Source organism: Labrys sp. Lb11 (genome assembly GCF_057554225.1).
Genome location: NZ_BAAJOT010000008.1, coordinates 1 through 113,396, shown reverse-complemented (window position 1 = coordinate 113,396; position 113,396 = coordinate 1). Strand labels below are relative to the sequence as shown.

The following is a 113,396-nucleotide window of genomic DNA, read 5'->3' as shown; positions in this document are numbered from 1 at the left end:
CTGAAGCTTTGCGGTGGTATCGGAAGGCCGCCGACGCCGGCGATGTGAATGCCATGACCAACCTCGGCCTGATGCTGGTAGACGGCCGCGGCGTGGCCAAGGACGAGGCTGAAGCCTTGCGCTGGTTCCGCAAAGCCGCCGACGCCGGCAATACGAAAGCTATGATCAGCCTCGGCGTGAGTCTGGCAGACGGCCGCGGCGTGGCCAAGGACGAGGCTGAAGCCGTGCGCTGGTATCGCGAGGCCGCCGACGCCGGCGATGCGAAAGCCATGACCTACCTCGGCCTGGTGCTGGCGGACGGCCGCGGCGTGGCCAGGGATGAGGCTGAAGCCTTGCGTTGGTTACGCAAGGCCGCCGACGCCGGCGATGCGGATGCCATGTTTGGCCTCGGCTTGATATTCGCGAATGGTCGCGGTGTGGCCATCGACGAGGCAGAAGCCGCGCGCTCGATGGTGAAGTCGCTCGGCAAGGGCAGTGATTTTGCAAGGCTGGTGTTGATCGGCGAAAGCGGTGGTCGTCTTCGTTTTGAAGTTCGCAAGGCGATTCAGGAAGAGCTGAAGTCTCAACGTAGATACAGTGGAGAAATTACTGGCATCTTCGGGAGTTCCACGCTGTCTGCTTTGCGCGAGGTCGTCCGGGAATGATGCTCCTTTCGAAAGGGGCGAGATCAGTCGCGCCAACCCGCACTCTCTCGAACCCGCTCCTTTTCAGGAGCGGCAGAGGATTATTCCGGAGTGCTCGACGTCCCCGCTGTGAGAGCCCGCGCGTCGACGCTTGACCGGTTGCGGCGCATCGGGCCTACTCGCGATGCCGCTGCGGCACAGCCGATCCCTGGCCACTGTCGGCAGGTCCGAGGGGGGAACCGGCATGGCCGATCCGCAGATGGAAGTGGTTCAGGACGGCGTCGTGCGCCGGACCAGTTCGTCCTTCTTCCGCGGCAAGGACACCAATTTCTGGCCGACGCCGCGCTCGAAGATGCAGGACGACAGCCTGTCGACATATCTGATGCACGGCTGGGCGCCCGAAGCGCCGGTGATCACCCGCCAGACGCCGATCGTCTCCTTCGGCTCCTGCTTCGCCCAGAACGTCAGCAATTATCTCGCCCGCCGCGGCTTCAACGTGCTGTCGCGCGACAACGACGCCTATGTCACGAAGATGGGCGACGGGATGGTCAACACTTTCGCCATCCGGCAGCAGTTCGAGTGGGCCTGGCTCGGCAAGACGCCGCAGGGCGCGCTCTGGCACGGCTATTCGGCGCAGGAGTTCGGCTATGAGGAGAGCGTGCGGCGCGAGACCAAGCGCCTGTTCGACAGCGCCGACGTCTTCATCATCACCCTCGGCCTCTCCGAGATCTGGTACGACGAGCCGACCGGCGAGGTATTCTGGCGGGCGGTGCCGATGGAGCGCTATGATCCGGCGCGGCACAAGTTCCGTGTCGCCACGGTCGAGGAGAACCGCGACAACCTCCTGGCGATCCACGCATTGATCCGCCGCTTCCGGCCGGACGCCGCCATGGTGGTGACCCTGTCGCCGATCCCGCTGGCGGCAACCTTCCGGCCGGTGAGCTGCGTCACGGCCAACGCCGTCTCCAAGGCGGTGCTGCGCACGGCTCTCGATCAGTTCCTTGCCGCCGTGCCCGACCTCAATGCCAAGACCTTCTATTTTCCGAGCTACGAGGTGGTGACGGCGCTGTTCCAGAACCAGTGGCAGGATGACGGCCGGCATGTGCGCCTGACCATCCTCAACCTCAACATGAAGATCTTCGAGCGCTATTTCTGCGAGACCGACATCACGGATGCGGAGCTGCTCGAGGCCTATCGCACCTGCCGGGGCGAGGACCGCGCCAACGCCCCGCTGCAGCCGTTGCCGGAGGGGGCCGATGGCGTGGCCGAGACGAACGAGTTGCGGCGCAAGCTCCTGAGCGTGAGCGACAAGAACGAGCGCATCGCCCTGCGCATGCAGGAGCTGGCGCAGGAGCATCGGGTGGTGCTGGCCCGCCAGCGGGCGAAGCACCGCCGGCGCAACTGGACCATGAGCACGCTGTTCGGCCTGGCCGGGCTGGCAGGCGGCGCGGCGCTCATGGCGCTCGCCGTCATCGTCCTGGCGGACTGACCCACCGTCATTCCGCCGTCGACAGCTTCATCAGCACCAGGCCGGAGACGATCAGCGCCGCCGCCAGGATGCGGGCGGCGCTGACCTGCTCGCCCAGCACCGCGATGCCGACCAGGAAGGCGCCGACGGCGCCGATGCCGGTCCAGATCGTATAGGCGGTGCCGAGCGGCAGCGTCCGCATCGCCAGCGACAGCAGCGCGAAGCTGGCGATCATCGTGACGATGGTGACGGTCGCCGGGACGACCAGCGTGAAGCCTTGCGACTGCTTCATGGAAAAGGCCCAGACGACTTCGAGGACGCCTGCGGCAACGAGCATGATCCAGGCCATGACCGGCCCTCCTTTCAAAGGGCCGGGCCGTCCCGGACATGAAGTCCCGATATCGGGGGAGGACGTGGCCTCGCCCCGCCTACCTAGGATGGGCGGGCCGACTCTTCAAGCGCCCATCGTCCTGCCTTGCCAAGCCCGCAGTTCCACTCTATATTGCAACTCATTCGCAATTGCATGTTGATGCCATGACCCCGCCTTCCGAGAGTGCCGCCGCTCCGCTTCCGCTTCCGCTGCCCCGGTCCGACGAGGGCTGGCGCCGTGCCGCCGGCGCGCCGCCGCTGTCGGAGGTGTTCCGCTCGATCCCCCTGGCCGGGCGGCACGGTTTCTGGCGCAAGCTGCTGGCCTTTCTCGGCCCCGGCTACCTCGTCGCCGTCGGCTACATGGACCCGGGCAACTGGGCGACCTCGCTCGCCGGCGGTTCGCAGTTCGGCTACCAGCTGCTGTTCGTGGCGCTCGTGTCGAACTTCATGGCAATCGTGCTGCAGTCGCTGTGCGCGCGCCTGGCCATCGGCTCCGGGCGCGACCTGGCGCAGGCCTGCCGGGACGCCTGGCCGCGGCCGGTGGCCTGGGCATTGTGGCTCCTGGCCGAGGTGGCGATCATCGCCACCGATCTCGCCGAGGTGATCGGCACCGCCATCGGCCTGCAATTGCTGTTCGGCATCCCGCTGGCGATCGGCGTGGTGATCACCGCCCTCGACGTGTTCCTGATCCTCTTGCTGCAGGCGATCGGCTTTCGCTGGATCGAGGCCTTCGTCATCGCCCTCCTGGGCGTGATCGCCGTGTGCTTCGGCGTGCAGATGGTGCTCGCCGACCCGGATTGGGGCCAGGCCCTCGCCGGCTTCGTGCCGACCAGGCAACTCCTGACCGATCCCGCCATGCTGTTCCTGGCGCTCGGCATCGTCGGCGCCACGGTGATGCCGCACAATCTCTACCTGCATTCGGCCATCGTGCAGACCCGCGCCTACGGCTCGGGCGAAGCGGACAAGCGCGAGGCCCTGACCTTCGCCACAATCGATTCGACTGTGGCGCTGATGGCTGCGCTGCTGATCAACGCCTCGATCCTCATCCTTGCCGCGGCGACGTTCAACGCCCAGGGGCGCACCGACGTCACCGACATCGGCCAGGCGCATGCGCTGCTGACGCCGCTGCTCGGCGGCGGTATCGCGCCGGCGCTGTTCGCCGTTGCGCTGCTGTGCTGCGGCCTCAACTCGACGGTGACTGCCACGCTCGCCGGCCAGGCCGTGATGGAAGGCTTCATCAACATCCGCCTGAAGCCCTGGCTGCGCCGGCTGATTACCCGGCTGATCGCCATCGTGCCGGCCGCGGCGGTGACCATCTCCTACGGCGAGGGCGAGACGGCACGGCTGCTGATTCTCAGCCAGGTGATCCTCAGCTTCCAGCTGCCCTTCGCGGTGATCCCGCTGGTCTGGCTCACCGCCGACCGCGGCAAGCTCGGCACGCTTGCGGCGCCGCGCTGGCTGACCGTGCTCGCGGCCGTGATCGGCGCTGTCATCGTGGCGTTGAACGTGAAGCTGCTGGCCGACACCTTCCTGTAGGGCCTGCCGGAAATGCCCTTGCCACGCCGCCGTGCACCCGGGCAACCGTCAGGCCGAACGGGATCGCGGATGCCGGGATGCGGCTTCCCGGCCAGGCCAACGAAAACGCCGGACGGTTGGGAACCGTCCGGCGCTTCGAAACGACCGCCTTGCGTCCTTCGCCCGAACAAGGGGGGCGGATCAGGCGAAGAATCCGGCGGTCGCCGTAACGAGAGTCGCCGCAACCAGGAGAGCCACGAGCCAGACGGAGATCATGAGCTGCCGCTCGGCTTCGCCGGGGGACACGCGCATCGCACGGGTCTCGCTCCGGGGCAGGCGCAAGGCGTGATCGGCGCTGGTCATGCTGGTCTCCTCAAGCATTGGGCGGTGGCGCCCTGAACTTGTTGCAACCGATAAGTCCGGATCGGCCGGCGCGCGGTGCGAAATCGCACGTCGCATTGACGAAACGGCCTGCAGGCGAGTCGGTTCCATGCCTACCCCGAGGAGTTTACCGATGATCCCGGCGGGGTTGGGTCGCAATCGCGGCCCCGTCACGCAGAGTTTGTGTCATTATCGCGACGGATCGGCCGCGAGACCGCCGAGGGGCATCGCCGCGGACCTTGCGTCGCGCCGCCGCGTCGCGGCGATGCCGAGGCCCATCAGCCCGGCGGCGATGACGGCGCCGGCGAGGACGTCGACGAAATAATGGGAGCCGTCGACCGGTGTGGTCGCGATCATCGCCAGGTTGAAGCCGAGCGAGATCCAGCGCAGCACCCGGACCGGCCAGAGCGCGATAATCAGGAGGACGCCGGCCGCCGTATGCACGCTCGGAAAGGTGATGATGCCCTCGGCGCTGCTGAGCACCAGCACGCGCATTGTCCCGTCGCGCAGGCCCATGAGGTGCGGCAGGTGCCGCGTCGTCGCCGACAGCGCGACCTGCGGCGCGTCCGCTTCGGTCAGTCCCGCATGGACATAGGCGTTGAGGGCGGGCATCGCCGCCGAGAGCAGGATCGCCACGGTGCAACTCGCGGTGAAGGCGAGGACGAAGAGCTGCAGCCTCTGGAAGCGCCAGGTCGCGGCCATGGCCAGGACGGCGACGGCGATGGCCGGGATCATCGCGTCATAGGCCGGCTTGAGCACGGCGTGCAGCGCCGGGCGCGTGACGACGGCGTCGAAATAGGCCCGCCAGTCGAGGCCGAGCATCGTGTCCCACTGTGCGAAGGTCGCGTCCCAGAGCGGACGGTCGAGGCTGGCGGCGATGTAGGACAGTGGCGCGGCGATCGCGGTCATGACGATGAGCTGCAGCATCGCGCGGCAGCCGGCGGCGATGCGCGGGTCGGGGCGCCGGGCGGTATAGAACCAGGTGAGGCCTGCCATGACGGCGGCGCCGGTCGCGGCTTCGAGCGCCGACGACCATGCGAGCGAGAAGCCGGCCATGCCTGCGGCGGCGGCCAGGACGGCCGTCTGCAACGCGATGACCGTCCAGATCGCGCGGTCGAGGCTGGCTGGGGCGAAGCTGTCGCGGATCATCGGGGGCCGCTCTCGGGATGCCGGCCGGTGCTAGCACGCGCTCCTTTGCCACCCGGTTAATCCGGCGCCATGCTTTGGTTTGATTGCTGGCATGACGCATCTCCATTGGCACGTCGGTGAAAACGGGCTAAGGGTCCGCCCGTCCGTCCACCCTCTGGAGCTCGCCGGCAATGGCCTTCTTCTCCGACGCCCTCTCGCGCATCAAGCCCTCCGCCACCATCGCGGTGACGCAGAAGGCGCGCGATCTCAAAGCGGCGGGGCGAGACGTGATCTCGTTGTCGGTCGGCGAGCCGGACTTCGACACGCCCGAGAACATCAAGCAGGCCGGCATCGAGGCGATCCGCCGCGGCGAGACCAAGTATCCGCCGGTTTCCGGCATCCAGCCGCTGCGCGAAGCCATCGCCCGCAAGTTCAAGCGCGAGAACAATCTCGACTACAAGCCGGCGCAGACGATCGTCGGCACCGGCGGCAAGCAGATCCTGTTCAACGCCTTCATGGCCACGCTCAACCCGGGCGACGAGGTCATCGTGCCGACGCCCTATTGGGTCAGCTATCCCGAGATGGTCTCCGTCTGCGGCGGCACGCCGGTGTTCGCGCCGACCCGGCTGGAGGAGAGCTTCAAGCTCAGCGCCGCCGAGCTCGAGCGCGCGATCACGCCGCGCACCAAGTGGCTGGTGCTCAACTCGCCGTCCAATCCGTCCGGCGCGGCCTACACCCATGCCGAGATGAAGGCTCTCACCGACGTGCTCGTCCGCCATCCCCATGTCTGGGTGCTGACCGACGACATGTACGAGCACCTCGTCTATGGCGACTTCAAGTTCGTCACCCCGGCCGAGGTCGAGCCCTCGCTCTATGATCGCACCCTGACCATGAACGGCGTGTCGAAGGCCTACGCCATGACCGGCTGGCGCATCGGCTACGCCGCCGGGCCGCTGGCCCTGATCAAGGCCATGGACACGTTGCAGGGCCAGCAGACCTCCGGCGCCTGCACCATCGCGCAATGGGCTTCGGTCGAGGCGCTCGACGGCACGCAGGAGCACCTGCCGCGCTTCCGGAAGGCCTTCGAGGAGCGCCGCGACCTGGTGGTGTCGATGCTGAACCAGGCGCGCGGCCTGCAGTGCCCGACGCCGGAGGGCGCCTTCTACGTCTATCCCTCCTGCGCCGGCACCATCGGCAGGACCGCGCCGACCGGCAAGGTGATCGAGACCGACGAGGACTTCGTCACCGAGCTGCTCGAGGCCGAGGGCGTGGCCGTGGTGCATGGTTCGGCCTTCGGGCTCGGGCCGAACTTCCGGCTGTCCTACGCCACCTCGAACCAGCTCCTGGAGGAAGCGGGCCACCGCATCCAGCGCTTCTGCGCCAACCTGCGCTGACCTTCCGACGGCGCGGGCCCATGTGGCCCGCGCATCGTCGGCCCGGACCCCGCCATGCCCAGCACCAAGACCCTCTTCGTCACCAAGGTCTATCGCGCCGAGCTCGACGAAGCGGCGATGCCGCTGGCCGAGCTCGACGCCACCTGCCGGTCGCTGGCCGAGGACGACACCGCCGGGCAGGCCTGGTGCCGCAAGAACAACTATGCGGGATATACGTCCTACGCCTCGCTGAACGACCTGCCCTGGCGCTATCCGGTGTTCAAGAAGCTGGTGAAGGCGCTCGACGGCCATGTCGTCGCCTTCGCCAGGGAGCTGGAGTTCGATCTCGGCCGCGAGAAGCTCAAGCTCGAGGACATCTGGGTCAACGTGCTACCGCCCGGCGGCGTCCACACGGCCCATATCCATCCCCATTCCGTCGTCAGCGGCACTTGCTACGTTGCCACGCCGGCCGGGTCGAGCGCTCTCAAGTTCGAGGATCCGCGGCATGGCCTGATGATGGCGGCGCCGCCGCGCAAGGCCAGGGCCGACATCACCCAGCGCCCCTTCGTCTACGAGGCGCCGGCACCCGGCACGCTGCTGCTCTGGGAAAGCTGGCTGCGCCACGAGGTGCCGCTCAACCAGGCCGACAGCGAGCGCATCAGCATCAGCTTCAACTATCGCTGGGGCTGACCGCTCAGCCGCTTCCTTTGCCTCCCCGACCGCTGCGACGGCTTGTGCTGCCGGCCGGCCGAAACCTTTCGCGCCTGTCCAGGTTTCATAGCGGGGAAGTCCGGCACCGGATCGAGGACCTTCGTCCCGGAACCGCCGCGGCCGGCAAGCCGGACGTCCCTGGCGCATGCCGTCCCGGGATGCGTTCCCTCCCGAAGTTCCTCCGGACCTCGGGTGTCTGCGCGATTTTGGATCCGCCCCCGTCGGCGGAGTCCGTAAATCCTGCTAGTGCTTGGGGACCGTGGCGAGGAGTGGACCGAGTTCATGGACGAACAATCCCGCGAACTGCCCGAGGCCCTGCCTGACATCTCGGACGCGGCCCAGGCCGGGCTCGCCTCGCAGCTCCTGATGATGATCCGGGCCCTCTTGGCCTCGCCGTTGCGCAGCACCCTCCTCATGCTCGGCGCCGGCATCTTCCTGGTGATCGTCGCCACGGCCTATGGCCAGATCCGGCTCAACAGCTGGAACCAGCCCTTCTACGACGCCCTGTCGCGCCGCGACTTTCCCTCCTTCCTCAACCAGTTGATGGTGTTTGCGCTGATCGCCGGCGGCCTGCTGGCGCTGAACGTCTTCCAGACCTGGCTCAACCAGATGACCCGGCTGAAGCTGCGCGAAGGCCTGGCGAGCGACCTGATCGGCGAATGGATGGGTCCGCGCCGGGCCTTCCGCCTCGCCAATGCCGGGTCGATCGGCGTCAACCCCGACCAGCGCCTGCACGAGGATGCGCGCCACCTCTCCGAACTCTCCACCGATCTCGGCATCGGCCTGCTGCAGGCCTCGATCCTGCTGGTGAGCTTCATCGGCGTGCTGTGGTCGCTCTCCAGCGGCTTCGTCTTCCACGTCGCCGGCAACAGCATTTCCATTCCGGGCTACATGGTCTGGTGCGCGGTGATCTATGCCGGCTCCGCCTCCTGGTTCAGCTGGCGCGTCGGCCGGCCGCTGATCCGGCTGAACTCCGAGCGCTATGGCCGCGAAGCCGACCTGCGCTTCTCGCTGATGCGGGTCAACGAGCATGTCGACGCCATCTCCCTGGCCAATGGCGAGGCGGACGAGAAGCGCCGCCTGCTCCTCGACCTCGGTGAGGTGCTCGGCGCCATGCGCCGCCTCGTCACGGCTCTGACCAACCTCACCTGGCTGACCGCCGGCTATGGCTGGTTCACGATCGTGGCGCCGATCCTGGTGGCGACGCCGGTCTATTTCTCCGGCAATCTCTCCTTCGGCGGGCTGATGATGGCGGTGGGCGCCTTCAACCAGGTGCAGTCGTCGCTGCGCTGGTTCGTCGACAATTTCAGCTCCATCGCCGACTGGCGCGCGACGCTGCTGCGCGTCGCCAGCTTCCGCCGCGCCGTGATGATGACCGACGCGCTGCAGACGGCCGACCACCGCATCGAGGTCGCCGAGAGCGACGGCGACGGGCTGACCTTCGAGGGGGTCGAGATCGGCTCCAAGAGCGGCTGGACGCGGCTGGCCGAGCAGCCGGTCGAGATCAAGGCCGGCGAGCGCGTCCTGATCGTCGGGGCGCCGGGCGCCGGCAAGACCGTTCTGTTCCGGGCCGTTGCCGGCCTGTGGCCCTGGGGCTATGGCCGGATCGGCCTGCCGCGCGGCGAGGCCATCACCTGCATGCCGCGCGCGCCCTACATACCGCCCGGAAGCTTGCGCGAGGCCTTGTCCTATCCGGCGGCCGCCAAGAACTTCTCCGACGCCGACCTGACCGCGGCGCTCTCCCGCGTCGGCCTCGAGCGCTTTGCCACCGATCTCGATCGTGACGCACGCTGGGATCGCGAGCTGAACGGCGACGAGCAGCAGCGCTTCGCCTTCGCCCGGCTGCGCCTGCAGAAGCCGCGCTGGGTGTTGATCGACGAGGCGCTGGACGGGCTCGGCGAGGACGCCCGCCAGCGCATCCAGATGGTGCTGCGCGACGATCTGCCGGGAACGACGATCGTCCATATCGGCCGTGCGGAGACGCTCGGGCACCTGTTCTCGCGGGTGCTGCACCTGGTCAAGGACGCTTCGCGCGGCGGCCCGGAAGCCTCGCCCAGGGCGCCGGCCGTGCCCGCCTGAGCCGGACTGGCCCTCAGCTCCGGCGGGTGCCCATGACGAAGAGCGCGTATCCGTCCTCCGTCACCTTGTCGAGATGGGCGCGATAGGCCGCATAGCTGGGCTGTGACGCCGTCACCCGGCCGAAGGCCAGGCCGTCCTCGGCCGCGTCGATCCGCACCAGGGCGATCGGGGTGCAGACGGGCGTGAGCTGCGAACCGCGGCCGGCCTGCAGCGTCGTCAGGATGCCGTACATCTCGCCGGTATTGGTCGGGCGGCCGAGCACGACCAGGCGGTGTTGGCCGTGCCGGTTGGTGACGAGATAGATGTGGCCGGACTGGTTCGGCACCGCGACCGAGCCGAACTGGGTGAACGCCGTGTCGAGCCGCTCGCTTTCCCGGAAGGCGAGGGCGGAGGCCTCGTCGTCCCAGCCGATCTCGGTGCGGTAGGCATAGATCACGTCAGGTCCGCCGAAGGACGGGCGCAGGGTGAGGTAGCTGCCTTCGATCCAGCGCACCGCCGGCCTGGCGTAGGAGCCGAGCTCGTCCGGCGCCAGTCCGTCGCCGGCCGTCGGGGACGCCGCGGGCTCGGCCGGGCGCAGCCTGACCCCGAGCGCTGCCTCAAGACGGATGGTCGTTGCCAAGGTGAATGGCCGCCGGCCGGCGAGGGCCTTCTCCAGCGTCGAGATGCTGATCCGGGCCTCGTCCGCCAGGCGCTGGCGGGAGACGCGCCGGCGCGCCAGCTCCTCGCGCACGGCGGCTGCGATCGTCCGGCTCTGCTCGTCGGAGAACTCCGTCTCGGCAACCGGCGCCATGCCTGCGTTCGATCCCTCACTGATCCGCACAAAGCCGCACAGTGCCGCACCCGCCCGGCGGCGGCAAGGCGGATGGGGCGGATACCTGCGGAACAAGGCCGGAGTTGAGGCTCGTGCTTTGGTCGAGCCCGAGCGATCAAGGATTCGAGGCCGTTCCAGGCCCCGTCAGGTCCAGAGAACCCAGATGACCACTTTCAGTTCCATCACCGCCGCGCCGGTCCGGCGCCCCGGCCTTGCCGGCTGGGTCCGCAAAGGCCTCGCCCTTGCCGAGGTCTGTGTCTTCGCCATGCTGTTCATGGTCGTGACGCTGCTCGCCTGCGCCGCCGCGGTGCAGGCGAGCGAGCGCGGCGGCGAGCCCGCCGCCGCCCGCTTCGTGTCGCCGGGCGAGATGAAATCCGGCACGCTCCTGCTGCAGGGGACCGAGCAGGAACGCTATGTCGAGGCGCCGAAGCTCGGCACCGACATCAAGCTGACGGTGAGCGGCCCGACCATCCGGGCCGTGGTCACGCAGATCTTCCACAACCCGACCAAGGGGTGGGTGGAAGGCGTCTACGTCTATCCGCTGCCGGACGGCGCAGCCGTCGACACCATGAAGATGGTGATCGGCGAGCGCATCGTCGTCGCCGACATCAAGAAGCGCGAGGAGGCCAAGCGGATCTACGAGACCGCCAAGGCTGCCGGCCAGAAGGCGGCCCTGGTCGAGCAGGAGCGGCCCAACCTCTTCACCAACTCGGTCGCCAACATCGGTCCGGGCGAGACCGTGCTGGTGCAGATGGAATATCAGGAGCCGGTGCACCAGGCGGGCGACGTCTTCTCCCTGCGCGTGCCGCTGGTGGTGGCGCCGCGCTACAATCCGGGCCCTGCCATCGTGCAGAGCGCCGAGTTCTCGGGCGAGGGCGGATGGGGCGCGACCGTCAGCGACCCGGTGCCCGATCGCGACCGCATCGAGCCGCCGGTGCTCGACCCCCGCAAGAACGACCCGGTCAACCCGGTCACCATCTCCGTGAAGCTGCAGGCGGGCTTCGCCCTGGGCGAAGTCAAGAGCTCGTTCCACAAGGTCCGGATCGACGCCCCGGCGACCGATACCCGAATCGTCACCCTCGACGGCATTGTGCCGGCCGACCGTGATTTCGAGCTGACCTGGCAGGCCGCCGCGGCCAAGACGCCCGCCGTGGGCCTGTTCCGCGAGCGGGTCGGCGCCGGCGACTATCTCCTCGCCTATGTGACGCCGCCGCCCGGCGCGTCGGCCGAGGCCGAGCAGCGTCCGCGCGAGGTGACCTTCGTCATCGACAATTCCGGCTCCATGGGCGGGCCGTCGATGGCGCAGGCCAAGGCCAGTCTGGCCTACGGCCTCGGCCGGCTGAAGCCGGCCGACCGCTTCAACGTCATCCGCTTCGACGACACCATGACGGCGCTGTTCCCCGACACCGTGCCGGCCGATGCCGAGCACGTGGCGCAGGCCCAGGCCTTCGTCGCCGGGCTCGAGGCCAATGGCGGCACCGAGATGGTGCCGCCGATGCGGGCGGCCCTGGCCGATCCGCGCCCGAACGACGGCGGCTTCCTGCGCCAGGTGGTGTTCCTCACCGACGGCGAGATCGGCAACGAGCAGCAGCTGTTCGACACGATCTCGGCCGGGCGCGGGCGCTCCCGGGTGTTCATGGTCGGCATCGGTTCGGCGCCCAACACCTACCTGATGACCCGTGCCGCCGAGCTCGGCCGCGGCACCTTCACCCAGATCGGCTCGGCCGAGCAGGTGCAGGAGCGGATGCAGGCTCTGTTCGAGAAGCTGGAGAGCCCGGTCGTCACCAACCTGACGGCGCGCTTTTCCGCCGGCGGCGCCGACGTCACCCCCGGCGCATTGCCGGACCTCTATCGCGGCGAGCCGCTGGTGCTCGCCGCCCGGCTCGGCAAGCTTGCCGGCACCGTCGAGATCAGGGGCATGATCGGCACCCAGCCCTGGACCGTCATGCTGCCGGTCGACAGGGCGGCGCCGGGAGAAGGCCTGTCCAAGCTCTGGGCGCGGCGCAAGATCGCCGATGCGGAGGTGTCGCAGACCCTGCGCCAGATCACGCCGGAGGCTGCCGACAAGGCCGTGCTGGCGCTGGCGCTGGAGCATCACCTCGTCACCCGGCTAACCAGTCTCGTCGCCGTCGACAAGACCCCGAGCCGCCTCGCCGGCGCGACGCTGACCCGGGCCGACCTGCCGCTCAACCTGCCCGCCGGCTGGGACTTCGACAAGGTGTTCGGCAAGGGTGGGGAAGCCGATCCGGGCGAGCCGGCGGCCCCCGGCCAGCGGCGTGCCGGGCTGGAGGATGCGGTGAAGGTGGCGGATGCCTCCATCGGCATCGCCGCCGCACCGAAGCCGGCGCCCGCTCCCTCGCCGGCACGCAGCGTCCAGGTGCAACTGCCGCAGACCGCGACCGACGCCGAGCTGCGCCTCTATGCCGGCCTGGCGCTGCTCGCCCTGAGCCTGGTCCTGGTCGTCGGCCTGAGGCACCGGGCAACGGCCTAGCCGTTCGCCGTCACCCCCGGCCCCGCGTGGGGCCGGGGATCGTCGCGGGGGCGACCTTCCAGGCAGCCTCGCATCCATCTCCGGTCACTGACGAGGAGCACGTGCCGTGGGCCTGAGCAACGGGATCCTGCCTTTGACGCGGGGGGCGGCACCGGCCGTCCGCGGCCGCCTCGCCCTGGCGGTCCTGCTGGGTGCGATCGGGCTGGTGCTGGTGGGGCAGGGGGCCTGGATCCATGCGAAGGCCGTCCTGGCCCAGATCCTTCTGGACCGGGCCTTTGGGCAATCCGTCGTCGACAAGGTCCCCGTCAAGCCGTGGCCCTGGTTCGATTCCTGGCCGGCGGCGAAGATCGAGGTGCCGCGGCTCGGCCGCAGCGCCATCGCGCTTGCCGGCGACAGCGGCCAGGCGCTGGCCTTCGGCCCCGGCCATGTCAACGGCACGCCCGAGGCCGGCGAGTCGGGCACGGCGGTCTATGCGGCGCATCGCGACACGCATTTCGCCTTTCTGGACGAGGTCAAGCCGGGCGACGAGATACGCGTCACCCGTCGCGACGGCGCCGTGTTCCGCTATGGCGTGACCGGGACGGCGGTGGTGCGCTGGAACCGCTCCGGCATCGACCCGCTGGCCCCCGGCCGCCATCTCGTCCTGGCGACCTGCTGGCCGCTCGGCGCCGTGACCCCCGGGCCGGAGCGCTATCTGGTCGAGGCGGAGCTGCTGGAATAGGGACGCGGACCGGTTGGCAGTCGTCGAGACAAGGCGCGATAAGCCCATCTCCCTCCGGGAGAGGGGGCTGGCTCCTCAATACTCCCGCTCGTAGAAGACGCCGACCCTCGATCCGTCGGTCCCGGCCTCGCCGCGCAGCTTCAGGTTCTTGGTCACGTCGAGGTTGATGGCGGCGTTGGTGCTGCCATCCATGCCCGTGGTAACGCCGAGGTAGATGTTCTTGCTGATGTAGCGGCCGGCCTGCACGGCGCTGTTGCCCTTGGCGTCGGTGACGACGCCGAGCGTATCCAGGCCGGTGGACTTGCGGATGCTGCCGAGCAGGTCCGGCCCGGACGAGCCGCCGGCGAGCTGGGCGACCGCCGTCGCCAGCTGCACGATCTGCAGCGGCGACAGATCCTGGATGCTGCGGCCGAACAGGAAATGCGCCAGCACCTCGTCCTGCGGCAGCTCCGGCACCGAGGACAGCACGATCTTCGGGTCCGAGGCCTGGCCGCTGATGCCGGCCGTCACCGTGATCGAGCTGCTGCGCGTCGTTGCCGAGAAGTCGATGGTCGGGTTGAGGTCGCCCGTCAGCACCACCGAGCCGCGGTCGAGCTGGATGTATTGGCCGATCACGCTGATCGAGCCGCGGCGCAGCTCCAGCGCGCCGACCGGCGACACGTTGGAGACCGGGCCGGTGAGCCTGAGATGGCCGCCGAGCTCGGCGTCGACGCCGCGTCCGCGCACGAAGATCTGGCTCGGGGCGTCGATGGTCAGGTCGAGCAGGATGTTGGACGGCCCGCTCGCCCGCGGTTTGCGCCGGCCGGTGCCGACATTCGCCTTGGCCAGCGTGCGCTTGACCTCCGGCGGCGGCGCCAGGTGCTTGACGCCGAGCATGGCGGCATTGGACGGGAAGCGTTCGGGAATGGTGATCTCGGCCCGTTCGATGGTGATGCGGCCGCCGATGGTCGGCTGCGCCATCAGCCCGCCGCGCACCGTCATGTCGCCGCTGAGCTGGGCCGTGGCGAGGTTGCCGTCCGAGACCCTCGCTTTGCGCAGGGCGATGGCGAGGTCGGCCGCAAAGTCGGGCTTCAGCCCGACCGAGCCGGTGACGCCCAGCGTGCCGCCGCCCTGGGTGGTGGCGCTGAAGCGCTCGATCGTGGCCCGGTCGCGGTCGAAGCGCACCGCGGCGACCATGTTGCTCAGCTTGGTGCCGGTCTCCGGATCGTAGAAGGTCGCACCCGCCAGTTGTGCCCGGCCGCTGACGACGGGAGCGTCGAGGGCCCCGGTGGCCCGGGCATCCAGCGTCAGGGTACCGGTCATCTTGGCGGCGCGGTCGCGCAGCATGGCGTTGGCGAGCGTCAGCGGCGCGGAAGCCTGCACGTCGACGGCGAGGCCGGGCCCGGCCAGCGGCACCCGGCCCTTGGCCTTGACCGTGAGGCCGCCGGCGCCGTTGACGCCGGCGTCGAGCGTCACGGCCTTATCGGCGAAGCGTCCCGAGGCGGCGAGCTGCAGCGCCGGCAGGCCGGCGCTGCGCAGCGCATTGGCCGAGAGCTGCTCGCCCCGCACTTGGAACTCGGCCACCGGCGCCGCCGAGGTGCCCGAGACCTTGGCGGTCGCCGACAGCGTGCCGCTGGCGCCGAGGCCGGGCGAGGCGATGTTGGCCAGCGAGGCGGGCAGGTTGGTGACGACGGCGTCGAGCGCCAGCCTGTCGCCGACGAGGCCGGCGATCGACACGGTGCCGCCCTGGCCGATGCGCAGCAGCGCCTTGGGAATGGTGATACCGTTGCTGCGGCTGGTGATGGTGACCGGCGCCGTCAGCGTGACGCCGATGCCCTGCTGCTTGACGTCGAGCGTGTCGAGGCGGGCGTCGAAGCCGCCGGAGGCGGGCGCCACTGCGCCGGCGGCCAGGACCGAGCCCTGCGCCAGATCGCCCTGGATACGGAAGGCGGTGCTGCCGCCGCTCTGGTTGGCGGTCGCCTGCAACTGCTTGACGATGATGCTGCCGGCCTGGATGGCGCGCGCCTCGGCCTTGCCGCTCAGGGCGGGCACGCCCAGGAGGTCGGCGCCGTTGAGATTGATGTCGGCCGAGCCGACCGTGATGGTCTCGATCCGCAACCCCTTGGCCTGGGCCTTGACGCCGGCGCCCTGCTTGCCGCCCTCGGCGGTCAGCGCCAGGTCGGCCGACAGGCTGCCCGCGGCCTTGATCAGCAGCAGCGGCGCGATCGCGGCCATGTCGGGAATGTTGGCGGCAAGGCTGCCGCTGGCCAGGCCGCTCGGCTGCAGGGCGAGGTCGCCCGACAGGCTGGCGGCGCCGGCGGCGGCATCGAGGGCCGACAGCTTGCGCGTGCCGTCCGGCAGGGTTTCGATCTTGGCGGAGGCCCGCACCGGCAGCTTGTCGAGATCGCCGGTGAGCGAAAACTGGCCGTTGACATCCGAGCCCGCCAGCGTGCCGGTGAAATCGGCGCGGCCATTGCGGAACGGCTTGCCCTGCAGCGTCAGCGTCTCGGCGACGAGGTCGGCCTGCACGGCCGGTGCCTCGACATTGCCCTTCAGCGAGGCCGTGAGCGCCGCCGCGCCCGCGGCCCGGTCGGTGATCAGCTTGATGTCGGCGAGGCGGGCCTCGGCCTTGAGATCGGCGAGCTTGACGCCGTAGAGGCCGTCGAGCCGGGTCTGGAACTGGGCGTTGCCGAGGTCGAGCTGGTCGAAATGCAATCCGTCCTCGGCGCGGCGGATGCCGCCCTTGAGCACGGTGCGGCCCTTCAGCAGCCGGTCGGCCGCAGCCTCGCCGAGCGCGAGGTTCTCGGTTGCGCCGTCGATGGTCAGCGAGAGGGCGCCGCCGACCAGCGCAAGCGTGCCGTTGGCGGAGAGGTCGGCCTTGCCCTTCAGGTCGCGTTGGGCCAGCCCGGAGAACACCGAGAGGTCGGGGGCAGCCAGGGTGTAGGTGCCTGTCAGGTCATTGCCCGCCAGCTTGCCGGCAAAGCTCGCCTTCGCGGCAGCGCTCGACAGCCGGACGCCGTCGATGGCGACGGGCTGGCCGGCCTGCCAGGCGCCGCCCGCGTCGAGATCGAGCGAACTGCCGAGCGCCTTGGCCAGGCCCGCATCGGGAGAGCCCAGGCCGTCGGCCTTGCCCGTGACCTTGAAGGTGACGCTGCGCTTGGCGGCGTCGGCCAGATCCCTGGCCTCGCCGCCCGCCCGGATCGTCGCCGCCCCCGCGGTGAAGCGGGCGGCGTCGAGCTTGGTCATGTCGACATTGGCTGTCCAGGCGCCATCGCCGAAGGTGGCGGCGATGCGAGCCCCGCCGACCGAGGCGGCTCCGCCCGGCAGAGCCACGGCGCGACCATCCTGGGTGCCCAGGCGGCCATCGATCATCAGCTTGGTCGGGAAGCCGTCGGCCGAGATCGCTCCCGACAGGGCCAGCGCCAGCACGCCGGAATTGACGTTGGCATGGTCGAGCGAGATGCCGCCATCGCCCGTCTGGTGGCCGGCGATCGACAGGCTCGAGGCGCCGGTGAAGAAGTCGGCGTAGTCCGGCTGCACCAGGCGGCTCAGCGTGCCGTTGAGGTCGGTGGTGAAGACGAGGCCGGTCTGCCCCTGCTGCAGCACCGCCTTGCCGCCGAGCAGCTTCTCGCCGTCGGCCGACAGGCCGATATCGGCGGAGAAATTGTCGAGCGGCCCGGCACCGGCGATGGTGAAGCCGAGCGCGGGCCTGCCGGGCACGTTGAGCAGGGTGGAGAGGAAGCCGTCCTTCGGCTCCTGCAGCGACAGGTCGAGCGCCAACTGGCGCGTCGCGTTGCTGTAATCGGCCTTGAGGGTGAGGTCGCCGCCGCTCGGCTTGAGGCGCTTGACGGCGACGCTGGTCTGCATCGCGCCGTCGGCGACCGTGGCTCCGCCCTCGACCGACAGCACCGTGTCCTGGCCGGCTATCACGGCGGCGATGTTGACGGCGGGTACGCTGAGCTTGGTCAGCTTCAGCGACACCGGCAGCTCCGGCACGGAGAAGCCGGAGGAGGCGGGCTGGACGCCCTCGGGCGGCAGCGGCTTGCGCGCTACCGTGATCGACTTGGCCTCCAGGAGGTCGATGTCGAGGCGTCCCGACAGCAGCGCCGTGCGGCTCCACACCAGGCGAGCGCCTTCGATCGTCAGCCATACGCCCTGCCGATCGGCGATGGTGATGGAGGAGATGCTCACGTCCGAGGACAGGGCCCCGTCGATGCGGCCGAGCGAGATCTTGCGGTCGGGTGTCGAGATCGTGTCCTCGACATAGGTGACGAACCAGGACTTCTCGCCGGCATCGTCGGTCTGGGCATTGGCGATGGTCCAGGCCGTCACCGGAGCGACGACCACCAGCGCGGCGACGAAGACAAGCTTGCGGCCCATCAGAACGCCTCCCCGATGCCGATATAGAGGGCGGCGATCGAATCGCCCGGCGAGCGGTTGACCGGCGTGGCCACGTCGACGCGGATGGCACCGAGGCCGGTATAGTAGCGCAGGCCGACGCCGGCGCCGACCTTCATCTCCTGCGAGAAGTCCGGGAAGGAGGAGGCGAACGCGCCGCCGACATCGACGAAGGGCACGATGCCGATCGAATCCGTCACCCTGGCCCTGAACTCCAGCGAGCCCTCGAGCAGCGAGCGGCCGCCGACGACCCATTGCTTGCCGTCGACCGTGGTGATCGTCGGCCCCAGGCTGCGATAGGCATAGCCTCGCACCGAGCCGCCGCCGCCGGCGAAGAACAGCCGGTTGGCCGGCATCTCGTCCGCCGGCGCGCCGACGATCGAGCCGATGGCGGCCCGCGCCGCCAGCACGAAGCGCCCGTCCTTGTCGATGGAGTAATAGGCCGAGGCGTCGAGGCGGGCCACGGCGCCGACATTGCCGAAGGTGAACTCGTAGAACGGTTCGACCGCAAGCCTGGCGCGGTAGCCGCGCGTCGGCTCCAGCTTGTCGTCGGAGCCGTCATAGGACAACTCGGACGGCAGGCTGACCAGGCTCATGTCGCGCGTGCTGAAGGTCTGCGTGGCGGGGTTGTAGGTGTTGTAGGCGTCCTCGACCTGGTCGTATTCGCCGTTGATCGCCACCTTGCCGATCAGGCGCTCGGTGAACTCGTGGGTCAGCCCGACGCGGCCGCCATAGGTGTTTTGCGAATAGGGATCGTAGACTTCGCGCGACGCCGTGACGTTGGCGATGAGATCGGTGTAGGGCGTGAACACGCCGGGCTTCACGAAGGTGACGCCGCCCAGATAGGACAATTGGCTGGGATCGGCGGAATCGGCGCCGCTGATCGATCCCTCGATCCGGAGGCGCTCGGCCTGTCCGAACAGGTTGCGGTGCTCCCAATAGCCCTGCAGGCCGATGCCGTCGAGCGTCGAATAGGAGGCTCCGGCGCCGAACACGTGGAGGGGACGCTCGGCCACGTTGACCGTCATGCCGAGCGAGCCGTCGGGGGCGATGGTGCCATCCTCGACGATGCGGGTGGAGCTGAACACCTGCAGGCGGCGCAGGCGCCGCATCGCCCGTTCGATCTCGGCCGGGTCGTAGCGCTCGCCCGGCACCAGGCCGGTCTGGCGGGCCACGAAGTCCGGGTCCATGTCGGTGGTGCCGGTGACGGCGATCGGCCCGTAGACGGCCGCACGGCCGGAGGCGACGCCGATCGCCACGTTGAGCCGATCGCTCTTGTGGTCGGCGACGACCTCGCGCGGCAACGCCTCCGCCTTGGGGTAGCCGAGCTTGCGCCATTCGTCGACCAGCGCCTGCTCGGACTGGAGCACCGTTTCCGAGCGGGCCGGCTTGCCGGGGAGGAGGCCCAGCTTCTCCGGCGTCATGAACTTCGGATTGTCCTCCATCGCCGTATGCGGCGGCCGTCCCTTGATCGCCACCGAGCCGAAGGTGAAGGCCGGTCCGGGATTGACGGTGATCGTCACCGGCACCGGGTGAGGCAGCTTCGCGTCCTGCGGCACCTCGGGCAACGGCCGGCCGTTCACCGCGATGTTGATCGAGCCGCCGTAATAGCCGTTGGCGTAGAGCGCGGCGAGGATGCGCTCATACTCCGCCCGAGCCCGGGAGAGAAAGGCCGGCGTGCTCGGGGGAGGACTGCCTTCCCGTTCGGTGTAGAGCAAGGAGGCGCCGCGCAGGCGATCGGCGAGGCCGTCGTCCTGCGTCGCCACGTTGACGTTGATCTTGTACGGCTGGGCGTCGGGCGAGGGCGGCCTTTCCTCCGATTCGAAGAAGCTGTAGCCGAAGAGCTTGAAGGCCTGGGCGTCACCCGGCAACGCCGCCACCAGGGCGAACGCCACCACGCCCGACGCGGCGAACCCACCGAGCAAACGCATCTGCGGCACTGCACCTGTCGTTGACCCGAGCAGGCCAGTTTTCAATCGTCCGCCGGAACACGCCATTCACCAGCGCCCTCGCACCAACCCTCACCGGAGCGCTACCCCAGGAATGGTGGAGTATGCGCATTCAACGCCCCGGATCAACCTTAACGGTTAAATTCGGGTCTTAAGTTGGAACGGTAAAGATGAATATAAGATATATTTCCCTGTCGTTGCTGTGGCGTGCTACGTGTTCCGAAATGGTGCGAACCTTGTTCGAATTATATTTCGTTTACCATGCTTTTTAAATGTTAATATACTATAGGGCGAGGGGCGCGCTGGGGTTGGGCAAGGATCTTCGCGCTACATGCCGCCGTGGAAGTGGCGACGGACTCGGTCGGTTGCCGCAAGAGACACAGGGTGCAAGCGCCCGGGGATGTTCCCGTCGGCATAAGCAGAATCACGCGATTGCGGGCTATGCTCCGGCTCTTCGCGCCGAAGGTTCGGGCATGGGCTGGAGCAGGACGCGCGGACATGTCCGTTCGGGGGGGACCATGACTGACCTATCCTATCGCAGCGCGCCGGCGACCTTCAGCGTCGGCGGATCGTTGAGCCAGGCATTTCGTGTGTTCATGTCAGGCGCCGGCCGCTTCATGGTCCTGGCCGCCGTGCCGGCCATACCGGCGCTGCTGGCCGGCCTGACCGCGGACCCGGTTCCAGGCTTCTCGGCGACCCAATTGGGAGCCGGCCTGCTGCAGTTTTTCCTGGCCTTCGTCGTGCAGGGGGCCACCGTTTACGGCGCATTCCAGGAGATGCGCGGACAGTCCTTCCGCATCGGCGATTCCGTCGCCAAGGGGCTCGAGCGCCTCCTGCCGCTTATCGGCGTATCGCTGCTCGCCAGCATAGGCGTCATGCTCGGTACAATGCTGCTGATCATCCCCGGCGTGATCCTGGCGATGATGTGGGCGGTGTCGATCCCGGCCTGTGTCGTCGAGCGTCGCGGCGTGCTGGACAGCTTGAGGCGCAGCGCCGCGCTGACGGCCGGCCATCGCTGGAAGCTGCTCGCGATGATCCTGGTCTTGCTGGTCATTGCCCTGGTGGCGATGCTCGTGCTGGCACCGATCATGATCGCGATCGGCGGGGGAGGTTTCGTTCTCCTCCTGAATTTCGCGCTCTCGGCCGCGCTGGGCGCCTTCGGCTCGGTCCTGGTCGCCGTGATCTATTATCAGATGCGGGCGGGCAAGGAGGGCGTGAGCCTCGATCAGATCATCAGCGTGTTCGACTGAGTTCCGCCCCTGCGGGGCATCCGAACGGCTCCCGCATCGCACGGCGGCGCATGGGCCGCGGGAGCGATCCGGTCCAGGCTGGGGCCCGGGCGCCGCTGCGCCGGCTGGCTCGACAGGAGGAGCGATGGCCGAACTGGCCTATGACAGTACCGCAGTCCGAAGGGAGTTTCGCATCGGTGCGGTGCTGAACCGGACGCTCGAGGTGTTCGGCAAGGATATCGGCCGCATCCTCCCGCTGGCCGCGGTCGCCGGCGTGCCGATGCTGCTGCTCACGCTGTCGGACGTGCCCGGCGTCCCGACCAACGCGGTATTTTGGCTGGTCGTGGCCCTGCAGATGGCCCTCGGCTTCCTCGTGCAGGGCGCCGTCGTCCATGGCGCATTCCAGCGGATGCGCGGGCAGCGCTTCTTGCTGGCCGAGTCGGTCACCAGGTGCCTCGGGCGCCTCGGACCGCTGCTGGGCGCGGCGATGCTCGCCTCGATCGGAATCCTCGCCGGCTATGTGGCTCTGCTCGTGCCCGGCCTGATCGCCCTCACCGCCTGGCTGGTGGCGGCTCCGGCCTGCGTGATCGAACGTCTCGGCCCCGGCGCCAGCTTGAGCCGCAGCGCGATCCTGACCCGCGATTATCGCTGGAAGGTCTTCGCATTGGTGGCGATCTCCGGCATCGGCGCGATCGTGACGACGACCCTGGTGTCGCTCGTGGTGGAGCGGTTCGCCGGCGTCCTTGCGCAGGCCTGGTCGGAGTACGTCGTCCAGTTGTTCTGGAGCGGCCTCGACGCCGTTCTTGCCGCGGTCGTCTACCACGACCTGCGCACGATCAAGGAAGGCGTCGACCTCGACCAGATCGCCGGTGTGTTCGACTGAGGCGGGCTGGTCGAAACCGGCTGTCGACGAGGCAATCGGGGCAGGGGGAGGGCGTGGCGGACTTGTCGGATAGCCGTGTGAATGGGCGGGACGGGCTGCCTATCCGTGCGACGCTGCAGCGGACATTCACCGTGTTTCGGCGGCAGGCCGGCCGTTTCCTGCTGCTGGCCGGGCTGGCGGCACTGCCCACATGCGTGGCGCTCCTGTCCGGCGGCGGCGTGTCGCAGCTTTCTCTTTGGCTGGCCTCGGCTCTCGACTATCTCATCGGCCTCATCGTCCAGGGAAGCGCCATGGTCCTGGCCGTCGGGGCCATGCGCAAGCGGCCGGCCGGGCTCGCCCGAGCAGGGACCGCCTGCCTGCGCTGCCTGGTCCCGCTGCTGGCGGTGACAGTCGTGCTGTCTTTGCCGGATGTCGTGCGGTTCGCCATGTTTCTCGGTCTTGGCCTGGAGCTTCCGACGGGGTGGGGGCTCGCGTTTGCCCTTCTCGGTCTTCTGGTCCTGGCGATCGGGTTGCCGGCGGGGCCCGCCTGCTTGTCCGAGGGACTGGGGGTGAGGGAGAGCCTGCATCGGGGATTCGCGCTCGGCGCCGCATATTGGCGCGAGAGCCTGGCGCTCCTGATCATCGTCAAGGTCATGGCGGCTGCGACCACGGCGCTGTTCAGGAGCGGCATGCTGCTTGCCACGCAGCCCGGATCAATGATCGACCCCAGGGTTTTCCTTGTCGCCGCCCAGATCGCCGCCGCGGTCTGGCTCGTCATCGCCGCCGTCCTGGCCGCCGTCGTCTATTGCACGTTGCGTGCGGTGGATGGCGGCGACCCTCCCGGCCCGGCCGCCGATGTCTTCGACTGACGCTCAGCCTGCCCCGGCATCGGTGCCGGAGAATTTGTCGGCCTTGTGCCTGCCGAACAGCTGGGCACGTTCCAGCTCCGCCCGCTCGGCGGCGTAGAAGGCGCGCAGGAAGACGGGCGCCTGCGCCGACGTCACCGGCTCGGTCCAGCCGATCTTGCGGCAGATCTTGGTGCAGACGTCGTCGAGCAGGCGCCTCGTGTCGGGCGAGTCGGGGCGGCGCAGCAGTTCCTCCAGCACCTGCAGCTCGAAGGCGCCATAGGCGGCGAGCTGGCGGCTGGAAAAGGCGTAGGTCTGCGCCCGCTCGGCGAGGTCGGCCGCGAGCGCCAGGCGCGGCAGGGCGATCACCATGGTGCCGGCGATCAGGTCTCCGGCGCGCAGGTGGTCGCGGTTGAAGAAGGGCAGGCAGGAGATCAGCGCCACCCAGGCCAGATCGGTCAGCTGGCCCCAGAACGCCATGCCCTCGCCGGCGATGGAGAGGCTGAGCAGCAGTCCGAGCGGCAGGAAGATCTCGACCTCGCGGGTGAGGTTGCGCGCGACCAGGGCCGCGGGCGTCAGCGGCCCGCCATGCCGGTCGATCACCCTGAGGCCGAGCAGCCGCTTGCCCGGCGTCGTGCCCTGCCAGGCCAGCTCGAAATAGACGAAGTAGAGGTTGCGCACGATGAAGGCGATGAACAGGATCGCCGTGATCGCCACGGCGCTGGTGACACCCTGCAGCAGCGCCAGGGCGAGGCCCGCATAGAGCAGCAGCGTCACCGCCAGCCAGATCAGGAAGTCGATCAGGAAGGCGCCCGCCCGTTCGCCATGGTCGGCCACGTCGACTTCGAGCACGACGCCTTCCGGCGTGACGATCTCGCGCCGGTTGCGGCTGCGTCCGCCGAGCAGCTGGCTGATGCGGTCGAGCTTAGCGGCCATCGCCGGTCCTGCCGCGGCCCGAGAGGAAATAGGCGAGCCACAGGACGGCGGTGACCGCCGCGAAGGTGAAACGGCCCATGGTGGTGGCGATCAACTGGCGCAGGCCCCCTTCGATCACGCCGGCGATGAAGAACAGCAGCACCGCCCCGGCGGCGATGCCGGCTGCGGTGCGGCCGTGCCGCGCCAGGCTTTCCAGCCTGGAATGGCGATCGGGGAACAGGATCTTCTCGCCGAGCATCAGGCCGCCGGCGCCGCACAGGATGATGGCGCCGATCTCGGTGACGCCGTGGATCGAGATCCAGCCGAGGAAGTCGACCAGCAGGCCGCGATTGGCGTGCAGCGCCATGAAGGCGCCGATGATCACGCCCTGATAGACCAGCAGCAGCAGGGTCGGCACGCCGGCGGCGATGCCCAGGCCGAAGGCCATGATGCCGACCAGGGTGTTGTGCCGGAACAGGGCGTTGGCGAACACGACGAAGGAGTCGGCGAAGCCGGGCCAGGGCGCGAACAGCTCGTGGTCGCGCAGGTCGGCGGCGGTGCTCGCCGGTCCGCGTCCGCCGGACAGTTGCTCGGGCAGGATGGCGCTGAACCAGTCCTCGTTCGCGGCCACCAGCATGTAGCCGGCGAGGACGCCGACCAGGATCGCCAGCGCCGCCACCAGCGCATGCCAGCGGGCGCCGCGAACCGCCGCCGGGAAGTCGCGGGTCAGGAACCGCGACAGGCTCGACAGGATGCCGGCCCGCGGCCCGTAGACGGCGAGATAGCCGCGCAGCGCCAAGTTTTCCAGATACAGCAGCAGGTTGCGGTCGAGGGCAATGCTGCGGGCGACCGAGAGCGAGGACAGCGTGGCCCGGTAGGCCAGGGGCAGGTGCTGCAGCTCCTCGGCCGAGAGGCTCGAGATGCCGCGCTTTTCCACCCGCGTCACCAGATCGTCGAGCAGGCGCCAGCCCTGCTCGCGGCCCTTGCGGAACTCGGCGCTGCGCAGGACCAGCCGTGGCCGGGTGGCGGCGTCGCCGGAGGGGGAGGCGTCGGTCATGGGCGGACAGCCGGTTCCGGGGCGAAGGCGCTGCTCACAGGAGCCCTCTCTGCTTGATCATCAGGTACTGGTTGAGGAGGCGGGCCGAGACGTGGCGGACCGGCACGTCGAGGCAGTGCACGCCGAGCCGGGCGATGCGCTCCAGCACGATCGAGCGCTCGCGCTGGAAATCATGTGCCACCACCGCTTCCGCGATCGCCGGGAACCGGTCGGGCGCGGCGTCGATCAGCCGGCTGAACATCGGGTCCTGCAAGGTAACGAACACCACGATGTGGCGGCGCACCATGCGCCTGAGGCTCTCGACCAGCAGCTCGGCCGAGATGGTGTCGACGAATTCGGTAAAGAGCACCACCAGGGTGCGCCGGTCGAGGCGTGTGTTCAGCTCGGCCAGGCCGAGGGTGAAGTTCGTCTCCTCCGTGCGGTAGGCGAGGGTGGCGCCGGCGCGCTGCAGCCGGGCGAAATGCGGCATGCCGCTGCCGGGCTTGAGGAATTGCCGCACGCGGGCGTCGAAGCCGTAGGTGCCGACGAGGTCGCCGCCGCGTAGCGAGATCCAGCCGAGCAGCAGCCCGGCCTCGATCGCATGGTCGAGCCTGGCCACCCCGTCGATCGGCTCGAGCATCAGGTGGCCGGTGTCGAAGGCCAGCACCACCGGGTTGTTGCGCTCGGTGCGGAACTCGCGGGTCAAGAGCTTGCGGTGCTTGGCCGAGCGCTTCCAGTCCATGAAGCGATGGTCGAGGCCGGGCGCGTATTCGCGCAGGGTCTCGAATTCAGCGCCTTCGCCCTTCTGGCGCTGCATCTTGGAGCCGAAGATCGAGTCGCGCGAAAAGAACTGCAGGGCGGCGCTGTGGATGCCCCGGATGTCGGGGATGACGTCGATGGTCCGGCCGACCGGCACCCGCACCCGTCCTTCGGTGAGGCCCAACGGGCCGCGCCAGCGCGCCCAGATCGCGTCCAGGCTGATCTGCCCGCGGCGATGGGCGACCAGCTCGGTGTCCAGGGTGAGACGGCCTTCCCGCGTCACCCCTGCCATCGCTTCGGGCTGCGGCGCCTCGCCGCCGATCTCGGCGAGCGCCTGGAAGCCGGTCGGCTCGGAGGCCGGGTCCGCGACGATGTCGACGACCACCCTGTCGCTCCGGCCGACATAGATCCGTTCGGGCGCGAAGACCTCGATCGCGAGGCGGCGCGCCGGCAGGATCAGCCGGGCGTCGATGGCGATCGCCGCCAGGGCGAACGCGGCATAGGCCACCGGCACGATCCACCAGTCGGGATCGTGGGCCAGCGCCAGGATGGCCAGCGGCACGCTGGCCGCGACCGCCAGCACGGCCCGCGGCGCCGGACGCAGGGTGGAGCGGGCGCGGCTGCCGGCGGCAGGCCGGGATACGGCGCTTCCCCCATCCTTCCCGTTGGCGGGAAGGGCAGGGGCCGGCGTCGCGTCCGGGACGGTGCCCTGCCGCTCTCCCGTCATCGCGGCGCGGCCGTCTGGTCGAGGATCTCGCCCAGGATCCGATCGCTGGTCAGCCCGTCGATCTCGGCGTTGGGCGCCATCACCACGCGGTGGCGCAGCAACGGCAGGGCGAGGGCCTTGACGTCGTCGGGGATGACGAAGTCGCGGCCCTGCAGCGCCGCGTAGGCACGCACCGCCGAAGCCATCATGGTCGCGGCGCGCGGCGAGGCGCCGGTTTCGATCGCCGCATGCTGGCGCGTGGCGCGGACGACGTCGACGACATAGTCGACCAGCGCATCGGTCAGCCGGATCCCGGCGGTGAGGGCGCGGGCCTCGGCCAGGCGCTCGCGGTCGGCCACGGCCGCCAGCCCGAAATCGGCGAGGTCGGGCATGGCGGAGCGGTGGCCATGCCGGCCGACGATCTCGCGCTCCTCGTCGCGGCTGGGGTAGCCGAGATCGATCTTGAACAGGAAGCGGTCGAGCTGCGCCTCGGGCAGGGGATAGGTGCCCTGCTGCTCGATCGGGTTCTGCGTCGCGATCACCATGAACTCGCTGCCGAGCCCGTGGGTGGCGCCGTCGATGGTGACCGAGCGCTCGTTCATCGCCTGCAGCAGGGCCGCCTGGGTCTTGGGCGGCGTGCGGTTGATCTCGTCGGCCAGCAGGATCTGGGTGAAGATCGGTCCCTTGGTCAGCACGAAGCTGTTGGTCTGGAAGTTGAACAGGTTGGTGCCGAGGATGTCGCCGGGCATCATGTCGGGCGTGAACTGCACCCGGCCGAACCGCAGCGACAGGCCGGCGGCGAAGGACTGGGCCAGCAGCGTCTTGCCGGTGCCCGGCACGCCTTCGAGCAGGATGTGGCCGCCGCACAGGAGGCTGGTCAGCATCAGTTCGATCGCGGCGTCCTGGCCGACGATCGTCTTGCCGACCTCCGTCCTGATCGCTTCAGTGACGGAGCGTATGCGCTGAAGATCCATCGAGGATGTCCCCCTTCCAGCGGTGCAGCTCGCGCACCGCCGTGAACAATGTGGTGAGGTCGCGGCCCTGGCCGCCGCGCAGGGCGTCGATGCGCGCCAGGATGTCTGCGGCGCTGCCGCGCACGCCGCGGGCGGCGGCGATCCGGTCGAGCCAGGCGGCGAGGCCCGGCTCGTCGAGATCGCCGGGCGCATGCAGGCGGCGCCCGACATCGTGCAGCGTGACGCGGGCATAGCGCCTGAGGATCGTGTCCTGGTGGCCGGCATAGTCGAGCAGCGCCGCCGCATTGGCGATCAGGCTCTCCTTGCCGAAGCGCAGGGCCGGCGGTGGCGGCTGCGGCCGGCCGAAGCGTGCCATCGTCGCCCAGAGCAGCACGGCGACGGAGAGGAGGACCAGCAGCGTCACCAGCGAGTAGGGGAAGGTCAAGAGCAGCTTCAGCGGGCTCTCCGGCGCGCCGGTGATGCCGTGCACCGCCTCGTCGAAGACGATCCGCCCATCCTTGACCTCGTGCAACGCCTTGATCAGCGCCATGGCGAAGCTCGGGTTGCCGGCGCGCGCCAGGCCGTGGTTGGAGATGACGTCCGGATCCGCCAGCACCCAGATGCGGCGAAAGCCGTCGCGCACTTCGCCGAGCAGCGTGCCGTCGGCGCTGGCCACGATCGGCGCGAGGTCGGGGCTGCGCAGCAGCTGCACCTCGCTTCCGAAGCTGGGAGCGACGCCGAGCTTGTTGACGGTCCAAGGCTCCTGCGGCTTGCCGGTCGCCACCTCCGCCTTGCCGTCGACCAGGGCGGCGACGGCCCGCACTCTGTCCGAGGGCAGGCGCACGGCCTGCCCGATCCAGTCCGGCCGGTCGGCATCACGCGCCCCGCGCCATTTCGGCAGCACCAGCAGCACCGTCTGCGCCCGGGTGGGGCGCAGGGCGATGTCGGTGGTGACGTAGGCAAGATCGGGCTCGGCCATCACATAGACGCCGTCATAGCCGGCCAGCGCCAGGGCGTCGTTGCTGCTGCGCGCCACCTCCAGCCCTTGCCGCTTCAGCAGCTCGTAGAAACCGGCTTGCCCGATGGCCGAGCGCGAATAAGTGCTGGGCTGCACCACGTCGCCGATGCTGTTCTCGCCGCCGCCATGGGCGCTGAGCACGAAGGAGAGCGCGAAGACGGCCAGGGCGGCGCCGGCCAGCGCCGTCAGGATGCGGCCGGAGAAGGGCGAAGCGTCGGTCATGCCGGGCCGGTCGAGGCGAGCGCGCCGCTCACCGCCTCGAAGCTGCGGCGGCAGGCGATGTAGTCCTCGGCCTGTACCTCATGATCGCCGAAATAGGCCCGCTCGACCCGCTCGACCAGATCGGCCAGGCCGGCACGGCCCCGATCGGGCAGGGTGACGCGGCGCAGGATCTCGCGGCTGGTCAGCGAGGCGGCGAAGCTGACATTGAGGCGCCGTCGCAGCTCGCCGAGGCTCTGCAGCAGCAGGATGTGCATGGCCTCGACGATCCGCCCCTGGCGATAGAGCTCGTCGGCCTCCAGTTGCGCCTCGTCCATGCGTTCGACCGCAGCGTTACGGACGGGGGCGGCCGGCGCGGCCGCCTTCAGCGCCCGCGAGCGGCTGAAACTGGGCAGGCTGTCGCGCATCGCCCACAGGATCAGCGCCACGCCGAGGATCACCGTCCCCCACAGGATCACCCGCGCGGTGCTGTCGTCGATGTGCCAGGAGAAGTCGGACGAATCGGGCACGGCTACCGGCTTGGGCATGCTCGTCTGCAGATCGAGGCTGCGGGCGACCTGCCGGGCCGTCGCTTCCGGATCGGCGGCGAACGCGGTGCCGGCCGCGAACACCAGCGTACCCGTGATCACCAACGACCGCAGGCACGCCGGCCATCTCAGCACAAGTCTGTCGCAACGACGCGTTCGGCACATCCGGCGTTCGATTCCAGCACAGCCTCTCAACCCGTTCATGACCGTTTCCGGCCGTGACGGAAGTGCCGTTGGGTCCATCAGTTTCGGCCGCCAGATGGCGTTGCGTCAAGCACGTTCCGTGCGAGCGGTCGCGGCGGCCGCATGACACCCCGGACCGGACTTGATATGGAGAAAGCCAAGAGGCTGATGGTGGGCGCGACAGGGATTGAACCTGTGACCCCTCCCGTGTGAAGGGAGTGCTCTCCCGCTGAGCTACGCGCCCTCAGGGGAGCCGCTATTTGGAGCGAGCCGCGGCCGCTGTCAAGCGCCGAAACGCGTGGCGACGTCGCGGACGGCGTCGTCGAGTTCGGAAAAATGCGAGACGACCCGCTCGGCCCCGAGATCCCGGGCGGGAACGTCGGTATAGCCGAAGTCCACGCAGATCGGCGGGATGCCGGCGTTCCGCGCCGCGGCGACGTCCGTGACCGAATCGCCGATCATGATGGCCCGCGACGGATCGCCGCCGGCGGCCTCGATGGTCAGGGTCAGGTGCCGGGCGTCGGGCTTGCGCCAGGCGAAGGCGTCGCCCCCGCACACCGCCTTGAAGTAGCCGGCGAGGCCGAGCTCCTCCACCAGCTTCTGCGAATGCCAGGTCACCTTGTTGGTGCACACCGCCAGCACATGGCCTTCGGCCCGGAAGGCCTGCAACGCCGTCTCGACCCCGTCATAGGCGTGGCTGTGGTCGGACAGGTGCCCGGCGTAATGGTCGAGGAAGTCGCGGTAGAGGATCGTCATGTGCGCGTCGTCGATGACGCGGCCATTGGCGGCGAAGCCGCGCTCGAGCAGCACCCGCGCCCCGCCGCCGATCAGGGCGTTGGCCTGCTCCAGCGGCAGCGGCGCCACGCCCTCGCGGGCGAGGATCATGTTGAGCGTCGCCATCAGGTCGGGCGCGGTATGGACCAGCGTGCCGTCGAGATCGAAGACCAGGGTCAGGGGACGCATGCAGGTTGTCTCGCAGGGATCGCGGCGAAGTCTCGACTTATCCTTGCCGAATTCGCATGGCTGTGGCTACACGCAGGCGATGCGCCGAATTGCCGCCCCGTTTCGGGGTAATGTCGGCCATTCGATTCGCCCCCACGAGCCCCCTCATGATCGCCCGTCGCCTGCTTCCCCTTTTCCTCTGCCTCGCCCCGGTGCCCGCCCTGGCCGGCCAGTACAGTTTCGTCGCCGCGCCGCAGAAGGACCTCAACCGCATCTACCGCGTCGACACGGTCACCGGCGAGGTCGGCGCCTGCCAGTACGGGGTCAAGGAGGACAACACCGGCGTGACCCTGTGCTTCCCCACGGGGGAGGGGGCAGGCAAGCAGGATCCGGGCGACTACATCCTGATCGCCTCCAACCATGAGAAGGAAAGCGCGGTGTTCCGCGTCGACCGGCGCACGGGCTCGATGAGCGTGTGCTATGTCTGGAAGGAGCAGGTGATCTGCACTCCGCCGGGCCGATGAGAGATCGTTCGAAGCCGTGGTGCGAATCCATGGTGCAAACCGTGGCGGAGCCGCTATAACGCGCCGTCTGCACGAGGATTTGCTCGCCGATGTCCACTGATGACTTGAAGCGTGAAGCCGCCCGCGCCGCCCTGCGCTATGTCGAAGACGGCATGACGCTGGGCCTCGGCACCGGGTCGACCGCCGAGCACTTCGTCGACCTCCTGGCCGAGCGCGTGCGCGGCGGACTGAAGGTCGTCGGCGTGCCGACCTCCGAGCGTACCCGGACCCTGGCCGAAGGGCTCGGCATCCCGCTGACGACGCTGGATGCGTCGCCCGAGCTCGACCTGTGCGTCGATGGTGCCGACGAGATCGGCCCCGGCCTGGCCCTGGTCAAGGGCGGGGGCGGTGCTCTGCTGCGCGAGAAGATCGTCGCGACGGCGGCGCGGCGGATGGTCGCCATCGCCGACGCCACCAAGCTGGTCGACCGGCTCGGGGCCTTCCCGCTGCCGGTGGAGGTCGTGCCTTTCGGGCTGGAAGCCACCCGTGTCGCCATCGTCAAGCTTGCCAGCCGCCTCGGCCTCAACGGCGTGATGCTGCTGCGCGGCGCCAACAGCGGCCATGTTTTCGTCACCGATGGCGGTCACCACATCCTCGACTGCCATTTCTCGCATATCGATGACCCTGCCGAGCTTGCCGCCGGCCTGGTCGCCATTCCCGGCGTCGTCGAACACGGTCTCTTTCTCGGCCTGGCCCGCGCCGCTTGCGTGGCCGGGCCGGACGGCGTCCGCGTCATCGAGCCGGCCTGATCCGATGGGAGCTTCATCTATGACTCGTCTAGCCTTGACCTGCGCAGCGGCCGCCCTGGCCCTCTTCGCGCTGGCGGCCCCCGCATCCGCGCAGGAGGCAGCGCCGGCCCAAGCCGCGCCGGCAGCTCCGGCGACGCCCGCCGCCTCGCCGTCGCACACCGCGGCGGCGGTCGAGTATCTCAAGGCCTCCAAGCTCACGAAGGGCTTCGAGGAAATGATCCCGGCCTTCGCCGACCAGGTGCGGCTGCGCTACGTCAACCAGCGCCCCGAGATCGCCGAGGTGATCAATGATTCGACCATCGCGCTGATGCCCGAATTCGTGAAGCGCCAGGACGATCTCCTCGCCTCGCTCGCCAAGCTCTACACCGACCGCTTCACCGAGGAGGAGCTCAAGGAGCTCACCACTTTCTACCTCACCCCGCTCGGCACCAAGCTCGCAGACACCCAGGCCGGCGTGCTGCAGGCCAGCGTGCCGATCGTGCAGGAGTGGAGCCGCAAGCTCACCTCTGACATGGCGGTGCGCATCAAGGATGAGGTCAAGAAGAAGGGCCAGCAGCTCTGACGCCGGCTCTCGCAGCCGGCAGGTAGGGATCGGGAGTCGCCGGGCGTCGCCGCCTGCGGCCCCTTGCGAGTGAGCGATTATGGCCCGCTTCGACTACGACCTCTTCGTCATCGGCGCCGGTTCCGGCGGCGTGCGTGCGGCGCGGATCGCCGCGGGGCATGGCGCCCGCGTGGCCGTGGCGGAGGAGTACCGTGTCGGCGGCACCTGCGTCATCCGCGGCTGCGTGCCCAAGAAGCTGTTCGTGCTGGCGAGCCGCTTCGCCGACGCCTTCGACGACGCCGCCGGCTTCGGCTGGGACGTGCCGGAGCGCTCCTTCTCCTGGGAGCGGCTGGTGGCGGCCAAGGATCGGGAGATCGCCCGGCTCGAGGGCCTCTACGCCGCCAATCTCGACAAGGCGGGCGTGCGCATCCTGCCTGTGCGCGCCGAGATCGAGGACGCGCACACGCTGCGGCTCGGCGACGGAAGCGTCGTCACCGCCGAGCGCATCCTGGTCGCGACCGGCGGCCACCCGGTCAAGCCGAACGTGCCGGGCGCGGAGCGTGCCATCACCTCCAACGAGGTGTTCCATCTCAAGCGCCTGCCGCCGGCCATGATCATCGCCGGCGGCGGCTACACCGCCGTCGAGTTCGCATGCCTGATGCACCGGCTGGGCGTGCGCGTCACGCTTGTCTATCGCGGCGAGATGATCCTGCGCGGCTTCGACCATGAGTTGCGCCGCCACCTCGCCGAGGCGATGGCGGCCGCGGGAGTGGAGATCCTGACCGGCGCCGACATCGTCCGCATCGACGCCGTGTCCGCCGGCCTGCGCGCCACCCTGGCCGATGGCTCGGTGCTCGAGGCCGGCGAAGTGATGCTCGCCACCGGCCGGCGGCCCAACACGACCGGCCTCGGCCTGGAGCGCGTCGGCGTGGCGATGGACGCGGCCGGGGCCGTGGTGGTCGATCGCTTCTCGCAGACGACGGTCCAGAACATCTGGGCGGTCGGCGACGTCACCAACCGCCTCAACCTGACGCCCGTCGCCATCCGCGAGGGCCATGCTTTCGCCGACACCGTGTTCGGCGGCAAGGCCTGGGCGGCCGACCATGCCGGCGTGCCGAGCGCCGTCTTCGCCACGCCCGAGCTCGGCACGGTCGGCCTTACCGAGGAGCAGGCGCGTGCCTCCCACGGCGCCGTCGACATCTACAAGACCTCGTTCCGCGCCATGAAGGCGACGCTCTCGGGCAGCAGCGAGCGCGTGTTCATGAAGCTGGTGGTCGATGCCGCCAGCGACCGCATCCTCGGCGTGCACGTGCTCGGGGAGGGGGCGGCCGAGATGGCGCAGCTCCTCGCCATTAGTGTCCGGATGGGCGCCACCAAGGCGGATTTCGACGCCACCATGCCGCTGCACCCGACGGCGGCCGAAGAGCTTGTGACATTGCGCACAAGGCAGTAGCGACGGGTGCCGGCGGGCCTCTCGCCATCGGCAGAGGCCGGCGCTAATGTTCCCTCCGTTTCAGCGGTCCGGCGTCAGGTCTGATAAGTGAGCCTGCGGGACGCTTCGACATCGGATGGGGACGATGACACGCGCGGCACGTTTTTCCGTGGTCCTGGCTCTTCTGGTGCTGCTGGTGTCGCCGGGCGCTGCCTGGGCCGACAGGCGCGTCGCCCTGCTCGTCGGCAATTCCGACTATTCCGGTGTCACCCGGCTGACCAATCCCGTCAATGACGTGGCGGCCATGAAGGCGGCGCTGGAGAAGGCCGGCTTCGACCGGGTCGACACCGCGCTCGACCTCGGGCGCGAGGCGATGATCCGGGCGCTGCGCACGTTCGAGGACACGTCCGCCGATGCCGATATCGCCGTGGTCTATTATTCCGGCCACGGCATGGAGCTGAACGGCGAGAACTACCTCGTGCCGGTGGACGCCAAGCTGGGCTCGGACCGCGACGTCGAGGACGAGGCCGTGTCGCTTGACCGGGTGCTGCGTTCGGTGGAGGGAGCCAAGCGCCTCAAGCTGGTCATCCTCGACGCCTGCCGCAACAACCCCTTCCTGCCGAAGATGGGCCGGACCAAGCTCACCCGGGCGGTGGACCGGGGCCTGGCGCGGGTCGAGCCGCAATCGGCGGACACGCTGATCGCCTTCGCCGCCAAGGCCGGCACGGTGGCCTCCGACGGCGACCAGGCGAACAGCCCGTTCACCGCCTCGCTGGCCAAGCGCCTGGTGGAGCCGGGCGTCGACATCCGCCTGGCGCTCGGCAATGTTCGCGACGACGTTCTCGCCGCCACTGGCCGCCAGCAGGAGCCTTTCGCCTATGGCTCGCTCGGCGGCGGCACCATCATCCTGTCCAAGCAGGTCATCATCCAGCAGACGGTGATCCAGCCGCAGATCAACGACACCCCCTCCAACACCGCCGCCAATTCCTGCACGGATGCCGCGGCCCACTGGGCCGAAGCGCAGAAGTTCGATCGGGCCGAGCTTTACGAGCGCCATCTCCAGCTGTTCGGCAATTGCGCCTTCGCCGACTTCGCCAGGCTCAAGCTTCAGGACAAGCAGCGGGAGAAGCAGCAGGAGCAGAAGCTCGCGGCCTTGACGCCGGTGCAGCCCCAGCTCTCGGCCTCCGCCGGCCCGGTCACGGAGTGCGATCGCCTGGCGGCCGAGCCCGGCGATCCCGACAAGGTTACGACCGGGGTGCCGTTCGACGACATCGACGCCAATGCGGCGCTGACGGCCTGCCAGAACGCCGTCGCGCGGTATCCGACCGCCGGCCGCCTGCCGATGCAGCTTGGCCGGGCGCTCTACAAGCTGCAGCGCTACGACGACGCGGCGGCCGCCTGGCAGAAGGGCGCCGATCTCGGCAGCCTCGCCTCGATGAGCCATATCGGCATCGCCTATCGCGACGGCGAGGGGGTGAAGAAGGACGCGGCCGAGGCGAATCGCCTGTTCAAGATCTGCGCCGACAAGGGCTTCATCGAATGCCAGAACAATCTCGGCTACCAGTATGACGTTGGCGACGGAACGCCGAAGAACGATGCCGAAGCCTTCCGCTACTACAAGCTCGCCGCCGATCAGGGCCAGGGCCTGGCGCTGAACAATGTCGGCGTGATGTATCGCGACGGTCGCGGCGTCGAGAAGGACCAGGAGAAGGCTGTGCAGCTGTTCCTGGAGGCGGCCAAGCAGAACATCACCCTGGCATACCGCAATCTCGGCTTCGCCTATCGCGACGGCGAAGGCGTCACGGCCGACCAGGCCGAAGCCAATCGCCGCTTCCGGGTCTGCGCCGACCGCGGCAACGCCGATTGCCAGCTCAATCTCGGCTACCAGTACGATGTCGGCGCTGGCACGGCCGTGGACAAGACCGAGGCGGCCCGCCTCTACAAGCTGGCGGCCGACCAGGGCAATTCCATCGCCATCAACAACCTCGGCACCATGTACAAGGACGGGCTCGGGGTCAAAAAGAACCAGAAGGAAGCCTTCCGCCTGTACAAGATCTCGGCCGACCGCGGCGAGGCGATCGCCTATTACAATCTCGGCCTGATGTACAAGGACGGCATCGGCACGACACGTGACGACAACGAGGCGATGCGCCTGTTCCGCGCCGGTGCGGACAAGGGCAACACCAATGCCATGTATCAGGTCGCCTATATGCATTCGGAGGGCCGCGGCGGCCCGCGGGACTATGACGAGGCGGCCAACGCCATGGTCCAGTCTATCGCTTCCGGCAGCGCCTTCGCCCTCAAGGAGATGACCACCAACTCCAAGCCTTGGGGCGTTCCCTTCCGCAAGGCGGTGCAGGCGGAGTTGCAGCGCCGCGGCATCTACAGCGGCGCCGTCAACGGCGTCTTCGGCAAGGACACGCTGGCAGCGCTCAGGAGCCTGCAGGGCCAGTAGGGGCGGCCGCTGCTGCCCGTCAGGCGTGGACAGATCTTGCCGACGTTGTGGCGGCCGCGCAGGGGCCGGCGCGGCATCGCTGCATATCCGCATTGCGGCGCTGGCCTTCGCTGCGCCTCGCGCGTATAACGCGCGCCTTCGTCGGGATCATCTCGCCGAGAGGAGACGTGGCGCACAGGCGCACAGGTTAAAGGAAAAAGGATCATGTCCGAGCGTTGGACACCCAAGAGCTGGAGACAAAAGCCCATTCAGCAGTCGCCGTCCTTTCCGGACGCGCAGGCGCTGGCTGACGTCGAGGCCACTCTTGCGACGTTTCCACCGCTGGTTTTTGCAGGTGAGGCCCGCAAGCTGAAGCGCGAACTGGCCAAGGTCGCGGCGGGCGAAGCGTTCCTGCTTCAGGGGGGGGACTGCGCCGAGAGCTTCCTCGAACACCGCGCCGACAACATCCGCGACTTCTTCCGCGTCTTCCTGCAGATGGCGGTGGTCCTCACCTTCGCCGGCGCCTCGCCGGTGGTGAAGATCGGCCGCGTCGCCGGCCAGTTCGCCAAGCCGCGCTCCGCCCCGGTCGAGAAGGTCGGCGACGTGGAGCTGCCGGTCTATCGCGGCGACATCATCAACGGCACCGAGTTCACCGCCGAGGCGCGCATCCCCGATCCGCGCCGGCAGCTGGAGGCCTATCGCCAGTCGGCTGCGACGCTCAATCTGCTGCGCGCCTTCGCCACCGGCGGCTATGCCAACGTCGCGCACGTGCACCAGTGGATGCTCGGCTTTGTCAAGGACTCGCCGCAGAGCCACAAGTACCAGGTGCTGTCCGACCGCATCACCGAGGCGCTCGACTTCATGCGCGCCTGCGGCATCGATCCGGAGCTGCATCCGGAGATGCGAACCACGGACTTCTACACCAGCCACGAGGCCCTGCTGCTCGGCTTCGAGGAGGCGATGACGCGCGTCGATTCGACCTCGGGCGACTATTACGACACGTCCGGGCACATGATCTGGATCGGCGACCGCACCCGCCAGCTCGACCACGCGCATGTGGAGTTCTTCCGCGGCGTCAAGAACCCGATCGGCCTCAAATGCGGCCCCTCGCTCAAGCCGGACGAACTGATCAAGCTGATCGACGTGCTCAACCCGGAGAACGAGGCCGGCCGGCTGACGCTGATCACCCGCTTCGGCCAGGGCAAGGTGTTCGACCACCTGCCGGGCATGATCCAGGCGGTGAAGCGCGAGGGCCGCTCGGTCATCTGGTCCTGCGATCCGATGCACGGCAACACCATCAAGGCGGCCAACGGCTACAAGACCCGGCCCTTCGACGCGATCATGTCCGAGATCAAGGACTTCTTCGCGGTGCACGAGGGCGAGGGCACCTATGCCGGCGGCATCCATCTGGAGATGACCGGCAAGAACGTCACGGAATGCACGGGCGGCGCCCGGGCCGTCACCGAGACGGACCTTGCCGATCGCTACCACACCCATTGCGATCCGCGCCTCAATGCCGAGCAGGCGATCGAGGTGGCGTTCCTGGTGGCGGATCTCCTGAAGAAGGAGCGCTCGGGCAAGGAGCGGCGGACGATCATCGCAGCCGAGTGAGGCCGCGACGCTCCGCGCATATACGCTTCATCTGAAATTGCAGGGCGGCGGGACCGAAGGTCCCGCCGCCTCTTTTGTTGTGCGGTCGCGGGCAGTCCCGGGAGTCCGGCACGTTCGCAGCGCCTCTCCTTGACAATGTTCCATTTTAATGCGAACATTGTTCCTATGACAGCAGAAGATCTTCGTTCCTTTCTGGGTACGGTCGGCCTCTCCCAAAATGAGTTCGCCCGGCTGGTCGACGTGACCCCCCGAGCCGTCAGTCTTTGGCTGGCCGGCGATCGTGCCGTGCCCGGGCCCGTCGAGGCCTATGTTCGTTTGCTTGCAGCCGCCCCTGCCAGTGTCCGGCAGGTCGAGTTTTCCCGCCTGAGACAGGAGAGGACAGCGATGCGTGAGGGATTCTATGGCATCGAGTATGCATCGGCAGCCGGTTCAGGTTTCGGAGTCCTGATCCTCGATAGCGGCCGAGCCTATGGCGCCGACGGCTGGGGCGGGCGGTACGACGGCGACTACATCTTCGACGATGCGACGGGCCTCGCCGGGGTCAAGCTGACCTTGGCCTTCCGTCCGAACACGCCGACAGTCTTCGGCATCAGCCACCCGCATGACTGGACGATCGACGTGACCACCCGGCTGGACCCGCGCAAGGACGCCGGCTCGCTGCGTCTGCAGGCTCCGGTCGGTGCGCCGGTCGACATTGCCTACCGCTTCCTGAGGCCGCTTCCAGAAGCCTGATTGCCGCAATACGTCAGAAGGAATCCATGGCCGCTTCGGTCGGCAAGGTCATGCTCGACCGACATTTGCGGTTGTCCCGCCTCACGCGGATGCCGGGAGAATGTCGTGAAATTCGCTGATCCACAACGCATTGAATGTCCACATTGCGGAGCCTTCCAGAGGCACCCTGTCGATGAGTTGTTGTCTCTTCGGGCAATCTGCCAGAGCTGCGACCGGGATTTGAAATCAGTCGGTGCGGAAATGAATTTCTTCGCTGATACAGTCGGAAGTCAAATTACGGTAATGTATATCTGTATTGTAATGGAGGAGTGGAATCCAGATCTTAAGATCGGCGATGACGAATTGGACAGTGTCGTATGTTTGAATGATCTCGTGGACGCCGTTGCCAATGCAATTCCGAGTGTCGGTGACGATGTGCGACACGCTGTTGCCAGCAGGATGGTTTCATCGGCTGTCGAGGCCGTATTTCCGACAATGCGCCACCCGCGGCCCGACATCCTCTTGGCTGAGGCGTTCAGGGATGTTCCGCCGGTACTTCCTTGGCTCGACCGTGCGCGTGCCCCGAGCTGCGACGTTTGATGTCGGCGCTGACCCGGAGCCGTATGGCCTCATTCCAGATCGGGTGTGGCGACGAGGCCGTTGATCCGCCGGCACTTGCGCTTCGCTCGTACCGCCGCCGGCAGCCTCACCCGCCGGTCGCCGCCATCCAGGGCGGCAGGACGAAGCGCGAGGTGTTGTAGGGCTCGGGGGCGATCAGGGCCTGCTCGCGCGTCACGTCCTGGATTTGGTAGAACAAATGCGGGAGGCCGAGCGAGGGGTCGCTGGTCGCATCGGGATAGGGCACGGCGGCCTGCCAGGCCGGGTGGTAGCGGATGGTGCCCACCACCGTCCGGAAGATGGTCTCGCGCAGCCTCTGGGCGACGATGCGGTTGCGCTCGAACGCGCCGGGCGGGCCGCTGCCGCCGGCCAGCGCCGCCGCCAGGGCGAAGTGCTGCATGGCGGCGTAGGTCTGGCAGCCGATCTGCGGCGTGCTCTCCGGTCCGAAGCGTTCGCGATAGGTCTGCTGGAAGCGCTGGCCGATCTCGTCGCGCAGCAGGCCGATCACCGTGCTGACGATCACGCCTTCCGCCGCCTTGCCCAGGCTGTCGACGAAGGATTGGTGCATGGCGCCGTATTGCAGGTAGACGAGGCAGGGGATCGGGCGCGCCACGAAGCGGCGATGGAACTGTGCGAGATCGCCGGGATAGAAATGCGTGTTGACCAGCACGGCCGGGTCGACTGCGCGCGCCGTCTCGATGGCTGCGTCCCAGTTGCCGACCGGCGCCGGCAGGATGGTGGGGCCGCTCGCCACCTTCCAGCCGAAATGCGGGGCCGCGGCGGCCATGCCGTTGGCGATGACGATGCTGTAGGGCTTGGCCCCGGAGAGGATGGCGATCCGGTTGCTGTCGGGGCGCCACTGGCCGCTGTCGCGCAGCCAGGAGATGAACTTGATGAAGCCCTGGCCGTACCAGTACTCGGCCGGATCGCCCATGAAGCAGCCGAAATAGCGCTGGGGATCCCCGGCGATGGTGTCGTGGTGCTGCAGCAGCGTGTTGTGGTGGATGTAGAGGACGCCGGCGTCGGCCACGGGCTCGTACTCGGCGTTCTGGGCGCCGATGTTGTAGCCGTTGATGATGGCATGGACCCGGTGCTGGTCGACGAGATGGCCGGCGGCGCGCACCACCTCCTCCGCGGTCTGGCGGCCGGTGTCGACGAAGATCGGGCGGACCGGCCGGCCGAGGATGCCGCCGCGGCGGTTGATGTCCTCGACGGCGAGGGTCAGGCCGTTGCGGAACTCGATGCCGTCGGCCGCCGAGGGGCCCGTCAGGGGAACCATGCTTCCGATCGGAATGTCGGTCTCGGCCGCCACGGCGTCATCACCTTTCGTTGAGAGGCTCGTAGAGCAGGTTGTGCATGAGGACGCGCAGGCGCGGCGGGCTCACCGGCTTCAGCAGCACCGGATAACCCTCGGCGCGCAGCGTCGCGATCAGGGTCGGGTCGGTGTCGGCCGTGACGATGATGCTCGGGATCTCCGCCTGGAGATGGTCGCAGATGCGGCGCACCACGTCCGAGCCGTGCATGCCGCGCAGGCTGTAGTCGGAGATGATCAGGTCGGGCGGCGCGCCGAGGTCGCGGAGGAGGGCCTGCGCGTCGTCGAGGGTGGTGGCGGCGTGGACGGTGATGCCCCAGCGCTCCAGGAGCTCGGTCGTCGCCTGCCGCAGGACGTTGTCGTCCTCGACCAGCAGGACGAGGCGCCCCATGAACTCGCCGCCGATGGTCTCGCTGATCTCCGGTTCGCCCATGTCGCTCTGCCAGACGTCGCCGAGCGGCAGCTCGACGCGGAAGACGGAGCCGCGGCCCGGGCGCGAGACGACGGAGATCCGGTGCTCGAGCAGGTCGGCCAGGCGCTTGACGATGCTGAGCCCGAGGCCGAGCCCGGCTTTGCGCGTGGTCTCGACGACCTGGTAGAACTCGTCGAAGATGCGCTCGATGTGCTGGGCCTCGATGCCGCGCCCGGTGTCCCACACCTCCAGGCGCAGCCTGCCGCCGCTCTTGCGGCAGCCGACCAGGATCGAGCCGGCGGCCGTGTATTGCAGGGCGTTGGCGACGAAGTTGCTGAGGATGCGCTCCAGCAGGGCACGGTCGGTGCGCACGGTCGCGTGGGAGCGCACGATCCGCAGGTCCAGCCCCTTGTCTTGCGCCTGGTGCCGGAATTGCACGTCGAGCCGGTCGAGCAGCTGTGAGATCTGGAAGCTGGTGACCTTCGGTGCGATCCGGCCGGCGTCGAGCTGGCCGATCTGGAGGAGGGCGTTGAGCAGGTCCTCCATGATCGACACGCTGATGTCCATGGCGTGCAGCAGGTCGGCGCGGTGCTCGGCGTCCTCCTCGTTCACGCAGTTGTAGATCAGGATCTTCAGCGTCGAGAGCGGCTGCCGCAGGTCGTGGTTGGCGGCGCGCAGGAACCGCGACTTGGAATGGTCGGCCTGCTCGGCGATCTGCTTGGCCTGGCGCAGGGCCTCGGAGCCGCGCCGGGCCGAGGTGACGTCGATCGCCGTCATCAGCACGTTGCCGTCGTCGTCGCGGTCGCGCATGACCTCGAAGGTCCGGCCGTCGGCGAAGGGGTGCTCGGTCTGGCCGGGCTGAAGCAGTTCGGCACGGCCCTGTTCGACCCAGGATTCCGCGTCCAGGGAAGTCGCGACTTCGCCGGAGCGGACGATGGCACGCAGGAAGTCGGCATAGTCGAGGCCGGGCTCCAGCAGCGGCCGGGCGCTGAAATAGATCTCGCCGAAGCCGGCGTTGCGGTAGAGGAGGCGTCCGTCGGCGGACCAGAGGGCCAGCCCGTATCTCAGCGCGTCGAGCGGCAGCGCGGCGGCGATGGGAGGGGCGCTGCGGCCGTCAGGTGCCGGCATGCGCCTGGCTCACGGCGTAGTGGATCAGGGCTGCCCGGTCCTTGAGCCCCAGCTTCTTGGCCATGTTGCCGATATGCACGCGCACGGTGTGCGGCGACAGGGAGAGCTCGCCGGCGATCCTGGCCACGGACAGGCCGTTGCCGAGGAAGCCCAGCACTTCCTTCTCCCGGTGCGTCAGGGTGTCGGCCTCCGCCGACGGGGCGGCAGGCGCGGCTCGCGGGGCGGTCCTGCGATCGGCGGGGCCGGCCTTCTGCAGGATGGTGCGGGGAAAGGAAACCTCGCCGGCGAGGACGCGCTCGAGCGCCCGCTCGATGTCCTCGCCTCCGGCGGTCTTGGGGATGTAGCCGACCACGCCATAGCTGATGGAGCGGACGATGTATTCGGCATCGTCGTGCACGGACACCACCACGACGGGAATGTCGGGGAACTCCTGCCGCAGTTCCTGCAGGCCGGCGAACTGGTCGAAGCCGGGCATGATCAGGTCGACGAGCATGAGGTCAACATCGGGATGCTGGCGCAGGATGCCCTTGGCTTCCTGGAAGGTCCCTGCCTCCAGCGAGACGAAGCGCCGATGGATGCGGCCCATGACGAGCTTGAGCGATTCCCGGACCACCCAGTGATCGTCGGCTATCAAGATCTTCATGACTGTCCATGTCCGCCTGCGCCAGCCGATTAGCACCAATGGAACAGGGGCCACAAGCAGGGCATGCCGCCGCGGACAGGGCGAGATCGGGCGCTGGGCTGCTGCTACCGCCTGGAAAAACCGGCTGCATTCGTCCTGACTCTGCCTCGAAAATTTCTAGACGTTTTGACTATGACGTGAATATGCAAACGAGCGAGCGCGGAACGGCAGACGGGATTTCATTTCCGGATGCATCGCGAACGGACCATGGTCCGTCCTGGAAGGCACGCGTTCGATCCTCTGCGGTGTGTCATCGAAATCGGCGGTATCGCTCTTGACATCAGCTAATCATAGAATCTAGCTTTCCGCTATAGACATATAAAAAGATTCTAGACGCCATAGCTAATTCGCCTCCGGTCAGGAAGGCGTTGAAGGGGAGACTTTGCGATGACGGTGAGATTCTCCAGGCGGACGGTCCTGGCGGGGGCGGGCGCGGCCGTGGCCATGCCTTGGGTGGCGCGGGCGCCCGCCTTCGCCGCGGGGGAGCCGATCGTCATCGGCGTGCCGACCTCCCAGACGGCGGCGGCGGGCGTTGCCGACGACCAGGACCATCTCAACGGCACCACGCTGGCGCTGGAGGAGATCAACGCCGCCGGCGGCATCCTCGGCCGCCCGCTCAAGCTCTTCGTCACCGACGTCGACAAGCTGTCGCCCGAGAGCTGCGCCCAGGCGGTCGCGGCCTGCGTGGACGCCAAGGTCCACGCCATCTCCAACTCCTTCCTGTTCGCGCCGATCCCGGCGATGGACGAATCGGCCAAGTACAAGTGCCCCTACCTGCAGGGCAACACGCAGCGCGCCGCCACGCTGGCCTTCAAGGCCGACCCGCAGAAATACGCCCACATCTTCCAGACCGATCCCTCCGAGATCCATTACGGCTACACCTATCCGCTCTGGCTGGAGCACGAGGAGAAACGCGGCGTCTGGAAGCCGAAGAACCGCAAGGTGCACATCGTCCAGGAGCAGGTCGCCTACTGCCAGACCATCTCCAAGGCGGCCCAGGAGGCCCTGAAGAAGCGGGGCAGCTTCGAGGTGGCCGCCATCACCGACATCCAGTTCCCGGTGCAGGACTGGGCCCCGGTGATCCAGAAGCTCAAGGAGGTCGATGCCGCCGCCATCATGATCGACCATTGGGTCGCGGCCGAATATGCCGCCTTCTGCAAGCAGTTCCAGGCCGACCCGGTGAAGGATTCGCTGGTCTATCTGCAGTACGGCCCGTCCCAGCCCGAGTTCCTCGAGCTCGCCGGCGAGACCGCCAACGGCTTCTGCTGGTCGACCGTGCTGGGCATCTATGCCGACGACAAGGGCAAGGCCTATCGCAAGAAGTACCAGGAGCGTTTCCCCGGCACGATGGGCCTCGTCTACACCGGTAACGGCTACGACATCGTCCAATGGCTGAAGCTGGCCTGGGAAGCGGTCGGCAAGCCCGAGGACTTCAAGGCGGTCTGCGACTGGATCCGCGCCAATCCCTATCGCGGCGTCTGCGGCTACATGGACATGAACAACGAATACCAGGAGGCGGCGCACTTCCCGGACAACGGCTATCCCATCTCGGCGACCGAGCTGGAGAAGGGCATGGCGCAGCTCTACGTCCAGGTCCAGGACGGCGAGCATAAGATCGTCTATCCCAACGAAATCTCCGAGTCCGAGCTTCGGCCTGCGCCATGGTGGGGCTGAGAGGTGGGGCAGGGGGCGGGACCGACCGGTCCTCCCCCCTGTTCTCGGGGGAGCACATCGCGCTCGACCTCGGGGGGCGCGAGATCCTGCGCGATATCAACCTCTCGGTGCGGCCGGGAGAAGTGCTCGGCGTGATCGGTCCGAACGGCGCCGGCAAGACCAGCCTGTTCGAGGTGCTGTCGGGGCGCATGCGGCCGAAGTCCGGCGCGGTCCGCTTCCGCGGCGAGGACGTCACGGCGCTGCCGCTGCACGCCCGGGCCCGGCTCGGCATCGGCCGCACCTACCAGACGCCGGTGGTGCCGGACGAATTGACGGTCGGCCAGACCTTCAAGGCCGCCCGCCAGGCCTATCGTCCCTATCTCACCCGCTTCGATGCCGAATACGGCGCCGAGCTGGTCGGCCTGCATGTCGCTCCCGACGAGCCGACCAGCGGCCTGGAGACGCTGAACCGGCGCAAGCTGCTGCTCGCCTGCCTGCTGATGCGCCGGCCGGCGCTGCTGCTGATGGACGAGCCGGCGGCCGGGCTGATCAACTCGGAGGTCGACGAGATCGATCATCTCATCCGCCTCCTCTCCAAGGAGATGAACGTTGCCATCATCATCGTCGAGCACCGCATCGAGCTGCTCGAGACCATCGCCGACCGCGTGATGGTCATGGATGCCGGCGAGGTCATCGCCGAGGGCTCGCTGGCCGCGATCCTGGAGGATCCGAAGGTGCACGCCGCCTATTTCGAGACGGTGGAGGAGGGCGGCGTCGAATGACCCAGGGACGCGAAATCCTCAACGTGAAGGGCCTGTCCGCCGGCTGGGGGCCCTTGCGCGTCATCCATGATCTCGACCTGATCGTCCGGGCGGGCGAGCGTATCGGCCTCGTCGGCCTCAACGGCCACGGCAAGACCACGCTCTTCTACGGCATCGCCGGGCTCACCGGCTGGCAGCGTGGCTCCATCCTGCTCAACGGCCGGCAGATCGGCCGCACCCGCAGCCAGGGACCGGGGCGCTACACCCATCTGGTGGTGCGCCAGGGCCTGGCGCTGATCCCGCAGGGCGACGAGATCTTCCATGGCCTGACGGTGGAGGAACACCTCGATTCCGGCGCCTTCACGCCGCGCGCCTGGCGCGAGCGGGCGCAGCGCAAGGAACGGATCTACGCGATCTTCCCGCCGCTGGTGAAGCTGCGGCACACCCCGGTCGGCCGCCTGTCCGGCGGCGAGCGGCGCATGGTCTCGATCGGGCGCGGCCTGATGGCCGAAGCCTCGCTGTTCCTGGTCGACGAGCCCTCGCTCGGCCTCGCCCCCAAGATCGGCAAGGGCGTGCTCGACGCCCTGATGAGCATCGAGCTGGGGGAGTCGGCCATGGTCATCGCCGAGCAGAACGTCGCCCTGCTGGAAGGGCGGGTCGACCGGATCATCGGCATGCATGTGGGCAAGCTCAAGGGCGAGGCGTCCGCCGCCCTGATGCTCAGCGCCAAGAGGGAAATCTAGGGATGGATTGGCCGTTTATCCTGTCGAACGCGATCGTCCTCGCCTGCATCTACGGCACGCTGGCCATCGGCATCTCGATCACCTGGTCGAGCCTGGGCCTGCTGAACCTGGGATACGGCTTCATCTTCGCGCTGTCGGGCTACGGCGCCTGGCTGTTCTACCAGTATGCGGGCGGACTCGTGCCGCGCGCCGCCATCGGCCCGCTGGTGCTGCTGGCCGGCCTCGTCACCGGCGCGCTGGGCGGCGTGATCGTCTGCGCGCTCGCCTTCATCCCCATCCACGACAAGCCCAATTTCACCGTGCGCGGCATGATCGCCACCCTGGCGATCAGCTTGGTCGGCACCCAGGCGCTGATGTGGTGGTTCGGCCCCCGGTCGAAGACGCTGCCGGACATCTTCGGCACGGGCAAGGTCTCGGCCTTCGGCTTGGTCTTCACCGCGGACAAGATCGGCAACGTCCTCGCCTCGATCGTGCTCCTCGTCGTGGTGCTGAAGTGGATGCGCTCCAGCCGGCGCGGCCTGGAGATCCGGGCCATGATGATGAACCCGCACGCCGCCTCCATCGTCGGCATCGGCGTCCGGCGCACCGGCTTCTACGTCATGGCCATCACCGGCGGGCTTGCCGGCCTGGCGGCGGTGCTCCTGTCCCAGACCTACTACATCCAGCCCTTCAACGGCCTGACGCCGATGATCAAGGGCGTGAGCATCGCCCTGTGCGGCGGGCTGGGCAGCGTGCGCGGAGCAGTGATCGCCGCCCTGCTCCTCGGCCTCAACGAGGCGCTGACCAGCGTGATGCTGGGCGGGCAATACGTCCTGATGACCCAGTTCCTCCTCATCATCCTGATCCTGCTGGTGCGCCCGCGCGGCATTGCCGGCATCCTCGACAAGGCGCGGGAAGCCTGATCATGAGCGACACCTGGCGCAACCCCCTCTTCGGCTGGGGGGTGAAGAACGCGGTCGAGGACCTGCCGACCAATCCCCACCGCGACCACGCCGAACCCTGGAACGAAACCCGCCGGTCGCGGGTGCCGCTGCTGCCGGTCGGGCGCCTGCGCTACTACTACAAATGGCCGGGACACGGCGACAGGCTCTGGTCCAAGCTGCGCTATTGGCCGACCCGCCGCCGGCTGCTCAGCATCCGCGGCGAATACAATCCCAAGACGCTGCGGCGCGAGAAGACGATCGTCGACAAGCGCCCGATCTGGTGGGTGCTCGGCCTGTTCTTCTTGATGCTGGCGCCAATGCTGTTCCCCGACAGCCTGCAGAACACCCTGCTGACCGCCGGCGCCTTCTTCGGCATCTATGCGGCGATCAACCTGTGCTGGATGCTGATCATCGGCACGGCCAGCGTGTTCTCGCTGGCGACCTATGCCGTGGTGGGGGCGGCGGCCTTCATCACCACCTGGCTGTCGGTGGCCTATGGCATTCCCTGGTGGATCCTGCCCATCCTGGGAGCCGCCGTCGGCCTTGTCTTCGGCGTGGTCATCGCCATCCCGGCCACGCGGCTCGACGGCTTCTACTACGCCCTGCTGACGCTCGGGCTGAACGAGCTCTGCCGCGTCTATTTCCTGCAGTCGAAGATCTTCGGCGCCGCCACCGGCGGCCTCTACGGAGCCGACACCTATATCCCGGCCGGTTGGTCGCCCCTGCACCAGTCGCTGCTCGGCTATTACGCCGCGCTGGCGCTGATGATGGCGGCCCTGCTGTTCTACCGCATGCTGGACGGCCGCCGGCTCGGGCGCATCCTGCGCATGGCGCCGGAGAAGCGCGAGGCCTTCGCCGAGGCGACCGGCGTCGACTATCGCCGGGCCCGCATCCAGGTCTTCGTGTTCTCCTCGATCGCGCTGGGCTTCATCGGCGGCTTCTACGCGGCCCATTACCGCGGCGTCGGCTTCTCCATCTTCAGCTTCGACACCGTGCTGCTCGGCCTCGCCATGCTGGTGATCGGCGGGATCGGCCGGGCCGAGGGCGCCGTCGTCGGCACGGCGATCGTCGTGTTCCTCGACAAGGTCCTGATCAGCTGGGGGCCGCTGCGGCTGATCGCCATCGGCCTGATCATGCTGCTCGTCGTGCTGTTCCTGCGCGGCGGCCTGTTCGGGATCAAGCAGCAGTTCCGCGCCTGGCGGGACAAGAAGAAAAGCGAGCGTCGCTCGTCGAGAGCCGAGAAAGGAGGCGAGATGTTGCCGGAGGAAGCCACCGAAACCGCGAACAAGGACTTGGTCTTCTGGCGGCGCTACGACAAGATGCAGCGCGACTTCCTGAAGACGCTGATCTCGCCGGCCCTGATCGAGGAGCATCGGCGCAGCCCGCTCGGCCAGCACAGCGAGGCGCTGGAGCGCGTGCTGCTGTATTTCCGGCGCCAGCCCCAGCCCGACAAATACGCCATCCAGGTGATCGAGCCCTTCAAGGCCTATCGTATCGTCGCGCTGTCGGGCCACAGGGGCGTCGCGCCCCGCGTCGTCGAGGACAAGGTCTATCCCACCCAGGACGACGCCTATCACGGCGTGTTCATGCGGCGCGTGCAGGACCTGATGGAGTCCTGACGGACCCGGTCGACCGCGAACCGCACCCCGGCAGACGGAGCCTCGGCGATCCGCCTGCCGGGATCCCCCACTTGGACGCAGATGTCCGGCGGAAGGCCGCGAGGCGGTCTCCCGGACTCTGCCTGGCATGACAGTTGGACGACATGGCCCAGATCAAGCTCTTTGGTTACACCGACCGCATCTCGGTCAAGCCGGGCGAGACCATCGACTTTCACGTCAATGCCGACGGCACGAGCACGGCCGAGGCCCAGCTCGTCCGCCTGATCCACGGCGACGAGAACCCGATCGGCCCGGGCTATATCGACGAGGCGGTCGACTGCGCCGCCAACGGCACCTGGGCGGTCGAGAAGCAATACACCCAGATCGGCTCGTTCCTGACGGTCGAGGATCCCGGGCGCAAGCTGTCGCTCGAGGGAAGCATGACGCTGTTCGCCTTCGTCAACCCCGGCCTGCCGGGCGACGGCCGGCGCCAATGCCTGGTGGGGCGCTGGGACAATGACCGCAACCACGGCTACTGCCTGGGCATCAACCAGGAGGGCTATCTGGAGTTCTGGGTCGGGCGCGGCGACGAGGTCGACTATCTCAAGACCGAGGTGAAGCTCTTTCGGTCCATGTGGTACTTCGTCGCCGCGACGTTCGACGCCGCGAGCGGCCGCGCCACCGTCCACCAGCAATCGGTGACGACGCGCTACAACGGCCTGCTCGGCCGGGTCGCCCCGATCGACTATCGCTCGCATGTCTCGGAAGTGTTTCGCTTCCGCCAGGAGAACCTGCCGGACACGCCCTTCCTGATCGCCGGCTCACGCGATTTTCACGAGACGCGCGGCCATTTCGTCTCGCAGACCTATTCCGGCAAGATCGACCGGCCGGGCCTCTATGACCGGGCGCTGAGCCGGCAGGAGATCGATGCGCTGGCGCGCGGCGAGGCGCCGGGCCGGGACGGGCTGGTGGCCTATTGGGACACGACCGAGGGCTACACCGATACCGGCATCGGCGACACCGTCGTCGACGTCGGGCCGAACGGCCTGCATGCCAGGGGCTACAATCGTCCCGTCCGCGGCCAGACCGGCTGGAACTGGAACGGGCGCAACGACAGCTTCCGCCTCGAGCCGCGCGAATATGGCGGCGTCGAGTTCCACCATGATGCGGTGATCGACTGCAACTGGAAGGTGACGAAGAGCTTGGTCCTGCCGGAGACGCTGAGGTCGGGGGCCTATGCCATGCGCCTGAGGGCGGGCCCGGGCAGCGGCCTCGCCGAGGAATACATCGTGTTCTTCGTCCGGGCGAAGCAGCCGCGCGCGCCGCTCGTGTTCGTCGTGCCGACCGCGAGCTATCTCGCCTACGCCAACGAGCATCTCAGCTTCGACGCGCAGATCATCCAGCCGATGACCGGCCAGCCGCCGATCATCGCCGACATCGACGTGGAGATGTACAAGAACCTCGATTTCGGCCTGTCCACCTACGACTGCTGGGAGGACGGCGCCGGGGTCTGCTACAGCTCCTATCGCCGGCCGGTGATCAACATGCGCCCGAAGCACCGGATGTCGAGCATGGGCGTGCCCTGGCAGTTCCCGGCGGACCTGTCGATCATCGCCTGGCTGGAGCACAGGAAATACGACTACGAGGTGATCACGGACGAGGATCTCCACCGTGACGGCGCCGAGGCGCTGCGGCCGTACAAATGCGCGATCTCCGGCACGCATGGCGAGTACTATTCGGAGAGGATGCTCGACGCCACCGAGGACTATATCGCCGGCGGCGGCCGCTACATCTACATGGGCGGCAACGGCTACTACTGGAACGTCGCCTTCCGCGACGACGAACCCTGGATCATGGAGGTCCGCAAGCTCGATTCCGGCATGCGGGCCTGGAATGCCCGTCCCGGCGAGCATTATCTCGCCACCACCGGCCAGAAGAGCGGCCTTTGGAAGAATCTCGGGCGCCCGCCGCAAAAGCTCGTCGGGGTCGGCTTCATCGCCGAGGGCTTCGAGACCAGCCGTCCCTACCGGCGCATGCCCGACAGTTATCACCGCCAGGTGGCCTGGATCATGAAGGGCGTCGAGGGCGAGATGATCGGCGAGGAGGGGTTGTGCTACGGCGGCGCGGCGGGCCTGGAGCTCGATCGCTACGACCTCAGCCTGGGAACGCCGCCCCACACCAAGATCCTCGCCTCCTCGGGCGGGCACAGCGACAACTACCTCCTGTCGATCGAGGAGATCCTCTACCCCTATCCCGGCCTCGCCGGCAGCCAGGACTATCGCATCCGCGGCGACATCACCTTCTTCCCCACCTGGAACGACGGCGCGGTGTTCTGCGGCGGCTCGATCGGCTTCGGCCAGGCCCTGCCGGCCAGGAATTTCGACAACAACGTCTCGCGCATGCTCTCCAACGTGGTCGACGCCTTCATCAAGCCCGGGGCGTTGCCCGGATCGGCCTGGATCAACGACGAGAAGCAGTGGAAGTGACCCGTCGCGTCTGAGGGGGCACGTCCGTCGCTGCGGCGCCGGGCGGCCGGCATGATCGCATTCCAAATTGGCATGGCGGCGGGGTTTGTGATCCCGCCGCTTTTCTTCTACCTCTTGGCGGACAGAGCCTCTGATGCCTCGGAGTCGCGCCCATGTCCCTCCTCGACCATGTCCGCCAGACGCTCGCCGAGATCGAGGCCGAGGGCCTCACCAAGCGTGAGCGCCTCCTCGCCACGCCCCAGCGCGCCCGCATCGAGGTCGAGGCGGACGGGCGCCGCCGGCCGATGCTGAACCTGTGCGCCAACAACTATCTCGGCCTGGCCGACAATCCCGAAATCATCGCCGCCGCCAAGGCGGCCATGGACGAATTCGGCTTCGGCATGGCCTCGGTGCGTTTCATCTGCGGGGCGCAGACCCTGCACCGGGCCCTGGAGCAGGCGATCGCCCGCTATCTCCGCAAGGATGACGCCATCCTGTTCGCAGCCTGCTTCGACGCCAATGGCGGCGTGTTCGAGCCGCTGCTCGGCGCCGAGGACGCCATCATCTCCGACAGCCTCAACCATGCCTCGATCATCGACGGCGTCCGGCTGTGCAAGGCGCGCCGCTACCGCTTCGCCAACGGCGACATGGACGAGCTGGAGAGTCAGCTCAAGGCCGCGAAGGCCGACAAGGCCCGCCACATCCTCATCGCCACCGACGGCGTGTTCTCGATGGACGGCTACCTCGCCGACCTCGCCGGCATCACGGACCTCGCCGGCCGCTACGGCGCGGCCGTGCTGGTCGACGACTGCCACGCCACCGGCTTCATCGGCGAGCAGGGACGGGGCACGCCGTTCCGGGCCGGCGTCGCCGACAAGGTCGACATCCTCACCGGCACGCTCGGCAAGGCGCTGGGCGGGGCGATGGGCGGCTATGTCGCCGCCAGCCAGCCGATCGTCGACCTGCTGCGCCAGCGGGCGCGGCCCTATCTCTTCTCCAACTCGCTGGCCCCGCCGGTGGCGGCCGGCTCGATCAAGGCGATCGAGCTGGCCGAGACGGGGGACGACCTGCGCGCCCGCCTGTTCGCCAATGCCCGCCGCTTCCGCGCCGGCCTCGCCAGGGCGGGCTTCGAGCTGCTCGAGGGCGAGACGCCGATCATCCCGGTGATGCTGCACGACGCCCGCCGCGCCCAGGAGATGGCGCGCGCCCTCGACGAGCGCGGTGTCTATGTCGCCGGCTTCTTCTTCCCGGTCGTGCCCAAGGGGCGGGCCCGCATCCGCACCCAGATGTCGGCCGGGCTGACCGAGGCCGATATCGACTTCGCCGTCGAGGCCTTCACCGATGCCGGGCGGGCGATGGGGCTGGTGTAGCCCGGGACGGAGGGCCACATCTCACTCTGCCTGCCCGCATCGAACCGCAGAGGCATCGCCCCATGAAAGCCCTCGTCAAGTCCCGCCCCGAGCCCGGGCTCTGGCTCTCCGAGACCGAGCCGGTGCCGGTCATCGGCCAGGACGACGTCCTGGTGAAGGTGCGCAAGACCGGCATCTGCGGCACCGACGTCCACATCTACAAATGGGACCCCTGGGCCCAGAAGACCATTCCCGTGCCCATGGTGGTGGGGCACGAATATTCCGGCGAGATCGTCGAGGTCGGCTCGCATGTGCGCAACCTGAGGCTCGGCCAGCGCGTCTCCGGCGAGGGCCACGTCATCGGCATGCGCAGCCGGGCGACGCGGGCCGGCAAGTTCCACCTCGACCCGGAGACCCGCGGCATCGGCGTCAACATGCCCGGCGCCTTCGCCGAATATGTCAAGGTGCCGGCCTTCAACATCGTGCCGCTGCCCGACGAGATCGACGACGAACTCGGCGCCATCCTCGATCCGCTCGGCAATGCCGTGCACACCGCCCTGTCCTTCGACCTCGTCGGCGAGGACGTGCTGATCACCGGCGCCGGGCCGATCGGCATCATGGCCGGCGCCGTGGCCCGCCATGCCGGCGCCCGCCATGTCGTCATCACTGACATCAATCCGGTGCGGCTCGCCCTGGCGACGAAGGTCGCCGACGTCACGCCGGTCAACACCGCGCGGGAGGAGCTGCGCGACGTCATGGCCCGCCTGAAGATGAAGGAGGGCTTCGACGTCGGCCTGGAGATGAGCGGCGCGCCGCCGGCCTTCCAGCAGATGCTCGACGTCATGCTGATGGGCGGCAGGATCGCCATGCTCGGCATTCCGTCCGCGCCCTTCGCCGTGGACTGGAACAAGATCGTCTTCAAGATGCTGACCCTCAAGGGCATCTACGGCCGCGAGATGTTCGAGACCTGGCACAAGATGCTGGCCATGCTGCAGAGCGGCCTCGACATCCGTCCGGTGATCACCCACCGCCTGGCCGCGGCCGACTACCTCGAAGGCTTCGAGATCATGGCGCGCGGGGAGAGCGGCAAGATCGTGCTGGACTGGACGTAGCGGGCGGTCGATTGTCAGTCCCGATCCACGGGATATCCGGGTCGGGAAAGGGGACGGCATGGAGTTCATACCGCAATTGCTCGCCCTGGCCGGGGTGGTCGCGCTGGCCTGCATGAGCCCGGGCCCGGATTTCGTTGCCGTGACGTCCCGCGCGCTCGCCAGCCGGAAGGCGGGCTTCGCCGTCGCGCTCGGCATCACCTGCGCCGTGGCCGTCTGGGCGATATTGGCCATCACCGGCCTCGGCCTGCTGCTGACCAGGCTCTCATGGCTCTATGAGGCGATCCGGGTCGTCGGCGCCGTGTTCCTCGTCTATCTCGGTGGCCGGATGCTGGTCTCGGCCTGGCGGCAGGAGGCCGGCGAACCGCAGATCGAGCCGGCGCAGACCGGACGGTCGCCTTTCCTGACCGGATTCCTGGTCGGCATGACCAATCCCAAAACCGCCCTGTTCTTCGGCAGCCTGTTCGTCATGCTCCTGCCGGCCCATGCGCCGATCTGGCTTTATGGCGTGACCGTCGCCATCGTCGCGACGATCACGATCACCTGGCTCAGCCTTCTCGCCTTCACCTTCTCCCTGCCGGCGGTGCGATCGGCCTATGCCCGCATCCGCCGTCCCATCGACGCGGTCATGGGCGCTGCGCTGATGGGGCTGGGCGCGAAGCTCGCAACGGCGCGGTAGGCGCCGTCCGGGAATGAACGCCATACCGGCGGCTCCTCGACCTCTGCCGACCCGGGCCGACCGCGCCGGGGAGGACGTGGATCGGTGTCGTTGCCGTGGTGCCCCCGTTACCCCACAGGCAGCACCTGTCCAGGGGTTGGTTTGCCCGCATGCTGCGGTTGGGTGCTTGGTGCGGCCGATCACCCTGCGCGGGGAGGGGAGTCAAGTTGACGACGTCGCAGCCGGCGGCAGAAGAGTCAGTTCGTGGACCTCGACATTCCGCATCGTGCAAGCGGGGCCCGCGATGAGCAGAACCCGTTCGATGCGAAAGGTCGCTTCGATTGCCCGATCCGTCTCGCCTGTCGTCATGCCGCCCTTTCGGCCAAGACCGCAGGAGATGCGAGTCCTCTCCGGCCGGCGGTATCAGGCGACGCCGAGCTTCCCGCGCTCCCCGTCACGGGGCGCCGCGAGCTCTTCGGGCGTCATGAACGCGGCCAGGTCCGCCGCCTCGTAGAATGGCCGGATCTCGATCTCGCTCCGGCACGACATGACATTGGGGCTGCGCTTCACCCAGGCCACGGCCTCGTCCATGTCCTTGACCTCCCAGATCGAGAAGCCGGCGACCAATTCGCGGCTCTCGGAGAAGGGGCCGTCGATGACAGTGCGCTCGGCGCCTTCGAAGATGACGCGCCTCGCCTGGGGGCTGTTCTGGAGGCCGGCGGCCGCAATGAAGACGCCGGCCTTCACCAGTTCCTCGGTGAACCGGTCCATCGCAGCGAACGCCTCGAGCTGTTCGGGCGTGGGAGCCGCGCCCATTTTGCTGTCCTCGCTGGCTTTCACGAACACCATGACCCGCATCGTCCTTCTCCTTGTCTGAGCCGGCTGCATCGGCCAGCGTCGGAACGACGAACGAGGCTTCCCGAAGTCGACATCGTCCTGCAAATTTTCTGGACGGTTTTGGACATGGGGCCGATGTTGAAACTCTGTCACTACATTGAACGGACCGGTTAACTCTCAAAGAGTGATTTCATTCGAAAATTCCGAATTATGGCTCAGCCTTCTCGCCTTCACCCCGATTCCGCTACCATCCGGCACGTCTGGTTCGTCCGGAGGGGCTGACACGAGCGGGAGCGCCACGGCCGCGCCGCAGGGGCTGGATCGGCACGACATCGCCATCCTGAAGGTCCTGCAGCGCGACAACAAGACGCCGCAGCGGACCATCGCGGAGGCGATCAACCTGTCCGCGCCCGCGGTGCAGCGGCGCATCAAGCGGATGGAGGAACTGGGGATCATCCAGGCCAACGTCGCCGTGATCGACCCGGTCAAGGTCGGCCATGCCATCACGCTCTTCGTCGAGGTCGAGATGGAAAGCGAGCGCGCCGAAATGCGCCGCGCCCATTCGCCGCCTTGCGGCCCGTACCCTTGCGGGCTCCGCCGTGGCCCGGCCTCGCGGCTCTGGTCATTCGTCAAATTCCAGGGGGACGGTCCAGAGGTTAAGCGGGCCGAAGTGGGGCTCGAAGCCGGCGCGCCATGCAATCTCGGTCATATGGCGGCTCATCGATTTGTCGATCTCGAAGACGCTGTTTTTGAGCCAGGGGCCGCCAGGCCGGTTGACAAGCCAGCCGTGCATCCGGTTCTCCGAGACGATGGCCGGGCGATATTCATAGTTCCTGAATTCGCCCGGCTGCGCCGCCTTCAAGCCGCGCTTCCAGCGCTCGCTCGCGTGCGTGTCGGTCAGGGTGCGGCTGGTTTCGAGGGCGCCGAGCCTGTCCTCACATTGCTTGCAGCGGAAGGGCGCGGCGCGGAAGGCGGGCGCCAGCAGCAAGTCGACAGCGCCGGGCTCTTCGCAAAGCGCGGAGGGCTTGGTCACGTCGTCCGTATAGCTCCAGCAGTGTGTGATGATGAGGCGCGGGGTGGGCTGACCAGCAAGGCGGCGTCTGGACTCGGCGAAGAATGCGAGGCCGCTCGCGACGTGCTTTGCAGCTTCCATGTCATCAAGGGCCTGCGCTTGTTTGGCGCGCACGGCCTCTGCGGCAAGGTGTGCCTTTTCGGCGCGCTCGGCCTCTTCGGCGAGCCGGGCTTCTGCGGTAAGTCGGGCCTCTCCAATGAGTCGGGCACTTTCAGCATGCGGATCGGTCGCCCACCGCAGTTGTTCCGCACAGTGCGCGCATTGCCACGGCGCCGCCAGAAAGTCCTCTTTTGGCAGGCAGATCATAGCGGGCTTATGCCTGCAGGCCGGCTCGCTGAGGCTTAATGGCAACTCCCAATGCGCTAGGGTCAGCCCCTCGCGGGAGATCCGTCGGTCTTCCTCATGCACCCATGCCTGGATGTCCTTGACGCTCGGCCCCAAAATGGCGCGGCGGATTGCAGAAAGAAATTTCATTGCCGAGTGTTCCGCGTCGGAACTTGATTTTTATTGCAAATCAAACCCGACCCCAAGAGGGTCCCGGTCCCGGTGACTTTGGGGTGATAGATCCCTCCGTGCAAAACTGCCTGCAAGGATCAGCGACGCATCACTCCGCGCACCTTCCAAGCCGCAGGCTACCTGATCCTGATCACCTCGCTCCAAGCCGCAGCCTTCCCGCCCGAAACCCTGGCCGCCGTCTACCGGGTTCGCTGGCAAATCGAAGTGGCTTTCAATCGCTTGAAATCGATCCTGCATCTCGACCGCCTGCCGGCCAAAGACCCGGGCCTCGCCAAAACCTGGATCACTGCCCATCTGCTGATCGCCCTCCTGATCGACGAGACCGCGGCCGGACGCGCCGACAGTCCCCCCTAAGGCCCAGGCCACGCGCGCTCCCTCGCTCTGGCGCCGAACCTGCCTCATCGCCAACACCCTGCGTGCCATCGTCTGGCCGCCCCTCTCCATGGCCCAACTCCAGGAGGCCCTCCAACGACGATGGCGTCAGCTCTGCCAGCCACCGCGACGCCGAAAGCTCCAATCCATCCCGCTCCCGCGCTTACCTTAGCGCCTATGGGATCAAGTTCGGCCATGACGAGCCGAAGCATTTATTCGTCGATGGATCCTCAGCCTCCATGTATGCCCGCAAAATGAAGCAAAATTGCACGACGGGCATCAAAATCGAGCGCATGTATCGCGTCGGTCGCAATAGAATTTCCGCGTGCTGAAACCGGAGCCGCCGCCGATCATGACGGGCACCCCTTACCTGACGAACAGCCTCCCCTGCCACGGCCGGCCGCTGGATCCGCGGGATGCCGAGACGCTCGGCCCTGCCGCCGCGGCCCGTGTCGCCGAGGTGCTCGCGCTCCGCGACAACAGCGCCGCGACGCCGCTCCATGCCCTGCCGGGGCTGGCGGCGAAGCTCGGCATCGGCGCGCTGCATCTCAAGGACGAGGGCTTTCGTCTCGGCCTCGGCAGCTTCAAGGCGCTGGGCGGCGCCTATGCGCTGATGATCCTGGTGCGGGAGGAGGCATCACGCCGTCTCGGCCGCCCGGTGGCGGTGGACGAACTGATGTCGGAGGAGGTGCGCGCCATCGCCGCGACCATGACCTTCGCCTGCGCCACGGACGGCAATCACGGCCGCTCGGTCGCGCAGGGCGCCGAGCTGATGGGCGCGCGGGCGGTGATCTTCGTCCATGCCGGCGTCAGCGAAGCGCGCATCGGCGCGATCGCCCGGTTCGGCGCCGAGATGGTGCGCGTCAAGGGCGGCTATGATGTCTCGGTCCAGGAAGCCGCGCGGGTTGCGGCCGAGAAGGGCTGGACGGTCCTGTCCGACACCTCCTGGCTGGGCTATGAATATATTCCCGGCCTCGTCTCGCAGGGCTACACGGCCATGGTGCGGGAGTTCCTCGCGGAACTGTCCGCGCCACCCACCCATGTGTTCCTGCAGGCGGGTGTCGGCGGCTTCGCCGCCGCCGTTGCCGGGCACCTGGCCGTCGTGCTGGGGCAGGGACGCCCGCATGTCACCGTCGTGGAGCCCGCCCGCGCCGCCTGCCTCCACGAGAGCGCCCGCCAGGGCCGGCCGGTCAAGGTCGACGAGACGCAGCCGACCGTCATGGCCATGCTGGAATGCCACGAGCCGTCGCTGGTCGCCTTCCGCGTCCTCGAGCGGGTGGCCGACGGCTTCATGACCGTGGACGAGGAGGTCGCGCCCGAGGTGATGCGGCAGCTGGCCTCGCCCGTTGCGGGCGATCCGGCCGTGGTCGCCGGCGAAAGCGGCGGCGCGGGCCTGGCCGGTGTCGTCACCGTGCTGCGCGATCCGGCGCTTGCGGCGCGGATCGGGCTCGGGCCGGAAGCCTGGGTGCTGGTCATCAACACCGAGGGCGCGACCGACCCCGCCCTCTACGAGCGGATCGTCGGGCGCAGCCCCGCGGCCGTCCTGGCGGGAGAGGCGGCATGAGCGTCGCCATCGACGCCGCGCGTCTCATCGGGCGCCTGCAGGACCTGGGGGCGACCGGGCGGGACGGGGCCGGCCGGCTTAGCCGACTGGCCGCCACCGACGCCGACCGCGCGGGCCGGGATCTGCTCTGCGGCTGGCTGAAGCAGGCCGGCCTCGCGATCGAGGTCGACCGCATCGGCAACATCCACGGCCTGTGGCAGCCCGAGGGCGCTTCGGGCGACCCGGTCGTCGTCGGATCGCATATCGATACGGTGATCGACGCCGGCATCTACGACGGCTGCTATGGCGTGCTGTCCGGCCTTGCCGTGATCGAAGCTATGCAGCAGGCCGGCCTGCGGCCGCGGCGCCCCATCGCCGTGGTCGCCTACACGAACGAGGAAGGCGTGCGCTACGCGCCGGACATGATGGGCAGCCTGGTCGCGGCCGGGGGCCTTCCGACCGACGCGGCGCTGGCCAGCATCGGCACGGACGGCACGACGCTCGGCGCCGAGCTCGAGCGGATCGGCTATGCCGGATCGCGGGAGCCGGGCTTCCTGAAGCCGCACGCCTATGTGGAACTGCATGTCGAGCAGGGGCCGGTGCTGGAGGCCGAGGGCCGGTCCATCGGAGCGGTCGAGAGCCTCCAGGGCATTTCCTGGCAGAGGGTGACGATCGGGGGCACGGCCAACCATGCCGGCACCACCCCGATGGCCCTGCGCCGCGACGCCGGCGTGGCGGCCGCCCGCGTCGTGGCCTTCCTCGACCGGATGGCCCGCGACACCGAGGGGGCCGTCGCGACCGTGGGCACGATGCGGTTCGAGCCGAACGCCATCAATGTCATTCCCTCGACCGCGATCTTCACCGTGGACCTGCGCAACCCCGACGAGGGCCGGCTCCAGGGCCAGGAGGCGGCGCTGGTGCAAGTCCTGCAGGAGCTGCGCGGCGAAGGCTTCGAGGTCGAGACCGAGCGCCTCGCACGCTTCGAGCCGGTCGCCTTCGATCCCGGCATCGTCGCCGCCATCGAAGCGTCCGCCGCCGAGCGGCAACTGTCCTGCCGCCGCATGACCTCCGGCGCCGGCCACGATGCGCAGATGATCGCCCGCGTCGCGCCCGCGGCGATGATCTTCGTGCCGTCGAAAGGCGGGATCAGCCATAATCCGGCGGAATTCACCGCGGACGCCGACCTGCTCGCCGGTGCGAACGTGCTGCTCGACGTGGTCAGGATGCTCAGCCGATGACCGATCTCGCCGCTCTCCAGGCCGAGATGACCGAATGGCGGCACGATCTGCATCGGCATCCCGAATTCGGGTTCGAGGAGCGCCGCACCGCGGCCTTCGTTGCCGGGACCCTGCGCCAATTCGGCATCGACGTGGCCGAGGGCATCGGCGGCACGGGGGTGGTCGGCACGCTCAGTCGCGGCACCTCCAATCGGGCGATCGCGCTGCGCGCCGACATGGATGCCCTGCGCATCACCGAGGCGACCGGGACCGGATGGGCCTCGACCGCAACCGGCCTGATGCATGCCTGCGGCCATGACGGGCACACAGCCATGCTGCTGGGCGCGGCCCGCATCCTCGCGGAGGAGGGCGGCTTCGACGGCACCGCGCGCTTCATCTTCCAGCCGGCCGAGGAATGGGGGCAGGGCGCCCTCGCCATGCTCCGCGACGGGCTGATCGAGCGCTTCCCGTTCGACGAGATCTACGGCCTGCACAACCTGCCCGGATTGCCGGTCGGCCATTTCGAGACGCGGCCCGGCCCGATCATGTCGGCCGAGGACATTTTCGAGATCACCTTGCGCGGCAAGGGCGGCCACGCCTCGCGTCCGGATTGGGGACGCGAGGTCATGGTTCCCGCCTGCGCTCTGGTCCTGGAACTGCAGACCATCGTCGCGCGCCGCCTCAACCCCGCCGATATCGCGGTCGTCTCCGTGACCGAGCTCTTGACGGACGGCACCCGCAACGCCCTGCCCAGCACGGCGCGCGTCCTCGGCGACTGCCGCAGCTTCGAGCCCGCGGTCTCCGCCCGCATCGAGGACGAGATGCGCCGGATCGCCAGGGGCATCGCGGCCGGACACGAGGTCGAGGTCACGGTGGACTACCGGCGCGAATTCGTGCCGACCCTCAACGATCCGACGCTCGCTGCCGCGATGACGGCCGCGGCCGGCCCCGTTTCGACGGCCGCGGCCCAGCGCGCCGAACCGATGACGGCCTCGGAGGACTTCGCCCGGTTCCAGGCGATCGTGCCCGGCTGCTTCGGCTTCATCGGCAATGGCGAGGCCTGTCCGCCGCTGCACCATCCCGGCTATGACTTCAACGACGCGGCCTTGCTCCACGGTGCGCGGATCCACGCCGCCATTGCACGACGCAGGCTGCCTGAAGGGAAGTCTTAGAAGGGGATTGTGAGAGTCCGGATACTGACAAGGCTGGGCCACGGCGGCGGCCCGGCCTCCCTCCGACGGACAGACGCTCCCGTCACGGAGCCACAAGACTGGTGAGAACGAAATCCAGGAACTTCCATTCGTTACCCGCAGCTAGAGCGTGCTGTGATCAAATGGAAGCATAGCCCGAATTCCTGAGGAAATTGGCACACTCGGCCGGCGAGAAGAGGTCGATGAGTTCGCCGAGCTTTCGCCATGTCGTCTCGACCGAGCGGGGCTGGGCTTGGCGCACCAGATGCTTGAGCTTGGCGAACAGCTGCTCGATCGGGTTGAGGTCGGGGCTGTAGGCCGGCAGGAAGAGCAGGTGCGCCCCGGCGGCGCGAATGGCCTGCCTTGCCGCCTGGCCCTTGTGGCTGCCGAGATTGTCGAGGATGACGATGTCGCCCTTGGCCAGGGTGGGCGCCAGCACCTTGTCGGCATAGAGAGTGAAGAGTTCGCCGTTGATCGGCCCGTCGATCACCCAGGGCGCGTCGACCCGGTCGGCGCGAAGGGCGGCGATGAAGGTCAGGGTCTTCCAGTGGCCCTGGGGCACGCGCGCCACCAGGCGCTGGCCTCGCGGCCCCCAGCCATAGAGCGGCGCCATGTTGGTCTTGACCCAGGTCTCGTCGATGAAGACCAGCCGGCCTGGATCAACGTGGCCCTGATGAGCCCGCCAGCGTTTTCGCTTCCGCGCGATGTCCGGCCGCTCCTGCTCGCTCGCCAGCACGGTTTTTTTTAAAGCTCAGGTCCTCGGCGTGCAGAAACACCCAGACCGCCCGCCGGTCGGTCTTGATGCCGCGCTCGGCCAGCTCCGCCGCCAAGCCGCGCGTGGTGAACGGCCCGGACCGGCATCGCTCGCGCAGCCATTCCGCATGGGCGCCGGACAAGGTCGGCTTCTTGTGCCCGCCGATCTGGCCCGGTGTCAGCGAGCCCGTCTCGGCCTTGAGCCTCTTCCACTTCGACACGCAGGACGGGCTGATCTCCAGCGTCACCGCAATCGCACGGATCGTCTCGCCGGCCTCGGCCCGGGCCACAGCCCGCTCACGCAGATCCACAGAATAAGGTCGCGTCATCCTGGCGGGCCTCGCAGCCCCCGCCCCAATCTTGAGACGCTATGTCCATTTGGGCGGCCCGTTCCGCGGCATGCAACAACGAGGGTTGACCGGCTTTTCGGTCAGAGCCTCATGCATGGGGAACGGGCCATGGACCAAAATACAACGACTTTCGTGGCGATGGATACGCACAAGCGGACGATTTCGGTGGCGATCGCCGAAGGTGGGCGGCGAGGCGAAACACGGTTCCTGGGCGAGATCACGAGCCGTCCGGAGGCGGTCGCCAAGCTGGTGGAGTGGCTCTCGAAGAAGCACGCTCAATTGGCGTTCTGCTATGAGGCCGGGCCTTGCGGCTACGGGCTCTATCGGCAGATCGTCGCGCTCGGCCACGAATGCGTGGTGGTGGCGCCGTCGCTGGTGCCCACTCGGCCCGGCGACCGGGTGAAGACGGATCGCCGCGATGCGGTGACCCAGGCCTCGCTGTTCCGGTCGGGCGAATTGACACCGGTCTGGGTTCCCGACGAGGCGCACGAAGCCATGCGTGACCTATGCCGCGCCAGGCAGGCGGCGGTGGAGACCTTGCGGCGAGCACGCCAACAGGTGACCGGCTTTCTTCTGCGGCACGATCGGGTCTATTCAGACGGCAAACATTGGAGCGGCAAATATCGCAAATGGCTTGCTGGCCAGCGGTTTGATCATCCCGCGCGGCAGATCGCATTCGAGGAGCTTGTACAGGCAATGGAGGAGGCGCTGGCGCGACGCGACCGGCTGGCCAAGCAGATGCAGGAGCTTCTGCCCTCCTGGTCGCTTGCGAAGGTCGTCGCGGCCATTCAAGCCTTGCGCGGCATCGCCGCGATTTCGGCGATGACTTTGGTCGCCGAAATCGGCGACTTCCGCCGCTTCTCCAACCCGAGGCAACTCATGGCTTATCTCGGGCTGTGCCCAAGCGAGCGGTCGTCCGGCGCCAAGACGGCGCGTGGCGGCATAACGAAGGCGGGCAACACGCGCGGGCGGCGCATGCTCGTCGAAGGCGCCTGGACATATCGCTCACCGGCGCGCGTCGGACTCGCGATTTTGGAGCGCAACGAATTCCTGCCGCAGTCTGTCAAGGAAATCGCCTGGAAGGCGCAGGTGCGGCTGTGCGCGAGATATCGTCGACTTGCGAAGGCTGGAAAGCCGATCAATGTCGTCTGCGTCGCCATCGCGCGCGAACTCGCCGCATTTGTTTGGGCCATTGCGACAAATCCCGCCATCACCGCCGCCTGAAAGAAGACAGGCTGCCGAAAAGAGGGAGAACTGTCGAAATCCGTCGTTGAACATCTGCTCATCGCCGGAGGCGGAGGCACGGTAGGGCAATCCTCGCTGTGATTCTGTGGCCGATCGAAAGGTCGACGCCCGGCTTGAGACAGAGGCAGGCCCGAGACGAAAACGCGGTCTTGCGGTAGCCAACCCGCGCATCAGAGTCTGATCAACCGTCGTCTCGAAGCCTTCGCCTCCGGCTATGCGCAGGACAAACTGAATAGGCCGCTGCCGCGGAACAGATCTGCTTGCCAAAGCCTCTTGAAAATGGACATGAGAATCACGCCCCCATGATTTGCACAGCCAGATTCTGATAAACCGCAGCACGCTCTAAATCACTTGACGGCTGGTCACGGCGGGATCACAAGTTTCTCTGTGCCCTAGGGGAAACGGGTGGCGTGAGCGCAGTGTCTCATTGGTAGTAGCGATGCCTCCGGATCTTCTGTCGCGACGGCCAGGAGAGCGTTCGAAGCGGGAGGCAAGCCATGCCCAGCGTGCGAACACATGGAGATGCATATAGGAGCCTGCTCTGTGCGTACCTGTTGGTGTGCGTTGTCGCTGCCTCAATGTCTTTGTCATTGATTTTCAGCGCAGTTGCCGGAATATATGTAGATAAATCATATCAAGTTGATTCGAACAAAACGTCATTCCGATACGCATTAGTATTGGGTAATTGGGAATACGAGTATGTCGAAAAACTTAAGGGGGCGAAAGCTGATTTAAAGGAAATTTCAACCACACTGTCAAAACTTGGTTTTATTGTGACTGTTGCGATGAATACAAGTAAGGCTCAGGCGGATGGTATAGTGGAAGATTTTATTGCATCTCTCGACAGGCCGTCGGCAATACTTATCTATTTCTCTGGACATGGCGCTGAGAATGGTGGTTTGAATTATTTCATGCCAATTGATTTTCCGGTGGATAGTGTTGGCAAGAATTTATCTGACAATACAGTTGTTCTTCAAGATGTTCTCGAAAAATTGACGAATTACAATTCGATTCCTAAAATCGTTTTCGCTGATGTTTGCCGCACGGCCTTGGGGTCGACGCCAGCGGATGGCAGCGATGCGAAAAGGAAGAAAATCAAATTCACGAATACATTCATCGGCTATGCAACGGCAGCGGGTGGGTTTGCCATCGATGACAACGACGGGAATGGTGGCCTGTTTACACGCGCCTTGATCGAGGAGTTGAACGGTAATACCGGGTCAATATTCGACGTTTTTTCAAGTGTCATCTCAAAGGTTCAGGCTGGAGCAGAATACGCACAGATCCCCTGGCAGAATTCTTCGCTAAGTCAGCCATTTTTCTTTCACCAAACGCTGCCGTCCACTCCGCCGCCAGCGCCCGTTACCTTTTCGCAAACAAACGCACCCACGGTGCCGGCTGCGACGAGATCGGCCGATCAGGTAGTTGTGCCCCAAGCAGACTGGAAAATAGTTGTTATTTTTGCTTTTGGAGTGTTGTTTGTAATCGTCATTCTTGTTCTTGCCTTTGCTTTTCCTAATCCGACTGAATTTCAATATACAGTGTCGAGAATCATTCTGGCATTGTCGACCGCCTCTGTTGGAACGCTATTGACTGGATTTCTCGAGGTTCAGATACCGGATCTGCTGAAGGCCGGCGGGGCGCTGGCGATTTTCGTCGTCGTATATTTCTACAGTCCTGCCAAGCTCATTTCCAAGCCTCCGGCAAGTGGATGAGTCGTACGCAAACGACGAAGGCCGCGGGTTGGTGCCTGCGGCGCGAGCCCTGATATTGCTATGATGGCGATGTCAGGGGGAGGCGGGCAATCTGATAGTCCGATCCCGTTGCACTTATTTCCCAGCTTGGAGCCCATCCCCCCGCCTCCGAAAGCCTTGTCCCCCGGATTGCGTTTGCCCCCGCGCCTCCGCCCGGCTACACGCGAAGCTGGATCGGAGCGGCGCCATGGGACGGATCATCAGGGCCTTCTTCCACTCATGGGCCGGCTGGTCGCACGCCATCCGCACCGAGCAGGCCGTGCGGCAGGAGACGATCGTGCTCGCGGTGGCGCTGCCGGTGGCGTTCCTGATCACGGACGATGCCTGGAAGCGCCTCGCCCTGATCGGCGTGCTGCTGGTCCTGCTCTCCGTCGAGTTCCTCAACACCGCCATCGAGAAGCTCGCCGACCATGTGCGGCCGGACATGCACCCCCACATCAAGGTGGTGAAGGATCTCGGCAGTGCCGCCGTGTTCATGCTGATCGTCCTGTCGGGGCTGGTCTGGGCCGTGGTGCTGTGGGAGCGCTTCGCATGAGGCGGCAATCGCCTGTTGCCGAGCCGCCGCGGCTGGCCTATATCTCGCCTGCGCTTATATTCATTGTGAGCATAAGTCGATCATGAGCACCGACATCCTCCGCATCGCCGTCGCCCAGCTGAAGCCGACGCTCGGCGACATCGCCGGCAACCTCGACAAGGCGCGCGCCGCCCGCGCCGAGGCGAGGCGGCAGGGGGCCGACCTCGTCCTGTTCACCGAGCTGTTCCTGTCCGGCTACCTGCCGGAGGACCTGGTGCTCAAGCCCGCCTACCAGGACGCCTGCCGCGCCGCGCTGGAGGCCTTCGCCCGCGAGACCGGGGACGGCGGCCCGGCCGTGCTGATCGGCCTGCCCTGGGCCGAGGCCGGCCAGTTGCACAATGCGGTGGCGCTGCTCGACGAAGGCCTCGTCGCCGCGGTCCGCTTCAAGGTCGACCTGCCGAACTACGGCGTGTTCGACGAGAAGCGCGTGTTCCAGCCCGGGCCGATGCCGGGCCCGATCGCCTTCCGCGGCGTGCGCATCGGCGTGCCGATCTGCGAGGACATCTGGGGCGGCGACGTGGTCGAGTGCCTGCTCGAGACCGGCGCCGAGCTCCTGCTGGTGCCGAACGGCTCGCCCTATCATCGCGACAAGTCGGACGTGCGCCTCAACGTCGCCGTCGCCCGCATCACCGAATCCGGCCTGCCGCTGCTCTACGCCAACGAGGTCGGCGGCCAGGACGAGGTGATCTTCGACGGCGCCTCCTTCGCCCTCAACGCCGACCGGACGCTGGCGGTGCAGCTTCCCGCCTTCCAGGAGGCGGTGGTCACCACGGTGTGGCGGCGCGGGCCGCGCGGCTGGGGCTGCGATCGCGGGCCGATCGCCGAGATCGAGGAAAGCGACGCGGCCGACTATGCCGCCTGCGTGCTCGGTCTGCGCGACTATGTGGAGAAGAACCGCTTCCCGGGCGTCGTGCTCGGCCTCTCCGGCGGCATCGATTCGGCCTTGGTCGCGGCCATGGCGGTCGACGCGCTCGGGCCCGAGCGCGTGCACTGCGTCATGCTGCCCTTCCGCTACACCTCGGCCGACAGCCTGAAGGACGCGCGGGACTGCGCCGCCGCGCTCGGCTGCCGCTACGACGTGGTGCCGATCGAGAGCCCGGTGCTGGCCCTGGAAGCCGCGCTCGCCCCGATGTTCGAGGGCCGGCCGCGCGACGTCACCGAGGAGAACATGCAGAGCCGCATCCGCGGCACCATCGTGATGTCGATCTCCAACAAGTTCGGGGCGCTGGTGCTGACCACCGGCAACAAGTCGGAGATGTCGGTCGGCTATTGCACGCTCTACGGCGACATGAACGGCGGCTACAACCCGATCAAGGACCTCTACAAGACCGAGGTCTACCGCATCTCGGCCCTGCGCAACCGCTGGAAGCCGGCTGGGGCCAAGGGGCCGGACGGCGTCGTCATCCCCGAGAACATCCTGACCAAGGCGCCGACCGCCGAGCTGCGCGAGAACCAGAAGGATCAGGATTCGCTCCCGCCCTATGACGTGCTCGACGACATCCTGCGCGGTCTGGTCGAGCAGGAGATGCGGGTCGCCGACATCATCGCCCGCGGCCATGACGAGGCCACGGTGAGGAAGGTCGAGCGGCTGCTCTACCTCGCCGAGTACAAGCGCCGCCAGGCGGCGCCGGGCGTCAAGGTGACGGAGAAGAATTTCGGCCGCGACCGCCGCTACCCCATCACCAACCGGTTCCGCGACGGCAACGGGGCGCGGTTCCGGCCCGATCCCGCGCTCTACCGCGTGACGGGACGGAGCACGGCCGACGTCGTCGATTTCTGACGGAGGAGGGGGCCGCCTTCCGAGCGCCCCCCTCATGAAGCTCGGGTTCGTCGGCCATCCCGAGGTCGTGGCCGATCCGGCCCTGCCGGTGCCGCGCCGGCGCCTGTCGGAGGCAGGCCGGGCGCGGATGGGCGCCTTCCTGGATTCCGGCACGCTCGCCCTGTGCCGGCGCCTCGGCGTCGCCATCGACCGCGCCCATGACCAGCCCTTCCAGGGGCCATGCCTGGTGCTGGGACATCGTCCGGCAGGCGCTGGTGCATCCCTGGCGGCCGATCGCTCCGCGCTGAGGCGCTTCCGCGTCTTCCGAACGAGGACCGGGCGAACCTTGCGGCTCGCCCGGTCGGAAAGGGCTGGGAGAGGGCGGGGCCTCGCGCTACGCCGCGCGCACCGTGGCGAGGAATTGCGCCACCTTGGCCTGGAGCTGCTGGGCCTGGCCGGTGAGGTCGCGGGCCGAGGACAGCACCTGCGCCGATGCCGCAGAAGCCGAGGCCGAGGCCTCGGTGACGCCGCTGATGTTCGAGGACACCGCGCCGGTGCCCATCGCCGCCTGCTGCACGTTGCGGGCGATTTCCTGGGTGGCGCTGCTCTGCTGGGAGACGGCGGCCGCGATCGAGCCGCCGATCTGGTTGAGCCGGCCGATGGCGTCGCTGACGCCGACGATCGCCGACGCGGATTCCTGCGTCGAGCTCTGGATGGCGCTGATCTGGGCGGCGATTTCCGAGGTCGCCCGGGCGGTCTGGTCGGCGAGCTGCTTGACCTCGCTGGCGACGACCGCGAAGCCCCGGCCGGCATCGCCGGCCCGCGCCGCCTCGATGGTGGCATTGAGCGCGAGCAGGTTGGTCTGGCCGGCGATGTTGTTGATCAGGTCGACCACGGCGCCGATCTTCTGGGCTGCTCCGGTGAGGTCGCGCACCTTGGCGGCGGTGACCTCGGTGGTGCGCACGACATTGTCGGTCACCTCCGCGGATTCGGTGACCTGGCGGCTGATCTCGCTGATCGAGGCGGAGAGCTCCTCGGCGGCGGCGGCCACGGTCTCGACATTGGCGGAGGCCTCGGTGGCGGCCTCCGAGACCACGGCCGACTGGTTCGAGGTCTCCTCGGCGGTCGAGGACAGCGTCTGCGCCGCCTCCTCCAGCTGCTGCGAGGCGGAGGAGACGGACCGCACGATGCCGCCGACGGTCCGCTCGAAGTCGTCGGCCATGTCGGTCATCGCCCTGCGCCGCCCGGCGATCGCGGCCGCCTCTCGCTCCTTGTCCTGCTCGGCCAGGCGCGCGATGCGCGCGGCGTTCTCCTCGAAGGCGCGGGCCATGCTGCCGAGCTCGTCGCCGCGCGTGGTGCCGGGGATCTCGACGCCGGTGTCGCCGCGCGCCACCGCGGCCATCGCCGCGGTCAGGCCGGCCATCGGCCTGATGATCTGGGCTCGGCTGGCGAACCAGCCCACCAGCAGCGACAGCACGAAGACCCCGCCCAGGACGCCGTAGGCCGTGGTTACGGTGGTGTCGGTGATCTCGGTGGCCGCGGCGTTCTGCCGGTCGAGGCGGCCCTTGATCCACGTGCGCAGCGTGTTGGCCGTGGCGTCGAAGCTCCTCAGCCTGGGTGCGAAGCCCGCTTCCGCCTCCCGCAGGGCCGTCGCATTGTCGTCGGCGAGGGCAGCCTTGCGGACGGGCTCGCTCGTGGCGAAGACATCGGCAAATTGCTGCTTCAGCATCGAGACGTCGCCCTGCCGCTCGGCCGGGAGCGTGCCGGCGAGCCGCGCGACAAGCTTGTCCGTATCGGCGAGGGTCGCCGCGAGCTCGGCATCCGTCCGCTTGACGTCGTCGGCCGCGGACAGCGCGATCATTTCGAAGAGCTTGTAGCCGATCTGGTCGCTGCTCGCGACGATCTCATCGATCCGCTGCAGGTTTTCGCCGTCTATGCCGATAAGGTTGCTGTAGAGGTCATCGATGGAGCGGATTTGGCGGGTCTGGTAAAGGCTGACCAAGGCCAGCAGGATGTTGCCGACGAGCAGGAGCCCGAGGATCTTCGTGCTGATTCCGAACTTGTGCATGAACTCGCCCCTTCGGCAATGCAACGACAGATATGAAGGGAGACGGTTAATAACACGTTGTATCGATGTCTCTCCGAGTTGTTCGCGGAAGGACTGAGATTTTCCGACCAATATTGATGCAACCAAGGATAGGGCGTTTGTGGTTGATCTCGTCCTGGTCGTGTCTTCCGGCGGTTCAGGCGCCGGGCGGTGCCCGGCGCGCGGGGGGCGGCGCGCAAGCCTACAGCGTGAAATCGAAGCGGTAGGTCGCCGAAATGCCGATCAGAAGCTGGTTGACCGAGCCCCTCTGCTTGACCAGGCTGGAATCGGCGGCCGGGCCGACCAGGCGCGAATATTCGCTGAACGCGCTGGTGGTGATCTTGTCGGTCGCCTGCCAGGTCAGGGCGCCGCCGGCGCCGACCGACTTGAAGCCGCCGCCGGGCGAATAGGGCGCGAGGCCGGAGGCGACGGACTCGCGGAGATTGACGCCGTAATACGCCTCGAAATAGCTGGCCGAGGCCAGCGACACGCGTGGGCCGCCGGACAGGCGCAGCACCGGCGTCAGGTCGGTGAAGAGGTCGGCCGCCAGATCCGCCACCACGCCGTGATGGGCGTGGAAGCCCTGCCGCACCTCGCCGCGCACGCGCAGCCAATCGGTCGGATAATACTCGGCGAAGGCGCCGACCTCGACGCCCCACGGCACGGAATCGAGGCCGCGAAGGTCGCTTGAAGTGCCGTCGTCGCGCGGCAGCAGCAGTTTGCCGGTCGGGCCGATCCGGAACGTGCCGACGTCGAACAGGCCGAACGAGGCATTGTCGTTGCGCGAGGAAAAGCGCGTCGTCGCGCCGGCCCGGTTCAGCGAGATCAGCGGCATGCCGCTCAGCGCCATGTCGCTGGCGCCCTCATAGCTCGGCGCGACGAAGCCCGCGGCGCCGAGGCTGAGCGACCAGTCGCCGGAGAACCAGCTCCAGAAGTCGGATTGCTGCCGTGCCGTTTCCTCGGCTCCGGCTGCCTGGAGGGGAAGAAAAGTCGCGGAGATGACGGCGGCGAGAATGATGCGGGAGCGGCGCTGGATCATGGAGACTCTGATACGCGGGACTGAATTTGATCAAAACCCTGGCCGAGCAAGGCAAACAAATCATGAAGAGGCACATGAGGATTGCATCAAATTTTCCATGACTTCCGGGCCGGCGCGTTGCGGCCGGACAAGGCGCCGCCGCGGCCGGGTGGCTCGACAGGGCCACGGTTTGCTATATGTCAGGCTTCGTCCCCGCCCTCGCACAGGTGTTCAAGGCCGCATGACTCCCGTCGTCCGCTTCGCTCCGTCGCCCACCGGCCGTATCCATATCGGCAATGCCCGTACGGCCTTGCTGAACTGGTGCGTCGCCAAGCGCCAGGGCGGCCGCTTCATCCTGCGCTACGACGATACCGACCGCGAACGCTCCAAGGCCGAATATGCCGAAGCCATCGCGGTCGACCTCGCCTGGCTCGGCCTCGCGCCCGACCTGACGGTACGCCAGTCCGATCGTCTGGCCCTCTACGACGACGCAGTCGAGACGCTGCAGGCCTCGGGCCGGCTCTATCCCTGCTACGAGACCGAGGACGAACTGGATCGGCGGCGAAAGCGCCAGATGGCGCGCGGCCTGCCCCCGGTCTACGATCGGGCCGCCCTCAAGCTGACCGACGCGCAGAAGATCGCCTTCGAGATGGAGGGCCGGCGCCCGCATTGGCGCTTCCTGCTCGAGCACCGCACCGTCGCGTGGGAGGACCGCGTGCGCGGCCATGCCCATATCGAGGCCGCCTCGCTCTCCGATCCCGTGCTGGTGCGCGAGGACGGCGGCTATCTCTACACGCTCAGCTCCGTCGTCGACGACATCGACCTCGGCGTCACCCTCGTCGTCCGCGGCGAGGACCACGTCACCAACACTGCCGTCCAGATCCAGATCTTCGAGGCGCTGGGCGCGGCCGCTCCGGCCTTCGCGCATCACAACCTGCTGACCACGGCGAGCGGGGAGGGGCTGTCGAAGCGCACCGGCGCCCTGTCGATCGGCTCGCTGCGCGACGAGGGCCTGGAGCCGATGGCGGTGGCGAGCCTGGCCGTGCTCACCGGCACCGCCGAAGCCGTCCGGCCGGTGGCGAGCCTGGAAGCCCTGGCCGAGCTGGTCGACCTTGCGCGCATCTCGCGCGCGCCGGCGCGCTTCGAGCCAGATGATCTCCAGGCGCTCAACGCACGGTTGCTGCACGAGACCGCCTACGCCGCCGTCGCCGACCGGCTGGCGGCCCTGGGCATCGGCGGCGGCGAGGCATTCTGGACCGCCGTCCGCGGCAATGTGGTGCGCCTCGCCGACGCCGCGATCTGGTGGAAGGTCGTGACCGGACCGGTGACCGCGGTGATCTCGGACCCCGCCTTCGCCGCCACGGCGGCCGGCCTGCTGCCGCCCGAGCCCTGGGACGAGGCGACCTGGGGCGGCTGGGTCGAGGCGGTGAAGGCCGCCACCGCCCTCAAGGGCAAGGCCCTGTTCATGCCGCTGCGGCTGGCGCTCACCGGGCGGGAGCATGGGCCCGAGCTCAAGGCCCTGCTGCCGCTGATCGGACGGGAGCAGGCGCTGGCGCGGCTCGCCGCCGCGGCATAGCATCAGGCGCTCGGCGCCGGCGCTATTGCGCCGGCATCAGTCCCGGTGTGATCACCCGGACGCGTTTCTTGCTGCCGTCGGGATTGGTGGTCTCGATCGCCGTGCCTTCGGTCGTCGGCAAGCTCTCGACCGTCGCCGTGCGCGGCCGCCCGACCACGTCGAGCCCGGGCTTTGCGGTCGCGCCCGGCTTTTTCGGCAGCGCGTCCTCGTCGAGCCGCTTCAGCGCCTCGCCGGCGGAGGCCTGGGACTGGGGCAGGGCGGCCTCCTGGGCCTTGCCGCAGGTGCAGGCCTGGTCGAAGCTCGTCCTGAACTTGAAGGCGTTCGGCATGTCCGACAGCCTGGCTCCGCTGGCCGTCGACACCGCATCCTCCGCCTGCTGGGAGAAGGTGTCGTAGGCATAGAGCTCCACCTTGGTTCCCGGGCATTGCCGGCGGCAGGTCTCGGCGTCGGCCGCGAAGCTGCCGGCATTGGTCGAGAAGCTGATCGGGAAGAAATAGCCGTCGCAGGCGCGCACGCAGATGGTGCGCAGATTGTTGCCGCGCGGCAGCGGGCCGAGCGGAGCCGCCTGCTCCTCCGGCAGCGCCGCCTGCTGGTCGTAGGACGGTTCGGGCAGGGACGGGGGCTGCATCTCGTCCGGGCCGAACAATTGCTCGAACATGCCGGCGGTGCGCGTCTCGTCCTCGCCCGGCTGGCCATAGGAGGGCACGCCGTTGCAGTCGAGGCTGGCGAGCATGCCGAGCGTGCGCTGCCGTTCGGCTTCGCGCTGGGTGCCGAGATTGTCCGACAGGCGGCTGAACTGGTTCTGGAGCTGCCGCAGATTGCGTTGCATGCGCTGGATATTGGCATCGAGCCCGCGGCATTGGGCCGGCGCGCCGAACAGGCCGGAATCGCAACCGATCGAGCTTGCATAATCCTGCGTGCGCCGCAATTCCTCCACTTGCCGGTCGATCGCATCCTGGTAGCGGGCGACGCGGGCCGGATCCCTTTCGCCGGCCCGGTCTATGGCCCGAAGCTGTGCCTCGAGCCGGGCGCAGCGGGCGTCCTGGGCCTGGGCCGCGCCCGCGAGCACCGCCAGGAGCAGGGCGAGGGGAAGGAAGGTCATCCGCATGCTGGCGGCAGGCTCGCTTTCAATCGTGACCAAATCGTGAAGTCGCGCGGCACGGCTGGCGCGGCCGAGGACGGCTCGCCATATGGGGCTGCGAACGAAGGAGATCCCGATGATCCGCAAGGCCTGCCTCGTCCTCACCACGCTTCTGGCGTTCGCCGGCGGCCCGGCGCTGGCCGAGGAGCCGGACCTGATCTTCAAGAAGTCGACGGTGTGGAAATTCCTGACGCCGGACGACAAGCTGGCGACCTACGGCATCGACGATCCCATCGTCAATGGCGTGGCCTGCCACTTCACCGTGCCGGAGAAGGGCGGCCTGTCCGGCATGTTCGGCGTGGCCGAGCAGGTGTCGGACATCTCGCTGGCCTGCCGCCAGGTCGGCCCGATCACGATCAAGGAGAAGTTCGAGCAGGGCGACGTGGTCTATCGCCAGTCCCGCTCGCTGTTCTTCAAGAAGATGCAGGTGGTGCGCGGCTGCGACGCCAAGCGCAACGTGCTGGTCTACGTCGTCTACACTGACAAGCTGATCGACGGTTCGCCGAAGAACTCGACCTCGACCGTGCCGATCATGCCCTGGGGCACGCAGGAAGGCCCGCGCTGCGCCGACTGGGTGAGGAACTGAGGCGGGATCATGTCGTCTCAGGCTGGCCGCGCGAATCACCTGGGCGGGAGCGGCAAGGGGCCGTCGCCACCCGATCGTGTGTCCTTGGCGCGCGCGTCGATGGCCGGATCAAGTCCGGCCATGGCGGCCGAGAGGACGCGCCCGGAGCAACGAAGCATTGATTTGCGGACGAGCCCTTACTTCTCGCAGGTGATCACCACCGCATGCGGCGCCGCGGCGGCGACCTGGGTGGGCGCCGAGATCGAGCCGGTAATGTCGGAGGCGGTCTGGCGGCGGAAGCTGATCGAGTGGTCATAGCCGTTGGCCACGCACCAGGCGTTCGCGATCGGCTGGCCGCAGGGCTGGCCCGAATCGAGGCAGGAATCGACGCCGTAGCCGTCGTCATTGGCGACTACGAAGGAGGCGGCGTCCTGGGCGAGGGCGGGGCCGGCGGAGAGGAGCGCGAGGGCGGTGGCGAGGCTGCGGAGGGTCATCGAATTTACGCGGTTGAACTGGAACTGGGCCGTTCGATAGCGGACGGCGAGTAGCATCGCCGTGCGAATTTAAACATCCGTAAAGGCCATGCGCATTTTCTTTGCCGGACGTTGTGGCCGGTGTGCATCACCGCCGCATTGACCCTGCCGAGGGCTCGTGCTCGAACATCGCGCGCATGCTCATCCCCGCCGAACTTCCTCCCGCCGCCACCGCCGTCTGGGCCATCGCCGCCGCGGCGACGCTCGGCGTCGTCGTCCGCCCGCTGCGCTGGCCCGAAGCGGTCTGGGCCGCGCTCGGCGCGCTGGCGCTGGTCGGCTTCGGCCTGCTGCCGCTGCCCTCGGCCCTGGCGGCTGTCGCCAAGGGCGGGGATGTCTACCTCTTCCTGGTCGGCATGATGCTGCTGGCCGAGCTTGCCCGCGCCGAGGGCCTGTTCGACTGGCTGGCGATCCATGCCGTCCGGCACGCGGGAGGCTCGCCCAAGCGGCTGTTCGCGCTGGTCTACGCCGTCGGCACGCTCGTCACCGTGCTGCTCTCCAACGACGCCACGGCTGTGGTGCTGACACCGGCGGTCTATGCTGCGGCCCGCGCCGCCAAGGCCGAGCCGCTGCCCTACCTCTTCGTCTGCGCCTTCATCGCCAATGCCGCGAGCTTCGTGCTGCCGATCTCCAATCCGGCCAACCTGGTCGTGTTCGGGGCTCGCATGCCGCCGCTGCTCGACTGGCTCCGCCAATTCGGGCTGCCGTCGCTGGCGGCGATCGCCGCCACCTATCTGGCGCTGCGGCTGACCCAGGACCGGGCCTTGCGGGCTCCGCTGGCGCAGGACATTCCCGCCCGGCCGCTGTCGCCCGGCGGACGTTTCATCGCCTGGGGCATCGCCGCCACCGCGCTGGTGCTGGTCCTGGCCTCGGCCCTGGGCCGCGATCTCGGCGTTCCGACCTTCGCCGCGGGCGTGCTGACCGCGGCGGCGGTGATGCTGCGCACGCGCCAGGCGCCCTGGCCGGTGCTTCGGCACATCTCCTGGAGCGTGCTGCCGCTGGTGGCCGGGCTGTTCGTCCTGGTCGAGGGCCTGCAGGCGACCGGCGTCATCGACATGCTGGTGGCGATGCTGCGGGAGGCGGCGTCCCGATCGGCCGACCGGGCCGCCTGGGGCGCAGGCATCCTGACCGCGCTTGCCTGCAACCTCGTCAACAACCTGCCGGCCGGGCTGATCGCGGGCTCCGTCGCGGCTGCGGCGGAGGTGCCGGACAAGGTCACCGGCGCGCTGCTGATCGGCGTCGTCCTCGGCCCGAACCTCTCCGTCACCGGCTCGCTCGCCACCATCCTCTGGCTGCTGGCGCTGCGCCGGGAGGGCGAGCATGTCGGGGCGCTCGCCTTCCTGAAGCTCGGCCTCGTCGTCATGCCGCCGGCGCTGCTGCTGGCGATCGGCGCGCTCGTGCTGGCCTCGCCCTGAGCGGGATTTTCGAACACCGCCGGCGGAGAGCCCCCGATACCCGGCGGATGCGAAGCCCCGGCGGTGCTTCCGCCGTCATTCGAGCGCTGGCTCCGCGGCTGGCGCAGGCTCGGGCCGCTCCCCGCCGCCGACCAGACGCATGACGAAGACGAAGAAGGCCGGCACGAAGAAGACCGCCAGGACCGTGGCCGAGATCATGCCGCCGAGCACGCCGGTGCCGATCGCATTCTGGCTCGCGGCGCTGGCGCCGGAGGCGATGGCCAGCGGCACCACGCCGAGCGTGAAGGCGAGCGAGGTCATCAGGATCGGCCGGAACCGCAGATGCGCGGCCTCGACGGTCGCCTCCAGCAGTGGCTTGCCCTCGGCCCGCAGATCCTTGGCGAACTCGACGATCAGGATGGCGTTCTTGGCCGACAGGCCGATGATCGCGATCAGGCCGACCATGAAGTAGACGTCGTTGGGCATGGCGCGCAGCGTCACCGCCGCGACCGAGCCGATGACGCCGAGCGGGACCACCAGCATGACGGAGAGGGGGATAGACCAGCTCTCGTAGAGCGCCGCGAGCAACAGGAACACCAGCACGATGCTGAGCAGGAGCAGCATCGGGGCCTGGGAACCCGACTGGATCTCCTGCAGCGACTGGCCGGTCCATTCATAGCCGAAGCCCGGGGGGAGGTCGCGCGCCAGCCGTTCCATTTCGGCGATCGCCGCGCCCGAGGAGAAGCCGGGAGCGGCCTGCCCGGCGATGCGGACCGCGGGATAGCCGTTATAGCCGACGACCTGCGCGGGACCCTTGCTCCATTCGATGCTGGCGAAGGCGGAGAACGGCACCATGCCGCCGCGGGCGTTGCGCACGTTGAGCCGCAGCAGGTCCGCTGTCTGCATGCGCTGGCTCTCGTCGGCCTGCACTGTCACCCGCTGCATGCGCCCGGAATTCGGGAAGTCGTTGACATAGGCCGAGCCGAGATTGGCGGAGATCGTCTCGTTGATGTCGGCAAAGGCGACGCCGAAGGTGTTGGCCTTTTCGCGGTCGATGATCAGGTTGACCTGGGCCGCATCGGTCAGCCCCTCGACGCGCAGCCCGGCCAGCACCGGGCTTTCGGCGGCCGCGCGCATGATCTGGCCGCGGGCGGCGGCGAGGGCGGCCTGGCCGAGGCCGGCCCGGTCCTGCAGGCGGAAGGTGAAGCCGTTCGAATTGCCCAGGCCCTGGATCGGCGGCGGCGACAGGGCGAAGGTCATGGCGTCCTTGATCCCGGCCATCCTGGCGTTGGCGCGGGCCGCGATCGCTGCGGCGGAGTCCTCGGGGCCGCGCTCGCTCCAGTCCTTGAGCGTGACGAAGGCGAGGGCCGCGTTCTGGCCGGCGCCGGCGAAGCTGTAGCCGGCGATGCCGACGACGCGCTCCACGGCCGGCTCCGCCTTGAAGATGGCCTCGATCTGCTTGATCACCTCGAGCGTGCGGTTGGCGCTCGCTTCGGGCGGGGCCTGGACGTCGACCAAGAGGTAGCCCTGGTCTTCATTCGGCAGGAAGGCCGACGGCAGGCGCATATAGGCCCAGCCGAGCCCGGCGAGCAGCGCGAGGTAGACGATCATGAAGCGCCCGGCGCGCCGGACAATGGCGCCGACGATGCCGCTGTAGCCGCGCGACGCCCGGTCGAAATGGCGGTTGAACCAGCCGAAGAACCCCCTCTTCTCGTGATGGCCGTGCGCCACCGGCTTGAGGAAGCTGGCGCACAGCGCCGGCGTCAGCGACAGGGCCAGGAAGCCGGAGAACAGGATCGAGACGACCATGGTCAGGCTGAACTGCTGGTAGATGATGCCGACCGCGCCGGGGAAGAAGGCCATCGGCACGAACACCGCCGTCAGCACCAGGGTGATGCCGACGATGGCGCCGGAGATCTGCCCCATCGCCTTGCGCGTCGCCTCCTTCGGCGGCAGGCCTTCCACCGCCATGATCCGCTCGACGTTCTCGACCACGACGATGGCGTCGTCGACCAGGATGCCGATCGCCAGCACCATGGCGAACATGGTGAGGACGTTGATGGAGAAGCCGGCAGCGAACATGGCCGCGCAGGTGCCGAGCAGGGCCACCGGCACCACCAGCGTCGGAATGATGGTGTAGCGGAAGTTCTGCAGGAACAGGAACATCACCACGAAGACCAGGGCCATGGCCTCGGCCAGCGTGTGCAGCACCTTCTCGATCGAGACCTCGACGAAGGGCGAGGTGTCGTATGGGATCTCGTAATGCAGGCCCGCCGGGAAGAAGCGGGCGAGCTCCTTCATCTTCGCCTGCACGGCCCGCGACGTTGCCAGCGCATTGCCGGTCGGCGACAGCTGGACGCCGATGGCGGCGCTGGGCTGCCCGTTCAGGCGGGTGGAGAAATTGTAGGATTCGCCGCCCACCTCGATGCGGGCGACGTCGCTCAGGCGCACCGAGGAGCCATCGGGATTCGCTCGCAGCACGATCGCGCCGAACTGGTCCGGCGACGTGAGCTGGCCCCTGACCAGGACGCTCGCCGAGATCTGCTGGGTGAGCGGGTTGGGCAGGGCGCCGATGCTGCCGGCCGCCACCTGGGCGTTCTGGGCGCGCACCGCGGCGATGATGTCGGCCGAGGTCAGGCCGAGGCCCAGCATCTTCTCCGGATCCATCCAGATGCGCATGGAGCGCTGGGTGGCGAAGAGCTGGGCGCTGCCGACGCCGTCCACCCGGCGGATCTCGCCGAGAACGTTGCGGCTGAGATAGTCGCCGAGCCCGACCGCATCGACCGAGCCGTCGGTCGAGGTCAGGGTGACCAGCATCAGGAAGCCGGTGCCGGCCCGCTCGACGCGCATGCCCTGCTGCACGACCGATTGCGGCAGCCGCGGCTCGACGCGCCGGATCCGGTTCTGGACCTCGACCTGGGCCTCGCCGATGGCGGTGCCGGGCGCGAAGGTCACGGTCAGGGCGATGCGGCCGTTCGCCTCGGACGTCGATTCGAAATAGAGCAGGCCGGGAATACCGTTCAGCTCCTCCTCGATCGGTCGGGTGACGCTCTGGTAGATGTCCTCCGGCGAGGCGCCGGGATAGTTGGTGCTCACCGAGATCTGGGGAGGCGCCACGTTGGGATATTGCGCCACCGGCAGGAGCGGGATGGTGATCACGCCGGCCAGCATGATGAGGATGGCGACGACCCATGCGAAGATGGGCCGGTCGATGAAGAAGCTCGGCATGGCGATCAGCCCTGTGTCCGCGCCGCTGCCGGGGCGGCCTTGGCCTCTCCCGCCTCGCGCTGCCACGGCTTGGCGGTGAGCTGCGCTCCCGGGCGGATCTTCTGGAAACCCTCGACGACGACCTGCTCGCCGGCCTTCACGCCGTCCTCGACCACCACGCGCTGGCCGACGGTGCGCCCGATCCTCACCGGGCGAAGCTCGGCCGTGCCGTCCGCCTTCACGAGGTAGAGCTGTGCCTGGCCGCCGCCGTCGCGCTGGACGGCCTGCTGCGGCACGGCGATGACGTTGTCCTGGATGCCCTGCTCGATGACGACGCGGACATACATTCCCGGCAGCAGGTCGCCGTCCGGGTTGGGGAACTCGCCGCGCAGCGTCACCTGGCCGGTGGTCGCGTCCACGGTGGCCTCGGAGAACAGCAACCGGCCCGGCTGCCGGTACTCGCCGCCGTCGTCGAACAGCAGCCGGACATTGGCCGCCCCCGATTCCGATCCCGTCATCGCTCCGAGCTTGAGGGCGCGACGCAGGGCGAGCAGCTCTCCCGCCGACTGGGTGAAATCGGCGTAGACCGGATCGAGCTGCTGGATGGTGGCGAGATTGTCCGAGGCGCCGTTGCCGACCAGCGCGCCCTCGGTGATCAGGGCGCGGCCGATGCGGCCGGTGATCGGTGCCCTGACCTCGGAATATTGCAGGTCGAGCCGGGCCGAGGCGAGGCCGGCCTCCGCCACCGCGACGTCGGCATCGGCCTGGGACAGGGCGGCGGTCGCGCTCTCCAGCTGCTGGGTGCTGGCGACGTTGCGCTGGCGCAGCTCCACCATCCGGTCGGCCTGCTGGCGGGCCTGGAGACGGGCTGCTTCCGCCCGCTTCAGCGTGGCCTCGGCGCTCTCCACGCGCACCCGGAACGGCGCCGGGTCGATGCGGTAGAGCACGTCGCCCTCCTTGACGACGGTGCCCTGCTGGAACACGCGCTCGACCACGATGCCCGAGACGCGCGGGCGGACCTCGGCGATCCGGGTCGGGGCGATCCGCCCCGGCAGGTTGTTGGTGACGGGCAGCGTCTCGGCCCGGGCGACGACGGTGGCGACCTCTGCCGGAGGGTGCGGCTTGGATGCGCCGTCCGAGGCCTTGGTGTCATCGGTGCAGGCGCTGGCCAGCACCAGCAGGCTGAAGGCGGCACAGCGGCCGAGCCGGGAGAATTCGACGGTCATGGGGCATTCCGGGGCGAAGCTTCGTCGGGCAAGGGCGGTGCCGGCGCGGGGAGCGGCTCAAGGGGAGCGGCCGCCTGCGGCGTCGGATCCTGGGTGACGGCCCAGCCGATCTCGGCGATCAGCCGTTCGCGCTCGGGCTCCGACCAGGGATGCAGGCCGAACCACTCCATCAGCATCAGGCCCTCGACGGCGAGGAAGGCCAGCATGGCGCCGCGCGGGTGGTCGGAGGTGCGGGCGATCTCGGCGATGTGCTCGCGATAGGCGGTCCGGATCGGTTCGCGCAGTTCCGCGTCCTGGGCCAGCGCGGCGCACAGGCTGATGGCGATGGCCCGGTCCTCGTCCGAGACGGAACGGGCGGCGGCTGCCATTCGGCCGCGGATCGGCGCATCGGCGACCGGACCCTGGGCGTCGATGAACCGCCGGATGCGCGCATTCTCGGCCGCGACGCGGCGTTCGATCACGGCTTTGATCAGCGCCTGCTTGGTCTTGTAGTCGTAGAGGACGCTGGCCTTGCTGATCCCGGCCTCGGCCGCGACGGCCTCGAGCGTCAGGCGCACGGCACCATCCCGGCTCACCACTCTCTGCGCGGCATCCAGGACGGCCTCGCGATCGATGCTTCTATGGCGGCCCACGACATGTCACCTATTTATTTCCAACCGGATGGATATAAATTGAGGCAAGCCTTGTCAAGCCGGCGGCCGGGCGGCCGGGCAGGGAGGGTCTGTCCGGCGGTCGAGGGGCGGGACGGGGCGGTCGGCCGCAGCACGGCGCGGCCGCCTCGACGCCGCCCCCGCCTCTTGACTTCCCGCGGCCCTTGCCACATTGCTCCGGCCATGACGGCTTTCGCGATCCTGTCCGGGATTATTTGCAGCTAGCGACAACGCTGGCTGGCGCCGTCATTCGCCCAATCCGGAGAGCGAGACGCCCCTGGCCAGCCGAGGCGGGGAACACACATGGCTTTGCGGCTCTACGATACGCTGACGCGGCAGAAGGTCGACTTCGTTCCGGCCGATCCGCAGCATGTGCGCATGTATGTCTGCGGCCCCACGGTCTACGACTTCGCCCATATCGGCAATGCCCGGCCGGTCATCGTCTTCGACATGCTGTTCCGCCTGCTGCGTCACTTCTACGGCGAGGCGCATGTCACCTATGCCCGTAACGTCACCGACGTCGACGACAAGATCAACGCCCGCGCCTATGAGAGCGGCGTCTCCATCCGCGAATTGACGGACGGCACGCTGCGCCAGTTCCATGCCGATATCGCCGCGCTCGGCTGCCTCAGGCCGACCGAGGAGCCGCGCGCCACCGACCATATCGAGGCGATGAAGGCGATGATCGAGCGGCTGGTGGCGCGCGGGGCCGCCTATGTCGCCGAGGAGCACGTCCTGTTCTCGGTGAACGCCATGGCGAGCCTGCCGGGCGTACCGCGCTACGGCGCGTTGGCCAGGCGCTCGCTCGACGAGATGCTGGCCGGCGCGCGCGTCGACGTCGCCCCCTACAAGCGCGACCCCATGGATTTCGTGCTGTGGAAGCCGTCTTCCGGCGAGCAGCCGGGCTGGCCGAGCCCCTGCGGCATCGCCACGGCCGGCCGGCCCGGCTGGCACATCGAATGCTCCGCCATGGCCACGGCCAAGCTGCTGGAGCCGTTCGGCGGCGGCCTCGCCTGCGACGACCCGGCCAGGAACATCTTCGACATCCACGGCGGCGGCATCGACCTCGTCTTCCCGCACCACGAGAACGAGATCGCCCAGAGCTGCTGCGCTTTCGGCACGCCGCGCATGGCCAATGTCTGGATGCACAACGGCTTCCTGCAGGTCGAGGGACAGAAGATGTCCAAGAGCCTGGGCAATTTCGTCACCATCAACGCCCTGCTGGCCAGCGACATGTTCGGCGGCCGGTCCTGGCACGGCGACGTGCTGCGCCTGGCCATGCTGCGTACGCATTACCGCCAGCCGATCGACTGGACGGCGAAGGCGCTGGAGGAGGCCGAGCACGCGCTCGACGACTGGTATGACGGCGCCGAAGCGGAGGGGCCGCCCGATGCCGGCGTGGTCGAGGCGCTGGCCGACGACCTCAACACGCCGCTCGCCATCGCCCGGCTGCACGGGCTCACCGATGCGCGGGCCCGCGCCGCGACGCTGAAGCTGCTCGGCTTCTCGCTCGACCGCGCCGCCGTCGCCAACCTGTCGAGCGCGGCGGCGGCCATCGATCCGGCCGCGGTCGAGGCCATGATCGCCGCCCGCAAGGCTGCCCGGGCCGACCGCAACTGGGCCGAGTCCGACCGGCTGCGCGACGAGCTCCTGGCCATGGGCGTGGTGGTGAAGGACAGCAAGGACGGCACGACCTGGGAGATCAAGCGCTGATGGCACGGACCTCCCAGGCCGCACTCCGCCCCTTCCTGCCGGCCGACGCGCCGATCCTGGCCGCGATCTTCCGCGCGGCCATCGAGGATCTGACCGGCGAAGACTATGACGAGGACCAGCAGACCGCCTGGGCCGCGTCGGCCGACGACGAGGCGGCCTTCGGCGCCCGGCTCGCCGGCGCGCTGACCCTGGTCGCCACCGTCGCCGGCGCGCCGGTCGGCTTCGCCTCGCTACAAGGCCCCGATCACATCGACATGCTCTACGTCCATCCCGGCGTCGCCGGGCAGGGCGTGGCCGCGCTGCTGATGGATGCGCTGGAGAAGCTGGCGGCGGCGCGTGGCGCCGCCAAGCTCGACGTCGACGCCAGCGACACGGCGCGAGACTTCTTCGCCCGGCGCGGCTTCGAGGCCCGCCACCGCCAGACGGTGATGCGCAACGGCGAGTGGCTCGGCAACACCCGCATGGAAAAGCGCCTCTGAGCCCCCGATGACCCGCTCTCGCCTCCATCTCTACGACACGACGCTGCGCGACGGCGCGCAGACCACCGGCGTCGACTTCTCGCTGGCCGACAAGCTCGCCATCGCCCGGATGCTCGACGAGCTCGGCATCGACTATATCGAGGGCGGCTATCCCGGCGCCAACCCGCTCGACTCGCAGTTCTTCTCGCAGGACCACGGGCTGCGCGCGACCTTCGCCGCCTTCGGCATGACCAAGCGCTCCGGGCGCTCGGCCGCGAACGACCCGGGCGTCGCCGCCCTGCTCGACGCCCGGGCCGGGGCGATCTGCTATGTCGCCAAGGCCTGGGACCACCAGGTGAAGCTGGCGCTCGGCATCAGCCTGGACGAAAATCTCGAAGGCATCCGCGACAGCATCGCACTGGCCCGCGCCCAGGATCGCGAGGTGTTGCTCGACTGCGAGCATTTCTTCGACGGCTTCAAGGCCAATCCCGCCTATGCGCTGGATTGCGCCCGTGCCGCCCATGCGGCCGGCGCGCGCTGGGTGGTGCTGTGCGACACCAATGGCGGCACCCTGCCGGACGAGGTCGAGCGCATCGTCGCCGAGGTCGCGGCGGTGGTGCCGGGCGAGCATCTCGGCATCCACGCCCACAATGACACCGAGCATGCCGTCGCCAATTCGCTCGCGGCCGTGCGCGCCGGGGCGCGCCAGATCCAGGGCACGCTCAACGGCCTGGGCGAGCGCTGCGGCAACGCCAACCTGACCTCGCTGATCCCGACGCTGCTGCTCAAGCCCGCCTATGCCGACCGTTTCGAGATCGGTGTGACGCGGGAGAAGCTGGCGACGCTCACCCGCGTCTCGCGCAAGCTCGATGAACTGCTCAACCGCACGCCCGACCATCACGCGCCCTATGTCGGCTCCTCCGCCTTCGCCACCAAGGCCGGCATCCACGCCTCGGCCGTGGTCAAGGACCCCGCTACCTACGAGCATGTACCGCCCGAGAGCGTCGGCAACCGGCGCAAGGTGCTGGTGTCGGACCAGGCCGGCCGCTCCAATATGCTGGCCGAACTCGCCCGGCTCGGCATCGCCGTCGACAAGGACCATCCCAAGCTCGGGCGGCTGCTGCGCGACCTCAAGGAGAAGGAAGCGGAGGGCTACGCCTATGAGGGCGCCGACGCCTCGTTCTACCTCCTGGCCCAGCGCGTGCTCGGCCATGTGCCGGAGTTCTTCTTCGTCGAGAGCTTTTCGGTCAATGTCGAGCGGCGCTGGAACGACAAGGGCGAACTCGGCAGCTTCTCCGACGCCATCGTCAAGCTGCGGGTCGGCGACGAGAAGCTGATCTCGGCGGCCGAGGGCAACGGCCCGGTCAATGCCCTCGACACGGCGCTGCGCAAGGATCTGGGCAAGTACCAGTCCTTTATCGAGGACCTGAAGCTGGTCGACTACAAGGTCCGCATCTTCCAGGGCGGCACGGACGCGGTGACGCGCGTGCTGATCGAGTTCCAGGACGCGGCCGGCGAGCGCTGGATCACGGTCGGGGTCTCCGCCAACATCATCGACGCCAGCTTCCAGGCCCTGACCGATTCGATGACCTACAAGCTGCTGAAGAGCGGCGCGCCCGTCTAAAGCGTTTTGCGATTTGACGGAATCGCGTCAAGTCGTAAAGACGCGTCGAAACAAGGAGTTGGAGCAAAGCGCGTTTCCACCGAAACGCGCTTTGCTCTAAGCAGGTCCTCCCGAACCTGCTTAAAGCACGCCTGGCGACACGCTCATCGCCATGTCCGACGGCTCCACGGTGCCGAGCGCCGCCTGGATCAGCGGCACCACATCCTCTGCCCGGTCCGCGACGAGGTAGTCGACCTTGCGCTCGCGCGGGATGAAGCCCTCCTCGCGCATATGGTCGAGCAGGGCGACGAGCCTGGTCCAGAAGCCGTCGATGTTGACGAGCACGATCGGTTTGCGATGCTGGCCGAGCTGGGCCCAGGTCAACTGCTCGACCAGTTCCTCCAGCGTGCCCACGCCGCCGGGCAGGGCGACGAAGGCGTCGGCGCGCTCGAACATCAGGCGCTTGCGCTCATGCATGTCGGCGGTGACGATCAGTTCTTCCACCGCGGTCAGCATGCGCTCGCGCCGCTGCAGGAAGGTCGGGATGATGCCGGTGACGGTGCCGCCATGCTCGATGACCGAGCGGGCCGTCGCGCCCATCAGGCCGACATCGCCGCCGCCATAGACGAGGCGGACATGGGCTGCCGCCATGTCCGCGCCGACGCGCCGAGCGGCCTCGAGATAGGAGGGACGGAGGCCGGCGCTGGAGCCGCAATAGACGCAGATCGAGGAGAGTTTTGTCATGGTGTGGTTTTCGCATCGCAGCATCGATGCGGTCAAGCGAGAGGGGGCCGGGAGTGGAATCGAACTATTCAACGGTTTTGTGAAGCTTCGTCGCGAAAACGCTTCAAAACAGCGCATAATTCAGTATTGCTGTCAGGCATGACACTTGCGGCCCCGCGTGGGCGGGTCGCTGCGTATGGAGACGGGTATGGCCGGCCTCGGTTGGATGGGCATAGCGGGGATCGGCGCGGCCGCCGCGACTGCTGCGGTCGCGGGCTGGGTCGTGACGACACACGATCAGGCGCCGGTTCCGGCTGCTCCGGTGGCGGTGGTGGCGCCGGCCGAGACGTCCGCGCCCAAGCCGAAGGAACCGACGGCGGCGCCAGCCTCCGCCGCGCCGCAGCCCGCCAAGCCCGCGCCGGCCCCGATGCAGCAGGCGGCCGTCGAGCCGCCGCCGGTCAAGCCGCAGAGTCAGGCCCAGGGCGAGCCGGCGCAGAGCCCGGCCGCCGCCGCCAAGCCCACGCCGACCGCGGCCGACCTGCCGCCCGCGCCGGTCAAGCTGCCGACCTTCGACATCGTCCGGGTCGAGCCCTCGGGCGACACGGTGGTGGCCGGGCAGGGGGTTCCGGGCGCGACCGTCGAGCTGCTGCGCGATGGGACGCCTTTTGCCCGCGCCGTGGCCGATGTCGGCGGCCAATGGGCGATCGTGCCGAAGCCTCTGCCCAAGGGGGCAGCCGAGCTGGCGCTGCGAATCACCACGCCGGACGGGCGCGTCGCCCTGTCGCAGCAGGTGGTGACCGTCCGCGTGCCGGAGCAGCCGGGCGACCAGGTCGTGGTCGTGCTCAACGATCCCGATGCTCCCGCCAAGGTGCTGAACGACGGCACCCAGAAGCCGGCCCAACCCAAGCAGGCGGCGCAGCAGGTGGCGCAGACCCCCGCTCAGCCGACGCTCGCTCCGGCCGGGACCGCTGCACCGGCCGAGCCCGGACAGGCCGCCCCGCCCGCCGCCGAAGCGGCCAAGCCGGCCCGCGCCAATGTCGAGATCAAGACCGTGGAGGCCGACGAAGCCGGCCGCTTCTTCGTCACCGGCTCGGCCGCGCCGGGCGCCGACATCCGCATCTATATCAACGAGACGCCGCTCGCCGGCGTCAAGGCGGCGGCCGACGGCAGCTTCGGCATGACGATCGAGAAGGGCATGACGCCCGGCAGCTACCGCGTGCGCGTCGACGATGTCGAGGCGGCGAGCGGCAAGGTGCTGACGCGGGCCGAGGTGCCGTTCACCATGGACGCCGTGGTCAAGCCGGCGGCGCCGCCGGCGGTGGTGACGGCGCAGGGCGAGGCCGCCCCCAAGCCTGCCACCCGCGATATCGCCGCCCCGGCGCCCGGGGCGACCGTCCGGCCCGTCGAGACGGCCAAGGTCGAAGCCGCATCGAAGCCCGCCGCGGCCTCGGAGAAACCCGCCCCGGCTCCAGCCGCCCCGTCACCCGTCAGTGTTGCCGAGGCGCCGGCGCAGACATCCGTGGCAGTGGTGCCGGAAATCAAGACCGTGACCGTGGCGCGCGGCGACAATCTCTGGCGCATCTCGCGCAAGTCCTATGGCCACGGCATGCGCTACACGTGGATCTACGACGCCAACACCAGCCAGATCCGCGACCCGCACTGGATCTATCCCGGCCAGATCTTCGTGATGCCGGACAAGAAGGAACAGGCGGCGCAGTAGCCGCCGCCGGACAGGCTTCGGGGGGCGGGCGTCCGGCCGGCTTGCGGCCGGCCGTTGCGCGCCTTACCTGTGTTCCAGGCTGCGCACGCCGGAGCGCGCGGCCATGTCCCGCAACCGAAGCCTCTCCCATGCCCCCTGATCCAGTTTCGACCGATGCGGCGAGGGCGAAGCCCGTCAACGCCGATCAGGGGTTCATGCACACCATGGCGGCGCTCTGGCCCTATATGTGGCCGAGGGACCGGGCGGACCTGCGCCGGCGCGTGATCTTCGCCTTCGTGCTGCTGGTCGTGTCGAAGGTGGTCACGCTGATCGTGCCCTACACCTTCAAATGGGCGACCGACGGCCTGGCCGCGCTCGGCGGCAACAGGCCGCTCAGCGGCTCGGCGATCGCGGTGGCCATGGCGTCGATGCCGCTGGTGATGATCGCGGCCTATGGCGTCTCGCGTCTGCTGATGACGGCGATCTCCCAGTGGAAGGACGGCCTGTTCGCGGCCGTGTTCATGCACGCGGTGCGCCGGCTCGCCATCGAGACCTTCCAGCACATCCACGGCCTCAGCCTGCGCTATCACCTCGAGCGCAAGACCGGCGGCCTGTCGCGCGTCATCGACCGCGGCCGCAGCGGCATCGAGACCATCGTGCGCTTCGCCACGATCAACATCCTGCCGACCATCGTGGAACTGGTGCTGTCGGCGCTCGTGCTGATCCTGCAGTTCGACTGGCGTTATGCCATGATCGTCCTGGTGACGACGGCGCTCTATGTCTGGTTCACCGTCAAGGCCACCGAATGGCGCATCTCCATTCGCCGCGAGATGAACGACAGCGACACCGACGCCAACCAGAAGGCGATCGACAGCCTGCTCAACTACGAGACGGTCAAGTATTTCGGCAATGAGGACCGCGAGCTCGCCCGCTACGACCGCGCCCTGGCCGGCTATGAGCGCGCCGGCATCCGCACCTACATCACCCTGACCTGGCTCAATATCGGCCAGGGCGTGATCTTCGTCGGCGGCATGACCGTGTCGATGCTGCTGGCCGGCTACGGCGTCGCGCATGGCACCAACACGGTCGGCGACATCGCCCTGCTCAACACCATGTGGCTGATGCTGGCCACGCCGCTGAACTTCCTCGGCTTCGCCTATCGCGAGATCAAGCAGGGCATCACCGACATCGAGACCATGTTCGAGCTGCTGCACCGGGAAGCCGAGATCAAGGACTCGCCCGGGGCGGCGCCGCTCGCCGTGACGCAGGGGCGCGTCACCTTCGAGAATGTCACCTTCAGCTACGAGCCGCACCGACCGATCCTGCGCGGCCTCAGCTTCGACGTGCCGGCCGGACGAACGGTCGCCCTGGTCGGCCCGTCCGGCGCCGGCAAGTCGACGGTCTCGCGCCTGCTCTACCGCTTCTACGACGTCCAGGGCGGCCGCGTGCTGATCGACGGCCAGGACGTCCGCAACGTCACGCAGAAATCGCTGCGCGCCGCCATCGGCATGGTGCCGCAGGACACGGTGCTGTTCAACGACACCATCCGCTACAACATCCGCTACGGCCGCTGGGACGCGACCGACGCGGAGGTCGAGGAGGCGGCGGGCCTTGCCCAGATCGACGGTTTCATCCGCCTGATGCCCAAGGGCTACGACACCGAGGTCGGCGAGCGCGGCCTCAAGCTCTCGGGCGGCGAGAAGCAGCGCGTCGCCATCGCCCGCACCATCCTCAAGGCGCCGCCGATTCTGGTGCTGGACGAGGCCACCTCGGCGCTCGACAGCTACACCGAGATGGAGATCCAGGGGGCCCTGGAGCGCGTGTCGAAGGGACGGACCACGCTGGTCATCGCCCATCGGCTCTCGACGGTGGTCGACGCCGACGAGATCCTGGTCATCGACAGGGGCGCGGTCGCCGAGCGCGGCACCCATCAGGAGCTGCTCGAGCGCGGCGGCATCTATGCCGGCATGTGGAATCGGCAGCGCGAGGCCGAGCAGGCGCGCGAGACGCTCAAGCGCTCCGAAGAGGAGGCGAGCTTGCGTCAGGCCCTGACGGTGGAATGATGTCCGGCCGGCCCCGTCGAATCGACCGGGCCGGATGTCCGTCTCGTCTGCCGCGGAGCCTGCCATGACCACTCGCCGTACCGTGATCACCGGCGCTGCCGCCGCCGCGAGCCTCCTGGCGGCGCCGGCCGTGGCGCAGGGACTGGCCGAATGGCGCATGGTCACGGCCTGGCCGAGGGACCTGCCGGGCGCCGGGGTCGGGGCGCAGCGCCTGGCCGACCGCATCGGCACGCTCACCGACGGCAAGCTGCGTGTCCGCCTGTTTCCGGTCGGCGAGATCGTCCCCGGCCAGGAGAACATGGAGGCGGTGGTCTCCGGCACGGTGGAGATGGCGCATGACATGGCCTCCTACCATACCGCCCGTTCGCCCGCCTTCGCCTTCTTCTCCGCCGTGCCGTTCGGTCTCACCGCCAGCGAGTACAATGCCTGGATCTACCAGGGCGGCGGCCAGGCCCTGTGGGACGAATTGTCCGGGCGCTACGGCGTGCGCTCCTTCCTTGCCGGCAACACCGGCGCGCAGCTCGGCGGCTGGTTCGTCCGCGAGATCGCGGGCGTCGCCGACCTCAAGGGCCTGCGCTTCCGCATCCCGGGCCTCGCCGGACAGGCGCTGGCCAGGCTCGGCGTGACCCAGCTCCTGATGCCCGGCGGCGAGATCGTCGCCCGGTTGCGGGCCGGCGAGCTCGACGCCGCCGAGTTCATGGGACCGGTCAATGATGCCCCGTTCGGTTTCCAGGAAGTGGCGAAGGTCTGCTACTGGCCGGGCTTCCAGGACCCGAGCAGCGCCTTCGAGCTCCAGGTCAACCGGCAGAAGTTCGATGCCCTGCCGAAATCGCAGCAGGCGGCGATCGAGGCGGCCTGCGCCGAGGAGAACATGCTCTCCCTCGCCGACTACAATGCCCGCACGCCCGCGGTCCTGGCCGATCTGATCGCCCAGGGCGTGCAGTTCCGCCAGTTCCCGGCCGAGTTGTTCCAGGCCTTCGGCCAGGCGGTGGGAGAGGTGATGGCCGATATTCTCGACAGCGACGACGACCTGGTGAAGCGTATCGCTGCGTCCTATTTCGGCTTCCGCGACCGGACGCTGCTGTGGACCCGCATCGGCGACCAGGGTTTCGCCAACATGCGAATGCTGCCCTACGACTATCCCAAGGGCGCGTAGGCTCTGGAACATCGCTGCATCTGCGGCGTTGCAATCCGAGGGATCCCGGTTAGCAGGCTCCGTTGCGTGCCGGGCAGGATGCTGCCCGATGCCCGCGCCCATGGAGCCGGCGGGCCGGCGATCCCGCATACACCCTCCGGCGTGGCCGGCGGGGAATCGAGGGAGGTACCGGCATGCAGCATCCACGGTCCCACGAAGAGCGCATCCGTCTCAAAGCCTATGAGATCTGGCTGAACGAGGGAAAGCCCGAAGGCCGGGAGCAGCGGCATTGGGCGATGGCTCGCGAGGCAATCGGTTATGAGGATGCCCGCATCTCGACGTTGAACCCGGAGCTCCCGAGCCCCGAACCGGCAGAATCAGGAACGAAGGCCGGCAAGAAGGCCTCCTGAGCCTCGCTTCCCGATCGGAACAGGCGCCACCAGCCCAGGTCGAACTCGGGCCGGGAGCGCGGATTTGCGCGCGCATGGCGTCTTGGGCGGCTCGTCGGCCTCCCCGCGGCCTGTCCGTGGCGGCGCCCTATTCGCTGCCGCCGGGGCGGGCCTGAGCCGCTTGCCCTATCGGCCGCCGGAGACGCGCAGGGTCGCGCCGGTGATGTAGGAGGCGGCGTCAGAGAGCAGGAACAGCACGGCCTCGGCGATCTCGTCGGGCCGGCCGATGCGCTGCATCGGGATCGAGGGCCGGATGCGCTCGACCCGGGCGCCGTCGCCGGTGTCGCGCTCGTGGATGTCGGTGGCGATCATCCCCGGCTGGACGCTGTTGACCCGCACGCCTTCCAGGGCCAGCTCCTTCGACAGGCCCGAGGTCAGCCCCTCGATCGCCGCCTTGGAGGCGGCGTACCAGACATATTCGCCGGGGCTGCCGAGCGTGGCCGCGGCAGAGGAGATGTTGACGATCGTCCCGCCCGGCCCGCCATGGCGCGTCGAGAGCCGCTTCACCGCCTCGCGGGCGACCAGGATGGCGCCGACGACGTTGACGTCGATGGTCGAGCGGATCACTGCCGTCGGGGCGGCGTCGAGGCGGGAGGAGCGGCCGGTGACGCCGGCATTGTTGACCAGGTGCGACAGGCGTCCGAAGCCGTCGACCGCGGCGAACAGCGCCAGGATGTCCTCCTCGCGTCCCATGTCGCCACACACCGTCAGGACGCGCGCGCCGGCCGCCCGGGCCTCGGCCGCCACCGCCTCGGCCGCCGCCTCGTCGCTGCGATAACCGATGACGAGGTCATGGCCGCGCTGCGCCGCGAGCCGGCTGACGGCCGCGCCGATGCCGCGGCCGCCGCCGGTGACGAGGGTGAGGGGACGGTCGGTCATGGCGCGATTCCGATGAGAGGCTGGACGGAGCCGCACACTCGCGCATCGTCTGCGGGACGCAAGCGGTTTTCCGCCGGCGGCTTCAGAAAAGCAGCGTAAGCGGCACCGCTTCGCGCAGGAGCCAGGCGGTGATGCCGTCGATGTCGTCGATGTCGAGGCGTGGGATCGGGAAGGGCCCCGGTGCATCGGTGGCGATGGCGCGGATATGCGGGTCTTCCGGATGGATGAACGCCTTGTCCGTCGCCATGCGGTGGATTTCGAGCTTGGGATGGGCATCGCGCTTGAAGCCCTCGACCAGCACGAGGTCGACCGGCGCCAGCCGTTTCAGCAGCTCCGACAGCGGCGGCTCCGGCTCGCCCCGCAGTTCGCGCATCAGGGCGAAGCGATGGGCCGAGGCGATCAGGACCTCGCTGGCGCCGGCCTCGCGATGCACGAAGCTGTCCTTGCCCGGCCGGTCGATCTCGAAGGAATGGTGCGCATGCTTGACCGTCGACACGGTCAGGCCGCGCGCCACCAGGGCCGGGATCACGGCGGCGATCACTGTCGTCTTGCCGGCGCCGCTCCAGCCGGACAGCCCGATCAGGCGCATGGCGTGATCCGCGCCTTGCGAATGCGGAATTCCGCATAGCCCTCGGCCTCGACCCGGCCTTCATAGGCATCGCCGGTCTCGCGGGCCAGGTTGGGCAGGTCGATCGCCGCCATCGGGTCGGTGCATTCCACCACCAGCGTCGCGCCCGGCGCGGCCGCACCCAGCGCCTTGCGCGTCCGCAGGACGGGCAGGGGGCATTTCAGGCCGCGCAGGTCGAGGCGAATTTCACTCATGCCGGTGTCGTAGCGAGATGGCGCGGAGCGTTCAAGCGAGCTTGACGCCGCAGCCCCTTGCGCGAGCCGCGCAGCGTGGCAAACTTCGCGATGGTCGATCGTCCGCTCCCTCCTGCTCTCGGCGTCGTCCTCGCCGGCGGCCTGGCCGGCGACGTTCGGCTGAGGCTTCGAGCCCGGGTCGCATTGTCGTCGGCGCTCAGGCGGTGCTAGAAGCCGCCAACCGATCCGGAGACGCGAGCCATTCCTTCCAAGACCGATACGGGGCCGGGCGCCCTTGCCCTGCTGCGCCGCCTGATCCGGGAAGAGGGGCGCCGGCATGCCCGCGCCTATGCCTTCGCCTTCCTCTGCATGGGCGTGTCCGCGGCCACCACGGGCCTCGCCGCCTATCTGATGAAGGACGTGATCAACCAGCTCTTCATCGATCGTAACCAGGCCGCCATCTATGCGCTCGGCGGCGCGATCGTGGCGATCTACTTGGTCAAGGGCCTGGCCACGTACGGCCAGGAGACGACGATGGCGCGCATCGGCAACCGTATCATTGCCGGCGTGCAGACGCGGATGTTCGAGCATCTCCTGCGGCAGGACATGTCCTTCTTCGGCGGGACGCGCTCGACCGAGCTGATCGCCCAGAACACTTTCATCGGCGCAGCGACGCGCGCCAGCCTCAACCTCGTCATCACCTCGATCGGCCGGGACCTGATGTCCCTGATCGCGCTCACCGCAGTGATGCTCGTGCAGGATCCGCTCCTCTCCGTGGCGGCCCTGGTGATCATGCCGCCAGCGGTGCTGGGCGCGCGCTATCTGACGCGGCGGGTGCGCGGCGTCGCCAAGCGCCAATATGCCGGCACGTCCGAGATCGTCGCCACCTTGCAGGAGACGGCGCAGGGCGTGCGCGTGGTCAAGTCCTTCGGCATGGAGCAGGCGATGCGCGAGCGCATGGGCGCCGCCATCGCCCAGTTCCAGCGCGCCTCCGACAAGATCGCCGATCTCAGCGGCCGCTCCAGCCCGCTGATGGAGACCCTCGGCGGCATCGCCATCGCCGCCGTCATCGTCTACAGCGGCTGGCGGGTGATCTCCGGCGGACAGACCCCCGGCGCGTTCTTCTCCTTCCTCACGGCGCTGCTGCTGGCCTATGATCCGGCCAAGCGGCTGGCCAAGGTCAATGTCGACCTCAACGCGGTGCTGCCGGGCGTGAGGATGTACTTCGACTTCCTCGACACGCCGGCCTCCGAAGGCCCGGCCGAGGCGGCCAAGCCGCCGTTCCAAGTCTCCGGCGGGCATATCGTCTTCTCCGACGTCGAGTTCGGCTACCGCGCCGACGAGCCGGTGCTGCGCGGCCTCAGCCTGGTGGCGGAAGCCGGGCAGACGACGGCCCTGGTCGGCCAGTCCGGCGGCGGCAAGTCGACCATCGTCAACCTGATCCCGCGCTTCTACGATCCTTCGTCCGGGCAGGTGACGATCGACGGCCAGGACGTGGCGGCCGTGTCGCTGCCCTCGCTGCGCGCGACCATGGCCTATGTCGGGCAGGACGTGTTCCTGTTCGCCGGCACCATCCGCGACAACATCGCCTTCGGCCATCCCGGCGCGAGCGCGGAGGAGGTGATCGCGGCGGCCAGGGCGGCGCACGCCCACGACTTCATCTGCGACTTCGAGAAGGGCTACGACACCGAGGTCGGCGAGCGCGGCCTGCAGCTCTCGGGCGGCCAGCGCGCCCGCATCGCCATCGCCCGGGCCATGGTGCGCCACGCCCCGATCATCCTGCTCGACGAGGCGACGGCGGCGCTCGACTCGGAGTCCGAGGTGGCGGTGCAGACGGCGCTCGACGAGCTTTGCGCCGGCCGCACCACGATCGTCATCGCCCACCGCCTGCAGACCGTGCAGCGGGCCGACAAGATTTGCGTCGTCGAGGGCGGGCGCATCGTCGAGCAGGGGCGCCACGAGGAGCTCCTGGCGCAGCGGGGGCGCTACTTTCATCTCCACGCCATGCAGTTCCGCGACGATCCCGTGCACAAGGTCGCGTGAAAGGAAGCCCGATGTCCGGTGTCCTGCTTTTCGATCTCGACGGCACGCTGGTCGATGCCGATCACATCCATCACGAGGCCTGGCGCCGGATGATGGCGCCGTTCGGCGTCGAGATCAGCGCCGAGCGCTATCGCAGCGAAGTGATGGGCTTTCCGAACGACATCATCATGCGGCGCCTCGCCCCGGACATGCCCTCGGACCAGGCGCTGCGGCTGTCGGACGACAAGGAGGCGCTGTTCCGGACCCTGGCGACCGACCTGGAACCGGCGCCGGGCCTCGCCGCCTTCCTCGACTGGCTCGATGCGCGGGGGACGCGCTACGGCGTCGTCACCAACGCGCCGCGCCTCAACGCCGAGCAGGAACTGGCCGGTATCGGCATGGCGGGGCGCTTCGGCATGGTGGTGATCGGCGACGAGCTGGAGCACGCCAAGCCACATCCCTTGCCCTATCTCACCGGCCTCGGCCGGCTCGGCGGCACGGCCGCGCGCAGCATCGCCTTCGAGGATTCGCTGTCGGGCCTCAGCGCCGCCCGAGCGGCGGGCCTGGTGGTGGTGGGCCTCACCACCGGCCTTTCGGCCGAACGGCTGACCGAGGCCGGCGCCGCTCTCGCCATTCCACATTTTGCCGATGCCAGGCTGCAGGCCTTCGTCTCCGCCCGGCTCGACGGCGGGGCTGAAGCCGCGGCGGCGAGCGCCTGAGCGTCGGCCCGCCGGCTTTCCCGGCGGGTTCGGGGAGGCTTCTGCCGGCTTGTGTCCTCAGCCGTCGGTCCACGGGGTGCCGGCGTGCCGGAAGGCTCTCCAGCGGCCGCGCAGGCTGCGCTCGACATTCGGAAGGTCGCAGGCCTGCCAGCCGATGATGGCGCCGAGGGCGAGCTGCGCCGTCGTCGGCAGCGGCGCGGCGGCGAGCTCGTCGACGAGGTGGCGGGTGGTGGCGACGTCGTTGTAGCGGCCGAGCCCGTCCTGCAGCCGCCCGAGGCTGCGGACATAGGTCTTGGCCTGCTTGCGGTTCGGGAACATCGCCGCGAAGAAATCGATCTGGTAGCGCAGCTTCTTCACCGCCAGGCGCAGCTCGTGCCGGGCCGGGGCTGACATGTGCTTGATCCGTCGGCCGCGGCGCAGCGCCTTTCGGTGCCGCTGCGCCAGGGCCGGGCCGGCGAAGGCCGCCATCGGCGCGGCCAGCACCGCCAGATCTTCGCTGCGGACGTCGACCCGCCAGCCGCGCTGCTCGATCCAGGCGCCGAGAGCGATGGCGAATCGGCTGGCTCGCGGATCGGCGATGGCGGCGCGTGCCGCGGCATAGCTGGCATCGCGGCGCGCCTCGGCCTGCTGCCGCAGCGCCTCGAAGCCGTCGGGAATGTGGCACTGCTCGGCGATCGGCGGCAGCGTCTCGGAGAGGAAGACGTCCCAGCTGCGTGCGCCCGCCAGGCTGTCCGCCAGCCATTTCGCCTCGGCCCGCAGCGTCTCCAGCATCGCCGACGGTGCCAGGGAGCGCAGCAGCGTCAAGGCCGAACGCAGGCGCCGCAGCGCCACCCGCATCTGGTGGACACCGTCCGGGTTACGTCCTTCCTCGACCACCGCCTGGTTGATCACGAGGTTGCGCAGGTCCGTGCGCAGGATGGCGACGATGGCCTCGTCCGTCGCCGTCTCGGCGCTTTCGACGCAGGCGATGGGCCGGGCTGCCGTCAGCGGCTGGCCGCCGACGAGGTCGTAGCCGCGTTCGGCCTTGGTGCGCGCCGACAGCCGAACCGGGCCGAGCTGGCTCAGACGCAGTGCGACATCGTAGAGCACGGCCGCATTGCCGGCCTTCAGCTCCAGCTCGATCTCCTCGATCGGCTCGGCCCGCTCGCCCGCCAGAACCCGCCCCTGGTCGAAGGCGAGCTCGACGACGCCGCCGGGCAGATCAAGCAGGCGGCGGTGCCGGCTGACCCTGGTGGCGAAGACCGGCGCCAGCGGCCGCCGCGTCAGCAGAGCCATGATCTCGGCCGGCAGCACCGCCCGCATCTGCTCGAGGTTGAGCGTGTCGTCGGGCAGCGCGGCTTCCCATTCCCCGCGGCCGAGCTGGGCGCCACCGCGCTCCGACGCCTGCTTCACCGTCTGCACGATCTGCTGGCCGGACTGGCGAACGCGTAGCGACAGGCCGGCATCGCGCAAGGAAAAGTCCGGCGTGTCGTAGTAGACCGCCCGCAGATGGCGCACCGTGCCGCGATTGCGGGCGAGGGCCTGCAGCGCCGGCGAGCGGTCGATCCCGGCGAGGACCCCGGGGGGCGCGACCAGCTTCAGCTCGATCTCGGTCCCGGCTGTGGCGGGCAGGGGTTGGGCCTCCTCGGAGGGGCCGGCATCGGCGGGATGGGGTGGGGCAGCGTCGCCTTCGGCGCTGGTCTCGCCCTCGGCCGGGGAGGCCGCGCTGCTGCGCAGCAGGGCGATCGCCAGATCATAGAGCGGGCGGGTCGGCAGCGCCGGATCGGGGAAGGGATCGGTGATGGCCCCCATGGCTGCGCGGGCGATCTGGCGATGCGTGGCGCCGGGATGGCGGGCCAGCGCCTCGGCCAGGAGATCCGGGCCGGCGAGGCCGGAGGACGCCAGATCCTCAAGGGTCTTGGCGATGAGTTTCGCGGTCATGACGAAGGTCGATCGATCCGCCGTCGGAACAAATCCGGAGATGACTTTTTGGTGACGGCTCCGTTGTGTCACGCGGCTACTGCTTTGCCAAGCTCCAGTCTTTCCAACGGCGTCACGCCGTTGTAACAAGGCCTTGTCTCACGGGGTGCCCGTCCAGGGCTGAGAGGCGCCTTTGCCAACCCGTCGAACCTGATCCGGGTCGTACCGGCGGAGGGATGAGCCTTGCAGCGCGACCTTGCCTCGTCAGCCGCAGCGGCCCGTGCATCCGCTGGCATGGCCCCGCCTCGCCACGGAGCACGCCCATGCTGACGAGACTTGTCGCGGCTATCGCCCTCGCCCTGGCGGCCAGCGCCGCCGCAGCCCAGGACAAGCCGACCCTCACCGTCTACACCTATGAAAGCTTCGTCGGCGACTATGGTCCCGGCCAGCCGCTGAAGAAGGCGTTCGAGGCCGGTTGCGGCTGCACGCTGGCCTATGCCTCGGCCGAGGATGGCGGCGCGCTGTTCGCCAAGCTGAAGCTGGAGGGGGCTTCGACCAAGGCCGACGTCGTCGTCGGGCTCGACGACAACCTGATGGGCGAGGCCGAGGCCTCGGGCCTGTTCGCGCCGCACGGCATCGCCTCCGCCACCGCCAACCTTTCCTTGCCTGCTCCCTGGACCAGCAAGACCTTCGTGCCGTTCGATTGGGGCTATTTCGCCTTCGTCTACGATTCCGACAAGCTGAAGACCCCGCCGGCCAGCCTGACCCAGCTCATCGACGACCCCAAGGGGCCGACGCTGGTGATCGAGGACCCGCGCACCTCGACGCCGGGCCTCGGCCTGCTGACCTGGATCCGGCAGGTCTACGGCGACAAGGCTCCCGAGGCCTGGACGAAGCTGAAGCCGCGCATCGTCACCGTCACCAAGGGCTGGTCGGAAGCCTATGGCCTGTTCCTGAAAGGCGAGGCCGACATGGTCCTGTCCTATTCCACCTCGCCCGCCTACCACATCGGGGCGGAGAAGAAGCTGAACTACCGCGCCGCCATGTTCCCGGAAGGCCACGCGACCCAGTTCGAGGTCGCCGGCCTCGTCGCCTCCTCCAGGCAGCAGGAACTCGGCCGCAAGTTCCTGGCCTTCCTGCTGACCGACGAGGCCCAGGCCCTCCTGCCCGAGACCAACTGGATGTACCCGGCCAGGACCCCGGCCGCCGGCCTGCCCGAGAGCTTCAAGACCATCGCGGTCCCCGCCAAGGCGCTGATCTCCGACCCGGCCAGGCTTGCCGAGGACCGGCGCGCCTGGATCGACGAGTGGCTGGCGGCGATGGCGAAGTGAGGCGGGCGGAGTGGTGAGATCATCCGATGCCGCCGTGAGCTCCTCTCCCGTCCGGGAGACGGGCAGGGGGGAGGGGCTCGTCCGCGAACATGTGAAGCGGTTGGACGCCGTGCCCGTCGCCCTTATTTGCGGCCGGGCAAGATGTCACGGTTCCGGTCTCACCGCGATGCCCGCGTCTTCTCTCCCCCTTGCGGAGAGGGATAGATGGTGGGGGGCGTGCAGGACAGGGCACATCCTACGCCGATGCCCTCCACCCCCTTACCCCTGCCCGCAAGGGGGAGGGGATCGGCTGGCGTTGCGCCGGAAGCCGCTATCGGCGAACGAAGGCTTCGGGGGCCGTCAGGAAAAATCGACAACCAGAGCGTTTATTCCCCGACGAGCTGGTCCCTCACCCCTACCTCGTCCGGGAGAGGGGAAGCGCGCTGCATGCGTACTGCTGGATCGGCCGACCGCCTCGTGAGCCCCGGCCTCGCTATCCTCGGCGTCCTGGCCGTGCTCGTCGCCGCTTCGCTCGGCGGGCTGATCCTGGTCGCGCCCGGCTCGGGCATCGTCCGGGCCAATCTCGGCTACCTCGCCGCGATCGCCTGGTTCACAGTCCTCCAGGCCGGGCTGTCTATGCTGTTTTCGCTCGCCGCGGGGGCGCTGCTGGCGCTGGCGCTGGCGCGGCGGCGTTTTGTCGGGCGCGGCGTCTTCCTGTCCCTGCTCGGCGTGTCGACGGCGCTGCCGGCGATCGTGCTGGTCTTCGCCGTCACCGCCGTCTTCGGCCGCGCCGGCCTGGTCAATGACGGCCTGGCGGCGCTCGGACTGCCGCGCTTCTCCATCTACGGGCTCGGGGGCATCCTGCTCGCCCACGTCTTCTTCAACGCGGCCTTCGCCACGCGGGTCTATCTCGCCGCGATCGAGGCGGTGCCGGGCGAGCATTGGCGGCTCGCGGCCATGCTCGGCATGCCGGCGGCGGCGGTGTTCCGCCGGATCGACCTGCCGATCCTGCGGCGCGAGACACCGGCGCTCGGCCTCCTGATCTTCATCGCCTGCGCCACGAGCTTCGCCATTCCGCTGGCGCTGGGGGGAGGGCCGGGCGCGGCGACCTTCGAGGTGGCGATCTTCGAGGCGCTGCGCTTCGATGTCGATTTCGGCCGGGCGGCGCTGCTTTCCGTGCTGCAGATCGGCGCGATGACGGCGCTGGTCCTCGCCGCGACGCCCTTGCTGATCCGCCCGCCCGAGACCGCCGCCGCCGGCCGGCCGGTGGAGCGGCCAGACCGCGAGGGGCTCGGCCTGCGCCTCGCCGACGGGGCGATCCTGGCCGCCGCCTTCGCCCTGATCCTGCCGCCGCTCCTCGCCGTGGCCTGGAGCGGGCGCGCCATGTTCGGCGCTCTCGGCTCCCAGGCGCTGGCGGCGCTCGCCACCAGCCTTTGCGTCGCCCTGCCGGCCGCTCTGCTCGCTCTCGCCGCGGCCGTGGCGCTGGCCCGGGCGCGGGCCGAGTTCTCCGGCCGCGGCGCCCGGCGCCTCGCCGGGCTCGTCACCGTGGCGCCGCTGCTGATCGTGGCGATCCCGCCGCTCGCCTTCGCCGCGGGCCTGTTCCTGCTGGCGCGGGAGGTCGGGGACCCCGCGCGCATTGCCGTCCCGACCATGATCCTGGTCAACGCCATGATGGCGCTGCCCTTCGTGCATCGCCTGGTCGAGCCGCCGCTGCTGCTGGCGGCCGAGCGTTACGGCCGTCTGGCGGCGACGCTGGGCATGGGGGGGCTCGCCCGGCTGCGCCTGATCGAGGCGCCGCTCGCCGCCGCCTCCGCCGGCGCTGCCTTTGCCTATGCCATGGCGCTGTCGCTCGGCGACCTCGGCGTCGTCACGCTGTTCGGTTCCGACGCCCTGGTCACCCTGCCGGCCCTGCTCTACGAGAAGCTCGGCGCCTATCGCGTCGCCGACGCGGAGGCCGTGGCCGCGCTGCTCGCCGGCCTGGTGCTGGCGCTGTTCCTCTTGGCCGACTGGTTGGGAAAGAAGGCCCATGCTCGCCGCGCGTGATCTCACCTTCCGCTACGAGGACTGGGTCGGCCGCTATGACCTCGACGTGCCGCGGGGGGCGCTCGTCGCCATGGTCGGCCCGTCCGGCGGCGGCAAGTCGACCCTGCTCAACGGCATCGCCGGCTTCGAGACGGTGGAGAGCGGCGCGCTGACCTTCGACGGCCGCGACCTCCTGCCGCTCAAGCCGGCGCAGCGGCCGGTCGCCATCGTCTTCCAGGAGCACAACCTGCTGCCGGGCCTGACCGCCGCCGCCAATGCCGGCCTTGCCCTGTCGCCGTCGCTGCGCCTGACGGCGAGGGACCATGCCGGCATCGCCGAGGCGCTGGAGCGGGTCGGCCTCGCCGGCTTCGGGGCAAGGCTGCCCTCCGAGCTCTCCGGCGGCCAGCGCCAGCGCGTCGCCCTGGCCCGCGCGCTGCTGACGACCCGGCCGGTGCTGCTGCTCGACGAGCCGCTGTCCGGCCTCGACCCGGCCTTGCGCCGCGACATGGTGGCGCTGATCGACGGGCTCAGGCGAGAAAAGAGCCTCGCCGTGCTGATGACCACCCACACGCCCGAGGACGTGGACGGCGTGGCGGACGGGGTGCTGCTGGTCGAGGACGGCCGCATCGTCGGACGGGTCGGCTGAAGTCGGACGCCGCGACTGCCTCTTGCCCGCGGGCGCAATTCGTCCGACCTTCGCGCCGTGAATGGCGGAGCGACTCCCATGCAGGCCAGCGACCTCTCTCGAATGATTGCGCAGGGGAGGGGAGCCGAGCCGGCCGACCTCGTCGTCAAGGGGGCCCGGCTCTACGACCTGGTCACCGGCGCGCTGGTGCCGACCGACATCGCCGTCTGCGGCGACCGCATCGTCGGGACCTATGGCGAATATCGCGGTCGGCGGGAGATCGAGGCGCGAGGCCTGATCGCCGTGCCCGGCTTCATCGACACCCACCTGCACGTGGAATCCTCGCTCGTCACCCCGGCCGAGTTCGACCGCTGCGTCCTCAGCCACGGCGTCACCACGGCGATCTGCGACCCGCACGAGATCGCCAACGTCGTCGGCGCCGAGGGGATCCGCTACTTCCTCGACAGCGCCGCCCACACTGCCCTCGATCTTCGGGTCCAGCTCTCCAGTTGCGTGCCCGCCACCCATCTGGAAACCGCCGGCGCCCGGCTGGAGGCGGCCGACCTGAAGCCCTTCATCGGCCATGACAAGGTCATCGGCCTTGCCGAGTTCATGAACTTTCCCGGCGTGATCCACGGCGATCCGGGCTGCCTGGAGAAGCTCCTGCTGTTCCAGGGCGGCCATATCGACGGCCATGCACCGCTGCTGCGTGGCTTGGACCTGAACGCCTATCTCGCCGCGACCATCCGCACCGACCACGAGACCACCACCGCCGCCGAGGCGCGCGAGAAGCTGGCCAAGGGCATGACCATCCTGATCCGCGAGGGCTCGGTGTCGAAGGACCTGCATGCCCTGGCCGAGATCATCTCGATCGAGACCTCGCCCTATCTCGCCTTCTGCACCGATGACCGCAACCCGCTCGACATTGCCGAGGAAGGTCATCTCGACTTCATCATCCGCACCGCCATCGCGCTCGGCGCGCCGCCGCTCGCGGTCTACCGCATCGCGACGCTGTCGGCGGCCACCGCCTTCGGCCTTCGCGACCGCGGCATGATCGCCCCCGGCCGCCGGGCCGACATCGTGCTGGTCGGCGATCTCGCCGGCTGCGACGTCCAGACCGTGATTTCGGCCGGCCGGCCCGTCGACGAGGCTCTGTTCGCGGCGCGCGGCACGGTGGCTCCGGTCGGGCTCACCTCGATGCGGGCGCGGCGCGTGGAGGCGGCGCAGTTCCGCGCGCCGGGCTCCGGCCCGAGCACGCCGGTGATCGGCGTCGTTCCCGGCAAGATCATCACCGAGCACCTCACCCTGGCGCTGCCCTTCGCCGGCGGCGAGCGGCGCATCGACCTCGGCCAGGATGTGGTCAAGGTGGCGGTGGTCGAGCGCCACGGCGTCAACGGCAATGTCGGCGTCGGCTTCGTCCGGGGCTTCGGCCTGAAGCGCGGCGCGATCGCCTCCTCGGTCGGCCATGACAGCCACAACATCACCGTGGTCGGCGCCGACGAGGCCGACATGGCGCTGGCCTGCAACCGGCTCGGCGAGATCGGCGGCGGCTTCGTCGTCGCCGAGGGCGGCAGGGTGCTGGCCGAGGTGGCGCTGCCGGTTGCCGGGCTGATGAGCCTGATGAGCTTCGAGGCGGTGCGCGACGCGCTGATGCCGCTGCGCGCCGCCGCCAAGGGCCTGGGCGTGACGCTGCCCGAGCCCTTCCTGCAGGTCGCCTTCCTGCCGCTGCCGGTGATCCCGCACCTCAAGATCTCGGACATGGGAATGGTCGATGTCGACCGCTTCGCGCTGATCGAGGCGTGAGGCATGCGCGTCCTCCTAGTCTATTGCCATCCCTGCGCCGAGAGCTATGCCGCCGCGGTGCGCGACGCGGCGCTGGCGGGCCTCGCCGAGGCCGGACACGAGACCCGCGTGCTCGACCTCTATGCCATGGGCTTCCAGCCGGTGATGTCGGCCGAGGAGCGGCGCGGCTACCACACGCCCGGCGACAACGAGAAGCCGGTGGCCGACCACCTGGCGGCGCTGCGCTGGTGCGAGGGCCTGGTCTTCGTCTACCCCACCTGGTGGTACGGACCGCCCGCCATGCTCAAGGGTTGGCTGGAGCGGGTCTGGATCCCCTTTGCCACGTTCACCATGCCCGAGGAGAACAAGCCGATCGGCGGCGTGCTGACGCATATCCGCTTCCTGGCGGCGGTGACGACGCTCGGCTCGCCCTGGTGGTGGTGGACGATCTACATGAAGCAGCCCGGCCGCAACATCATCCTGCGCGGCCTCAAGGTGCTGTGCGCGCCTCGCTGCCGCACGCTCTGGCTGGCGCTGCACAACCTCGACACCGTGTCGGACGCCCGGCGCGGCCATTTCCTGGCGAAAGTGCGCAAGAAGCTCTCGCTGGTCGCCTGACCATTGCGGGCGGCCCTTGATGCCTCGGCGGCGCGCCGATATAAGCCGCGCGACCTTCCACCCAGCCGACCAGGATGACCATGGCTCTCGAGCGCACCTTTTCGATCATCAAGCCCGACGCGACCAACCGCAACCTCACCGGCGCCGTCAACGCCGTCATCGAGAAGGCGGGCCTGCGCATCGTCGCGCAGAAGCGCATCCGCATGACGCAGGAGCAGGCCGAGACCTTCTACGCCGTCCACAAGGAACGTCCCTTCTTCGGCGAACTGGTCAGCTTCATGATTTCGGCCCCGGTGGTGGTGCAGGTCCTGGAAGGCGAGGGCGCCATCGCCCGCTATCGCGAGGTCATGGGCGCCACCAACCCCGCCAACGCGGCCGAGGGCACCATCCGCAAGCTCTATGCCCTGTCGGTCGGCGAGAACTCGGTGCATGGCTCGGACGCGCCGGAGACCGCCAAGATCGAGATCGCCCAGTTCTTCTCGGGCAACGAGATCGTCGGCTGAGGCGCCATCGCGCATCGGACGGCCGAAAACACGGTATTTGCTCGAAAGGCAGGCTCAGGCCTGCCTTTCGCACATCGGAGGGGCGGGACGGCCGGTCCGGCTTTGCGGATCGGATCGCCGCGGGACGACGAGCTTGTCCTCGCGAATATTTAATACAAAACGTATCGTTTTATCATGGAGCCGCCTTCGATCTTGTCGTTGCCTGACGCTGGAGGCGTTGGCCTCCCGGGGAACGGCGATCTCGGTCTTCCGCCAGGACCGGGGCAGCGGTCACCCAAGCTCTGATCGCCTTCGCGCTTGCCGCAGCCCGAGGCGTGTCGCCGTTGCCGGCCGTGGCTGCAGCCGGCCATCACCCGCAGGGCGTCGCGGCAGGAGGGCGCTGGCCCAGCCTGCCGTCGCGGGGGGCGGCCGGCTGGGCATGAGACCGATCGTCACGACGTGCCGACGGCTGCCGGCCGGCGTCGGCGATGGTCGGTCACGGTGCTCGGCAGGGGGATGCCGAGAGCGAATCGCCGATCCCAGGCGTGCCGGAGGGCACGGCCGGCTTTCCCTGATCGGCCATGCGAGGCGGCGATCGCGTCCGACGGCGCCGTGTCCGTGGTGCGGTGCGCGGCGGGATATCTGCCGGCCCGACACCGGCGAACGCCGCCGCATCCCGTGCGGAGGCGGCGCCATGCCTCACGATTATTTTATTACGAGACTATTGGTCTCGTAATTGAAGCACGATCGGAATCATCCGATATCAGGGGAGCGGGCGCCTCCCGGTTGCCTGCAAGCAAGGGAGAAAGCCATGAAGACGATGCTGATCGCCGCTCTCGCCACGGCGGGACTCGCGGTTTCGATGTCCACGGCGTTGGCCGACGGCAATCCGCCGGACTTCCGCGACGTACAGGTCTGGCCCGGCTACCACGCGGCTCCGCAGAGGGTGACGGGGCCTGGCCATTCCTATCGCCGTATCTCGCCGCGGAGCAACGAGGTTCTGGAAGCCCCGCCCTTCGGTTCGGTTTCCGTCGGCGTGCCGCGGCCGGCCAACGCGACCGGCAGCCAGCATATCTACCGCAGGGGCATTTCTCCGCGCAGCAACGAGATCCCGGACTACCAGCGGTGAGTTTCAACATGGGAGGCCGGCGCGCACGGATTCGCGCCGGCTCCCCCGATTCGGCCTTCATTGCCCGGGCGGGAGCCCCACGCCTTCGATGCTGGCCGGGACTTTTCCGGGCCTTGGTCGCGAAAACAGCAGTTTCCGCCGGACTTCGTCATAAAGTCACATTGGGTGCTGGACAGGCCCGGCAGGCGTCGCTATAAGCCCGCGTCTCCGGTCGGAACCGCAGGGTTTCGGCCCCGGGCCTAGGTAGCTCAGTTGGTAGAGCATGCGACTGAAAATCGCAGTGTCGGTGGTTCGATTCCGCCCCTAGGCACCACTTATTTTTTAATGACTTAGCTAGCGATTTTCAGCCTTTGCGAGGCGGCTTGTTACCGTGGCTGTTACCGTGCCCGGTTCCTGTCGTGTTCCGGCTCGCAACCCGTAGCTTCGCGACTTTCCGCGTCTTGGTCATCCGATCGCGATCATAATCCAGCGTGGTCGTCATCTCGGTGTGGGTCGCGGCGTTCATCACCTCGACAGCTCCGGCCCCGGCGTTGAGAGCCTCGGTCACGCCACCGGCCCGGCTGTCCATGTTCCATAGCTTGGTCGGCAGCCCGGCGGCCGTCGCGATCGTCCGGAACTTGCGGGAAAAGTGCGACGGCGTGTAGGGCATGCCTGTGGCCGGATTGATGACGACCGGCCCGACGCGCCGTTCCGGCGGAATTTTCTGCAGTTCGGCCAGCGCGTCCGGCAGGAGGGTGAGGTCGTGCTCGGCGTTTTCCTCGCCGTTCGACTTTGAGGTCGGCTTGACCAGCTGCCATTTCGGACTGATGTGCGACCAGGTCAGGCCCCAGTGCCATATCTTGCCGTTGATGGCGATCGCGCCTTCGGCCCTCTCGTCGGAGGCAAGGCGTAGCCACTCGCCGATCACGTCCTTCTGGCGGATCATCAGGTCGAATTGCAGCGTCATGGCAAGGGCCATCGCCGGTTCATCGAGTTCATGCGCCTTCGCACGGAACGCGACCATCTGGTCATAGGTGACACGTTCCTTTCGCCGCTTCGGGGTCTCGAAACGCATCTCGCGCAGCACTGCCGCCAGCCTAAGGCTCGCGGTGTTGCCGGGGAGCTCGACTCCGAACGAGACGGCGCGCCGCAGGGTCTGAATGCAGCCATAGGCGCCGCGCACGGTCTTTTCTTTCCAGTTCTTGTGCCAGCGCCTGATATCGACGCCACTCACGGTGTCGATCCGGCGATCGCCGACGGTGCGCTTGATGACGCTGAGGTAGCGCGCGTAGAAGTCGCGCGTCGCCTGGCGCTTGTCGCGGTATGGGCTGTCCTGATGCGTCTCGAATGTCTCGCAAAGCCAGCCGATCGTGCCGACGGCATGGACGGTGGGTATTGAGGTCTGGCCGCTGGCCCAGCTCAGCATCTCGGCCTGCAGCCGTCGACAGGTGGATGCAATGAGCGCGGCCTCGATCGGCACGGTGATGTCGCCGTGGAGATTGACCGTTTTCGGCGTATAGCCCTTCTTGACCAGCTTCTCGTCGGCGACCCAGTAGCAATCAATCCGGCCACTGGGCCGGCGCATCTTCTTAAGGCCGGGCGCGTCGCTTTGTGGCATGGGTCCAGTTCTCTCCGGAGTCGGCGGCGGCCGGCACTGCATGGTCGATGAGGCCGTTGCGCTTGTCGAGATAGGCCCGTACGGCCGGCCAGTAGCGGCCGCCATAGAGAGGATCGATGCGAGGCAGGCCGTGACGCTCCTCGACCTGGGCGATGGCCGGCCAGTCCTTGGCGCGTTCGCCGAGGATGGCGCGAGCGATCTCGGCCTCGGTTGCATACAGTGACGAGATGGGGGCAGAAGCGGTGCTGCGATGTCCGCTCATGGGACCGCCTCGCAGATCGGCCCGTTGGCGACGAAACCGAGCGTGTCGGCATGGCAGGGCGCGCAGGCGCGGCAATCCTCGCCGAACGGCTTGCCGCCGGCGTGGGCCGGACAGAGCTTGCACCAGCAGGCGAGGCTTTTGCCGCGGAGGGTCTTGACGATGTCGGCGCGGGTCGGCACCGGGTCGAGGCGGCGGGCGTTGTGCGGGCCGGGCACGGTCAGGTCGGCGCGGTAGAGCTCGATCGCCACGGCCGCGGCGGTCCCGGCGGTGGCGTAGGGGCCCCAGTGGCAGGAGCCCTGCGACACCATCCATTGGGCGATCGCCGGCGCGTCCGCGTCGCGCCGGATGCGGTAGGGGTTGCCCCAGCGCGTCGAGCGGTCGACCTTGATGGTTTCGGGGGGCAGGCGGGCGCCGGCGCGGCGCGAGAGCTGGATGCGGAGGGGCTCAAGCATCGCCGGCCTCCTGCGGACCAGCGCGTTGGACGCGCCGGCGTTCGCACTGATAGCCGTCCTTCCACTGCCATGGCGTCGCGGTCGCGATGCCCTCGCGGACGAGCTCGTCGACGGCGGCGATCTCGTCGGGCGCGGCCCATTCCTCCTGGACCAATGTCCGGCCGGCGAGCAGGCCGTCCCTGATCTCGGCTTTCGTCATGATCATGACCGCCGTCCCTCATGGGGTGGAGGCAGCGCCATGGCGATCGGAAGCGCCGAGCCGGTTGGCTTCGCGGCTTGCTTGGCGCGGATCGCTTCGACCTTCGTCCAGATGCGCGCCAGCTCTGTTTCGCCCGCCGCATGCATATCCATGCCGGCGGCAAGACACAGGGCCGCGAGGGTTACCATCGCGCCGCCGACCTCCTGCGGCGGATCGCCGGCGGGTCGATCGTGCACGTAGTCGACCAGCGCGTGGGCACGCTCCCGAGGATACCCGAGCGATTGCAGGAGCTCGTTAGCCTCCTCGCAGAACCGGTCCATGCGTTCCAGCATGTCGTTGGAAATGGCCTCGCCGAAGCACGCCATCATCCAGGGCTGGACGCGGTCCTGGAACGATGCCGCTACTCGCGCTGGCTCGGGCGGGGCGGCGACGGCGGGCGGCTGGGAGAGGGCGGCGCGGGCGTTTTTGCGCCGCAGGATTGGTTCCAGCGCCCCCGGCTCGATCCTGCGAAGCTCGGCGAAGCGCCTTTCTGCCTCAGCGGGGTCTTCCGTCATCGCGGCGTTCCAGCCTGCGCCAGCGCCGGCGCGATATTGGCTGTCGCAGAGCGCCTCGTGGACATCTCGGGGGATAGTCGCCTCCCGCAGCCGCTTTACCTCGGCCTCAGCGGCGGCGAGGCGTTTAGCCGCCGGCTCGTCCGTTCCTGGATCTATCGCCCCAGCGTCACGAAGGATGCCGTAGAGCGTGGCAGCTACGTCTCCGTCCCACGTTTCGGTGCCGTCCTTCGGGTCCCATTGCGCAAGCCCGAGCGCCTTCGCCAGGACGCCGAAGATAAAGTCGGCGGCATAGTCCGTGCTCTCAGTCTTGGCGGCTTCCTCCGCCTCCGCGAGCCGGGCTGTGAGGTCGGCGACGGTGGCGGGGCCGAATTGGATATCCCGCAGTGCGAAGTCGCGGGCCTCACCCTTGTCGAGGTCGGTCGCCTCCATCAGCCATTGCGGCTCCGGGTGCCAGTCTGTCGCACCGAAATAGACGCGGATCGGCAGGACGCGCCGCCTGGAAACCTCGCCGCGCCAGTTGCGGTACATGAATGTCAGCGCCGTGCCGTCGGCGTCAGAAGGGGATTTCGTCATCGTAGCCTCCGGTCGCCGCCGGCGCCTCGCCTGGGCCCGGGTCGCGCGTGCGGGTGGTGCCGTATTCGTCGGGCGAGGGGGCGGGCCGCTCGGCCCGGTCGAGCAGGGTGAGCTCGCCGCGGAACTGCTGCAGCACGACCTCGGTGCTGTAGCGCTCGGCGCCGGCCTGGTCGGTCCACTTGCGGGTCTGCAGCTTGCCCTCGAGATAGACCTGCGAGCCCTTGCGCAGGTATTGCTCGGCGGTCTTGACCAGCGGTTCGTTGAAGATGACGACCTTGTGCCAGTCGGTGCGCTCGCGCCGCTCGCCCGTGGCCTTGTCGCGCCAGCTCTCGCCGGTCGCGAGCGACAAGGTGGCGACCCGGGCGCTGGTGTTCGTGGTGCGGATTTCCGGATCGCGGCCGAGATGGCCGATCAGGATGACCTTGTTGACGCCGCTGCTCATGCCGCCCTCGGGAGATCGTTGTGCTCGACGCCGTCGAGGAGGCGGCCGGCCCGACGCTTGCCGATCCTCACGCACTGCGTCGCCGATGCCTTGCCCGGGGTGAGTACGTTGAGCGTTTCGACCGGGCCAATCACCTCTGTTTCAGGGCCGCCAGCCCCGTCGTTGAAATGGGCGTGTCCGAGCCATAGGCCCTTGCTCCGGCCTCGCAACGAGCCGTCGCGTGTCGTGTCGGCAGACCAATGCGTGAAGCCGGATTGACCGAACGGCAGCCACTCGCCCCATTGTTTGAAAAAAAAGGGCGCGCGAGCCGCAGTGCAGTGATCGCGGATCGTTCTGACCCAATCCGGGTGGCCCGGCCTGGCGCGCGGGCCGCTTTCGAGGCCAGCGATGACCCAATCGAGTCGCGTGCAGTTCCCGCAGCCGATCCGGCACGGCACTCCCCACGGTGCGCACCGATCGCAGGTCGGCCGTAGATACCGGCTGAGATCGAGTGGCCCCAGCAGCGGCTCGGCCGAGACGAAGCGCACGGCCGCCGGCGCGTCCAGCAGGTCCGGCACGCGCTGGTCGGCCCGGGCCTGGTCCTCGGCCGAGACGCCGAGCCAGACGTTGGGGAGGGGCCAGCGGACCCATGTCGGGTAGGCGCGGCCGGGTTCCGCCCGGCGGAAGAGCTGCGCCGCGGCGCCGTCCTCGGCCAGCCAGGCCGTATCCAGGGCCGAGGCGCGCATCCAGCTGCTGAACGCGGTCGGCCGCTTGTCCGGATCGGGCGCGACGGCGAGACGCAGCTCGTTGGCGATGGTGTAGATGCGACGCACGACGCGGTCATCGGTCAGGTAGGCCAGCATCTCGGCCGACCGCTTGGTCAACACCTGGAAGGTGTGCTGCGGGCAGAGCGCCATGACCGCGAAGACGGCGTCGATCCAGGCCAGGGGCACGTCCTCATGGAACAGATCGCCCATGGAATTGACGAAGATGCGCCGGGGCCTGGCCCAGCGCAGCGGCTGGCGCTGGATGTGCTCGGGCGCCAGGGCGACCTTGCCGGCCCAGACCGGGCCGGCCTTCGACGGTGCGGTCGTGCCGGCATAATGCGTGCCGGGCGTCATCCGCTCGATTCGCGCCGCCATGCTCATGGCGTAGCAATGGGTGCAGCCGGGGGAAACGATGGTGCAGCCGACGATCGGGTTCCAGGTGGCGTCGGTCCACTCGATGCCGGTCTTGTCAGCCATGGATAGGATCCTTCAGGTTCGTCAGAACAGGCCGCCGGGGATGGCCGCTTGCGCCTGGATTGGCGTCGCCGGCGGCGGCACCTGGTCGTGGCCGTCGAGCCAGGACGGCGCGGCGTCCCAGAAGCCCTGCGCGCCGGACATCGGGCCGACAGGCGGGATCAGCTGCAGGATGCCGGTCAGCGGCCAAGCGAAGTTGGCGTGATGGTGCCGGTCGCTGTCGTTGATGGCGCCGCCGAGCTCGCCGACGATCTGCCAGGCGCGGACCGGCGGCTGCAGCACGGCCGTGCCGACCAGGGCGGAGAGTGGCAGGACCGTCGGGTCCGACAGCGCTGCCTCGAGCACGGGCAGCGCTTCGGGGCGCAGGCCGGTGGTCCAGGCATCGTCGCCGCGCAGGCGCTGCACCAGGTCGACGATCTCGCGTCGGACCGGCTTGCGGGCGCCGGCATGGATGCCGATCCTCTGGCCGTGCAGCGACTTCGGGGCGGCCCAGCCTCGGAACTCGTAGGGCTTGAGGCCGAGGATGATCAGCGTCGCCCAAGGCTGCCAGATGGTGATGGCTTTCATGACGGCCTCTGCCATTCGATGAGCGGGGCGGTGTAGGAGAGCATCAGCGGGTGGCGCGGCTGGCCGTCTGCCGCGGTGCCGAAGCACTGCAGTTGCACGCCGAGCCGGTCGGCGATGGCGGCGACCTCCCGCCACCGGCCGCGCAGCCGCTTCGGCAGCTTGGCGAGCGGGCCCCAGGCGGCGATGTGGACGGTGGCCGCTCGCAGCACGCTCTCGATATGAGCGTCGTTGTCGGGGCCGACGGGATCGTCGGCGTGGCGCAATCCGTCGATGTCCGTCGCGACGAAGGCGAACAGGTTGGCGATGATCGTCCGCGAAAATCGCATCCGGGCAGCGAAACCGTCGATCCGGACCACGGTCGGGTCGTCGAGGACATGGCCGGCCCGCGATGGATTGACCATGAGGAAGGCCGCCACGGGGCCGGGCCGGCAATAGTCGCGATCGAGCCGCAGGCGATAGCTGCCGCATGGCGAGAACACGGCCGTGCGCGTCGTCAGGAAATCGCTCACGGCTCGCCGCGCTCCATCTTGTCGGCGTCGGCCTCGATCGCGGCGGCGACCTTCCAGCACCTGGCGCAGATGTCGTTCAGCGAGGTGCCGCGCTCGTCGTGCCACTTCGCTTCGTAGACCGCGGCGTCGGCCTCGGACATGCGCGACACGGCGTCCTCGAGCATCATCCGGTCGGACAGGCTGCCGATGCGGAAGGATCGGAACGCGGCGGCGTAGGACCGCAGGCGGCCGGGATCGGACCAGATCGCCTCGCGGATCGCCGCCGCGGCGTCGCCGTCGACTATGGCGGGAGCCTCGCCGAGCGGCTCCACGAAGAGAAAGGAGGCGCGAAGCACAAGCGCGATCGCCGCAGCATCGTCCGGCGTCGCCCGGAAGGTGATCGCGTCGGATGGATTGACGACGTCGTAGACGAAGGTCTGAGTCATGGCGCGAGCCTCCGGCCGAGATTGTCGCGGCTCGCCGGGTCCAGCAGGCGGGCGAGCTTGGTGTGGAAGCGCTCGTGGACGGCGGCGCCGTCGATGACGCCGCGCTGGGTGGCGTATTCGATGGCGGCGAGCACGTCGCCGCATTCGATCGCGAGCGCGGCACGCGGCGTGTTGTCCATGTCGACATGGCCGGTGCGCGGGTCCTTGACGCCGGGCATGTCGAGCCCGAAGCGCAGGGCCTTGCCGATGGGCTGGACGATCTCGCCGCATTCCTCGCCGATCAGTCCGAGCGCGTAGAGTTCGACGGGGTCCATCGTCACACTCTCATCGGCATGAGCACGACCAGCAGCTCCGGCCGGGTCGGCGAGGCGAAGGTCACCGGCGCGCTGGGCTCGCCGAGGGCGACGTCGACCGTCTCGCCGCCGACGGCGCCGAGGACGTCGGCCACATAGCGGCCGTTGAAGCCGATCTCGAACGGGTCGGCGTCGTAGGCGGCGTCGATCTCGTCGGTGGCGTCGCCGATGTCCGGGTTGAGGCTCGACAGGGTGCAGCGTCCGTCGGCGAGCCCGATCTTCACGGCCCGGCCGCGCTCGCCGCCGATCGCGGTGACCCGGTCGACGGCGCTGGTCAGGGCCGCCCGGTCGAAGCTGGCGATCTTGGTGTTGCCCGACGGAATGACGCGGGCATAGTCGGGATAGGTGCCGTCGACCAGCTTGGAGGTCAGCACGGTGTCACGCGCCGCAAAGCGGATCTTGCCGGCGGAGACGCCGATGACGATGTCGCCCTCGCTGGCCTCGGCCAGCTTGATCACCTCGGTCACCGTCTTGCGCGGGACGATCACGCCGGGCATGCCGGCGGCGCCGTCGGGCAGCGGCATGTCGAGGCGCACCAGGCGGTGCCCGTCCGTGGTGACGCTGCGCAGGCGCGCGGCGGCGGCCTCCTGGTGGATGTGCAGGTAGACGCCGTTGAGGTAGTAGCGCGTCTCCTCGGTGGAGATGGCGAAGGTCACCTGCGTCCACTCGCGCAGCCGGTCGGCCGGCAGGGCGAAGCTGTGCGGCAGGTCGCCGATGCCGAGCCGCGGGAAATCGCGCTCTGGCAGGGTCTGCAGCGTGAAGCGCGAGCGGCCGGAGCGCAGCGCCATGCGGGTGCCGTCCTCCGAGGCCTCGAGGATCACCTGCGACCCGTCCGGCAGCTTCCGGACGATGTCGTGGAGGGTGTTGGCCGGCAGGGTGGTGGCGCCGGGTTGGCCGACCTCGGCGTCGATCGAGGTCGCGGCCTCGATGTCGAGGTCGGTGGCGATGATCGAGAAGCGGCCGCCCTCGGCCGACACCGCCAGGTTGGACAGGATCGGGATGGTGTTGCGGCGCTCCACGATCCGCACCAGCGGCCCGAGGGCCTTGTAGAGCTGGCTGCGCGAGAGGGTGACCTTCATGGCGGGGTCTCGGTCCTGCGGGAGGATGCGCCGGCGGCTGCCGCCGGCGCGGGAGGCGGGCGGTCAGCCGGCGATTTCCGGCGTGCCCTCGAAGGCCGGCAGGGCGGTGCGCTTGGCGGCGTCGACCATGTCGTTCTGCACCTGGACGCGCAGCTCGAAGTCCCAGCGATAGAGCTGGTAGTGCCACTTGATGCCGCCGCCGGCGATGCGGTAGCGCAGCCGCGCCGGGATGCGCACGGCGGCGCCGTCGAGGAAGGCCGGCACGCTCACCATGAAGATGCCGGGGATTTCGACCGGCTGGCCCTTGGCGTTGGTGTGCTCCTCGGTAAACTCGATCGTCCGCTCGCCGGTCTGCAGGCGCGCGCCGTTCTTCACCTTGTGGCTGACGAACACCTCCAGGTAGCGCGAGAGGTCGAGCAGCTCGTTGGGCGTGGCGAAGCGCTCCTTGAACAGGCGCTCATACTCGCTCTTCTCGCCGTCGAGCGGCGCTGCCAGCTCGGCCGCGTGATCCTCGAGGAAGCGGGCGAATTCGACCTGCTCCATCGGCTTGCCGTTGCCCTCGATCCAGGCGACGAGCTCGGGCGTGACCGGGAAGGGGTAGATGATGCGGTGCTCGCACAGCCGCGCGGCATTGGCGGCGTCGTGATAGTCGATCACGGCCGTCAGGGTCGGCTTCGGCCATTTGGTCTCGGCGAAGATGACGCTGCCGTCGTTCTTGTGCCGGTTCACCAGGTCGACGAAACTGCCCAGGGTCGTGACGATGGCCTTGCCGCGGCGGCGGTCCGGGCCGGTGCGGTAGGCCTCGATCTGGTCGCG

General features: G+C 68.5%; 99 protein-coding genes, 2 tRNA genes, 1 pseudogene and 1 riboswitch (1 of these 103 running past the window's edge). Of the genes and pseudogenes, 57 read left to right on the top strand and 45 right to left on the bottom strand.

Annotated features, from left to right (window positions below):
* Together AC27L4_RS27515 and AC27L4_RS27510 are read left to right on the top strand one after the other, a co-directional pair.
* Positions 1–644, top strand: partial view of a tetratricopeptide repeat protein gene (locus tag AC27L4_RS27515; RefSeq protein ID WP_487145807.1) — the 3' portion only. It extends 1,300 nt beyond the left edge of the window; only the last 644 of its 1,944 coding nucleotides appear in the window; its start codon lies beyond the left edge, outside the window; the stop codon is at positions 642–644.
* 223 nt (positions 645–867) lie between these two features.
* Positions 868–2,112, top strand: a complete 1,245-nt coding sequence (locus tag AC27L4_RS27510; protein ID WP_487145806.1) for a GSCFA domain-containing protein — start codon at positions 868–870, stop codon at positions 2,110–2,112.
* Positions 2,113–2,119: 7 nt separating this feature from the next.
* Here AC27L4_RS27510 and AC27L4_RS27505 read toward each other — a convergent pair whose 3' ends face one another.
* Positions 2,120–2,440, bottom strand: coding sequence for a DMT family transporter (locus tag AC27L4_RS27505; RefSeq protein WP_487145805.1), 321 nt, complete (start codon positions 2,438–2,440; stop codon positions 2,120–2,122).
* Positions 2,441–2,625: 185 nt separating this feature from the next.
* Between AC27L4_RS27505 and AC27L4_RS27500 the strand changes: the two genes are divergently transcribed.
* Entirely contained in the window at positions 2,626–3,996 is a 1,371-nt protein-coding gene (locus tag AC27L4_RS27500; protein WP_487145804.1) for an Nramp family divalent metal transporter, read from the top strand.
* Positions 3,997–4,176: 180 nt separating this feature from the next.
* Here the strand turns inward: AC27L4_RS27500 and AC27L4_RS27495 are convergent, their stop codons facing one another.
* Positions 4,177–4,338, bottom strand: a complete 162-nt coding sequence (locus AC27L4_RS27495; RefSeq protein WP_487145803.1) for a hypothetical protein — start codon at positions 4,336–4,338, stop codon at positions 4,177–4,179.
* Between the two features lie 207 nt (positions 4,339–4,545).
* Positions 4,546–5,505, bottom strand: a complete 960-nt coding sequence (locus tag AC27L4_RS27490) for a phosphatase PAP2 family protein (RefSeq protein ID WP_487145802.1) — start codon at positions 5,503–5,505, stop codon at positions 4,546–4,548.
* 170 nt (positions 5,506–5,675) lie between these two features.
* On the opposite strand from AC27L4_RS27490, the gene AC27L4_RS27485 reads away from it, so the two are divergent.
* The 3 genes from AC27L4_RS27485 (at position 5,676) to AC27L4_RS27475 (ending at position 9,647) form a co-directional block, all read left to right on the top strand.
* Complete coding sequence (locus AC27L4_RS27485) at positions 5,676–6,878, top strand: pyridoxal phosphate-dependent aminotransferase (protein WP_487145801.1); 1,203 nt, start codon at positions 5,676–5,678, stop codon at positions 6,876–6,878.
* 54 nt (positions 6,879–6,932) lie between these two features.
* Positions 6,933–7,547, top strand: coding sequence for a TIGR02466 family protein (locus tag AC27L4_RS27480; RefSeq protein WP_487145800.1), 615 nt, complete (start codon positions 6,933–6,935; stop codon positions 7,545–7,547).
* A gap of 303 nt (positions 7,548–7,850) precedes the next feature.
* Complete coding sequence (locus AC27L4_RS27475) at positions 7,851–9,647, top strand: ABC transporter ATP-binding protein/permease (protein ID WP_487145799.1); 1,797 nt, start codon at positions 7,851–7,853, stop codon at positions 9,645–9,647.
* A 13-nt stretch (positions 9,648–9,660) separates the two neighbouring features.
* Here the strand turns inward: AC27L4_RS27475 and AC27L4_RS27470 are convergent, their stop codons facing one another.
* Entirely contained in the window at positions 9,661–10,437 is a 777-nt protein-coding gene (locus AC27L4_RS27470; protein WP_487145798.1) for a helix-turn-helix domain-containing protein, read from the bottom strand.
* A gap of 184 nt (positions 10,438–10,621) precedes the next feature.
* On the opposite strand from AC27L4_RS27470, the gene AC27L4_RS27465 reads away from it, so the two are divergent.
* Together AC27L4_RS27465 and AC27L4_RS27460 are read left to right on the top strand one after the other, a co-directional pair.
* Positions 10,622–12,949 (top strand): marine proteobacterial sortase target protein, encoded by a 2,328-nt coding sequence (locus AC27L4_RS27465; protein WP_487145797.1) that lies wholly within the window; start codon positions 10,622–10,624, stop codon positions 12,947–12,949.
* A gap of 112 nt (positions 12,950–13,061) precedes the next feature.
* Positions 13,062–13,670: a class GN sortase gene (locus AC27L4_RS27460; protein ID WP_487146061.1), complete on the top strand. Its 609-nt coding sequence runs from the start codon at positions 13,062–13,064 to the stop codon at positions 13,668–13,670.
* Positions 13,671–13,745: 75 nt separating this feature from the next.
* Here AC27L4_RS27460 and AC27L4_RS27455 read toward each other — a convergent pair whose 3' ends face one another.
* The gene (locus AC27L4_RS27455) at positions 13,746–18,029 is read right to left on the bottom strand and encodes a translocation/assembly module TamB domain-containing protein (RefSeq protein WP_487145796.1); all 4,284 of its coding nucleotides are present in this window, start codon (positions 18,027–18,029) and stop codon (positions 13,746–13,748) included.
* Entirely contained in the window at positions 18,029–19,978 is a 1,950-nt protein-coding gene (locus AC27L4_RS27450) for an autotransporter assembly complex protein TamA (RefSeq protein ID WP_487145795.1), read from the bottom strand. The genes AC27L4_RS27455 and AC27L4_RS27450 overlap by 1 nt, the downstream gene beginning before the upstream one ends.
* Positions 19,979–20,613: 635 nt before the next feature.
* Here AC27L4_RS27450 and AC27L4_RS27445 point away from each other — a divergent pair.
* The 3 genes from AC27L4_RS27445 to AC27L4_RS27435 all read left to right on the top strand — a co-directional run bounded on the left by AC27L4_RS27445 (position 20,614) and on the right by AC27L4_RS27435 (position 22,956).
* On the top strand, positions 20,614–21,246 hold the full coding sequence (locus AC27L4_RS27445) for a YciC family protein (protein WP_487145794.1): 633 nt from the start codon (positions 20,614–20,616) through the stop codon (positions 21,244–21,246).
* Positions 21,247–21,370: 124 nt separating this feature from the next.
* Positions 21,371–22,108 (top strand): hypothetical protein, encoded by a 738-nt coding sequence (locus tag AC27L4_RS27440; protein WP_487145793.1) that lies wholly within the window; start codon positions 21,371–21,373, stop codon positions 22,106–22,108.
* 131 nt (positions 22,109–22,239) lie between these two features.
* Positions 22,240–22,956: a hypothetical protein gene (locus tag AC27L4_RS27435; RefSeq protein ID WP_487145792.1), complete on the top strand. Its 717-nt coding sequence runs from the start codon at positions 22,240–22,242 to the stop codon at positions 22,954–22,956.
* A gap of 3 nt (positions 22,957–22,959) precedes the next feature.
* Here AC27L4_RS27435 and AC27L4_RS27430 read toward each other — a convergent pair whose 3' ends face one another.
* The 8 genes from AC27L4_RS27430 to gph all read right to left on the bottom strand — a co-directional run bounded on the left by AC27L4_RS27430 (position 22,960) and on the right by gph (position 30,211).
* Positions 22,960–23,868 carry an RDD family protein gene (locus tag AC27L4_RS27430; protein ID WP_487145791.1) on the bottom strand — a complete coding sequence of 303 codons (909 nt, stop codon included), beginning with the start codon at positions 23,866–23,868 and terminating at the stop codon, positions 22,960–22,962.
* The gene (locus tag AC27L4_RS27425) at positions 23,858–24,904 is read right to left on the bottom strand and encodes a stage II sporulation protein M (RefSeq protein ID WP_487145790.1); all 1,047 of its coding nucleotides are present in this window, start codon (positions 24,902–24,904) and stop codon (positions 23,858–23,860) included. The genes AC27L4_RS27430 and AC27L4_RS27425 overlap by 11 nt, the downstream gene beginning before the upstream one ends.
* A gap of 34 nt (positions 24,905–24,938) precedes the next feature.
* Positions 24,939–26,369 carry a DUF58 domain-containing protein gene (locus tag AC27L4_RS27420; RefSeq protein ID WP_487145789.1) on the bottom strand — a complete coding sequence of 477 codons (1,431 nt, stop codon included), beginning with the start codon at positions 26,367–26,369 and terminating at the stop codon, positions 24,939–24,941.
* Complete coding sequence (locus AC27L4_RS27415; RefSeq protein WP_487145788.1) at positions 26,366–27,322, bottom strand: AAA family ATPase; 957 nt, start codon at positions 27,320–27,322, stop codon at positions 26,366–26,368. Before AC27L4_RS27415 ends, AC27L4_RS27420 begins: the two co-directional genes overlap by 4 nt.
* On the bottom strand, positions 27,291–28,541 hold the full coding sequence (locus AC27L4_RS27410; protein WP_487145787.1) for a DUF4350 domain-containing protein: 1,251 nt from the start codon (positions 28,539–28,541) through the stop codon (positions 27,291–27,293). Before AC27L4_RS27410 ends, AC27L4_RS27415 begins: the two co-directional genes overlap by 32 nt.
* On the bottom strand, positions 28,538–29,167 hold the full coding sequence (locus AC27L4_RS27405) for a DUF4129 domain-containing protein (RefSeq protein ID WP_487145785.1): 630 nt from the start codon (positions 29,165–29,167) through the stop codon (positions 28,538–28,540). Before AC27L4_RS27405 ends, AC27L4_RS27410 begins: the two co-directional genes overlap by 4 nt.
* A gap of 250 nt (positions 29,168–29,417) precedes the next feature.
* Positions 29,418–29,492: transfer RNA gene (locus AC27L4_RS27400), tRNA-Val, on the bottom strand.
* Between the two features lie 38 nt (positions 29,493–29,530).
* The gene (gene gph, locus AC27L4_RS27395) at positions 29,531–30,211 is read right to left on the bottom strand and encodes a phosphoglycolate phosphatase (protein ID WP_487145784.1); all 681 of its coding nucleotides are present in this window, start codon (positions 30,209–30,211) and stop codon (positions 29,531–29,533) included.
* 146 nt (positions 30,212–30,357) lie between these two features.
* On the opposite strand from gph, the gene AC27L4_RS27390 reads away from it, so the two are divergent.
* The 8 genes from AC27L4_RS27390 to AC27L4_RS27355 all read left to right on the top strand — a co-directional run bounded on the left by AC27L4_RS27390 (position 30,358) and on the right by AC27L4_RS27355 (position 38,831).
* Entirely contained in the window at positions 30,358–30,714 is a 357-nt protein-coding gene (locus AC27L4_RS27390) for a hypothetical protein (protein WP_487145783.1), read from the top strand.
* A gap of 89 nt (positions 30,715–30,803) precedes the next feature.
* Positions 30,804–31,502 (top strand): ribose-5-phosphate isomerase RpiA, encoded by a 699-nt coding sequence (gene rpiA, locus AC27L4_RS27385; protein WP_487145781.1) that lies wholly within the window; start codon positions 30,804–30,806, stop codon positions 31,500–31,502.
* A gap of 34 nt (positions 31,503–31,536) precedes the next feature.
* Positions 31,537–32,064, top strand: a complete 528-nt coding sequence (locus tag AC27L4_RS27380; protein WP_487145779.1) for a DUF2059 domain-containing protein — start codon at positions 31,537–31,539, stop codon at positions 32,062–32,064.
* A gap of 79 nt (positions 32,065–32,143) precedes the next feature.
* On the top strand, positions 32,144–33,496 hold the full coding sequence (gene gor, locus AC27L4_RS27375; protein ID WP_487145778.1) for a glutathione-disulfide reductase: 1,353 nt from the start codon (positions 32,144–32,146) through the stop codon (positions 33,494–33,496).
* 124 nt (positions 33,497–33,620) lie between these two features.
* Positions 33,621–35,930 (top strand): caspase family protein, encoded by a 2,310-nt coding sequence (locus tag AC27L4_RS27370; protein ID WP_487145777.1) that lies wholly within the window; start codon positions 33,621–33,623, stop codon positions 35,928–35,930.
* A gap of 204 nt (positions 35,931–36,134) precedes the next feature.
* Positions 36,135–37,520, top strand: a complete 1,386-nt coding sequence (locus AC27L4_RS27365; protein WP_487145775.1) for a class II 3-deoxy-7-phosphoheptulonate synthase — start codon at positions 36,135–36,137, stop codon at positions 37,518–37,520.
* 165 nt (positions 37,521–37,685) lie between these two features.
* A complete protein-coding gene (locus AC27L4_RS27360) occupies positions 37,686–38,252 on the top strand; it encodes a helix-turn-helix domain-containing protein (protein ID WP_487145774.1) in 567 nt (188 codons plus the stop codon).
* 105 nt (positions 38,253–38,357) lie between these two features.
* Positions 38,358–38,831, top strand: coding sequence for a hypothetical protein (locus AC27L4_RS27355; protein ID WP_487145773.1), 474 nt, complete (start codon positions 38,358–38,360; stop codon positions 38,829–38,831).
* Positions 38,832–38,937: 106 nt separating this feature from the next.
* Here the strand turns inward: AC27L4_RS27355 and AC27L4_RS27350 are convergent, their stop codons facing one another.
* From AC27L4_RS27350 to AC27L4_RS27340, 3 genes are read right to left on the bottom strand one after another with little or no spacing between them, the layout of a single operon-like run.
* Complete coding sequence (locus AC27L4_RS27350) at positions 38,938–40,161, bottom strand: ABC transporter substrate-binding protein (RefSeq protein ID WP_487145772.1); 1,224 nt, start codon at positions 40,159–40,161, stop codon at positions 38,938–38,940.
* 7 nt (positions 40,162–40,168) lie between these two features.
* The gene (locus AC27L4_RS27345) at positions 40,169–41,701 is read right to left on the bottom strand and encodes a sensor histidine kinase (RefSeq protein WP_487145771.1); all 1,533 of its coding nucleotides are present in this window, start codon (positions 41,699–41,701) and stop codon (positions 40,169–40,171) included.
* The gene (locus tag AC27L4_RS27340) at positions 41,688–42,344 is read right to left on the bottom strand and encodes a response regulator transcription factor (protein ID WP_487145769.1); all 657 of its coding nucleotides are present in this window, start codon (positions 42,342–42,344) and stop codon (positions 41,688–41,690) included. The genes AC27L4_RS27345 and AC27L4_RS27340 overlap by 14 nt, the downstream gene beginning before the upstream one ends.
* Before the next feature lie 426 nt (positions 42,345–42,770).
* Between AC27L4_RS27340 and AC27L4_RS27335 the strand changes: the two genes are divergently transcribed.
* From AC27L4_RS27335 to AC27L4_RS27295, 9 genes are all read left to right on the top strand, one after another.
* Complete coding sequence (locus AC27L4_RS27335) at positions 42,771–44,057, top strand: ABC transporter substrate-binding protein (RefSeq protein ID WP_487145768.1); 1,287 nt, start codon at positions 42,771–42,773, stop codon at positions 44,055–44,057.
* Positions 44,045–44,818 (top strand): ABC transporter ATP-binding protein, encoded by a 774-nt coding sequence (locus AC27L4_RS27330; RefSeq protein ID WP_487145766.1) that lies wholly within the window; start codon positions 44,045–44,047, stop codon positions 44,816–44,818. Before AC27L4_RS27335 ends, AC27L4_RS27330 begins: the two co-directional genes overlap by 13 nt.
* Positions 44,815–45,540 carry an ABC transporter ATP-binding protein gene (locus AC27L4_RS27325; protein WP_487145764.1) on the top strand — a complete coding sequence of 242 codons (726 nt, stop codon included), beginning with the start codon at positions 44,815–44,817 and terminating at the stop codon, positions 45,538–45,540. The genes AC27L4_RS27330 and AC27L4_RS27325 overlap by 4 nt, the downstream gene beginning before the upstream one ends.
* Before the next feature lie 2 nt (positions 45,541–45,542).
* Positions 45,543–46,442 carry a branched-chain amino acid ABC transporter permease gene (locus AC27L4_RS27320; RefSeq protein ID WP_487145762.1) on the top strand — a complete coding sequence of 300 codons (900 nt, stop codon included), beginning with the start codon at positions 45,543–45,545 and terminating at the stop codon, positions 46,440–46,442.
* A 2-nt stretch (positions 46,443–46,444) separates the two neighbouring features.
* Entirely contained in the window at positions 46,445–48,082 is a 1,638-nt protein-coding gene (locus AC27L4_RS27315) for a branched-chain amino acid ABC transporter permease (RefSeq protein WP_487145761.1), read from the top strand.
* 143 nt (positions 48,083–48,225) lie between these two features.
* Positions 48,226–50,547: a N,N-dimethylformamidase beta subunit family domain-containing protein gene (locus AC27L4_RS27310; RefSeq protein WP_487145760.1), complete on the top strand. Its 2,322-nt coding sequence runs from the start codon at positions 48,226–48,228 to the stop codon at positions 50,545–50,547.
* Positions 50,548–50,699: 152 nt separating this feature from the next.
* Positions 50,700–51,896: a glycine C-acetyltransferase gene (locus AC27L4_RS27305; RefSeq protein WP_487145759.1), complete on the top strand. Its 1,197-nt coding sequence runs from the start codon at positions 50,700–50,702 to the stop codon at positions 51,894–51,896.
* Between the two features lie 62 nt (positions 51,897–51,958).
* Positions 51,959–52,987, top strand: coding sequence for an L-threonine 3-dehydrogenase (gene tdh / locus AC27L4_RS27300; protein WP_487145757.1), 1,029 nt, complete (start codon positions 51,959–51,961; stop codon positions 52,985–52,987).
* Between the two features lie 58 nt (positions 52,988–53,045).
* A complete protein-coding gene (locus tag AC27L4_RS27295; RefSeq protein WP_487145755.1) occupies positions 53,046–53,663 on the top strand; it encodes a LysE family transporter in 618 nt (205 codons plus the stop codon).
* 402 nt (positions 53,664–54,065) lie between these two features.
* Here the strand turns inward: AC27L4_RS27295 and AC27L4_RS27290 are convergent, their stop codons facing one another.
* The gene (locus AC27L4_RS27290; protein ID WP_487145753.1) at positions 54,066–54,491 is read right to left on the bottom strand and encodes a YciI family protein; all 426 of its coding nucleotides are present in this window, start codon (positions 54,489–54,491) and stop codon (positions 54,066–54,068) included.
* A gap of 304 nt (positions 54,492–54,795) precedes the next feature.
* Between AC27L4_RS27290 and AC27L4_RS27285 the strand changes: the two are divergent.
* Positions 54,796–55,029, top strand: a pseudogene (locus AC27L4_RS27285) (Lrp/AsnC family transcriptional regulator); the annotation flags it as partial.
* Between the two features lie 72 nt (positions 55,030–55,101).
* Here the strand turns inward: AC27L4_RS27285 and AC27L4_RS27280 are convergent.
* On the bottom strand, positions 55,102–56,025 hold the full coding sequence (locus AC27L4_RS27280) for a hypothetical protein (protein WP_487146069.1): 924 nt from the start codon (positions 56,023–56,025) through the stop codon (positions 55,102–55,104).
* Positions 56,026–56,115: 90 nt separating this feature from the next.
* Between AC27L4_RS27280 and AC27L4_RS27275 the strand changes: the two genes are divergently transcribed.
* The 4 genes from AC27L4_RS27275 to AC27L4_RS27260 all read left to right on the top strand — a co-directional run bounded on the left by AC27L4_RS27275 (position 56,116) and on the right by AC27L4_RS27260 (position 60,371).
* Positions 56,116–56,421 carry a transposase gene (locus AC27L4_RS27275; RefSeq protein ID WP_487146060.1) on the top strand — a complete coding sequence of 102 codons (306 nt, stop codon included), beginning with the start codon at positions 56,116–56,118 and terminating at the stop codon, positions 56,419–56,421.
* 370 nt (positions 56,422–56,791) lie between these two features.
* On the top strand, positions 56,792–58,003 hold the full coding sequence (locus tag AC27L4_RS27270) for a diaminopropionate ammonia-lyase (RefSeq protein ID WP_487145752.1): 1,212 nt from the start codon (positions 56,792–56,794) through the stop codon (positions 58,001–58,003).
* Positions 58,000–59,220, top strand: a complete 1,221-nt coding sequence (locus AC27L4_RS27265) for a hydantoinase/carbamoylase family amidase (protein ID WP_487145751.1) — start codon at positions 58,000–58,002, stop codon at positions 59,218–59,220. Before AC27L4_RS27270 ends, AC27L4_RS27265 begins: the two co-directional genes overlap by 4 nt.
* A complete protein-coding gene (locus AC27L4_RS27260; protein ID WP_487145750.1) occupies positions 59,217–60,371 on the top strand; it encodes an amidohydrolase in 1,155 nt (384 codons plus the stop codon). Before AC27L4_RS27265 ends, AC27L4_RS27260 begins: the two co-directional genes overlap by 4 nt.
* Positions 60,372–60,528: 157 nt before the next feature.
* On the opposite strand, the gene AC27L4_RS27255 is transcribed toward AC27L4_RS27260, so the two are convergent.
* A protein-coding gene (locus AC27L4_RS27255; protein ID WP_487145749.1) for an IS630 family transposase occupies positions 60,529–61,471 on the bottom strand; the annotation gives its coding sequence in 2 pieces (ribosomal slippage) (positions 60,529–61,134 and positions 61,136–61,471; 942 coding nt in all).
* Between the two features lie 129 nt (positions 61,472–61,600).
* On the opposite strand from AC27L4_RS27255, the gene AC27L4_RS27250 reads away from it, so the two are divergent.
* The 4 genes from AC27L4_RS27250 to AC27L4_RS27235 all read left to right on the top strand — a co-directional run bounded on the left by AC27L4_RS27250 (position 61,601) and on the right by AC27L4_RS27235 (position 66,845).
* Complete coding sequence (locus AC27L4_RS27250) at positions 61,601–62,716, top strand: IS110 family RNA-guided transposase (RefSeq protein WP_487145748.1); 1,116 nt, start codon at positions 61,601–61,603, stop codon at positions 62,714–62,716.
* Between the two features lie 518 nt (positions 62,717–63,234).
* The gene (locus tag AC27L4_RS27245; RefSeq protein WP_487145746.1) at positions 63,235–64,452 is read left to right on the top strand and encodes a caspase family protein; all 1,218 of its coding nucleotides are present in this window, start codon (positions 63,235–63,237) and stop codon (positions 64,450–64,452) included.
* Positions 64,453–64,678: 226 nt separating this feature from the next.
* Positions 64,679–65,026, top strand: coding sequence for a diacylglycerol kinase (locus AC27L4_RS27240; protein ID WP_487145744.1), 348 nt, complete (start codon positions 64,679–64,681; stop codon positions 65,024–65,026).
* Between the two features lie 82 nt (positions 65,027–65,108).
* On the top strand, positions 65,109–66,845 hold the full coding sequence (locus AC27L4_RS27235) for an NAD+ synthase (RefSeq protein WP_487145742.1): 1,737 nt from the start codon (positions 65,109–65,111) through the stop codon (positions 66,843–66,845).
* A 373-nt stretch (positions 66,846–67,218) separates the two neighbouring features.
* Here the strand turns inward: AC27L4_RS27235 and AC27L4_RS27230 are convergent, their stop codons facing one another.
* Positions 67,219–68,892, bottom strand: a complete 1,674-nt coding sequence (locus AC27L4_RS27230; RefSeq protein ID WP_487145741.1) for a methyl-accepting chemotaxis protein — start codon at positions 68,890–68,892, stop codon at positions 67,219–67,221.
* Between the two features lie 220 nt (positions 68,893–69,112).
* Positions 69,113–69,949: a MipA/OmpV family protein gene (locus AC27L4_RS27225; RefSeq protein ID WP_487145739.1), complete on the bottom strand. Its 837-nt coding sequence runs from the start codon at positions 69,947–69,949 to the stop codon at positions 69,113–69,115.
* A gap of 220 nt (positions 69,950–70,169) precedes the next feature.
* Between AC27L4_RS27225 and gltX the strand changes: the two genes are divergently transcribed.
* On the top strand, positions 70,170–71,504 hold the full coding sequence (gene gltX / locus AC27L4_RS27220) for a glutamate--tRNA ligase (protein ID WP_487145737.1): 1,335 nt from the start codon (positions 70,170–70,172) through the stop codon (positions 71,502–71,504).
* 22 nt (positions 71,505–71,526) lie between these two features.
* Here the strand turns inward: gltX and AC27L4_RS27215 are convergent, their stop codons facing one another.
* On the bottom strand, positions 71,527–72,606 hold the full coding sequence (locus AC27L4_RS27215) for a DUF2865 domain-containing protein (protein WP_487145735.1): 1,080 nt from the start codon (positions 72,604–72,606) through the stop codon (positions 71,527–71,529).
* A 115-nt stretch (positions 72,607–72,721) separates the two neighbouring features.
* Between AC27L4_RS27215 and AC27L4_RS27210 the strand changes: the two genes are divergently transcribed.
* Positions 72,722–73,231: a CreA family protein gene (locus AC27L4_RS27210; RefSeq protein ID WP_487145734.1), complete on the top strand. Its 510-nt coding sequence runs from the start codon at positions 72,722–72,724 to the stop codon at positions 73,229–73,231.
* A gap of 176 nt (positions 73,232–73,407) precedes the next feature.
* Here the strand turns inward: AC27L4_RS27210 and AC27L4_RS27205 are convergent, their stop codons facing one another.
* Complete coding sequence (locus tag AC27L4_RS27205) at positions 73,408–73,704, bottom strand: hypothetical protein (protein WP_487145733.1); 297 nt, start codon at positions 73,702–73,704, stop codon at positions 73,408–73,410.
* A gap of 176 nt (positions 73,705–73,880) precedes the next feature.
* On the opposite strand from AC27L4_RS27205, the gene AC27L4_RS27200 reads away from it, so the two are divergent.
* Positions 73,881–75,155, top strand: a complete 1,275-nt coding sequence (locus AC27L4_RS27200) for an arsenic transporter (RefSeq protein WP_487145731.1) — start codon at positions 73,881–73,883, stop codon at positions 75,153–75,155.
* A gap of 75 nt (positions 75,156–75,230) precedes the next feature.
* Here AC27L4_RS27200 and AC27L4_RS27195 read toward each other — a convergent pair whose 3' ends face one another.
* The 3 genes from AC27L4_RS27195 to AC27L4_RS27185 are packed head-to-tail and all read right to left on the bottom strand — an operon-like array spanning position 75,231 to position 80,199.
* Positions 75,231–78,362, bottom strand: coding sequence for a multidrug efflux RND transporter permease subunit (locus AC27L4_RS27195; protein ID WP_487145729.1), 3,132 nt, complete (start codon positions 78,360–78,362; stop codon positions 75,231–75,233).
* Between the two features lie 5 nt (positions 78,363–78,367).
* Positions 78,368–79,567: an efflux RND transporter periplasmic adaptor subunit gene (locus AC27L4_RS27190; protein WP_487145727.1), complete on the bottom strand. Its 1,200-nt coding sequence runs from the start codon at positions 79,565–79,567 to the stop codon at positions 78,368–78,370.
* Positions 79,564–80,199, bottom strand: coding sequence for a TetR/AcrR family transcriptional regulator (locus tag AC27L4_RS27185; protein ID WP_487145726.1), 636 nt, complete (start codon positions 80,197–80,199; stop codon positions 79,564–79,566). Before AC27L4_RS27185 ends, AC27L4_RS27190 begins: the two co-directional genes overlap by 4 nt.
* A gap of 321 nt (positions 80,200–80,520) precedes the next feature.
* On the opposite strand from AC27L4_RS27185, the gene cysS reads away from it, so the two are divergent.
* The 3 genes from cysS to cimA are packed head-to-tail and all read left to right on the top strand — an operon-like array spanning position 80,521 to position 84,012.
* Complete coding sequence (gene cysS / locus AC27L4_RS27180) at positions 80,521–81,930, top strand: cysteine--tRNA ligase (RefSeq protein WP_487145724.1); 1,410 nt, start codon at positions 80,521–80,523, stop codon at positions 81,928–81,930.
* Positions 81,930–82,409 (top strand): GNAT family N-acetyltransferase, encoded by a 480-nt coding sequence (locus AC27L4_RS27175; RefSeq protein WP_487145722.1) that lies wholly within the window; start codon positions 81,930–81,932, stop codon positions 82,407–82,409. Before cysS ends, AC27L4_RS27175 begins: the two co-directional genes overlap by 1 nt.
* A gap of 7 nt (positions 82,410–82,416) precedes the next feature.
* Positions 82,417–84,012 (top strand): citramalate synthase, encoded by a 1,596-nt coding sequence (gene cimA / locus AC27L4_RS27170; RefSeq protein WP_487145720.1) that lies wholly within the window; start codon positions 82,417–82,419, stop codon positions 84,010–84,012.
* A 120-nt stretch (positions 84,013–84,132) separates the two neighbouring features.
* Here the strand turns inward: cimA and AC27L4_RS27165 are convergent, their stop codons facing one another.
* Positions 84,133–84,735: an LOG family protein gene (locus AC27L4_RS27165; protein ID WP_487145718.1), complete on the bottom strand. Its 603-nt coding sequence runs from the start codon at positions 84,733–84,735 to the stop codon at positions 84,133–84,135.
* A gap of 187 nt (positions 84,736–84,922) precedes the next feature.
* Between AC27L4_RS27165 and AC27L4_RS27160 the strand changes: the two genes are divergently transcribed.
* The 4 genes from AC27L4_RS27160 (at position 84,923) to AC27L4_RS27145 (ending at position 90,021) form a co-directional block, all read left to right on the top strand.
* Complete coding sequence (locus AC27L4_RS27160; RefSeq protein WP_487145717.1) at positions 84,923–86,434, top strand: LysM peptidoglycan-binding domain-containing protein; 1,512 nt, start codon at positions 84,923–84,925, stop codon at positions 86,432–86,434.
* A gap of 128 nt (positions 86,435–86,562) precedes the next feature.
* Complete coding sequence (locus AC27L4_RS27155) at positions 86,563–88,476, top strand: ABCB family ABC transporter ATP-binding protein/permease (protein WP_487145715.1); 1,914 nt, start codon at positions 86,563–86,565, stop codon at positions 88,474–88,476.
* Between the two features lie 64 nt (positions 88,477–88,540).
* Positions 88,541–89,632, top strand: coding sequence for a TRAP transporter substrate-binding protein (locus AC27L4_RS27150; protein WP_487145713.1), 1,092 nt, complete (start codon positions 88,541–88,543; stop codon positions 89,630–89,632).
* A gap of 173 nt (positions 89,633–89,805) precedes the next feature.
* The gene (locus AC27L4_RS27145; protein WP_487145712.1) at positions 89,806–90,021 is read left to right on the top strand and encodes a DUF2934 domain-containing protein; all 216 of its coding nucleotides are present in this window, start codon (positions 89,806–89,808) and stop codon (positions 90,019–90,021) included.
* A gap of 165 nt (positions 90,022–90,186) precedes the next feature.
* Here the strand turns inward: AC27L4_RS27145 and AC27L4_RS27140 are convergent, their stop codons facing one another.
* The 3 genes from AC27L4_RS27140 to AC27L4_RS27130 form a co-directional block, all read right to left on the bottom strand.
* Entirely contained in the window at positions 90,187–90,939 is a 753-nt protein-coding gene (locus AC27L4_RS27140; protein WP_487145710.1) for an SDR family oxidoreductase, read from the bottom strand.
* Positions 90,940–91,021: 82 nt separating this feature from the next.
* Entirely contained in the window at positions 91,022–91,528 is a 507-nt protein-coding gene (mobB, locus tag AC27L4_RS27135) for a molybdopterin-guanine dinucleotide biosynthesis protein B (protein WP_487145709.1), read from the bottom strand.
* Positions 91,519–91,761 (bottom strand): sulfurtransferase TusA family protein, encoded by a 243-nt coding sequence (locus AC27L4_RS27130; RefSeq protein WP_487145707.1) that lies wholly within the window; start codon positions 91,759–91,761, stop codon positions 91,519–91,521. Before AC27L4_RS27130 ends, mobB begins: the two co-directional genes overlap by 10 nt.
* Positions 91,762–92,001: 240 nt before the next feature.
* On the opposite strand from AC27L4_RS27130, the gene AC27L4_RS27125 reads away from it, so the two are divergent.
* On the top strand, positions 92,002–93,783 hold the full coding sequence (locus AC27L4_RS27125; protein ID WP_487146059.1) for an ABC transporter ATP-binding protein: 1,782 nt from the start codon (positions 92,002–92,004) through the stop codon (positions 93,781–93,783).
* Positions 93,784–93,794: 11 nt separating this feature from the next.
* The gene (locus AC27L4_RS27120; RefSeq protein WP_487145706.1) at positions 93,795–94,481 is read left to right on the top strand and encodes an HAD family hydrolase; all 687 of its coding nucleotides are present in this window, start codon (positions 93,795–93,797) and stop codon (positions 94,479–94,481) included.
* Between the two features lie 57 nt (positions 94,482–94,538).
* Here AC27L4_RS27120 and AC27L4_RS27115 read toward each other — a convergent pair whose 3' ends face one another.
* Positions 94,539–96,401, bottom strand: a complete 1,863-nt coding sequence (locus tag AC27L4_RS27115; RefSeq protein ID WP_487145705.1) for a CYTH and CHAD domain-containing protein — start codon at positions 96,399–96,401, stop codon at positions 94,539–94,541.
* A 131-nt stretch (positions 96,402–96,532) separates the two neighbouring features.
* Positions 96,533–96,634, top strand: a riboswitch (TPP riboswitch).
* Positions 96,635–96,703: 69 nt separating this feature from the next.
* Here AC27L4_RS27115 and thiB point away from each other — a divergent pair.
* The 8 genes from thiB (at position 96,704) to AC27L4_RS27075 (ending at position 104,661) form a co-directional block, all read left to right on the top strand.
* Positions 96,704–97,711, top strand: a complete 1,008-nt coding sequence (gene thiB, locus AC27L4_RS27110; protein WP_487145704.1) for a thiamine ABC transporter substrate binding subunit — start codon at positions 96,704–96,706, stop codon at positions 97,709–97,711.
* Between the two features lie 426 nt (positions 97,712–98,137).
* Entirely contained in the window at positions 98,138–99,733 is a 1,596-nt protein-coding gene (locus tag AC27L4_RS27105; RefSeq protein WP_487145703.1) for an ABC transporter permease subunit, read from the top strand.
* Positions 99,717–100,358 carry a thiamine ABC transporter ATP-binding protein gene (locus tag AC27L4_RS27100; protein ID WP_487145702.1) on the top strand — a complete coding sequence of 214 codons (642 nt, stop codon included), beginning with the start codon at positions 99,717–99,719 and terminating at the stop codon, positions 100,356–100,358. Before AC27L4_RS27105 ends, AC27L4_RS27100 begins: the two co-directional genes overlap by 17 nt.
* 78 nt (positions 100,359–100,436) lie before the next feature.
* Positions 100,437–102,140, top strand: coding sequence for an adenine deaminase (gene ade, locus AC27L4_RS27095; protein ID WP_487145701.1), 1,704 nt, complete (start codon positions 100,437–100,439; stop codon positions 102,138–102,140).
* Between the two features lie 3 nt (positions 102,141–102,143).
* Entirely contained in the window at positions 102,144–102,737 is a 594-nt protein-coding gene (locus tag AC27L4_RS27090) for an NAD(P)H-dependent oxidoreductase (protein ID WP_487145700.1), read from the top strand.
* 80 nt (positions 102,738–102,817) lie between these two features.
* A complete protein-coding gene (ndk, locus tag AC27L4_RS27085) occupies positions 102,818–103,240 on the top strand; it encodes a nucleoside-diphosphate kinase (RefSeq protein WP_487145699.1) in 423 nt (140 codons plus the stop codon).
* A gap of 790 nt (positions 103,241–104,030) precedes the next feature.
* The gene (locus tag AC27L4_RS27080) at positions 104,031–104,348 is read left to right on the top strand and encodes a hypothetical protein (protein ID WP_487145698.1); all 318 of its coding nucleotides are present in this window, start codon (positions 104,031–104,033) and stop codon (positions 104,346–104,348) included.
* 237 nt (positions 104,349–104,585) lie between these two features.
* Positions 104,586–104,661: transfer RNA gene (locus AC27L4_RS27075), tRNA-Phe, on the top strand.
* 30 nt (positions 104,662–104,691) lie between these two features.
* Here AC27L4_RS27075 and AC27L4_RS27070 read toward each other — a convergent pair.
* From AC27L4_RS27070 to AC27L4_RS27010, 13 genes are all read right to left on the bottom strand, one after another.
* A complete protein-coding gene (locus AC27L4_RS27070) occupies positions 104,692–105,945 on the bottom strand; it encodes an integrase (protein WP_487145696.1) in 1,254 nt (417 codons plus the stop codon).
* Positions 105,917–106,207 carry a hypothetical protein gene (locus tag AC27L4_RS27065; RefSeq protein ID WP_487145695.1) on the bottom strand — a complete coding sequence of 97 codons (291 nt, stop codon included), beginning with the start codon at positions 106,205–106,207 and terminating at the stop codon, positions 105,917–105,919. The genes AC27L4_RS27070 and AC27L4_RS27065 overlap by 29 nt, the downstream gene beginning before the upstream one ends.
* The gene (locus AC27L4_RS27060) at positions 106,204–106,659 is read right to left on the bottom strand and encodes a DUF4326 domain-containing protein (protein ID WP_487145694.1); all 456 of its coding nucleotides are present in this window, start codon (positions 106,657–106,659) and stop codon (positions 106,204–106,206) included. The genes AC27L4_RS27065 and AC27L4_RS27060 overlap by 4 nt, the downstream gene beginning before the upstream one ends.
* Positions 106,652–106,864, bottom strand: a complete 213-nt coding sequence (locus tag AC27L4_RS27055; RefSeq protein ID WP_487145692.1) for a hypothetical protein — start codon at positions 106,862–106,864, stop codon at positions 106,652–106,654. Before AC27L4_RS27055 ends, AC27L4_RS27060 begins: the two co-directional genes overlap by 8 nt.
* The gene (locus tag AC27L4_RS27050) at positions 106,861–107,985 is read right to left on the bottom strand and encodes a WYL domain-containing transcriptional factor (RefSeq protein WP_487145691.1); all 1,125 of its coding nucleotides are present in this window, start codon (positions 107,983–107,985) and stop codon (positions 106,861–106,863) included. The genes AC27L4_RS27055 and AC27L4_RS27050 overlap by 4 nt, the downstream gene beginning before the upstream one ends.
* Positions 107,966–108,427 carry a single-stranded DNA-binding protein gene (gene ssb, locus AC27L4_RS27045; RefSeq protein WP_487145690.1) on the bottom strand — a complete coding sequence of 154 codons (462 nt, stop codon included), beginning with the start codon at positions 108,425–108,427 and terminating at the stop codon, positions 107,966–107,968. The genes AC27L4_RS27050 and ssb overlap by 20 nt, the downstream gene beginning before the upstream one ends.
* Positions 108,424–109,650 carry a DUF5131 family protein gene (locus tag AC27L4_RS27040; RefSeq protein ID WP_487145689.1) on the bottom strand — a complete coding sequence of 409 codons (1,227 nt, stop codon included), beginning with the start codon at positions 109,648–109,650 and terminating at the stop codon, positions 108,424–108,426. Before AC27L4_RS27040 ends, ssb begins: the two co-directional genes overlap by 4 nt.
* Before the next feature lie 21 nt (positions 109,651–109,671).
* A complete protein-coding gene (locus AC27L4_RS27035) occupies positions 109,672–110,214 on the bottom strand; it encodes an ASCH domain-containing protein (RefSeq protein WP_487145688.1) in 543 nt (180 codons plus the stop codon).
* The gene (locus tag AC27L4_RS27030) at positions 110,211–110,723 is read right to left on the bottom strand and encodes a DUF1643 domain-containing protein (protein ID WP_487145687.1); all 513 of its coding nucleotides are present in this window, start codon (positions 110,721–110,723) and stop codon (positions 110,211–110,213) included. The genes AC27L4_RS27035 and AC27L4_RS27030 overlap by 4 nt, the downstream gene beginning before the upstream one ends.
* Positions 110,720–111,148, bottom strand: a complete 429-nt coding sequence (locus AC27L4_RS27025; protein ID WP_487145686.1) for a hypothetical protein — start codon at positions 111,146–111,148, stop codon at positions 110,720–110,722. Before AC27L4_RS27025 ends, AC27L4_RS27030 begins: the two co-directional genes overlap by 4 nt.
* The gene (locus AC27L4_RS27020; RefSeq protein WP_487145685.1) at positions 111,145–111,462 is read right to left on the bottom strand and encodes a hypothetical protein; all 318 of its coding nucleotides are present in this window, start codon (positions 111,460–111,462) and stop codon (positions 111,145–111,147) included. Before AC27L4_RS27020 ends, AC27L4_RS27025 begins: the two co-directional genes overlap by 4 nt.
* A 2-nt stretch (positions 111,463–111,464) precedes the next feature.
* The gene (gene dnaN / locus AC27L4_RS27015) at positions 111,465–112,580 is read right to left on the bottom strand and encodes a DNA polymerase III subunit beta (protein ID WP_487145684.1); all 1,116 of its coding nucleotides are present in this window, start codon (positions 112,578–112,580) and stop codon (positions 111,465–111,467) included.
* Positions 112,581–112,643: 63 nt separating this feature from the next.
* The coding region (locus AC27L4_RS27010; protein WP_487145683.1) for a DUF2303 family protein at positions 112,644–113,396 on the bottom strand (753 nt) is incomplete at its 5' end.

Bases quoted from the DNA above. Each gene is read 5' to 3' on its own strand.
- AC27L4_RS27510 (WP_487145806.1), top strand. From the start codon at position 868: ATGGCCGATCCGCAGATGGAAGTGGTTCAGGACGGCGTCGTGCGCCGG.
- AC27L4_RS27505 (WP_487145805.1), bottom strand. From the start codon at position 2,440: ATGGCCTGGATCATGCTCGTTGCCGCAGGCGTCCTCGAAGTCGTCTGG.
- AC27L4_RS27500 (WP_487145804.1), top strand. From the start codon at position 2,626: ATGACCCCGCCTTCCGAGAGTGCCGCCGCTCCGCTTCCGCTTCCGCTG.
- AC27L4_RS27495 (WP_487145803.1), bottom strand. From the start codon at position 4,338: ATGACCAGCGCCGATCACGCCTTGCGCCTGCCCCGGAGCGAGACCCGT.
- AC27L4_RS27490 (WP_487145802.1), bottom strand. From the start codon at position 5,505: ATGATCCGCGACAGCTTCGCCCCAGCCAGCCTCGACCGCGCGATCTGG.
- AC27L4_RS27485 (WP_487145801.1), top strand. From the start codon at position 5,676: ATGGCCTTCTTCTCCGACGCCCTCTCGCGCATCAAGCCCTCCGCCACC.
- AC27L4_RS27480 (WP_487145800.1), top strand. From the start codon at position 6,933: ATGCCCAGCACCAAGACCCTCTTCGTCACCAAGGTCTATCGCGCCGAG.
- AC27L4_RS27475 (WP_487145799.1), top strand. From the start codon at position 7,851: ATGGACGAACAATCCCGCGAACTGCCCGAGGCCCTGCCTGACATCTCG.
- AC27L4_RS27470 (WP_487145798.1), bottom strand. From the start codon at position 10,437: ATGGCGCCGGTTGCCGAGACGGAGTTCTCCGACGAGCAGAGCCGGACG.
- AC27L4_RS27465 (WP_487145797.1), top strand. From the start codon at position 10,622: ATGACCACTTTCAGTTCCATCACCGCCGCGCCGGTCCGGCGCCCCGGC.
- AC27L4_RS27455 (WP_487145796.1), bottom strand. From the start codon at position 18,029: ATGGGCCGCAAGCTTGTCTTCGTCGCCGCGCTGGTGGTCGTCGCTCCG.
- AC27L4_RS27450 (WP_487145795.1), bottom strand. From the start codon at position 19,978: ATGCGTTTGCTCGGTGGGTTCGCCGCGTCGGGCGTGGTGGCGTTCGCC.
- AC27L4_RS27445 (WP_487145794.1), top strand. From the start codon at position 20,614: ATGGTCCTGGCCGCCGTGCCGGCCATACCGGCGCTGCTGGCCGGCCTG.
- AC27L4_RS27440 (WP_487145793.1), top strand. From the start codon at position 21,371: ATGGCCGAACTGGCCTATGACAGTACCGCAGTCCGAAGGGAGTTTCGC.
- AC27L4_RS27430 (WP_487145791.1), bottom strand. From the start codon at position 23,868: ATGGCCGCTAAGCTCGACCGCATCAGCCAGCTGCTCGGCGGACGCAGC.
- AC27L4_RS27425 (WP_487145790.1), bottom strand. From the start codon at position 24,904: ATGACCGACGCCTCCCCCTCCGGCGACGCCGCCACCCGGCCACGGCTG.
- AC27L4_RS27420 (WP_487145789.1), bottom strand. From the start codon at position 26,369: ATGACGGGAGAGCGGCAGGGCACCGTCCCGGACGCGACGCCGGCCCCT.
- AC27L4_RS27415 (WP_487145788.1), bottom strand. From the start codon at position 27,322: ATGGATCTTCAGCGCATACGCTCCGTCACTGAAGCGATCAGGACGGAG.
- AC27L4_RS27410 (WP_487145787.1), bottom strand. From the start codon at position 28,541: ATGACCGACGCTTCGCCCTTCTCCGGCCGCATCCTGACGGCGCTGGCC.
- gph (WP_487145784.1), bottom strand. From the start codon at position 30,211: ATGCGTCCCCTGACCCTGGTCTTCGATCTCGACGGCACGCTGGTCCAT.
- AC27L4_RS27390 (WP_487145783.1), top strand. From the start codon at position 30,358: ATGATCGCCCGTCGCCTGCTTCCCCTTTTCCTCTGCCTCGCCCCGGTG.
- rpiA (WP_487145781.1), top strand. From the start codon at position 30,804: ATGTCCACTGATGACTTGAAGCGTGAAGCCGCCCGCGCCGCCCTGCGC.
- gor (WP_487145778.1), top strand. From the start codon at position 32,144: ATGGCCCGCTTCGACTACGACCTCTTCGTCATCGGCGCCGGTTCCGGC.
- AC27L4_RS27370 (WP_487145777.1), top strand. From the start codon at position 33,621: ATGACACGCGCGGCACGTTTTTCCGTGGTCCTGGCTCTTCTGGTGCTG.
- AC27L4_RS27365 (WP_487145775.1), top strand. From the start codon at position 36,135: ATGTCCGAGCGTTGGACACCCAAGAGCTGGAGACAAAAGCCCATTCAG.
- AC27L4_RS27360 (WP_487145774.1), top strand. From the start codon at position 37,686: ATGACAGCAGAAGATCTTCGTTCCTTTCTGGGTACGGTCGGCCTCTCC.
- AC27L4_RS27345 (WP_487145771.1), bottom strand. From the start codon at position 41,701: ATGCCGGCACCTGACGGCCGCAGCGCCCCTCCCATCGCCGCCGCGCTG.
- AC27L4_RS27340 (WP_487145769.1), bottom strand. From the start codon at position 42,344: ATGAAGATCTTGATAGCCGACGATCACTGGGTGGTCCGGGAATCGCTC.
- AC27L4_RS27335 (WP_487145768.1), top strand. From the start codon at position 42,771: ATGACGGTGAGATTCTCCAGGCGGACGGTCCTGGCGGGGGCGGGCGCG.
- AC27L4_RS27330 (WP_487145766.1), top strand. From the start codon at position 44,045: ATGGTGGGGCTGAGAGGTGGGGCAGGGGGCGGGACCGACCGGTCCTCC.
- AC27L4_RS27325 (WP_487145764.1), top strand. From the start codon at position 44,815: ATGACCCAGGGACGCGAAATCCTCAACGTGAAGGGCCTGTCCGCCGGC.
- AC27L4_RS27320 (WP_487145762.1), top strand. From the start codon at position 45,543: ATGGATTGGCCGTTTATCCTGTCGAACGCGATCGTCCTCGCCTGCATC.
- AC27L4_RS27315 (WP_487145761.1), top strand. From the start codon at position 46,445: ATGAGCGACACCTGGCGCAACCCCCTCTTCGGCTGGGGGGTGAAGAAC.
- AC27L4_RS27310 (WP_487145760.1), top strand. From the start codon at position 48,226: ATGGCCCAGATCAAGCTCTTTGGTTACACCGACCGCATCTCGGTCAAG.
- AC27L4_RS27305 (WP_487145759.1), top strand. From the start codon at position 50,700: ATGTCCCTCCTCGACCATGTCCGCCAGACGCTCGCCGAGATCGAGGCC.
- tdh (WP_487145757.1), top strand. From the start codon at position 51,959: ATGAAAGCCCTCGTCAAGTCCCGCCCCGAGCCCGGGCTCTGGCTCTCC.
- AC27L4_RS27295 (WP_487145755.1), top strand. From the start codon at position 53,046: ATGGAGTTCATACCGCAATTGCTCGCCCTGGCCGGGGTGGTCGCGCTG.
- AC27L4_RS27290 (WP_487145753.1), bottom strand. From the start codon at position 54,491: ATGGTGTTCGTGAAAGCCAGCGAGGACAGCAAAATGGGCGCGGCTCCC.
- AC27L4_RS27280 (WP_487146069.1), bottom strand. From the start codon at position 56,025: ATGAAATTTCTTTCTGCAATCCGCCGCGCCATTTTGGGGCCGAGCGTC.
- AC27L4_RS27270 (WP_487145752.1), top strand. From the start codon at position 56,792: ATGACGGGCACCCCTTACCTGACGAACAGCCTCCCCTGCCACGGCCGG.
- AC27L4_RS27265 (WP_487145751.1), top strand. From the start codon at position 58,000: ATGAGCGTCGCCATCGACGCCGCGCGTCTCATCGGGCGCCTGCAGGAC.
- AC27L4_RS27260 (WP_487145750.1), top strand. From the start codon at position 59,217: ATGACCGATCTCGCCGCTCTCCAGGCCGAGATGACCGAATGGCGGCAC.
- AC27L4_RS27250 (WP_487145748.1), top strand. From the start codon at position 61,601: ATGGACCAAAATACAACGACTTTCGTGGCGATGGATACGCACAAGCGG.
- AC27L4_RS27245 (WP_487145746.1), top strand. From the start codon at position 63,235: ATGCCCAGCGTGCGAACACATGGAGATGCATATAGGAGCCTGCTCTGT.
- AC27L4_RS27240 (WP_487145744.1), top strand. From the start codon at position 64,679: ATGGGACGGATCATCAGGGCCTTCTTCCACTCATGGGCCGGCTGGTCG.
- AC27L4_RS27235 (WP_487145742.1), top strand. From the start codon at position 65,109: ATGAGCACCGACATCCTCCGCATCGCCGTCGCCCAGCTGAAGCCGACG.
- AC27L4_RS27230 (WP_487145741.1), bottom strand. From the start codon at position 68,892: ATGCACAAGTTCGGAATCAGCACGAAGATCCTCGGGCTCCTGCTCGTC.
- AC27L4_RS27225 (WP_487145739.1), bottom strand. From the start codon at position 69,949: ATGATCCAGCGCCGCTCCCGCATCATTCTCGCCGCCGTCATCTCCGCG.
- gltX (WP_487145737.1), top strand. From the start codon at position 70,170: ATGACTCCCGTCGTCCGCTTCGCTCCGTCGCCCACCGGCCGTATCCAT.
- AC27L4_RS27215 (WP_487145735.1), bottom strand. From the start codon at position 72,606: ATGACCTTCCTTCCCCTCGCCCTGCTCCTGGCGGTGCTCGCGGGCGCG.
- AC27L4_RS27210 (WP_487145734.1), top strand. From the start codon at position 72,722: ATGATCCGCAAGGCCTGCCTCGTCCTCACCACGCTTCTGGCGTTCGCC.
- AC27L4_RS27205 (WP_487145733.1), bottom strand. From the start codon at position 73,704: ATGACCCTCCGCAGCCTCGCCACCGCCCTCGCGCTCCTCTCCGCCGGC.
- AC27L4_RS27200 (WP_487145731.1), top strand. From the start codon at position 73,881: ATGCTCATCCCCGCCGAACTTCCTCCCGCCGCCACCGCCGTCTGGGCC.
- AC27L4_RS27195 (WP_487145729.1), bottom strand. From the start codon at position 78,362: ATGCCGAGCTTCTTCATCGACCGGCCCATCTTCGCATGGGTCGTCGCC.
- AC27L4_RS27190 (WP_487145727.1), bottom strand. From the start codon at position 79,567: ATGACCGTCGAATTCTCCCGGCTCGGCCGCTGTGCCGCCTTCAGCCTG.
- cysS (WP_487145724.1), top strand. From the start codon at position 80,521: ATGGCTTTGCGGCTCTACGATACGCTGACGCGGCAGAAGGTCGACTTC.
- AC27L4_RS27175 (WP_487145722.1), top strand. From the start codon at position 81,930: ATGGCACGGACCTCCCAGGCCGCACTCCGCCCCTTCCTGCCGGCCGAC.
- cimA (WP_487145720.1), top strand. From the start codon at position 82,417: ATGACCCGCTCTCGCCTCCATCTCTACGACACGACGCTGCGCGACGGC.
- AC27L4_RS27165 (WP_487145718.1), bottom strand. From the start codon at position 84,735: ATGACAAAACTCTCCTCGATCTGCGTCTATTGCGGCTCCAGCGCCGGC.
- AC27L4_RS27160 (WP_487145717.1), top strand. From the start codon at position 84,923: ATGGCCGGCCTCGGTTGGATGGGCATAGCGGGGATCGGCGCGGCCGCC.
- AC27L4_RS27155 (WP_487145715.1), top strand. From the start codon at position 86,563: ATGCCCCCTGATCCAGTTTCGACCGATGCGGCGAGGGCGAAGCCCGTC.
- AC27L4_RS27150 (WP_487145713.1), top strand. From the start codon at position 88,541: ATGACCACTCGCCGTACCGTGATCACCGGCGCTGCCGCCGCCGCGAGC.
- AC27L4_RS27145 (WP_487145712.1), top strand. From the start codon at position 89,806: ATGCAGCATCCACGGTCCCACGAAGAGCGCATCCGTCTCAAAGCCTAT.
- AC27L4_RS27140 (WP_487145710.1), bottom strand. From the start codon at position 90,939: ATGACCGACCGTCCCCTCACCCTCGTCACCGGCGGCGGCCGCGGCATC.
- mobB (WP_487145709.1), bottom strand. From the start codon at position 91,528: ATGCGCCTGATCGGGCTGTCCGGCTGGAGCGGCGCCGGCAAGACGACA.
- AC27L4_RS27130 (WP_487145707.1), bottom strand. From the start codon at position 91,761: ATGAGTGAAATTCGCCTCGACCTGCGCGGCCTGAAATGCCCCCTGCCC.
- AC27L4_RS27120 (WP_487145706.1), top strand. From the start codon at position 93,795: ATGTCCGGTGTCCTGCTTTTCGATCTCGACGGCACGCTGGTCGATGCC.
- AC27L4_RS27115 (WP_487145705.1), bottom strand. From the start codon at position 96,401: ATGACCGCGAAACTCATCGCCAAGACCCTTGAGGATCTGGCGTCCTCC.
- thiB (WP_487145704.1), top strand. From the start codon at position 96,704: ATGCTGACGAGACTTGTCGCGGCTATCGCCCTCGCCCTGGCGGCCAGC.
- AC27L4_RS27105 (WP_487145703.1), top strand. From the start codon at position 98,138: ATGCGTACTGCTGGATCGGCCGACCGCCTCGTGAGCCCCGGCCTCGCT.
- AC27L4_RS27100 (WP_487145702.1), top strand. From the start codon at position 99,717: ATGCTCGCCGCGCGTGATCTCACCTTCCGCTACGAGGACTGGGTCGGC.
- ade (WP_487145701.1), top strand. From the start codon at position 100,437: ATGCAGGCCAGCGACCTCTCTCGAATGATTGCGCAGGGGAGGGGAGCC.
- AC27L4_RS27090 (WP_487145700.1), top strand. From the start codon at position 102,144: ATGCGCGTCCTCCTAGTCTATTGCCATCCCTGCGCCGAGAGCTATGCC.
- ndk (WP_487145699.1), top strand. From the start codon at position 102,818: ATGGCTCTCGAGCGCACCTTTTCGATCATCAAGCCCGACGCGACCAAC.
- AC27L4_RS27080 (WP_487145698.1), top strand. From the start codon at position 104,031: ATGAAGACGATGCTGATCGCCGCTCTCGCCACGGCGGGACTCGCGGTT.
- AC27L4_RS27070 (WP_487145696.1), bottom strand. From the start codon at position 105,945: ATGCCACAAAGCGACGCGCCCGGCCTTAAGAAGATGCGCCGGCCCAGT.
- AC27L4_RS27065 (WP_487145695.1), bottom strand. From the start codon at position 106,207: ATGAGCGGACATCGCAGCACCGCTTCTGCCCCCATCTCGTCACTGTAT.
- AC27L4_RS27060 (WP_487145694.1), bottom strand. From the start codon at position 106,659: ATGCTTGAGCCCCTCCGCATCCAGCTCTCGCGCCGCGCCGGCGCCCGC.
- AC27L4_RS27055 (WP_487145692.1), bottom strand. From the start codon at position 106,864: ATGATCATGACGAAAGCCGAGATCAGGGACGGCCTGCTCGCCGGCCGG.
- AC27L4_RS27050 (WP_487145691.1), bottom strand. From the start codon at position 107,985: ATGACGAAATCCCCTTCTGACGCCGACGGCACGGCGCTGACATTCATG.
- ssb (WP_487145690.1), bottom strand. From the start codon at position 108,427: ATGAGCAGCGGCGTCAACAAGGTCATCCTGATCGGCCATCTCGGCCGC.
- AC27L4_RS27040 (WP_487145689.1), bottom strand. From the start codon at position 109,650: ATGGCTGACAAGACCGGCATCGAGTGGACCGACGCCACCTGGAACCCG.
- AC27L4_RS27035 (WP_487145688.1), bottom strand. From the start codon at position 110,214: ATGAAAGCCATCACCATCTGGCAGCCTTGGGCGACGCTGATCATCCTC.
- AC27L4_RS27025 (WP_487145686.1), bottom strand. From the start codon at position 111,148: ATGACTCAGACCTTCGTCTACGACGTCGTCAATCCATCCGACGCGATC.
- AC27L4_RS27020 (WP_487145685.1), bottom strand. From the start codon at position 111,462: ATGGACCCCGTCGAACTCTACGCGCTCGGACTGATCGGCGAGGAATGC.
- dnaN (WP_487145684.1), bottom strand. From the start codon at position 112,580: ATGAAGGTCACCCTCTCGCGCAGCCAGCTCTACAAGGCCCTCGGGCCG.